The organism is Paracoccus halophilus (genome assembly GCF_000763905.1).
Lineage (GTDB): Bacteria > Pseudomonadota > Alphaproteobacteria > Rhodobacterales > Rhodobacteraceae > Paracoccus > Paracoccus halophilus.
Genome location: NZ_JRKN01000001.1, coordinates 1 through 111,655, shown reverse-complemented (window position 1 = coordinate 111,655; position 111,655 = coordinate 1). Strand labels below are relative to the sequence as shown.

Here is a 111,655-nt window from a genome sequence, read left to right as displayed (position 1 = left end):
GCCTTATCCCCGGCCATGAGGCGGGACAAGATGGCATTTCCGGGGCGCGGAACCGCCGGCCCTTTCCTCGCCGGCGGGCGCGTCCTATATCCTGAACCGGACGGCTGAAAGGAAACCCATGTCCCCACGAGCGACGAAGCGATTGTCCTTCTTTCTGTTGATGGGCCTCACGCTCTATGCCGCATTCCTGGGCGCGGGCTGAGGGGGGCGGCATGGCAAAGCGTTTCGGTGGCCGCCATTCGCCGCAGGGCCGGGCCGAGGGGTCCGGCGCAGGCCCCGCCCCGCGTGCGCGGCCCGGCGAGGCGCGGCACCCGCTGGAATCGCGGACCCGCTGGGTCACGATCATGGCGATCCCGTTCCTGATCAGTGCCTTCTGGCAGGATCCGATGGGGCTGGCCACGCATCTTGCGGCCTTTGGCACCATTGCCTCGGGCATGTGGATGACGCGCGAGGGGCTGCAGGCCGAGGCCGCCTATGACGCGCGCCGCGTCGCCCGCCGCCCGGCGATCCCGCGCAAGCTGTTCGGCGGCATCCTGACCGGCCTGGGCCTGGCGATCGGCGCCTATGTGCCGGGGGCGGAGATCGGCGCCGGCATCATCGGCGTCGCGGGCGCAGTGCTGCATTGGCTGGCCTTTGGCGCCGACCCGATGCGCGACAAGGGGATGGAGGGCATCGACACGTTCCAGCAGGATCGCGCCCAACGCATCGTCGCCGAGGGCGAGGAGCACCTGCAGGCCATGCAGGACGCCATCCTGCGCACCGGCGACCGCCGGCTCGAGGCCCATGTCGCCATGTTCGCCGCCACCGCGCGCGAGCTGTTCACCCGCGTCGAGCAGGATCCCGGCGATATCGCCGCGCTGCGCCGCTATCTGGGCGTCTACCTGCAGGGCGCGCGCGATGCGACGGTCAAGTTCGCCGATCTCTACACCCAGACCCGCGACGCGCGCGCGCGCGCCGATTACGAAAACCTGCTGCGCGATCTGGAAACCGAATTCGCCGCCCGCAGCCGCAAGCTTATCGAGGGCGGTCGCGCCGACCTGAATATCGAAATCGAGGTGCTGCGCGACCGGCTCGCGCGCGAAGGGGTGCGACCCGCGGCCACGGCGGAGCTGGGCAAATCCGGCGCCTCGATGACGCTGGACGACCTGCTGATCCCGCGCGAGGGCGAAAAGCAGCAGCGCTAGAGATGCCCCGTTTCGCCCTGTTGATCGAATATGACGGCACGCCCTTTGCCGGCTGGCAGGCGCAAGCCGATCAGCCCAGCGTGCAGGGCGCCATCGAGGCCGCGCTGGCGCGTCTGGACCCCGGCTTCAGGGAGGGCGCGCGCATTGCCGCCGCCGGGCGCACCGATGCCGGCGTCCATGCCACGGGACAGGTCGCCCATGCCGATCTGGCGCGCGACTGGGACCCTTTCCGCCTGGCCGAGGCGCTGAACTGGCATCTGAAACCCGACCCGGTCGCGATTCTGGCGGCGGCACGGGTGGACGAGGGTTTCCATGCCCGTTTCTCGGCCCTTGAGCGGCGCTATCTGTTCCGGCTGATCGCGCGCAGGGCGCCGGTCACCCATGCGCGGTACCGCGTCTGGCAGGTGCGCAATCCGCTGGCGATCGAGGCCATGCGGCGCGGTGCCGCGCATCTGATCGGGCGGCACGATTTCACCACGTTCCGCTCGGCCATGTGCCAGGCGGCCAGCCCGGTCAAGACGCTGGACGAGATCACCATCGCCGAACGGGCGATCCCGGGCGGGCACGAATACCGCTTTACCCTGCGGGCGCGGTCGTTCCTGCACAATCAGGTCCGCTCGATCGTCGGGACATTGGAGCGCGTGGGCGCCGGCGCATGGCCGCCCGAACGCGTGGCCCGGGCGCTGGCGGCGCATGACCGGGCCGCCTGCGGGCCGGTCTGCCCGCCTCAGGGCCTGTATCTGACGGGGGTGGGCTATCCGCGCGATCCCTTCGCGGGCTAGGCGCTATTCGGCGGCGATGCGGACCGGGACCGGCTCGCGCGCGGCATTCTGCGGCACGAAAGGCTCGGGCCTGACGGCGGGTTCCCGCGACACGGCCGGCTGAACAGGCATGCGCGGGCTTGGCAGGCGGCGGCGGCCGCGACCCTGCCAGTTCGGGATCAGCACCGTCATCACCGTATGGCAGATGATCCACAGATCGACACGCAGGCTGCGGCGGCGCTGATAGATGAGGTCGAGGCGCAGCTTGGTCGGCAGGCAGCGGCGGTAATAGGCCGCCTCGGTCGCGGCGGCCGTCTTGCAATTCGCCATGATCCGGTCCTCATGCGCGTGATAGATCATCGTCGCAAGGCCGGTGACGCCGGGCCGGTTCTTCAGCACCTGCGCATAGAGCATGGGAAAGCGTTCGACATATTCGCGCAGCGGCGGGCGGGGTCCGACAAAGCTCATATCGCCGCGCAGGATGTTGAACAGCTGCGGCAATTCGTCGATGCGGGTGCGGCGCAGGAACCGCCCCACCGGGGTGATGCGCCAGTGCTTATGGGCGCCCGTGGCGCCCGAGTCGCGCTCTTCGCGCAGCATGGTGCGGAACTTCAGCAGGCTGAACTGCTCGCCCGGGGCGCGCATGCGCGGCGCCACATAGAAAAGCGGTCTGCCCTGCGTCGCCAGCAGGATCACGGCCACCATGACGATCACCACCGAAAGCGGCAGCAGAAGCAGCAGGGCAAAGGTGATGTCAAAGGCCCGCTTGCCCATGGTCATGCCGATGCGTTCGGCCTGAGGCGCATCCGCGATCCACGACACGCTTTCGCTCGAAAGCCTTGATAGCTCACGGTTATCAGCGCTGTCCCAATCGTGGTGAATTGTCACAATTCTGTCCCGCGCTGTGGCATTTAATTCAATATTTACGCCGTAACACAGCACTCCCAAAAATCAAACACGCGCAACCCCCAATCCGTCACAGGCTTGCGCAACCGTGTCCTTTCGGCCAGTCTTTGCCCAAAAACAACCCTATTGGTGCCTCATAATGCGGAAATTTCTGGTTGTCCTGGACGATTCACGCGAATGCCTGAACGCCATTCGCTACGCGGCGCTTCGCGCCGCCAAGACCGGCGGCGCCGTCCAGGTTCTGGCCGTGATTCCAGCCAATTCGATCCAGCACGGCATTGGCGTGGCGGATGTCATGCGCGCCGAGGCCTATGAGCGGATCGAGGCCCATTTCGAGGTCTTTGCCAAATGGATGCGCGACCGCCCCGGGGTCGAGCCCGAACTGGTCGTGCGCGAGGGCGAGCCGGGGGCCGAACTTCTGGCGCAGATCAACCACGACCCCGAGATCGGCGTCGTGGTCCTTGCGGCCTCGACCGATAATGTGGGGCCGGGACCGCTGGTGACGCGATTGATGCGCGAAATGGCCAGCCTGCCCTGCCCGATCACCATCGTTCCCGGCGACATCTCGCGCGAACGGCTGGAAAAAGTCACCTGATGGACCGCCGCCTGGGCATGATCGCGGCAGCAGCGATTCCGGCGCTGGCGGTGCTGTTTTACCTCCTGTCCCGGATCGGCACGCGCCCGCTGATCGGGCTACTTGCCGCGATCGCGATCTACTGGCTGCTGCTGGCCGCGGCGTTGTGGCGCAATGGCGGCTGGTCGCTGCGCCTGCGGCCCCCCTCGCGCCCGGCGCTGCTGGCACTGGCCGCGCTGGTCATCGGCGCGGCCGTCGCGGGTTCGCGCGACCTGTCCTCGCTGTCGCTGTCGGTGCTGGCCGTCGTGGCGCTGGCCGCCGCGATCAACGGCACTCTGGAAGAGGCCTTCTGGCGGGGCGCCCTGGTGCCCCGGCCGGGTCCGGGCGGCTGGCGCGCGGCCCTGCCCGCGATGGCGCTTTTCGTGGCATGGCATATCGCCCCGGCCGCCGGGATGGCCGGGATCGAGGCGCCCGGCGGGGTGGCGGGCCTGTTTCTGGGCGCCGCCGTCATGGCCCCGGCGATGATGGCGGCGCGTCTCTCTTCGGGCACGGCCGGCGCGGCCGCCCTGGCCCATGTGGCGATCAATTTCTTTCTGTTCGCCAGCCTTGCCGCGCGCAATGGCGCACCCGTCTAGCTTGACTTGCACCCCCTGCAATCCCCATATCGCGGTCAAAGGAGCCCCGTCATGTTCATCCAGACCGAGACCACCCCGAATCCGGCCACGCTGAAATTCCTGCCCGGCCAGACCGTGCTGGGCACTGGCACCGCCGATTTCCCCGAAGCCGCGACCGCCGCCGGCAGCCCGCTTGCCCGCCGGATCTTTGCCGTGCAGGGCGTGACCGGCGTTTTCCTCGGCTCGGATTTCGTGACCGTCACCAAGGCCGAAGAGGCGGTCTGGGACCATCTGAAACCCTCGGTCCTGGGCGCGATCATGGAGCATTACCAATCCGGCGCGCCGGCGATCGAAACGGGCGACACGAATAGCGGCCATAACGACCAGGACGGGCCCGACGCGGAGATTGTCAGCCAGATCAAGGAATTGCTGGATACGCGCGTGCGCCCGGCGGTGGCGCAGGACGGCGGCGACATCACCTTTCACGGCTTTGATCGCGGCGTGGTCTATCTGCACATGCAGGGCGCCTGCGCCGGCTGCCCCTCGTCCACGCTGACCCTGAAGATGGGCATCGAGAACCTGCTGCGCCATTACATCCCCGAAGTGACCGAGGTCCGGCCCGTTGCCTGACGCGATCTCGCTGGGCTTAGACACATCGGCCGCGCATTGCGCGGCCGCTTTACTGCGCGGCGACCGGTTGCTGGCCCTGAAACACGAGGACATGGCGCGCGGACAGGCCGAGCGGCTGTTTCCGATGTTGCAGGAATTGCTGGCCGAGGCCGGGCTGGACTGGCCCGCGCTGGCGGTGATCGGCTGCGGCACGGGCCCGGGAAACTTTACCGGCGTGCGTATCGCGGTCGCGGCGGCGCGCGGCCTTGCCCTGTCGCTGGGCATCCCCGCCATTGGCGTCAGCGTGACCGAGGCGGCGGCCTGCGGCCTGCCAAGGCCCTGCCGGGTGGTCCTGCCGGCGCGCCATGAGCAGGTGATCTGGCAGGATTTCGGCCCCGGCGCCGACAGCCTGCCGCGTCAGGACAACTGCGACGCACTACCGCCCGGCCCGCCGCCGGCCCTGCCGCTGATGCCCTTGGCGCAGGGCATCGCCAGCATCGCCCTGAGCCGCCGCGACAGGCGCGATCTGCCCCGGCCGACGCCGATCTATCTGCGCCCCGCGGATGCCGCCCCCGCCCGCGACCGGGGGCCGGTCATGCTGCCATGACACCCGAGGCGCTGGCCGCGCTGCATGCGCGCTGCTTTCCCGCCCATCCCCGGCCCTGGTCGGCGGCCGAATTCACCGCATTGCTGTCCCAGCCGCTGAACTTCCTGATCCTGCGCCCGCGCGCCTTTCTCATCGGCCGCGTCATCGCCGATGAGGCCGAACTGCTGACCCTGGCCGTCGCCCCGGAAGCCCGCCGCCAGGGGCTGGCCCTGGCCCTGCTGGACGAATTTACCCTGACGTCACAAAGCCGCGGCGCGGATGAGGCATTTCTGGAAGTCGCCTCGGACAACGCCCCGGCCCTGGCCCTATACAGCGGAAATAACTGGGAAAAATCGGGCACAAGGCGCGATTACTACGCCCCGGGCGTGGATGCGGTGATCATGCGCAGGGCGCTTGGGCCACGGCAAACCTGTTGACGGGTCCGGCGCCATGCGCCCTAATTCAGCCACCATCGGGCCAAATCGGCCGTTCATCCATCCGAGGTGAGACATGTCCTTGATGAAACCCCTGCTGACCGGCACCTTGCTGAGCCTGCTGCCCGTTTCGGTGCTGGCGGACCCGGCGCTGATCTTCGACATCGGCGGCAAGTTCGACAAATCCTTCAACGAATCCGCCTATCGTGGCGCCGAACGCTGGAAGGCCGAAACCGGGGGCAGCTACAAGGAACTGGACATCCGCTCCGAGGCACAGCGCGAGGACGCCCTGCGGCAGCTGGCGCAGATCAGCGCCAACCCCATCGTGATGACCGGCTTCGCCTTTGGCGAGGTGCTGAACAAGATCGCGCCCGACTACCCGCAGACGAAATTCGTGATCATCGACACAACCGTCGACCAGCCCAATGTCCAGTCGGTGACCTTCGCCGAGCAGGAGGGCTCGTATCTGGCCGGTGTGCTGGCGGCCAGGGCGTCGAAATCCGGCACGGTCGGATTCATCGGCGGCATGGACGTGCCGCTGATCCACAAGTTCGAATGCGGCTATGCGCAGGGCGTCAAGGCCACCGATCCCGAGGCCGAGGTGCTGATCAACTATACCGGCACCACCGCGGCGGCCTGGAACGACCCCGTGAAGGGGGGCGAACTGGTCAGGGCGCAGATCTCGAAAGGCGCCGATGTGGTCTATGCGGCGGCGGGCGCCACCGGCATCGGCGTGCTGGACACGGCGGCCAAGGAGGGCATCCTGTCGATCGGCGTGGACAGCAACCAGAACCACCTGCATCCGGGCCAGGTCCTGACCTCGGTGGTCAAGGCGGTCGACGAATCCGTCTATCTGGCGTTCAAGGCCGGCGTCGAGGTCGAGCCGGGCATGAAGCTGATGGATCTTGCCTCGGGCGGCGTTTCGCTGGCCATGGACGAAAACAACAGGGATCTGATCACCGAGGAGATGACCGCCGCCGTCGAGGCCGCCACCCAGGCGATCGTCAGCGGCGCGATCCAGGTCCATGACTACAGCACCGACGACACCTGCCCGGTGGAATAATGTCGGGCGCCGCCCAGCAGGAAGATCCCGCCCCCGCGATCGAATTGCGCGGGATTTCCAAGGCCTTCGGCACGGTTCAGGCCAATCGCGGCATCGACCTGACGGTGCCGCGCGGCACGATCCACGGTATCATCGGCGAAAACGGCGCCGGAAAATCGACGCTGATGTCGATCCTTTACGGCTTCTATCGTCCCGATGCCGGCCAGATCCTGATCGGCGGCCAGCCGGTCACCATCCCGGACAGCCAGTCCGCGATCCGCGCCGGGATCGGCATGGTGTTTCAGCATTTCAAGCTGGTGCGGAACTTCACCGTGCTGGAAAACGTCATCCTCGGGGCCGAGGACGGCGCGCGGCTGCGCCCTTCGCTTGCGCGGGCGCGGCGCGAGCTGCAGCGGCTGGCGGCGGAATACGAACTGCTCGTCGATCCGGATACGCTGATCGAGGATCTCTCGGTCGGACATCAGCAGCGGGTCGAGATCCTCAAGGCGCTGTATCGTCAGGCCGACATCCTGATCCTGGACGAACCGACCGGCGTGCTGACCCCGGCCGAGGCGGATCACCTGTTCCGCATCCTGCGCGGCCTGCGCGACGAGGGAAAGACGATCATCCTGATCACCCACAAGCTGCGCGAGATCATGGAGATCACGGATAACGTCTCGGTCATGCGGCGGAGCCGGATGGTGGCCAGCCGCGCCACCGCCGAAACCAGCACGGCCGAGCTGGCCGAACTGATGGTCGGCCGCAAGGTGCTGCTGCGGGTGGACAAGGCCCCGGCACGCCCAGGCGCGCCGGTGCTGGGGGTCCGCGGGCTGCGCATGACCGATGCCACCGGCGTCGAGCGCCTGCGCGGCATCGACCTGGAGATCCGCGCGGGCGAGATCCTGGGCATCGCGGGCGTGGCCGGCAACGGCCAGACGCAGCTGCTGGAAATCCTGGGCGGCTATCCCGAACCGGGCGCGCGGCTGTCGGGCGAGCTGGTCCTGAACGGGCAGGCCCTGCCGCTGACCGGCTCGGATGGCCGGGCGCGGCGCCGCGCCGGGATCGGCCATGTCCCCGAGGACCGGCAGGCCGAGGGGCTGATCATGGATTTCACCGCCTGGGAGAATGCCGCCTTCGGCTATCACGACGCGCCGGAATTCCGCCGTGGCTGGTTTCTGGACAATGCCGCGATGCGCGCCGACGCCGCCGCCAAGATCGAACATTTCGACGTGCGTCCGCCCGATCCCGAACTGCCCGCGAAAAGCTTTTCCGGCGGCAACCAGCAAAAGATCGTCGTCGCCCGCGAGGTCGAGCGCAACCCCGATCTGCTGCTGATCGGCCAGCCGACGCGCGGCGTCGATATCGGCGCGATCGAATTCATCCACAAGCGCATCGTCGCGCTGCGTGACGCCGGCAAGGCGGTGCTGCTGGTCAGCGTCGAGCTGGACGAGATCATGGCGCTTTCGGACCGGATCGCGGTGATGTTCGACGGCCGCATCATGGGCGAGCGCCGGCCCGACCAGACCACGAGCGGCGATCTAGGCAGCCTGATGGCGGGCGTCGATCCCGCCTCAACCGATCCGCAAGGGGCGATGCCGCCGGCCGCAGCGCATCCGGGACATGCGCCGGGGGCCGGGGCTTGATCCGCGCGGCGCCCGCGACGGCAATATCCGGGCATCGGGGAAATGCCCGCAGGAAGGAGGGGCCATGGAGCGAATGCCGAAATGGGCGGATCTGATCCTGACGCCGCTGATCTCGCTGCTGCTGGCCTTTGGCCTCTCGGCGCTGGTCATCCTGGCGATCGGCGAAAGCCCGGCCGAGGCGCTGAAGGTGATGGTCACCGGCTCTCTGGGGTCCAGCTATGGCTGGGGCTACACGCTCTATTACACCACGAATTTCATCTTTACCGGGCTTGCCGTGGCAATCGCCTATCATGCCGGGCTGTTCAATATCGGCGGCGAGGGGCAGGCCGCGATGGGGGGCCTGGGCGTGACCCTGGTGATCCTGGCGCTGCCCTGGCCGCACTGGACGCTGGCGCTGCCGGCCGCGATGGCGGGCGCGGCGCTGTTCGGCGCGCTATGGGCGCTGATCCCGGCATGGCTGCAGGCGCGGCGCGGCAGCCATATCGTCATCACCACGATCATGTTCAATTTCATCGCCGCCGCGATCCTCAACTATCTGCTGGTCAATGTGATGCGCCCGGTGGGCAGCATGGACCCGGCCTCGGCCAGCTTTCCGGCGGCGACGCATCTGCCCAGGCTTTCGGATCTGGCGCTGGCCTTTGGCATCACCTGGGGCAAGAACACGCCCGCCAACATCACCTTCCTGATAGCGCTCGCGGCCTGTTTCGCGGTCTGGCTGCTGATCTGGCGCAGCCGCATCGGCTATGAGATCCGTGCCTTCGGCAGATCCGAACCGGCAGCACTTTATGCCGGGATCAGCCCCAGCCGGATCATCGTCGCCACCATGCTGATCTCGGGCGCGCTGGCGGGGCTGATGGCGATCAACAATGTCATGGGGGGCGGCGAGAGGCTGATCCTGAACGCGCCCGAGGGGGCCGGCTTCATCGGCATCGCCGTGGCGCTGATGGGGCGCAACCATCCCTTGGGCGTGATCCTTGCCGCGCTGCTGTTCGGGTTTCTGTATCAGGGCGGCGGGCAGCTTGCGCTGTGGACATCGATCCCGCGCGAATTGATCGTGGTCATCCAGGCGCTGGTGATCCTGCTGACCGGCGCGCTGGACAACATGGTGCGGATGCCGCTTGAGCGGGCCTTTGCCGCGCTGAGCCGAAACAGGGGATAGGCATGGATTTCACCACCCTGATCACCATCCTCGATTCCGCCGTCAGGCTGATGACGCCCCTGCTGCTGGCCTGTCTGGCCGGGCTTTATTCAGAACGCGCCGGGGTTTTCGACATCGGGCTCGAGGGCAAGATGCTGATGGCCGCCTTTGCCGCCGCCTCGGTGGCATTCCTGACCGGCAGCGCCTGGCTGGGGCTGGTCGCGGGGATCGCCGGCTCGCTGGCCCTGTCGCTGATCCACGGGCTGGCCGCGATCACGTTCCGCGGCAATCAGCTGATCTCGGGCGTCGCGATCAATTTCCTGGCAGCCGGGCTGACCATGCTGCTGGGACAGCGGATTTTCCAGCTGGGCGGCCGGACGCCGTCCCTGTCCGGCCCGGCCCGCTTTGGCGAGATCACCCTGCCGCTGGCCGACACCCTGCGCGAGGTGCCGGTGATCGGGCCGATCTATGCCGGGCTGATCTCGGGGCACAGCCTGCTGGTCTATCTGGCATTCGCGCTGGTGCCGCTGACCTGGTGGCTGCTGTTTCGCACACGCTTCGGGCTGCGGCTGCGGGCGGTGGGGGAAAACCCGGCCTCGGTCGACACGGCCGGGATCTCGGTCACGCGGATACGCTATGCGGCGGTCCTGATCTGTGGCGTGCTTTGCGGCCTTGCCGGGGCCTATCTCAGCACCAGCATCGCGGCCGGCTTTGTACAGGACATGACCGCCGGGCGCGGCTATATCGCCCTGGCGGCGCTGATCTTCGCGAAATGGCGGCCATGGCCGGCCCTGTTCGCCACCTTTCTGTTCGGCCTGCTCGAGGCGGTGGCGAACCGCTATCCCGACCTGGACCTGGGCGTGATTACCGTGTCCTCGATCTTCATGCAGGCGATGCCCTATATCCTGACCGTCATCATCCTGGCCGGCTTTGTCGGCCGCGCCATCCCGCCCCGCGCCGGAGGAGAGCCCTATGTCAAGGAGCGCTGAGCTTGCCCGCCTGATCCGCGAGCGCGCCGGGGATCGGGCCCCGGAATACGGGCTGATCCTGGGCTCGGGACTGGGTGGGCTTTCCGAGGCGGTCGAAGGGGTCGCGATCCCCTATTCCGATCTGCCGGGCTTTCCCCATGCCGGCGTCTCGGGCCATGTCCCGAAACTGGTCCTGGGCAGTCTCGAGGGCCGCCGCGTCGCGATTTTCGGCGGCCGGGCGCATTATTACGAATCGGGTCGCGCCGATGCCATGCGCCTGCCGCTGGAGGTGCTGCGCGAGCTGGGCTGCGAACGGCTGATCCTGACCAATGCCGCCGGCTCGCTGCGCCCCGAGATGCCGCCCGGCTCGCTGATGCTGCTGTCCGATCACATCGCCTTCGCCGGCACCAACCCGCTGATCGGCGAACCGGACGAGGCGCGTTTCGTGCCGATGACCGATGCCCATGACCGGGATCTGCGCGCCGCGCTGACAGCCGCCGCCGGCGCCGAGGGCATCGCCCTGCCCGAAGGCGTCTATTGCTGGTTCTCGGGTCCCAGTTTCGAAACCCCGGCCGAAATCCGCGCCGCCCGCGTGCTGGGCGCCGACGCAGTCGGCATGTCCACCGTGCCGGAAATCATCCTGGGCCGTTTCCTGGGCCTGCGCTGCGCCGCCATCTCGGTCATCACCAATATGGGGGCCGGCCTCTCGGACGAGGCGATCAGCCACGCCCATACCAAGGCCATGGCACCTTTGGGCGCCGCCCAGCTTGAGCGCGTGCTGCGGCGCTTTCTGCGCGGCTAGAGCGTTTCGGGTTAAGATTTATTTCCGCTCAGCCAGCCTGTCGCGCCAGCGGCAGACGCTCACCGCTGAGCACCAATGATGCAGGTTTAACCCGAAACGCTTCAAAGCCGGGCCAGCGCATCCTCGACCGCGCCGGCGGCCGTCTCGGGATCGCTCAGGTCGTCCAGCGCGACGACCGGGCCGCGCCCGTCATCGTGCCGGGCGCGATGCCGCTCGTAGCGCGGATCGTAATGGTCGCGCATGAGCCCCAGCGACAGGCCGGTCCAGTCGCGCGCATCCACCATGCGCAGCCAGGATTCGATCCGCTCGGCCGGATGGACCGGGCGCAGGCGGTTCACGATGCGCGCCACCGCCGCCGGATCGGCCGCCGCATCGGCATAGCTGCGCGCGGTATAGGCGGCGCGGGCCTCGACCGGGACCGCCAGACGCAGGCGCGGCGCGGCGATGATCGCCTGCCAGATGCCGCGCGGCAGGTTCAGGTCGCCGATGCGCGAGCTTTCCGCCTCGACCAGCAGCGGGCGGCCGGGGTCCAGCGATTCCAGCGCCATGGCCAGCCGCCGCTCGAAGCTTTTCTGACTGGGCTGGCCGCCCGGCATGGCGCCGAACAGGCTGCCGCGGTGATTGGCCAGCCCTTCAAGGTCGATAACCTGATGGCCGCGCGCCGCCAGACGGTTCAGGATCTCGGTCTTGGCGCTGCCGGTATTGCCGTCCAGCACGACGACCGGCGCGGCGACAGGGGCCTGCAGGCGCGCGACGACCAGCCCGCGCCAGGCCTTGTAGCCGCCCTGAACACGGCCCACGCGCCAGCCGATCTGTGCCAGGATGGTGGCGAATGCGCCCGAGCGCTGGCCGCCGCGCCAGCAATAGACCAGCGGCCGCCAGGCGCCGCCGAAATCCGCCAGCGGGCCGGCGATATGGCGCGCGGCATTGGCCGCGACCAGGGCGCCGCCCAGCTTGCGGGCATCGAAAGGCGAAACCTGCTTGTAGATCGTGCCCACCCGCGCGCGCTCCTCGTCCGACAGGACCGGCAGGCTGATCGCGCCGGGCAGATGGTCCTCGGCGAATTCCGCGGGCGAGCGCGTGTCGATGATCGTGTCGAACCCGGACAGCGCCGGGTCCGACAGCGAGGTCAGGCGGATCTCCAACCGACCGGGGCCCGGTTAATAGACGTAGACCGGCGTGCCGACGGGGACCTGTTCGAACAGTGACATCACCGCCTCGTTGCGCATGCGCAGGCAGCCGTTCGAGACCGCGCGGCCGATCGAATTCGGCTCGGTCGTACCATGGATGCGGATCGCGGTGTCATTCCCCCGCGCGTCGTAAAGATACAGCGCGCGCGCGCCCAGCGGGTTGGTCGGGCCGCCCGGCATGCCGTTCGCCCAGCGGGCGTATTGGCCGGGATTGCGCTTGATCATCGCGGGCGTCGGGGTCCAGCTGGGCCATTCGGTCTTGCGCCCGATGGTGGCGCGGCCGCGCCAGACCAGCTCATCCTTGCCGACCGCGACCCCGTAGCGGATCGCGCGGCCCGGCGCGACGACGTGATAGAGGAAGAAATCCTTGGACACGACGACGATGCTGCCCACCTCGAAATCGGAGCGGATCGGCACCTCGGTCGGGGCATAGGGGTCGCGGCGTTGCCCGGCCGGCTGGCTTTCCTGCGCCATGGCCAGCGCCGGCGCAACCACCAGCGGCAAAGCGGCCATCAGCATCTGTCTGCGGTTCATCTTGCGTCCTGATCCTTGCAATCCTTGCCCTTTTGCCTAGCCGCTTGCGCGGTCGGGATCAACTCAAAGCGCCGTGACGCGCTTGAAATGAGGCGGTGCCGTGTCTAGTTGGCAGCTTGAAAGGACCTGCCGCATGCGCCCTGCAACCAGATCATCGCTGCATGACGACGCACGCCGCGCGCCGGCGGCCATGCCATGACGATCCGCAGCCGCTGCACCGCTGCGCCGAGCAGGCGCTCAGACGCCCGCAAGCCCCGCCTTTTCCTGTCTGAGACGCGTTTTCTTCGCAATTCTGACAGGATAAAGCCATGAAGCATCAAAATATCACGGCGGCACAGACAGCAGATCTGGCCGTCACCGGAATGAGCTGCGCCTCTTGCGTGGGGCGCGTCTTCTTTCGCGCCGGGATCCCCGCCCTGCTGCGCCGCGCGCCCGAGATGAACAGCCTGGTCGCCCTGGGCGCCGGGGCGGCATGGCTTTATTCCACCGTGGCCACCTTCGCGCCCGGCCTGCTGCCCGCCGATTCCCTGCATGTCTATTACGAGGCTGCGGCGGTCATCGTCACGCTGATCCTGCTGGGCCGCTGGCTTGAGGCCCGCGCCAAGGGTCAGGCCGGCGACGCTGCGACCCCGGTTCATATGGCGCTGGACGGCCGCCATGTGGCCGCGCTGGCGCTGGCCGACCCGATCCGCCCCGAGGCGAGCCGGGCGATCGCGGAGCTGCATGGGCTCGATCTGCGGACCGCAATGATCTCGGGCGATGTGCAGGCCACGGCGGATGCGGTCGGGCGCCAGCTGGGCATCGACCGGGTGACCGCCGGCGTGCTGCCCGAGGGCAAGCTGGCCGCGATCCGCGAGATGGGCGGGGGCACGGTTTTCGTGGGTGACGGCATCAACGACGCCCCCGCGCTGGCCGCGGCGGAAACCGGCATCGCCATCGGCACCGGCACCGATGTCGCCATCGAATCGGCCGAGGTGGTGCTGGTCGGCGGAGATCCGCAGGGCGTGCCACGGGCGATTCGACTGTCGCGCGCAGTCATGCGAAATATCCGGCAGAACCTGTTCTGGGCGTTCGGCTATAACACCGCCCTGATACCGGTCGCCATGGGGGCGCTGGTGCCGTTCGGCGGGCCGCAATTGTCCCCGATGCTGGGGGCCGGGGCAATGGCGCTGTCCTCGGTCTTCGTGGTCACCAACGCGCTGCGACTGAAACGGGCCGGATGAAGCTGCTTGTCCTTGTTCTGAGCATCCTGCTGGCGGCGACCCCGGTTGCCGCCGACACCATCCGCATCCTCGCCTTTGGCGACAGCCTGACCGAAGGCTACGGGCTGCCGCGAAGGGACGGGCTGGTGCCGCAATTGCGCAACTGGCTGCAGGCGCGGGGCCATGACGTGACGGTGCTGAATGGCGGGCTGTCGGGCGATACCACGGCCGGCGGACGGGTCCGGATCGGCTATTCCATCGCCCGCCACCGGCCCGACGCCGTCATCGTGGAACTGGGCGGCAACGACCTGCTGCTGGGCTTCAGCCCGGCCCTGGTCGAGGACAATCTGGACTCGATCCTCGACCAGGCCGGGCGGGACGGCAAACCGCTGTTGCTGGTCGGCATCGCCTCGCCCGATCATGACGCGAGCCAGCGCCGGGAATGGCTTGAAATCTGGCCGCGCCTCGCCCGCCGTCACGACGCGCTGCTGATGGAAAACCTGTATCAGCCGCTGTTCGATCTGCCGGGCGAAGGTTACAAGACGATGCTGCAGGATGACGGGCTGCATGCCTCGGCCGAAGGGGTCGCGCTGATCGTCGAGAGCCTAGGTCCCAGGGTCGAGGAGCTGATCGCACGGACCGAAGCGGTGCGCTGAGCGGCTAGTCGCCCCGCGCCGGCAGGCGCGTATTCACCACCGGAACCGTGACATCCAGCCTGCCGCAGGCGCCCAGATCAAGGGTCAGCGCCAGTTCCGCCCCGTCCCTGAGCGGGGTTTTCAGCCCCATCAGCATGACATGGTCCCGGCCGGGCGCCAGTTCATGGCTGGCGCCCGGCGGGATCGGGACCGGTCCCGTCCTGACCATGCGCATCAGCCCGTTCTCCTCGCGGCTGGTGTGCAGCTCGGCCCTTGCCGCCGCATCCGTTTCCACGCCCGACAGCGTACAGGCCCGGTCGCCATCGTTGCGGATGACCATATAGGCCGCGCCGGATTTCGGGTTGGCGCCACGCGCATGACCGTCTGTGATCCGCACGCCCTCCTGCGCCATGGCGGTCAGGGGCAGCATGCAGACGATCAGCGCGGGCAGAAGCGTTGTCATCATGTCTCTGGCGGGGGCAGCCGATCCGGGCCATCGCGGCCCACGACAGGCAGTCGCCGCATGCTCACACGCAAAAGCCCCGCCATTTCCGGCAGGGCGCAATGCATCCTTTGACGGGCCCCGAATCGACCGGCCCGCCCGGATCGGATCAGGCTTTCGCCAGATCGCGCTTGATCTTCAGCGCGCGATCCGAAAGCTCGGCATCCTTCGCCTTGGCGAGGAAAGCGTCGAGGCCGCCCCGATGATCGACCGAGCGCAGCGCGGCGGCCGAGATGCGCAGCTGGTAGCTGCGGCCCAGCTTTTCGGAAATCAGCGAGACTTCGTTCAGGTTCGGCAGAAAACGGCGACGGGTCTTGTTGTTGGCATGAGAGACGTTGTTGCCGCTCATCGGGCCCTTGCCGGTCAGTTCGCAAATGCGCGACATGATCTTGTTCCTTCGATTCGATCCAGCACGGGCCACTGCCCGCAATATGAAAGGGCGCCGCGAGGCAGCGCCCGGAAATCCGTTTTCGCGGGAATAAGCACTGCCGGCAGAGTCGTCAAGCCTTTTCGGCCGGTTTTGCCGCCCGGGCGCACCTGCAACACATGTTTCGCCAAATCGGATGCGAGCGTGATAATCTCGGGCGTGGCCGTCCTTATTTGCGGATCATCGCAGACCCGGCCCGGCACATCGATTCCGTCAGGGGCGGTCACGTCGGCAATGGCCTTTGCGACCCTCGGGTTTCAGTACAGAAAGGTGCTTCATCATGTTCTCGATAGCCAGGAATACGACCGGGCGACACCGTTTCACCGCGCCGCTGGGGGTGCTGATCGCCGCCGGGTTTGCACTTGGCGCCTGTTCGCTGGACACGGCGCGCGGCCCGATGACAAGCGCGGACCCGACCGTGTTCTATGCCGAGCTTGCACAGGAAAACCTGACCGGCGTCTACAATCCCCTGGCCTACCGTTCGGAGGACGTGCAGAAAGGCCTGGCCCAGGTCTGCGGCAATCGCAGGATCACCGAATACCGCGAAAGGCCGGCGGGCGAGATGGTCGCGTTTTTCGGGCATTGCTGGGGCGGCACCGACGTCCTCATGGGAACTGTCAGCTTCCGGCGCATGGGGAACCGGCTGCGCATCAGGGTGCCCGGCTATATCGACCGCGACCGCAGGAATGAAAGCCGCGCCTGGTCGATCCGGCTCTGAGCCCGGCCCCATGTCCGGCGGAACGCAGACCGCCGGACGCGCGATGTCAGCTGGCAGCCGAGGCGGATACGGCACAGATCTGGCGCCCTTGGGCCGTGCGCAGCGGCAGCGGCACAGGGGCCGTCTCGATCGCACTGGGGCGAAGATACCAGTAGCACCGGTCCGCAGGGTCCATCCATGCCGTATGGACAGCCTGACCGGGCGCGGCAAGGGCCAGAACGGCCTCGGGCACGGGCTCGGGTCCGGTCGTGCCGGCCTTGTCGCCGGCAGCCGCGCAGGCCCCCAGAAGAAGAGGCAGCGCCCCGGTCAGGATAAGTCGGTTGTTCATTCCATGTTTCCCAATGACTGCGGCCGGGCATGCCCCCGGGCCAGGCGCCGCGCGCACCTGCGGGGGCAACCGCACGGCGATGAAAATTCCGCGATCAGCTTGTCGCGCCCAGCATGTTCTCGGCCGGATAGAGATGCGCGGTCACCTCCAGATCGACGCGCTCGTAAAGCTCGTTGATATGGGGCATGACCATCCTGACGCAGCCGGAACTTGCCCGCGAACCGATCGAGGTCGGAAACGGCGTGCCGTGGATGCGCAGATAGGTATCGCGGTCGCCGACATACAGATACAGCGCGCGCGACCCAAGCGCGTTGCTGGGCCCGGGTTCCATGCCATTCGCGAATTGCGCATAGATCTCGGGTTCGCGCTGGATCATGTTCTGGGTCGGCGTCCAGTGCGGCCATTTCACCTTGCGCCGGACCGTATAGGTGCCCGGCTCGTACAGATCGTCCCGGCCGATGGCCACGCCATAGCGCATCGCGGTCGAGCCTTCCTCGATATGATAGAGATAGCGCGCAACGGCATCGACATGGATATCGCCCGGCTTCAGATAGTCGTTGGCGATCACCCTCTGGGGCAGGAAACGCGGATGCAGCCCCCAGGGGTTCGAGGTCGCCGCGTCATAGTTGAACGGCGTCACCTGCGCATCCCATTCATTCTTCTGCGCCTCGGTCGGCCAGGAAGCCGCGAAGGCCGGCCCGGCGATCGGGCCCGAAAAAAGCGTGGCGGTGGTCGCGATGAAATGCCGTCTTGTCAGCATGGTCTTCCTCAATGGGTTCTGTGGGCGCCGCTTGCGGGCAGTTCCCGGCCGGCAGGCAATTTTCATTGCCCTGCAGCAGGAAAGCGGGTCCGGATGTCCCGCAAAGGTTACCGGAGACAAGGCGCGATCAGCAATGGACATTTCTGTGATCTGCCCGGGCCCGGGCGGCCCTCTCGCAAACCGGCCGGGCAAAAGCGGATTACGCCGCGCACCGATCCTGCACGGCACCCCAGCCGGGGCTTGCCGGCACGGCCACAACCGGCCATAGCAGGGGGAACGCGCCACGGCCCGGAGACCGCGATGCCAAAAAGCCACAAGCCAGAAATCAGGGCGACCATTCAGCCCGGATCGTTCGACCGGATGAAGCAGCTTCCCGCGCTCAGGCGGATAACCGAGGGGCGTGCCCGGTCGTCGCAGCTGACGACGGTCTATTTCGACACCCCGGAGCGCGACCTGCAACAGCAGGGCCTGTCGCTATGCGTGACAAGGCAGGGGCGCGGCTATCTGCAAAGCGTGACGCAGACCGGCATGCTGCCCGGCACGTTGCCGGACTGGATGGAATGGGAAGGGCCGGTCCCGGGTCAGGATATCGACCTTGCGGCCATCGACAGCAAGAAGCTGCACCGGCTGCTGCAGGACATCGGCGCCGAGCGTCTGCAACCCGTCTTTCAGACCGATATTCAGCGCAGTTCCCGGATGCTGACCTTCGATGGCGGCGGCACGGCGCGGCTGGAGCTTGACCGTGGCCAGCTTCTGGCCGGCGAGGCTTCGGCGCCGGTCGTGGAATTCAGGCTGACGCTTGAGAGCGGCGCGCCGGAGCCGCTTTTCGATCTGGCGCAAGAGATTTACCAGACGGTTCCCTTCCGGCTGGCCAGCATGTCCATGGCCGCGCGCGGCTACGCGCTGCTTGGCCCGGACGAAGCCCGGTTTCGCAAGAATGGCGGGCTCGATCTGGCGGCGGATGACACGGTCGAGCAGGCATTGGTCCAGATCATCGGGCATTGCCGGGATCATCTGCGCGCCAACGAGGTCTCGGTCCTGACCACCGACGAGGTCGAGGGCGTGCACCAGATGCGCGTCGCCCTTCGCCGGCTGCGGGCGGCGATGCGGATTTTCCGGCCGTCGATTGCCGCCGAGCACTATGCCTGGATCACCGACGAGGCGAAATGGCTGACCGGCGAACTGACCGAGGCGCGCGAATGGGATGTGTTTTCCGAAGAGTTCCTGACCCCCGTGGCGCAGCGCTACGACGCGGATCAGGGCTTCACGGAACTGGCCGAGGCCGTCGAACAGGCCCGGCGACGCGGCCGCCAGCGCGCGCGCGACGCGGTGGCGGACGGGCGCTATACCGGGTTCCTGCTGCGCCTCGACGCCTGGCTGAGCAGCCCGGCGCGACGCGCGGGCGCGACCGATGAGCCGCCGGCGCATCTTGACGAGCCGATCGGCCAGCATTGCGCGGCGCTGCTGAAGAAGCGCGACCGGCAGGTGCGCAAGCGGGGTCGGGATATCGCCAGCCTGTCCGATACCGAGCTGCACGAGCTGCGCCTGGCGGTAAAGAAACTGCGCTACGCGGTGGGCTTTTTCGAGGGTCTGTTCCCGCCGAAACAGGTCAAGCCCTATCAGACCCATCTGGCCGGGCTGCAGGACGCGCTTGGCCATCAGAACGACGTCGCCGTCGCCGACACGCTGCTGCGCGGACTGGCCGGCGAGACCGGGGGCGCGCCGCCGCCGGTCTGGGCCTATGCCGCCGGGCAGATCACCGGCTGGTATCGCCACGCGGCGATCGCCGCGCGGCAAAGCCTTGTCGGGGACATGGGGGCGTTTCTGCAGACAAAGCCATTCTGGAAGGGCGCGTAGGCGCAAGCGACCGGCCCCGCCCGGCAGCCCCGCCGCCGCAACCGGACGCCGCCAGCCGGGCGGCGACGGCCACGGCAGTGGGCAGCAGGCCGCGCAGCGCCCGCACCCCTTCGTCCGGCGTCAGCCAGCCGAAGACCGGACGGCCGGTCATATGCGCGCGCCGCGCAGCCGCAACGAGTTCATCACCACCGAGATGGACGAGGCGCTCATCGCAAAGGCGGCGAACATCGGACTGATCAGGATGCCGAAGAACGGGTACAGCACCCCCGCCGCGACCGGCACGCCCGCCGCGTTGTAGATCAGCGCGAAGAACAGGTTCTGGCGGATGTTGCGCATCGTCGCGCTGGCCAGCCGGCGGGCGCGGACGATGCCGTCCAGATTGCCCTTGACCAGCGTGATGCCGGCGCTTTCGATCGCGACATCGGCGCCGGTGCCCATGGCGATGCCGACATCGGCCTGCGCCAGCGCCGGCGCGTCGTTCACCCCGTCGCCCGCCATCGCCACCTTGGCGCCCTTTTCCTGCAGCTCGCGGATGATCCGGGCCTTGTCCTCGGGCAGGACGTCGGCGCGGATCTCGTCGATGCCGAGCCGGCTGGCGATGGCCTTTGCGGTGCGTTCGTTGTCGCCGGTGGCCATGATGATGCGGAAGCCCAGCTCGTGCAGTTCCTTCAGCGCCGCCGGCGTCGTCTCTTTCACCGGATCGGCGACCGAGACCAACCCGGCCACGGCGTTTTCCAGCACCACGAACATCACCGTCTCGCCCTGATCGCGCCGCGCATTGGCCTTGTCGGTCAGATCGCCCGCCTCAAGCCCTAGATCGCGGATCATCGCCAGATTGCCAAGCGCGACCGGCCGGCCGTCCACCATGCCCTTGACGCCCTTGCCGGTGACGGCCTCGAACTCGCCGGCCTCGCCCAGCCTGATGTCGCGCGCCTCGGCGCCGGCGACGATCGCCTCGGCCAGTGGGTGTTCCGAGCCCTTTTCCAGCACCGCCGCCAGGCGCAGCACCTCGGTCTCGTCATGGCCGGGCTGCGGGAATACGCCGACCAGCCGCGGCTTGCCCTCGGTGAGCGTGCCGGTCTTGTCGACGATCAGCGTGTCGATCTTTTCGAACCGCTCCAGCGCCTCGGCGTTCTTGATCAGCACGCCGGCCTGCGCGCCGCGCCCGGTCGCCGTCATGATCGACATCGGCGTGGCCAGACCAAGCGCACAGGGACAGGCGATGATCAGCACCGCCACCGCGGCGACCAGCGCATAGGAGAGCGCCGGCGCCGGACCCCAGACCGCCCAGGCGATGAAGGCCAGCACCGCGATCACGATCACCACCGGCACGAAATAGCCCGAGACCTTGTCGGCATATTTCTGGATCGGCGCGCGCGAGCGCTGCGCATTGGCCACCATCTCGACGATCTGGCTCAGCATCGTGTCGGCGCCGACGCGGCGCGCCTCGATCACCAGCGAGCCGGTGCCGTTGATGGTGGCGCCGGTGACCGGCTCGCCCGCGACCTTCTCGACCGGGACCGGCTCGCCGGTGATCATGCTTTCATCGACCGAGGAGCGGCCATCCAGCACCACGCCATCGACCGGCACCTTGTCGCCCGGCCGCACCCGCAGCCGGTCGCCGACCTGAACCTCGTCCAGCGGCACCTCTTCCTCGCGGCCATCGTCGCGGATCACCCGCGCCGTCTTGGCCGCCATGTCCAGAAGCGCCCGGATCGCCTTGCCGGTCCCCTCGCGGGCGCGCAGCTCCATCACCTGACCCAGCAGCACCAGCGTGACGATCACCGCCGCCGCCTCGAAATAGACGCCGACATGGCCCTCGGCGTTGCGGAAGCCGTCGGGGAATATGCCCGGCGCCAGCACCGCCACGATGCTGAAGATCCAGGCCGCGATGACGCCCATGCCGATCAGCGAGAACATGTTGAGGTTCATCGTGCGGAAGGAATTCCAGCCCCGCACCAGGAACGGCCAGCCGCACCACAGCACCACCGGCGTGCCCAGCACCAGCTCGATCCACAGCGTCGCGCGTTCGCCAAAGATCCCGCGCACCTGCGGAAAGCCCAGATACGGCCCCATGGTCAGGATCAGCAGCGGAATGGTCAGGACCGTGCCGACCCAGAAGCGGCGGGTGAAATCGACCAGTTCCGGGTTCGGGCCATCCTCGGCCATCGCCGCCGATTCCAGTTCCAGCCCCATGCCGCAGATCGGGCAGGAGCCCGGCTCGGTCTGGCGCACCTGCGCATGCATCGGACAGGTATAGACGGTGCCCGACCAGCCGGCGGGGACGGTATCGTACTTGCCGTCCTTTTTGCCGTCCCCGGCGTCGCCGCCGGCATGCCGGCCGTGCCCGTGCCCATGGCCATGCCCGGCATGGCCCCGGGCTGCGTCTTTGTCGCCCTCGGGCACCAGATGCATGCCGCATTTCGGGCAGGAGCCCGGCTCGGGCTGCCTGATTTCGGGATGCATCGGACAGGTCCAGATCGTGCCCTCGGGCAGGTTGTCCGGGAGGTTCTGCTTGTGTTGATCGTTCATGTCGTGACCTGTGTGTTTTGGGGGGCCAGCCACCGCGCGCACGCATCGGCGAGACCACCTTGGCGGGTTCGAGTAGCAGGCATGTGAACGCGGACGGGTTGGAGTATTTCCTGCGGCCATACCACCCAGGGTATAGCCGCCCTGCCCGCATGGCAATCTTGGCGGCGGGAGCCGAACTCCTCGCGGAACAGAGCGACGGCCCTGCGGCCGGATCTCCTTGTCAGGGTCATGTCAGATATCATTGGCTGCCGTTTTCGGGTTCATGCCGGTTAGACGCCGCCCGATCCAAGGCATTACAGCAAAGGCTGAAACGGCCTGCCCCGGGATCGGCCAACCATGTATTTGGATTGAAACAGTCAGGAATCTTGACCATCATGGCGAAGGTGACGACATCCTGTCCGTCGGCGGCTCGAACGCCTTCTTCTATGCCGGGAATGACGGCAATGACGTGATCGACGGCTTTGATCCCGAAAACGCCGCAATCATCCTGCTGAGCGGCCTCAACGACAGCGGCATCGCCGATCTCGCCGGACGGGTTTCCGCCAGCGATGCCGGCGCCTTGGTCGATCTGGGAAGCGGCAGCTTTATCCTGCTGGCCAATCTGGATGGCTATTTCGATTTCGCCTGATATGCTCCGGCCCGGCGAGGGACCAGCCTTCGCCGGGCCGCCCCGATCCCCGCCCTGCCAGAAAGCCAGCATTTCATGAGACACGACCCCGCCCCGCCGCTACAATCCGAGGCTGCGCTGCCCGGCCTGCCCTTTGAGCGCATCGACGCCCTGCTGCGCAGCGAGGCCGAGGAACACGGGCTGATGCTGCGCTCGGGGCATGGCCACTCGACCTGGTGCCAGGTCGATGGCGGCGAATTCGGCGCGCGCGTGGGGCCCGAGGGCAGCGTCCTTTACGTTCGCGCCCATGACCGCGACTGGCTGTTCACCCTGCAAGAGGCGATGACCTGCCACCTGATCGGGATCGACCCCGATCTGGCACCGCTGCTGCGCTGGTCGGGCCTGCCCCGGATGGGCGAGCTGCCGCCCAATTTCAGCTTTGCCCGGGTCGAAAGCCTGAGCCCTGCCGGGCGGTATTTCCTGCGGCTGCGCCTGCGCGGCGACAATCTGGACCGGCTTGCCCGCGACATGATCCATTTTCGGCTGATCCTGCCGCCGCCCGGCGATCCGCAGCCCGAATGGCCGATGACGGGCGCGAATGGCCAGACCGTCTGGCCGCGGGGCGACAAGGCGCTGCACCGCCCCGCCTATACCGTCCGGGCCATTGACGCGGCGGCCGGCTGGCTGGAGACCGATATCTTCATCCATGACGGCGGCCGGGTCTGCGACTGGGCGCGGAATGCCGCGCCCGGCATCCGGGTGGGACTGACTGGGCCGGGCGGCGGCGGCGTGCCGTTGGCGCCGCGGCTGCTGATCGGCGGGGATGAAACCGCCTATCCGGCGCTGGCGCGGATCATCGAGGCGCAGCCGCCCGAGACCTGCGGCGACTGCTGGCTGTTCGGCGATGCCGAGGACTATCCCCTGCCCCGCCATGACGGCATCCGGATGATCCGCGCGCCGCGCGGCGAGGCCGAGCTGGCGGCGCAGCTGACCCGGCAGGGCACGACCGCCGCGCGCATCTGGCTGGCCACCGAGAAAAGCCGCATCGCGCCGCTGCGCAAGGCGATATTCGAGCATCTGGCGATTCCGAAACAACGCGCGCATCTGGCCGCCTATTGGATCGCCGGCGACCCGGCGCGGCAGTAATCGCAACCGATGATATGGCCCGACGCCGTCCTGAAGTTTGCGGGCCGGCAATCGCGCAGCTGACAGATCAGAAGTAAGGGCAAGCCCGCACCGCCAGCCTGTTTGACCGACAAGGATCAGGCATGTGACGCGGCCGCCGGCTTCAACCTCCATCGCCCTTTCAGGCCTGTATCTGGCGCAATCCATACCGCATTTACCTTGTGGCGGCCGCCCTGCCGCCGATCCTGCGCGCGGCGTCGATCTGGCGGTCATCGGGGCGCTTGGCGCGCTGCTGGCGCCCTGGGTGCTGAAAGCGGCCTAGGCCCCGGTCATCGACCGGCTGGCGCGCCATCCCCGCATCGGGCGCAAGGGCGTCGTGCTGCTGTGCCAGGCGATCACCCTTGGCGCGATCCTGCTGCTGTCGCGCCTTGATCCGGTGGCCGAAGCGGTACGGTTCTTTCCGATCCTGATGACCATGTCGCTCAGTTCGGCGACGCAGGACATCGCCGCCGATGGCTGGGCGGCCGAGCACCTGCCCGCCGGGCAGCATGCCTTCGGCAATGCGGTGCAGGCGGGCGCGTTGGCCTTTGGCGTGCTGATCGTCGGCCGTACCCGCCGGGCGATGCCCGCCATTCCGTTCCTGCCCGGGCAGACCGTTTCCTTCGCCTCGCTGCGTCCCGACGCGCAGATCGTCGAGATCGGCCTGCACTATTCCGGCGCGGCGCTCAGCGCATCGGCATCGGCCTTTCTGTCCACCTCGGACGAGGGCACCGTCACCCAGCAGGAGGAACGCATCTGGGGCGGCGAGGCCGCGCTGGTCTATGCCGCCGGCCGGGACAAGACCGGCCAGCCGGAACTGGAGGAGATGGTGACGGTGAATGCCTATGGCTCTTACCCGCTGGACGGCGGCGCGCTGCAGTTCGGTGTCACCAACCTGCTCGGCCGCCAGCAGGAGAACAGCACCGCCACCTCGGTCCGCGAAAACCCGTTGAACGGGGACGCGATCCGTGTCGCCGATCAGGGCCGCCGGGTCTATCTGGGCTACGGCTGGTCGTTCTGGCAGGCGCGGCCGGCCGCGACGGGTCATAACGGTTTCTTCGGCAAGCCTGTCCATCTGTTGCAGATAATGCCGTGCCGACCCGGCTGTCGCGTTCGGGGGCCGACCGATGACGACAACAGGGGTTGTGGAAATGCCGGACGGCGCTACGCTGGAGGGAACGCGGATCGCCTGACGCTGCCGGGCCGTGAAGTGGTTGAACGATTGATTGCGGCGCGGCCGGAAGCGGTCAGAACGGGAAGAAGAGGCAGAATGACACCATTCGCGATCACCGGCGTGCAGATGTGGGTCAACGCGGTGCAGCCCAATATCGAGGGCATGTTGCAGCGGATCGACATCCTGATGGCGCGGTTTCCATGGACCCAGATGGTGCTGTTTTCCGAACTGGCGGCCTTTGGCCCGCTGACCCGCCATGCGCTGCCGCTGACCAACGAGCATATCGAGCGGTTTCAGGCGGCGGCGCGGCGCCACCATATCTGGCTGCTGCCAGGGTCGATGTTCGAACGCTGCCCGGACGGGCGCATCTACAACACCGCGACGGTGATCAACCCGCTGGGCGAGATCGTCACCACCTATCGCAAGATGTTTCCCTTTCGCCCCTATGAGGCGGGCGTCGAGGCGGGAACCGAGTTCTGCGTCTTCGACGTGCCCGGCATCGGCCGGTTCGGCCTGTCGATCTGCTATGATATCTGGTTCCCCGAAACCACCCGGCAATTGACCAGCCAGGGGGTCGAGGTGCTGCTGCACCCGGTTCTGACCGGCACCACGGACCGCGATGCCGAACTGGCGATCGCGCGCGCCACCGCCGCGCAGTTCCAGTGCTACATCTTCGACGTGAACGGGCTGGGCGCCGGCGGCAATGGGCGGTCCTGCGTCGTCGATCCTTCGGCGCAGGTGCTGCACCAGTCGACCGGGCAAGAGGACATGTTCCCGATCGAGGTCGATCTGGACCAGGTCCGCCGCCAGCGTCTGAACGGGCTGAAGGGCCTGGGCCAGGTGCTGAAGAGCTTTCGCGACCGGGCGGTCGATTTCCCGGTCTATGACCGCAGCAGCGGCACCGACGCCTATCTGCAGTCGCTTGGCCCGCTGGCCATGCCCCGGCAGGGCGCGGTCTTTACCGGCGACCATTCGTTTCGCGACACATATCTGGACGCGACACGCGATCACGGCGTCCAACCATCGTTCAAGGGCAGCGAGGGGAGCGCTGTCCCGCAGGGAGTGACATCACCGGGCGACTAGACACAGAGGCCCCGTTCAACGGGGCGGCTGGCCGAGGAGCCAGAGCCACGGCCCGCGGGAGAGGGCCGTGGCAGCGAAGGGAGGAGGCGATTTCCATGGAGTCGATGAGCGACTATTTCTCGGCCGTGCAACTGCGCGCGGATCGCTGGAGCGCGCTGCGCGAGGCGCTCGAGCGCTATGGCCGCAACAGGAACGGCCCCGGCTCGGCCAAACTCAAGGCCCGGATCGGCGAGCTTCTGGGATCGCTGGCGCTGATCGAAAGGTACTGGGCCTTTCCCGGCACCGCCGCCTTCGACTATATCCGGCGGCAGTTCGAGCATGACCATATCGACGATGTCGGCACCCTTGTGCGGCGGGTGACACGGGCGCTGACCACCGGCGCCTATCGCCGGCGCTCGATCCCGCTGGAGCGCGATGCCAGCGATGCCGACGACCATGATGACGAGGCGACCCTTTCGCCCGAGGCGCGCGCCCTGTCCAAGCATTATTTCGAAGTGCTGGTGGTGGACAATCTGAACGAGCATCAGGAGCGCTTCCTGAAGGATTCCATGCGCGCCATGCGCCGCCCCGAGGATCCCTTCATCTATGAACCCGTCGTGGTGCCGTCGCTGGAGGACGCGCTGATCGGCGTGATGTTCAACCACAATATCCAGGCGATCGTTGTCCGCCCCGGCCTGGAGCTGGAATCCAGCACCAAGCTGCCGATCCTCAAGCGCTATCTCGATCCCGCCGGCGGCGATACGATCGAGGAGATCCTGCCCGAAAACTACGGGCCCGAACTGTGCCGGCTGGTCGCCAAGGTGCGGCCGGAACTGGACGCCTATCTCGTCACCGATCGCTCGGTCGAAGAGATCGCCGGGCTGGACCTGGGGATCTGTCGCAGGGTGTTCTACAATCAGGAGGATTTCGTGGAACTGCACCTGAACATCCTGCGGGGCGTTCAGGCGCGCTACAAGACGCCCTTCTTCACCGCGCTCAGGGAATATTCCAAGCAGCCGACGGGCGTGTTTCACGCCATGCCGATCTCGCGCGGCAAGTCGATCAGCCGCTCGCACTGGATCCAGGACATGGGGGCGTTCTACGGGCCGAACATCTTTCTGGCGGAAACCTCGGCCACCTCGGGCGGGCTGGACAGCCTGCTCGAGCCGCATGGCCCGATCAAGGAGGCGCAGGAACTGGCGGCGCGGGCCTTTGGCTCGAAACAGACGTTTTTCGCCACCAACGGCACCTCGACCTGCAACAAGATCGTCGTGCAGGCGCTGGTGCGGCCGGGCGATATCGTGCTGGTCGACCGCGACTGCCACAAGTCGCATCATTACGGCATGGTGCTGGCCGGGGCGCAGGTCCGTTACCTGGACAGCTATCCGCTGAACGAATATTCGATGTATGGCGCCGTGCCGATCAGGGAAATCAAGCACCAGCTGCTGCGGCTGAAGGCGGCCGGCAAGCTGGACCGCGTGCGGATGCTGCTGCTGACCAACTGCACCTTTGACGGCGTGGTCTATAATGTCGAGCGCGTGATGGAGGAATGCCTGGCCATAAAGCCGGACCTGATCTTCCTGTGGGACGAGGCATGGTTCGCCTTTGCCCGGTTCAACGCCACCTATCGCAAGCGCACCGGCATGAATGCCGCCAACAGCCTGCGCGAGCGGCTGCGCTCGGCCGCGCATGCGAAAGCCTATGAAAAGCAGCAGGCCAAGCTCAAGGATGCCGACGAGGCGACGCTGCTCAAGACCCGGCTGATCCCGCCGCCGACGGCGCGGGTCCGGGTCTATACGACGCAATCGACGCACAAGACGCTGACCGCGCTGCGGCAGGGGTCGATGATCCACGTCAACGATCAGGACTTCAAGGGCGAGGTCGAGGCCAGCTTTCATGAAGCCTATATGACCCATACCTCGACCAGTCCGAACTATCAGATCATCGCATCGCTGGATGTCGGCCGCCGCCAGGTCGAACTGGAGGGTTTCGAATTCGTCCAGCGCCAGATCGACGCGGCAATGGCGATGCGGCGGGCGATCGCCACCCATCCGCTGGTGCAGAAATATTTCACCGTGCTGTCCACCGGCGATATGATCCCCGCCGAATACCGCGATTCCGGCGTCGAGAGCTATTACGACCCGGAACGGGGCTGGACCGATACCTGGGACAGCTGGGAAAACGACGAATTCGTGCTGGACCCGACGCGGGTCACGCTGGCGGTCGGCGGCACCGGCTGGGACGGGGATACGTTCAAGACCCGGATCCTGATGGACAAATACGGCATCCAGATCAACAAGACCTCGCGCAATACCGTGCTGTTCATGACCAATATCGGCACCACACGTTCCTCGGTCGCCTATCTGATCGAGGTGCTGGTGGAAATCGCCAAGGGGCTGGACGAGCTGCTGGACGACGCCTCGCGGATGGAAAAGCTGGCCTTTGAACGGCGGGTCCGAAACCTGATGCAGGAATTGCCGCCGCTGCCGGATTTCTCGCGCTTTCACGCCGCGTTCTGCGCCGACCCGGCAACCGGCGAGGGCGACATGCGTTCGGCCTTTTTCCTCTCTTACGACGAAAACAACTGCGACTATCTGGAACTGAACGACGGGATCGAGGCCGCGATGGATGCCGGGCGCGAGGTGGTCTCGGCCTCGTTCATCATCCCCTATCCGCCCGGCTTTCCGATCCTCGTGCCCGGTCAGGTGGTCAGCCGGGAAATCCTGGCCTTCATGCGCGCGCTCGACGTGAACGAGATCCACGGCTATCGCGCAGAACTGGGCCTGCGCGTCTTTACCGACGAGGCCCTGGCCGGACAGACCAGGAAACTCGCAACGGCTGCAGAATAAGGGAGGGCCAGACGATCCATGCCAAAGCTGAACAACATCTCGGAAATCCGCCGCTACTTCCACCGCAACGAAGAGCCGATCTATTTCGTTTCGGCAACCAATTTCAACCTGCTCGGCATCGACGAATGGGTCAAGAATTTCAAGTATATCTGCTATCTGGACTGTTACGACGGCAAGCATCCGAACGTCTTTTGCCCCTCGGAAAAGCCGCATGCCGAATTCCAGTCGATCGAGGATATCAACAACTATCTCTTGCAGCACAAGGAAGTCATCGACCTGGTGAAACGCCGGGGCGGCAAGCCGAAATTCGTGTTCCTGATGTTCGACGAGGAAACCGAAAGACTGGTCGGGGAACTGGGCGGCGAAATCTGGTTTCCCAAGGCCAGGCTGCGGACCAAATGCGACAACAAGATCGAAACCGTCCGCATCGGCAACAAGGCCGGCGTGCCCTCGGTGCCGAACGTGCTGGCCGAGGTGAAATCCTATGACGACCTGAAAAAGACCTGTGAAACCGCAGGGATCGGGCATGATCTGGTGCTGCAATCGGCCTTTGGCGACAGCGGCCACACCACCTTCTTCATCAGGTCCGAGGCCGATTTCCGCCGCCATGAACACGAGATCGTCGGCCAGGGCGAGATCAAGATCATGAAGCGGATCGACTGCCGCGGCTCGGCGATCGAGGCCTGCGCAACCAAACAGGGCACCATTGTCGGCCCGCTGATGACCGAACTGGTCGGGTTCAGGGAGCTGACCCCCTATCGCGGCGGCTGGTGCGGCAATGAGATCTTTGCCACCGCCTTTCCGCCCAAGGCCCGCCAGAAAGCCCGCGACCTGACCTTCAAATTCGGCGAACAGCTGCGCAAGGAGGGCTATCGCGGCTATTTCGAACTGGATTTCCTGATCGACAAGAAAACCGGCGAGCTGTGGCTGGGCGAGCTGAACCCGCGCATCACCGGCGCCAGTTCGATGACCAACCACGCCGCCTTTGCCCATGCCGATGCGCCGCTGTTCCTGTTCCACCTGCTGGAATTCTCGCGCGCGCAGTTCAAGCTGGACGTGGACGAGCTGAACGCCCGCTGGGCCGATCCAGACATGATCGACGGCTGGTCGCAGATGGTGATCAAATATACCGAGGACAATGTCGATATCATCACCGAGGCGCCGCCGACCGGGATCTACCGGATGCGCATGGACGGCAGTGTCGTCTTCGACCGTTTCGACTATCACCGCCGCGCCGTCGAAAGCGAGAATGAGGCGTTTTTCCTGCGCATCCAGAAACCCGGAGATTACCGTTACGAAGGCGCGGATCTGGGCATTCTGGTGACCCGGGGCCGCTCGATGACCAACGGTTTTCAGCTGAACGAACGGGCCAAGCGCTGGATTCACGGCATCAAGTCGCAATTCGCCGCGCGGCCCCTGCCCGAAGTGACGGCCGGCCCGGCGATTTCCGACCCGGCCTTCAAGATCCTGTAGCCGGCGATGCAGCTTGGCTGGCGCGCGATAAGCGAGGCGACGCCCGGCCCGGCATGGGCCGGGCTGTTCGCCGAATACTGGCCCGCCTATCGCCGCTGGTGGCTGCGCGAGGGCGCGGATGCCCGGCCGACCTATCGCGAATGCCGCAACGCGCTGGAACAGCACATGCCCGGGATCATCCCGCTCTACGAGGCGCTTTGCGATCTGGCGGGGGGCGGCGATCTGGCCTCGCGGTTTCTGTCCTTTTATCGGCCGCCGCCCTATCTGTCGGGCTGCAGCCAGGCGATCTGGCCGGGGAAAGAGCCGGTTCTGGTGCGCAATTACGACTATAACCCGCATGCCTTCGACAGCATCTTCCTGCACAGCGAATGGCAGGGCCGCAAGGTGATGGGCAGCTCGGACGGGCTTTGGGGGCTGGTCGACGGGGTGAACGACGCGGGCATCGCGCTGTCGCTGACCTTTGGCGGGCGGCGCGTGGTCGGCGACGGCTTCGGCGTGCCGCTGATCCTGCGCCATGTGCTGCAGACCTGCGAGACGGCGGCCGAGGCCGGACGAATGCTGGCGCGGATCCCCAGCCACATGAGCTATAATGTCACCGTGCTGGACCGCAAGCGCGACTTCGTCACCGTCTACATGTCGCCGGATCGCCCGGCCATCGTCTCCCATAGCGCGGTCGCGACCAACCATCAGGAGCGCGTCGAATGGGAGGCCCATGCCCGCATGACCGCCACCGTCGAGCGCGAGCGTTTCCTGCTGCAACGGCTGACCCTGCATGTCGAGCCCGAAGAGAAATTCATCGGCGCCTTCCTCAAGCCGCCGATCTATTCGACCGCATTCGACCGAGGGTTCGGTACGCTCTATACCGCCGTCTACCGGCCGCGCCGGGGCGAGGCGGAACTGCGCTGGCCCGGCGCGATCTGGCCGCTGCACCTGGACCGGTTCAAGGACGATCTGCGCATGATACGGGTGCCGGCGCCGAAGCCCATGCACGATCCGCTTGCCTCCGGCGTCGGCTGACAGCCCGCGCCGCAGCCCGGTCCTGTTCCCTGCCGCCCGTCAAACCGCCCACGTCCCAAGGCGATTCCGCTTGCCCAAGATACGTTGCGGCCGGGCGCGTTTGCCGGCGGTGATTCGCCCGTGCCACCAGCGAAAACACCCTTGTCCAGCATGCCCCGCAGGCCAGAGCCCGGAGTCCGGGCGATCCGCGCATCGGTTAAATTCACTGTAAAAGCGATATATTGTTGAACAATATTGCATCCATGAGCATATAATTATTGACATAAAATAGGATGATTTGTGACACTCGGGTCATCACAAGAAAAAACATATCCAACAGGAGCGCTCTTTGATGGCTGAACCCATCTCGACCTCACCCACCGCCAGCGCCGCCGCCCGCGGCGGATTTCTGGCGGCTATATTTCTCATGGCGACATCCGCCATCGGGCCGGGCTTTATCACCCAGACGGCGACATTCACTGCGACACTCGGATCGGCCTTTGCCTTCGCGATCCTTGTCTCGATCGTGATCGATTTCGTAGTCCAGCTGAACATCTGGCGGATCACCGCGCTGACCCGCAGCAACGCATCGGCCACGGCCAACGCCGCGATCCCCGGCTCGGGCTATCTGCTGGCAGTGCTGGTGATCGTCGGCGGGCTGGCCTTCAACATCGGCAATATCGCGGGCGCCGGGCTGGGCCTGAACGCGATGTTCGGGCTGGACCCCAAGATCGGCGGCGCGGCCTCGGCACTGCTGGCCATCGGCATCTTTCTGTCGCGCCGCGCCGGCCTGATTCTCGACCGCGCGATCATCGGGCTGGGCCTGCTGATGATCGCCATGGTGGTGATCGTGGCGCTGTCGTCGAACCCGCCGGTCGGCGAGGCCCTGCGTCAGTCGGCGCTGCCCGATGTGATCGATTTCGCCACCATCACGACGATCGTGGGCGGGACTGTCGGCGGCTATATCACCTATTCCGGCGCGCATCGCCTGTTGGACAAGGGGCTGGTCGGCGAAGAGAATCTGGCCAATGTCACCCGCGCTTCGCTCAGCGGAATCATCGTCACCGGGATCATGCGTTTCGTGCTGTTCCTGGCCATTCTGGGCGTTGTCGCCTCGGGGGTCACGCTGGACCTGTCCAGCCAGGTCGCCAATCCCGCCGCGCAGGCATTCGCCGCCGCATTGGGGGATTGGGGCATGCGCATCTTTGGCGTCGTGCTCTGGGCGGCGGCTCTGACTTCGGTGATCGGCGCGGCCTATACCTCGGTCAGCTTCTTCGACGTATTCGGCGCGATGACCGACGGCCAGCGCAGCATGGCCACGGTCGGCTTCATTCTGGTGTCGCTTCTGGTCTATGTCTCGCTGGGGACGGCGCCGGCGGCGCTGCTGATCTTTGTCGGCGGCTTCAACGGCCTGATCCTGCCGATCGGCCTGACGATCTTTACCTATGTCGGCTTCGCCCGTTCCGATCTGATGGGCGGCCATCGCTACAACCGGCCGCTGCTGATCGCCGCCGCGATCGTCTGCGCGCTGACCTGGTACATGGGCGCGAACTCGATCGGCGGGATATTCGCGTTCCTGTAGCGCCAGGCACAAGACCGGCGCGGGCGCCGCCGCCCGCCGCCCGACCCAAGGGAGGATTAGATGACTGCCAGAATAGATCTGAACAGCGATCTGGGCGAGGGCTACGGCGCCTGGAAGATGGGCGACGACAGCGCCATGCTGAACATCGTCAGCTCGGCCAATGTCGCCTGCGGCTTTCATGCCGGCGACCCGGCGACCATCCTTGAAACGCTGCGCGCCGCAGCCGAACGCGGCGTGGCCATTGGGGCGCATGTCTCCTATCCCGACCGGGTCGGCTTCGGCCGCAGGCGGATGGATGTCGCGCCGGCCGAACTGACCGCCGACGTGATCTACCAGATCGGCGCGCTGCAGGGCATGTGCCGGGCGGCGGGAACCCGGGTCAGCTATGTCAAGCCACATGGCGCGCTCTACAACACCATCGCGCACGACGCCGGACAGGGTGCCGCCGTGATCGCGGCGATCCGCGCCGTCGATCCGGCGCTGGTGCTGATGGGGCTGGCCGGCGCGCCGATCCTAGCCCAGGCGCGGGCGGCGGGGCTGGATACCGTGGCCGAGGCCTTTGCCGACCGGGCCTATACCGCCGGGGGCGAGTTGGTCTCGCGCCGCGAACCCGGCGCGGTTTTGCATGATCCCGGACTGATCGCGCAACGCATGCTGCGCCTCGCCACCGAGGGCGTGATCGAGGCGCAGGATGGCTCGGCCCTGCGTCTTCGCGCCGACAGTATCTGCGTGCATGGCGACAGCCCCGGCGCGGTCGCGATCGCCGCCGCCGTTCGCGACGCCCTGCGCGACAACGGCGTTCTGATCGCGCCCTTCACCGAGGGAGGGCGGGAAAATGCGTCCTGATCCCGACAGTGCCCGCGCGGCCCGTCTGGCCTGCCGCCGGGACGCGCCGCGACCGACCGCCGGCATGGCGCCCGGCTTCACCCAGTGCAACATGATCGCCTTGCCGCGCGACTGGGCATGGGATTTCCTGCTTTACGCGCAGCGAAACCCGAAACCCTGCCCGGTTCTGGACGTGACCGATCCGGGCAGCCATCGCAGCGCGCTTGCCCCTGACGCCGATCTGCGCACCGATATTCCGCTTTACCGGGTCTGGCGCGACGGCGAGCTGGCCGAGGAAACCGCCGATGCGACCGCCGCCTGGGCCGAGCATGGCGATCTGGTCACCTTTCTGATCGGCTGTTCCTTTACCTTCGAGACGCCGCTGCAACAGGCCGGGATCGAGATGCGCCATATCGCGCAGGGCCGCAATGTGCCGATGTTCCTGACCGATCGCGACTGTCGCCCCGCCGGGCGGCTGCACGGCAAGCTGGTCGTCTCGATGCGGCCGATCCCGGCCGGGCGCGTGGCCGAGGCGGTGACGATCTCGGCCCGGACCCCCGCCGTTCACGGCGCCCCCGTGCATATCGGCGACCCCGAAGGGCTGGGTATCGGCGATCTGTCGCGTCCCGATTTCGGCGATCCGGTCGATATTCGCCGCGACGAGGTACCGGTGTTCTGGGCCTGCGGCGTGACCCCGCAAGCGGCGCTGATGGCATCACGGCCCCCCTTTGCCATCACCCATGCGCCGGGCCATATGTTCATCACCGATGTGCCAGACACGCAGTGGCAGGTCTGACATGCGTTTCCTGCCGATTTCGCGCCGCAGCCTGCTGGTCGAGCTTGAAGACCTTGCGCAGACATTGGCGCTTTACGACGCAATGCGGGCCGATCCCCTGCCCGGCATCACCGATATCATTCCCGCCGCGCGGACGCTGATGATCCGCACCGAACCCGGCACCGCCGCCGATGCGGCGCTGGCCGGCGCGATCCTGGCCCGGCAGCCGGCCCCCGGCACCATGCCGGCGGCGCGGTCGGACGAAACCATCGAGCTGCCGGTCACCTATGACGGCGAGGATCTGCCCGAGATCGCCCGGCTGATGGAGCTGACCGAGGCCGAGGTGATCGCCGCCCATCAGGCCGCGACATGGCAGGTGGCCTTTTGCGGCTTTGCGCCCGGCTTTGCCTATCTGTCGGGCGACGATCCGCGCTTTGACCTGCCGCGCCGCAGCTCGCCGCGCACCCGTATTCCGGCCGGCTCGGTGGCGCTGGCCGGCCGGTTCTGCGGCATCTATCCGCGCGAAACGCCCGGCGGCTGGCAATTGCTGGGCCGGACCGCGGTTCCCATGTGGGACCTGGGCCGCGACCCGCCGGCGCTGCTGCAACCGGGCATGCGCTGCCGTTTCGTGGCGCAACAGGCCAGGCCGCATCCCTCGGCGGCGCTGCCGCCCGACAGGACACCGGCGACGGCCATCCGGGGGTTGCGCATCCTGGCCACGGGCTTTCCGATCACCTTTCAGGATGAGGGGCGGCCGGGCCAGACCGGGCAAGGCGTCTCGGGCTCGGGCGCGATGGATATCGGCGCGCTGCGCCGCGCCAATCGCGCCGTCGGCAACCCCTCGGGCGCCGCCGCGCTGGAAATCACCCTGGGCCCGGTGCGGCTGCGGGCCGAGTGCATGATGGTGCTGGCGCTGGCCGGCGCCGCGCGGGCCAGCATCGACGGCGCCCCGGTTCCGGCCGGCGCGGCCTTCGCGCTGGACCCCGGCGACGAGCTGCTGATCGCGCCGCCGGGTTCGGGCATGCGCAGCTATCTGGCGATGCGCGGCGGCTATCAGGTCACGCCCGTGCTGGGATCGGCCGCGACCGACACGCTGGCCTTTGTCGGGCCGGATGCGCTGAAGGCGGGCGATGCGATCGCCCCGGCAAACGGCGCCGCGATCGCGGTCGCCGCGCCCGAGATGCAACCCGAATTGCCCGGCCCCGGCGATCTGGTCGAACTGCCGGTCACGCTTGGCCCCCGTGCCGACTGGTTCACGCCCGACATGCTGCACCATTTCCTGACCCAGGAATGGCGGGTGACGCCCGACAGCTCGCGCGTCGGCATCCGGCTGCAGGGCGAGCGCCCTGTCACCCGCATTGATGCGCGCGAACTGCCCTCGGAAGGGACCGAGACCGGCGCCATCCAGGTGCCGCATTCCGGCCAGCCCGTGCTTTTCCTTGCCGATCATCCGCTGACCGGCGGCTATCCGGTCATCGCCACGCTGCGGCCCGAGGCGCTGGACCTTGCCGGCCAGATCCCGCCCGGCGCCCGTATCCGCTTTGTCGCCGACGCGCCCTTTGCCGCCATCGAACCCATGAGGTTTTCATGACCCTGTTTGTCGACTCTGCCGAGCTTCGCCCGATCCGCCGCCTGCTGATCGCAAATCGCGGCGAAATCGCCGTGCGCGTGATCCGCGCCTGCCGCGACGAGGGGATCGAGACGGTCGCCATCTATGCCGACAGCGACCGCGACGCGATCTTCGTGCGCATGGCCGATCAGGCATTCGCCCTGGGCGGCGACAGGCCGGCCGAGACCTATCTGGATGCCGAGAAGATCATCGGGATCGCGCTGAGGGCGCAGGCCGACGCAGTTCACCCGGGCTATGGATTCCTCTCTGAACGCGCCGATTTCGCCGCCGCCGTGCAGGCGGCCGGAATGATCTGGATCGGCCCCGATCCCGGCGTGATCGAGGCGCTTGGCGACAAGATCGAGGCCCGCCGCATCGCCGAGGCGGTCGGCGCGCCGCTGGTCGCGGGCACCCCCGGCCCGGTGGAAACCCCGGCCGACGCGCTGGCCTTCGCGCGCGAACACGCCCTGCCCATCGCCATCAAGGCCGCCTTTGGCGGCGGCGGGCGCGGCATGAAGGTCGCCTGGCGTCTGGAAGAGGTCGAGGAACTCTTCGAAAGCGCCACCCGCGAGGCACTGGCCGCCTTTGGCCGGGGCGAATGCTTCATCGAGCAGTTCCTCGACCGGCCCCGCCATGTCGAGGCGCAGGTGCTGGCCGACCGGCATGGCAACGTCAAGGTGATCGGCACCCGCGACTGCACCTTGCAGCGCCGCAACCAGAAACTGATCGAAGAGGCCCCCGCCCCCTTCCTGACCGACGAACAGCGCGACCGCATCCACGATTCCGCCCGCCGGATCTGCGCCCATGCCGGCTATAGCGGCGCGGGCACGGTCGAATACCTACTGTCGGCCAATGGCACGATCTCGTTTCTCGAGGTGAACACGCGCCTGCAGGTCGAGCACCCGGTGACCGAGGAAACGACCGGCATCGACCTGGTGCGGGGCATGATCCGCGTGGCGCAGGGCGCGCGGCTGGCGGACGAAACCGTGCCGGCGCCGCGCGGCCATGCGATCGAGTTCCGCATCAATGCCGAGGATCCGGCGCGGGGCTTTCTGCCCACACCCGGCCCGGTCGAGAGGTGGCAGGCGCCCTCGGGCCCCGGTATCCGTCTGGACAGCGGCGTGGCGCAGGGCTCGGTGGTGCCGGGCAGCTTCGATTCGCTGATGGCCAAGCTGATCGTCTGGGGCGCGACGCGGGCCGAGGCATTGCAGCGCGCCGAGCGGGCGCTGCGCGAATTCGAGATCGGCGGCGTGGCCTCGGTCCTGCCCTTTGACCGCGCCGTTCTGGCGCAGCCCGATTTCCGCGCCGAGGATGGCCGCTTCCGCGTCCATACGCGCTGGATCGAAACCGATTTCGCGGACGATCTGGCACGCACTCTGACACCCCATGCCCGCGTTGCCGCGCCCCCTGCCCCTGACCTGATGCGCGTCACGGTCGAGATCGACGGCAAGCGGCACCAGCTGGGCCTGCCCGCAAACCTGTTGGCGGCCCTGCCGGCGGGCGCCGCCGCCGCCCCGGCCGGTGCCGTCGATCAGCCCGCGGATGCGGCCGAGGTGACCGCGCCGGTTCCCGGCACGCTGTCGATCTGGCAGGTCGAGGACGGCGCCGAGGTCGAGGACGGTCAGGTCATCGCGGTGATCGAGGCCATGAAGATGGAAACCCGCGTCGAGGCGCATCGCGCCGGCAGGCTGTCGCATGGGTGTAAAGCCGGCAGCAGCGTCGGCATGGGCGAGGTGATCGGCAGGATCGGCTGATCCGGCGGATCGCCTGCGCGACGTGCGGCAACGCGGAACTGCGGCGCGGTCGTCTTGCCACGACCTTCGCGACGCTTGCGGCATCATGATGCGCTTGCGCGGAAATGCGGGACTGTTCGGATTCCCCGAACCACCTCTTGCGCGACTTCGGGCCGGTATCGATAGGTATTATCACGACAGCCTCGGTCCGAACCTGCCGGAACGCCCTGATTTCGTTTCATGATACATCTGGCGGCGGCCCGGATCGAGGCCGCCGGCGCCGTTCCGACTGGCGATCCGGCCGGGCGGAGGCCGAACACGCCCTGCGCCCGAGCCGCATCTTTTCGATCGCCTATCGCACAAGGCTGCCCCGGACACCGCGAGATTTCCGCGGACACGGCACTTCTGCCGCCAAGCCATTGAAAGGAAACATAACGGTCCCATATAAGATATGCGGGCCAAAAGGTCCGCGTTTCCCGTCAGAGATATGCCAATGCGCCGTCCCGGCATCAGTTTCAGAATCATGCGCAGCGAACAGGCGCATGTTCCTCCCCGGTCCCGATAGGTCGCGCTTCCAAGGCGCGCGGCGGGGCCGGGGGAGATCGTCTGTTCCATCCCTTCTTGCGCCCCGAGGTTCCCGCCATGTATCGCGCCCTTATTCCCTCCGTATGCCCCGGTTGCGGCGAGGCTGTGCCCCGCGCCGCCGCCTGGCGTTGTCCCCTTTGCCTGACATCCTTTGCTTCGGCCGCGCATTTGGCCCGGCCGCCGCAACGGCCCGGCCCCCGGATCAGGAGGCGACCCGATGACGAAAGCTGACGCGCCGATGCCGCGCCCCCGGCAGGGCGTCATGCTGTCCGCCCTGATCATGCTTGCGCTGTTCGGCGCCCCGCTTGTCGCACATCTGCCCGACGCCGCCGCCTGGTGGCCGCTGGTCCGGAACGCGACCGTCACGCTGGCGCTGCTGCTTGGCGCCCATCTGACCCATGCCCTGACCGCTGCGCGGCTGACCCGGCCGCACAAGGGTCGGCGGCCGGTGCCGCGGGTGGGGCTCGATCTGCTGCGGGTGGGGCTTTACGCTCTGGCGGTACTGATCAGCCTTTCGCTGTTCTTCCGGCAGGATCTTTCGGGGATCCTGACCGGATCGGGGCTGGTGCTGGCGGTGCTGGGCTTTGCCATCCGCAACGTGGTGGCCGATACGTTTTCGGGTCTGGCCCTGAGCCTTGAGGCGCCCTTTCGCATCGGCGACTGGGTCAATATCGACGCGCTGGCCTCGGGCCGGGTGCAGGAGATCGGTTGGCGCACGACCCGGCTGGTCACCCGCGACAGCACCTATGTCATCCTGCCCAACAGCCAGATCTCGCGCCAGCGGATCACCAATTACAGTGCGCCCCGGCAGAACTACCGCAACCATGTGGAGCTGACGCTGCCCGTGACCATGCCGGTGGCCGAGGCCCGCGCCCTGATCGGCAAGGCGCTGGAAGAGGCCAGGACCATCGTGCAGGGTAAGAACCCCGAGGTTCTGGTGGCCCGTTTCGGCCCGCAGGGGATCACCTTCCAGGTGAAATACTGGGTGCCGCAGCACGACCACGAGATCGCCTGCCGCAACGAGGTCTTCAGCCTCATTGACGCGGCGCTGCGCGCGCATGGCGTCGCGCTGGCCGCGCCGCCCTTTCCGGGACTTGTCGAAGCACCGCAGCCGCTGACCTGATCGCGCGGCTCGGTGGTCGCCCGGCCGGAGACGCGGCCATGCCCTTCCCATCTTTTGCAGGAAACCTGCCATGAACCAGGCCTTCGACGCCCTCCAGCCGGCCTATGCGCAGGGCCGCGCGATCCGTAGCGGGCGGCAGGCAATCAGGCCCTTGCAATGCAGGCCCCGACAGGGGCATTCAGATTGGCAGCTTAACTGAGCAGACTTCACTGGGTAATTACAGATCGGCAAGCGGCGGCTGCGCCCCACGCGCGTTCAGCTTGATGATCTGAAGTTCCAGGGCAGCAGGTCGTCGATCTTTGCCTGCGAGTGGGCGCGATGCGCATCCAGGCGCTGATATCGCTGAGGGGGCCATGGCTTTCACCCTTGCCCCGCCCCTGACCCGCAGCGATCTGGCAGTGCTGATCCGGGCCACTTCCCAGGCCGATGGCGAGACGCAGAATTTCGCCCTTCCCGCCAGAGCACCGTTGGATGATGAGGTCGAACACGGTTTTCTTTCGCTGCAGAATAGCGGGATTTTTGGCAAGGACATGGATGCGCCGGTTTGGGAATCCGAATTCTTCATCACCGAGGACGGCGCCCTGAGTGTGGACGGTTGGTCAGATTGCTGGATAACGGGTAAATGACACCGCTGTTTCTTACGGCTTCGGGGCCAGCACCGGCCTTGTGTTGCATCAAGGCATGCTGGCCGAGGGACGAACCGGTTTCGCAGGCAGCGGACCTAAATAGGCAGCGATTTCAAGCCGCAGTCGGCAGCCTTTGACGAGATTGGCGCCCAGCCCGCATCCGACAGGATACTTGCGCTTTGACAAGAGGCGATCAAAGGTCTTCACGCCAGCGGACCTCCGCAACCCGGGCCTGGTCATATAGCCATCATCTTGCCCCAACAGGCGCAGGAAGCTGGCATGAGCCCCATTGAATAGCCGCGACCGCCATGGCCTGATTCCGGGCGAAGCGGTGATTGCGGCCCGCGTGATGATGGCCTCCACCGTGCCGCCTCTTGCTGCCATCACGGGACCGGGTGTCGAAGTCGAACCGGTGCGCGAATTCGACGAAGGCGGCACGAATCATGCGGCCATGACTGCCGCATGCGCCGCCGCGCTGCCTGCCTCTGGCGGCGGGTCCTGCTGGATCACCGACTGGGATAATTCGCGCTACCGCGCGGCCGAGCTGTCCTATTCCGAACTACGCCTGCGCAGCCGCCTTGACCAGAACGTTGACATTTCTCATTCTCCACTGATCTTCGGCGATGTCGTAGCTAGCAAGACTTAGTGGAATTTCATACCAGTAACGCCTTTGTAAGGCCCTATTTCTTCAGCGAGGCCAGCACATGCGCGACGAAGGCCGCGACCGGCGGGCGTTTCATGGATTTCTGCCTGCAATTCAGAAAATTTCCCCGGCCCGCCGTGACTGACGCCGGGTGGGCATAGACCAGCTTTTCCTGCGCGATCGCCGGCGCCACCATGTGCTGCCAGCCCAGCATCATGCCCTCGCCGGCCAGCGCGGCCTCGATCAGAAGGCCGACCTTGTTCGTCGACAGGCTCGATGGCGATTTCGACCATTCCGCGCCCTGCGCCCGGAACCATTCGGGCCAGCCCAAGGGCTGCCAGCCGATCGCATCCGCGCTCCAATGCCGGTCATGCAGGTGCAGAAGGTTGACCCGGTTCAGCGCGGCGGGCGACTCGAAGGGGCCGTGCTCGGCCAGAAAGCCGGGCGAGCAGACGGGCTGCGCGGTCTCGGGGAACAGGAAATGCAGCTCCTCGCCGATCTCGCAGCGCTCGTTGCCGCACAGAAAGGCGATGTCCACCTCGGCATAGTTGCGGATCGCGTCGTCATTGTCCGAGGCAAAGACCACGAAGCCGGTCCCGGGATGTTCGGCGCGAAAGCTGTCGATCAGCGGCTTCAGCCAGAAGGCCGCCATGCCGTCGGTGGCCGAGACGGTCACCGTCTGCGGCCCCTCGTCCCCCGTCAGCGCCGCGACGGCCGCGCTGATCGTGTCCAGCCCCTCGGTGATCGCCGCCTGCAGGCGCCCGCCTTCGGGGGTCAGTTCCAGCGCATTATGCTTGCGGATGAACAGCTCGGTCTCCAGCGCGCGCTCCAGCAGGCGGATCTGCTGGCTGACGGCGCCCTGGGTCACGTTCAGCTCTTTCGCGGCCAGCGTGAAGCTGAGATGTTTCGCGGCCACTTCGAAGGTCGCGAAGGAACCGAGCGAGGGCAGGTAGCGGCGCTTGATGGGTGGCATGCGATCAGATCGTTCCGGAACCGGTTTCCGGTCATTCTAGTCGCGATTGCCATTCTTTCCAGCGCAGATAGGCATTCGCGCCGATCGTGTCGAAGGGATGCGGCGGCAGGCGCGAGGGCTCCGCCTCGGCGGTGAAGAAATCGGTGATCTCGCTGCCTTGCCCGCAGGCCAGTTCGGCCGCGCCGATCCCGGTCAGGGTGCCCCGCGCCGTGCCGAGGCCGTTCTGCACGCAGGCGGCGTAAAGGCCCGGCTCGAGCTGGCGCATGACCGAGACGGCATTCTTCGACAGGCACAGATGCCCGGACCAGCTATGCGCGAAGGGCAGGTCCTTCAGCATCGGAAAGCGGGCCTCGAACTTGCGCCGCATGGCGCGGCTGGCGCGGGCCAGATCGGCCGCGCTGGTCTGCATGTTCGGGCGGTAATAGCCACCCTGGCGGATGACGATGCGGTGGCCGCCCTGCGCGGGCCCGATGCGGCGGACCGTGCAGCCCATCGGATCCGAAGGCGTCAGGCCCCAGCATTCGTCGCCGCCAAGGGCGCGGATGGAATCGGGCGGCAGCTCCTCGGTCATGCAGGCGTTCAGCATGATATGCATCAGCCGGCCGCGCTTGAAGCCAAAGCTTTCCAGATGGCCGTTATTGGCCAGAATGACCCGCTGCGCCTGAATGGAGCCGTGATCCGTCGCCAGACGCCAGCCCTGCGCATTGCTTTCCAGCGTCCGCACGGGCGAATTCTCGTAGATGCGCACGCCGCCGCGTTCCAGTCCGGCCGCGAAGCCCTGCACATAGCCCGCCGGCTGCAGCATCGCCGTGCCGGGCGTGAACAGGCCGCCGTGATAATAGCCTGACCCGGTCACCTCGCGCATGTGCTGCGCATCCAGCATCTCATGCGCTTCGCCAAGCCGGGCCAGATGCGCGGCATAGCTTTGGTTCGCGGCCATGCCCGAGCGGGATGCCGCGCCGTTGATCTTGCCCGAGCGCTGGAAATAGCCCGCGGGAATCGCGTAATCCGCGACGGCCCCGGCCGCGAAGTCGATGGCCAGCCGGTTCAGCCGCGTCAGCCTGCGGTCCAGATCGTCGCCCGCGCCGGCATAATCCGAGGATGTCAGCTCATGCGGCAGGTCGATCATGAAGCCGGAATTGCGCCCGGTGCCGCCTTCGGAAATGCGCGCGGCATCGAGGATCGCGATATCCAGCGCCGGGTCGATCTGATGCAGGCGGCGCGCCGCGGACAGACCGGCGAAGCCGCCGCCCAGAATGGCGATGTCGCAGCCGGCATCGCCCTGCAGCCTTGCCCGGGGCGGTACGGGGGGCAGGATCACCCCCCAGCCCGCCGGACCGTTAAAGACCGGAATGCGGTTTGCCCGGTGAATGGTCATCTTGCGCCCGAACCTCCGTCAGCGATGCCAGGCATCCCGCCCATGTCACTTTTCCCCAAGGATCGCCGCGATATCGGCCCTGAGCGTGGTGATGACCTGTTCCAGATCGCGCTTTTCATCCGCGTCCAGACCCTGCAGCGGCGGCCGCATCGGGCCGGCGCGCAGCCCCGAGAATTCGACCCCGTGCTTGACGCATTGGATGAACTTGCCGCCCTGTTCCAGCACGGCCATCAGCGGCAGCATCGCCGACATGATGCGCCGGCCGCGGGCGAAATCGCCATCGACGGCGCAGGCGCGGTAAAGCGCGATATGTTCCTCGGGCAGGAAGTTCGAGCCGGCGCAGATCCAGCTGCGCGCGCCCCAGGCAAAGAATTCCAGCGCCTGATCGTCCATGCCGCAGGACATCTGGATATGCGGGTAGTCGCGCGCCAGCAGATGGACGCGGTTGATATCGCCCGAGCTTTCCTTGATGCCGATGACGTTTTCCGATTCGCTGACCCGATCCAGAAATTCGCGGCCCATGGCCACGCCCATCCGGCCGGGATAGTTGTAAAGGATGATCGGCAGATCCGCCGCGCGGTCGATGGTCAGCGCGTTCAGCGCGTTCTCGGCCTCGGTCGGGACGGAATAGGGGGGCGTGCCCAGAAGCAGCGCATCCGCGCCCATGTCGCGCGCGCCCTTGGCCAGGGCGATGGAATCGGGCGTGCGCATGGCGCCGGTGCCGACGATGACCGGAACGCGGCCCTTGGCGCGTTCGGTGACAAAGCGGGCCAGTTCCAGCCGCTCCTCGACGGTTTCGGCATAGTTCTCGCCGGTCGAGCCGCCCGAGATCAGCCCGTGCACACCGGCGCCGATCAGCCGCTCGATCAGTTCGGCCAGCGCGTCCAGATCGAATGCGCCATCCGCCTGGAACGGCGTGATCAGCGGCGTATAGATACCTTCAAGCGTCATTCTGCGGGTCATGTCGGGGCCTCCTCCCTCTGTGGGCGTCGCATGGAGCGGTGGTAATGCGACAGGGCCTGCGCAGGCAAAGTAGAATGTTCAGAAGCTTGGCATTAGCAGAACTATGGCACGCCCGCAGGGCAGCGCCTTTGCCTCTGGGAAGGTCGCGGGGTGGCATAAGTATCTGCTTATGCGCTGCCGGTGGATATTCTCGTTTGCCGGGCAAGGCCTCTGTTTGAAAGATTGCGCCATGTCGCCGCGACCCCGGTCACGGCAGGCAAGCAGGGGGGGAAGAATGTCCAGATGTCGCGTTTTCGGCGCGCTTGCGCTGTTGTCCGCCACGGCGATGCCGTTTGCGGCTCAGGCCAGCGACCGGCCCTACAAGCTGATCCTGACCAGCGAGGCGGGCGATCATGCCTCGCCGCTGGGCAAGGCCATGCGGCTGTGGGAATCGCTGATCGAGGAACGATCCGCCGGCCGCATCCAGGTCGAGGTCTTCTATCAGGGCGAGCTGGGCGGCCAGCAGGAGCTGTTCGACCAGCTGGTGCGCGGCAATATTCACATGATGATCACCTGGCCGCAGACATCCTATGACGAGCGGGTGGGCGTGAACTACATCCCCTATCTGGTGCTGGGCTGGGACGACGCCATCGCGGCCTTTTCGCCCGACGGCTGGGTGCAGGAGCTGATGGCCCCGATCTACGAGGATATCGGGCTGAAATATATCGGCCCCTTTCCCGAGGGCTTCGGCGGCATCGCCACGCAGAACCGCTATGCGACGAATTACGACGATGCGCAGGGGATCAAGGTCCGCTCGCAGCCGGTCTTTCCGCTGCCGCAGACGGTCAATGCCATGGGCTTCCAGGCCGTGCCCATCGACTGGGCCGAGGTCTATACCTCGCTGCAGACCGGGGTGGTGGACGGCGATTCCTCGAACGTCATCTATTGGGATTTCGAGTATTTCGGCGATGTGCTGGATTACTTCGTGCAGTCCTCACACAACTTCTCGTCCTATTCGCTGCTGATGAGCGACAGGACCTGGGACGACATGGACGAGGCCGACCGCGAGATCGTGCTTTCGGCCGCGCGTCAGGTCATCGACAAGCAATTCGCCGAGGCCCGCGCCGAGGATGAGCGCTGGATCAAGGCGGCGCAGGACGGCGGCATGGAATATGTCGTGCCCAGCGATGCCGAACAGCTGGCCTGGGTCGAACGCGTCCGGGCCGAGGTCTGGCCGCTGATCGAGGAAAGTCTGGGCCGCGAGATCATGGATGTGGTGCGCGCCAACGCGGCGGTGCCGGGCAAGGCCGGCGCCGCGGGCGGCTGAGCCGCCGGCCGGGACAAGGGAGGGAAAGACTGGACATGCTGAAGAAAATCGACGCGGCGATCGACCGCGTCATCCGCCCCGTTGTGGTCGTGATCGGCCTGGGCGTGGCATTCCTGCTGGTCGTCGGGATCGTCGCGCGCAGCGCGCTTGGCGCCCCGGTCTTCGGGCTGGAAGAGATCATGCTGCTGGCGATCATGTGGTTCTACATGCTGGGCGCGGTGCTGGCCTCGCGCGAGGGGTCGCATCTGCGGGCCGATTTCGTCGATGTGATGACCGAAAACCCGGCAATCCGGCGCGGCGCGGCGGTGATCGCCACGACCGTCTCGATCTTCGCGTCGCTGGCCTTTTGCTATTGGGCCACGGATTTCCTCAGTTTCAGCCTGTCGCGCGGGCAGAGGACGCCGGTCTTCGCCATTCCCTTCTGGGTCTCGCAGGCGAGCGTGCTGGTCGCCGCGATCCTGCTGACCGCCTATCTGATCCGCGATCTGGTCGTGCTGCTGCAGGGCGGGACGCCCGCGCGGGACGCCGATGAGGCAAAGGAATAAGCCCATGGAATCCCTTTTCGCAATTCTCGCCCTGATCGTCTTCATGCTGCTGGGCGTGCCGGTGGTCTTTTCCTTCGCCGCGATGGTGGTGATCCTGCTCATGGTCTATGATGTCAGCTGGTCGATGCCGATGATCACCGGCTACTGGACGGTGAATTCGGTCATCCTGCTGGCGCTGCCCCTGTTCGTGATGACCGGCTATCTGATGCAGACCGGCGGCATCGCCAAGCGGCTGGTCGATTTCGTCGAGGCACTGGTCGGGCGGTCCAAGACCGGCATGGGCACCTCGATGGTGGTGTCCTGCGGCATCTTCGGCGCGATCTCGGGGACGGCATCGGCCGCCGTGGCCTCGATCGGCTCGATCATGATCGGCCCGATGGAGCGGCACGGCTATGGCCGCGGCTATACCAGCGCGCTGCTGGGCGTCTCGTCCTTGCTGGGGCTGCTGATCCCGCCCTCGATCACCATGATCCTTTACGCGGTGGTGACGCGGCAGTCGGTGGCGGCCTGTTTCCTCGCGACCATCGGGCCGGGAATCGTGCTGATGATCCTGCTGTCGATCCTGAACCGCCTGCATGTGACCCGCCACCTGGGCGGCAATGACGAAAAGATGCCCTGGGGCGAACGGGTGTCGGAGATCGGCTCGACCGGCTGGCGGGCGATCCCGGCGCTGGTCCTGCCAGTAATCATCCTGGGCGGCATCTATGGCGGCTTCTTCACGCCCACCGAGGCGGCGGCGGTCTCGGTCGTCTATGCGATCCCGGTTGGCCTTTTCGTCTATCGCGAGCTGAACCCGCGGATGATCTTCGACGCCGTGGTGCAGGCGGCGGCGACGACCGGCGTGATCATGATCATCCTGGTCTTTTCCTTCGTCGCCAGCCGCATCTTCACCATCGAGCGCGTGCCGCAGCAGCTGACCGATTTCCTGCTGGGCAGTTTCGAAAGCCCGGTGGTGATCCTGCTGATGGTCAACGTCTTCCTGATCCTGCTGGGGATGATCATGGACGATGTCAGCGTCATCGCCATCGTCAGTCCGCTGATGGTCCCGGTCATGGCCGAGATCGGCGTCGATCCGATCCATTTCGCCGCCATCATCGGCACCAGCGTGGTGATCGGCGCGAACAGCCCGCCAATGGCGCCGATCCTGTTCATGGCCTGCCGCGTGGGCGAGACCAGCATGTCGCGCGTCATGAAGCCGGCCTTCTATTTCATGGGCTTCGCGGCGCTGCCGGTGATGCTGCTGACCACCTATTATTCGCCGCTGGCGCTGTATCTGCCGCGCTTGCTGGGCTACATGGACTAGCACCGACAGGAGGGACCATGGCACGTATCGGATTTCTGGGCACCGGAGAGATCGCATCGGTGATGGTCAGGACCATTGCCGCGGACGGGCACAAGATCACCGTGTCGCAGCGCAGCGAGGCGGTCTCGGCCGCGCTGGCACAGGCCCATCCGGGGCTGCAACGGGCGGACAATCAGGCGGTGCTGGACAACAGCGATATCGTCGTGCTGTGCCTGCTTGCGGATCGCGCGCGCGAGGTGCTGTCCGGCCTGAGCTTCCGCCCCGATCAGACGGTGATCTCGGTCATGGCGCGGATGTCGGTCGCGGAACTGGCCGGGCTTTGCGCGCCGGCCACGGATATCTGCGTCGCGATCCCGCTGCCGCCGATGCCGCTGGGCGGCACGCCGCTGGCGGCATTTCCCGACAACGCCCGGCTGCGCGAGATCTTCGGCCCCCATGCGCAGATCCATCCCTGCCGCTCGGAACAGGACATCGCGGCGCATTTCGCGGCGACGGGGGTGCTGCTGCCGCTGCTCGACCAGATCGATGTCGCCGCCGGCTGGCTGGCGGGGTTCACCGGCGACCATGCCGGCGCGGCAAGCTATCTGGCCGGGCTGATCGGCGGCTATTGCGAGCTGCTGACCGGCAAGGACGCGCCCGGCTTGTCCGAACTGCGCGCCGGGCTGGGCACCGAGGGCGGGCTGAACCAGACGCTCAGCAAGGCGCTGAAGGATGCGGGGACGCATGAGGCGCTGAAAGACGGGCTGGATGGTCTGCGACCGGGGCTTGGCCTACCCGCGTAGCACCAGACCATGCCGCACCGGCGGCGAGCGCGCCCCCCCTCGATCAATGAAGTGCCGGGAGCGTAAAGCACGCAACCACGCCCGATGGCAGCGGTAGAATGCGTGTGTGCTGCCAAGGTCCCGAATTACGATGTCTCCGTCCGGTGCCCGCGTCCGTCGGAGCCGGCAGCCGCAACGGCATTTATACGCATTCGCCGATGTCTTCTCGACCGTTGCTCTCGGCAGGTAGGGATAGATGGACAGGGCGATGGGGGATATCCGGGCGGGTGGGCTGACCTCATTCGGGAAGGCGATTGACCTGGCCATGCCCCGCCAGGAAAACGGCTCAGGTCCGGGCAAAGCCCGACAGGCCAAGCTCCAGCGTGCGTGTGATGAACGTGGCGACCACGGCCTTGCCGGCGGCTTCGCTCAGCGCATTGATGGCCTCGGGGCGCGCGCGCGCGGCGCGCATCGCGGCGGCGGGCGGGGCCTCGCAGGTCTCCGCCTTCGGGCAATGGCGGCAGATCTGCTCGTGGATCAGGTCGATTGCGCCCCTTTCGGTGCAGTAATGCACGACGATCGAGGCGGCGTGGCGGTTGATGACGACCGCGTTGACCCCTTCGAGCGCGCCGATCTCGCGCTCGATCGCCTCGATCAGGACTGGGTTGCTGCGGATTTGCGCGATCTTGAACCGGGCGCGGCCGGGAATGTGATGGACGCAACTGACCACGGGGGCGACTCCATAGGGGCTGGCCCATGATATCAGATGTCTAGAAAAACAGTCAAGAAATCGTCGCCTGCCGCCGGGCCTGATCGGGGGGCAAGCCGGCGCGGGCAATCGCCGAGACCAGCAGCGCGATGGTCGAGCCGTTATGCATCAGCGCGGCGGCCACCGGTGACAAGAGCCCCAGCGAAGCCGCGAGGAAAAGCGCCGAGTTGAAGCCGATGGCGATGGTGCTGTTGGACGAGATGATGCGCATGGCCTGACGGCTGACATCCCGCGCATCGGCCACCGCCCCGATCCGGTCGTCAAGCAGCAGCACATCGGCCGCGGCCTGCGCGATATCGGCGCCCAACGGCATGCTGAGGCCGACATCGGCACGGGCAAGCGCCGGGGCGTCGTTCACGCCGTCGCCGATAAAGGCGACCCTGTGCCCCGCTGCCTGAAGCCGGTCCAGGATGCGCAGCTTGTCCTCGGGGCGCAGTTCCGCATGCACCTGATCAAAGCCGAGATCGCGACCGAAGGCCTGCGCCCGTGCCGCGCGGTCGCCGGTCAGCATCACCAGCGTTTTCACCCCCGAGCCACGCAGGCGGCGGGCGGTATCGGCGGCATCATGGCGCAGTTCGTCGCGCAATCCGACAAGCCCGGCAGGCTTGCCGCCAAGCGCGATATACAGAAGCATCTTGCCCTCGCCGGCCAGGTGCTCGATTGCCGCATCATGGCGATCGAAATTCACGCCTTCCAGCCTTTGAAGGAAGTTGCGGCTGCCGATCAGCGCCTCGGTGCCGCCGACCGAAGCGCGCAGCCCGTGGCCGATCTCGAAGGTAACGTCGTCATGATCGAGATGCGCCGCGCCGCGCTGGCGGTTCTCGGTCACGATGGCCCGGGCGATGGGATGGTTGGAATGCTCCTCGACCGAGGCGGCAAGCGCCAGCAGCCGGTCCTGCGGCCATTCGTCGGGCAGGAGCGGCACCACGTCGGTCACCGTCAGCGTCCCGTGGGTCAGGGTGCCCGTCTTGTCGAAGACGAAAGTGTCGGCCTCGGCCAGCTTCTCGATGCTGCGGCCGCCCTTGATCAGGACGCCGCGCGCCACCGCGTCTGACATGGTCGCGCGCACCGCCACCGGCGCCGACAGCTTGATCGGGCAGGCGTAATCGACCAGAAAGACCGAGCTCAGCCGCCGCAGGTCGCGGGTCAAGGCCAGCGTCGCAGCGCCGAGGCCAAGCGTCATATACACCTGCCGGTCGGCATGTTTCTGGGCCAGTCGCTCGGTCTGCGACCGCTCGCCGAGCGAGTCGAGAAGCAGCCGCGCGATCTGTGCGGTGGTGGTGGCGTCGCCGACCTGCTGCGCCTCGACCCTGACATGTCCCGTCTCGATCAGGCTGCCGGCGATGATCGCGTCGCCGGGCTCCTTGCCCACGGGCACGCTTTCGCCGGTGACCGACGCCTCGTTGACCTGCGCCCGGCCGCTGCGCACCACCCCGTCGACCGGCACCCGCTCGCCGGTGCCGACCACCACCAGATCGCCGATCAGGACCTCGGCAAAGGGGACCTCCTGCGGGCCGCCGGCGCGTTCCACCCAGGCGGTTTCCGGGTTCGGCATCAGCATGTCCTGCAACAGCGCGGTAGAGTGCTGCATGGTCTTGTCTTCGAGATATTCGCCGGTGCCCATCATCAGGTCGGTGGTCATCGCGGTGCCGATCCCGCCGCGCAGCGCCCCTATCGAAACCGCCAGCGCATCCAGCAGTTCCACCGTCACGCCCTCGGTCACAAGCGACCGAACGCCCTTCAGCACACGCGGCGCGATCAGCGCCGCCCCCAGCATCTGACCCAGCCGGGCGGGCAGAACCGGCAGCGCCGCGAGCGTCGCCAGACGCAGCACCAGCGCGGCGGGCGAGGTTTCGCCCTCGTCGTCGTGATGGCGGATCTTCAGATCGGCGCGGCGCATTCTGCCGATCCGGTCAAGGATGCGCGCGCGCGTGTCCTCGGTGCCATCATGGCCGATCGTGATCGAGGCGGCATCGGTGTTGATCCGCACCGCTTGCACCCCCGCCACCGACCGCAGCTTGCCGGCAAGCTGCTCGGCATCCAGCATCGGCAGGGCCAGCGCCGGTACCCGCAAACGCAGCCGGCCGGGGATCTCATGCACGATGTGAAAGGCGACCGCCTGCCGCGCCAGCGTCACGTCATCCGCTGTGGAAGGGCTTTCCGTGGCGAGATCGAACCCCATGGCGGCGCGCTATCTGGCGCGCGCGGTGCGAATCTCGGCCTCGGCGTCGCGAAACCGCTCCTTGGCCTCCTCGACTCCGCTGCGCAGCGACAGCCAGGCATGTGCGGCACCGGTGATCGCGGCGCGCTGGACCGTCTCATTGGTCAGCAGGAAGGCGACAACGCCGCCGACCAGCGCACCGGTCAGGAATTGATCGGTCTGAATCGACCCGGAGCGAAGCGTCTGGAAAGAGGGGCTGGTCATGGTAAACTCCTGTACGGGATCTTTATCGCGGGTGCGCAAGCGATGCCGCACCCGGTTTGGCGGCCGGGCAGAGCCAGAACTGGCGCAGGTCAGCCGCCGCTGTCAGCCGCGGCCTCGGCCCATCGTCGGTTGGCCAGATACAGCACGCCGCCCGCCGCAACCGCCAGGGCCAGCAGCGGCACGGCGCGAGCGGCATGGCCGACGACCTGTGCCACCACCGCGGCGCCCGCCCCGATCATTGCGCTGTTCAGCGTGGCCTGCACCGCCTCGTCCGAGGCGATATCGCCATTGCGCAGCCGCCCGCTCTCGTGGATGCCGGCCCAGGTGCCGGCGATGGCGGCGCCGCTCAACCCGGCGCGCAGCAGCGCGTCCGCGCCGGGAAGCGGTTGCGCGGCCGGGCCGGTGCCGGAAACCGCCTGCATCACGCGCCTGTCTCCGTGCCGGGCTTGTCTTCGCCGGCAGGTGGCGCGGATTGCTGCGGTGCTGCGTTGCGCATCACGTCGCCCGCGCCGGCCATGGCATTGGCCATGACCGCCTTCAGCATCGGCAGGTTGGTCAGCGCCAGCACCACGCCGGCCCCGACCAGCGCGCCCTTCCAGAAATGCTTGTCGTCCAATGCCAAGAGCTTGCCCAGCGTGTCGGCATCGACATCGCCCCGCGACAGTTTGTCGAAGGCCTGCTTCAGGTCGGCGGCCTTAGTGCCCGCCGAAGCTGCCGCCTGCCAGGGCGGCTGGGCGCCATAGTAGTACCAGCCCTCGGGCATCGAACGGGTTTCCCCTTCTGCGCTGCGATTTTCATGGGTGCTCATTCGGACCTCGCTTTCTCAGTTCGAAACTCGATCAGGGGCTGCGAATCGATATTGTGGTCAAGCGTGACCAAAACGGGGGGACAAATCTTTGATCCCTGTCAATTCCGCGTATCGGCAACGCAAGGCGGCCGCCCGCTTGGCAAAACTGCATGATTTTGATGGCTTGGGCGATCCGGAGGCGGGAAACGACCGGGGTGCAAGCGCCGTTCCGGCGCGCAACCGGCGCTTTTCAGCCTGATGCCGGAGATACGCGCAGTATTTCACCTGCTCCGGGGCGGCCTGCCGCCGCGAGAAACATGCAAGCCATTGATATTGCTTTATTATCTTCTCGGCATGCAACAGTCGACGGGGCTTGATCCAAATCAAAGACATACTAAAACAGTCGGGGATATTATGGTTCCCGACCGAAATGATAAGGTGTCGGTAGCGCCGCCAGCGGGCCCGTTTGGCCGCTGCGCATAACGGAAGGCAGCAGCTTGCCGGCGCACCGCATCTTTCGCATGAAAAGTCGGGGCCACTGGAATGTTCCTGAGATTGCCCATCATCCGCCTGGTCGCCGCGATCCTGTTCGCAGCGCTGGTCGCGCCGTCCGGGGCGCAGGCGCAGCTCGATTATCGCGACCTGATGACCCGCGTCGAGTCGGTGCTGCGCGAGGCCGGCGCGGATTATGCGGCCGGCGATGCCGACAGCGCCAGGAACAAGGTGCAGAGCGGATATTTCGAACTGTTCGAGAATCTCGAAGGCCCGATCCGGGTGAATGTCTCGGCGGCGCGCGCCTTCGAGCTGGAGGCCGAGTTCGCCGAGATCCGCAAGATGATCATCGAGGGCGTCGCGGTATCGCAGGTCGCCGCGCGCATCGACACCCAGATTGCCGGCATCTGGGCGACCCTGCCGGCGCTGGAACAGGGCGTGGTCCTGCGCGCCGAGCCCGCCGCTGGCGAAAGCCCGGCCGCGGGCGCCCCCGCCGCGCCGGCGCCCGTCGAGCCGCATTGGCAGTCCGTGGTCGCGAAGATCGGCGAGATGATCGCCGAGGCCGCCACGGTCTATGAGGCGGGCGATTCCGAACGGGCGCGCGAGATGCTGCTGGCGGCGCAGTTCGAAGGCTACAAGAACTCGCTTCTGGAAAGCGCGGTCCGGCGCTTTCGCAGCCAAAAGGCCGACGCCGCCTTCAATGCGGAATTCAGCCGCATCATCGGGCTGGCCCGCGACGGCAAGCCGGCGCGCATGATCGCGGCCTCGGGCACGGTTCTGGTGGACGAGCTGAACGACGTGCTGCCCGGCCTGCCGCTGCTCGACGGCATGGAGGCCGCGAAAACGGCAGACCAGCAGCAGGCGCCGATCAGGGACTGGGGCGGGGTGAGCGATGACGTGATGGCCGAGATCGACGCCGCCATCGCGACTTATCAAGGCGGCGACCCCGGGGCAGCCATCAGCCATGTCCAGAACAGCTATTTCGACGTTTTCGAGTTCAGCGGCATGGAACAGGCGCTGGCGGTGCGCGACCCGGCGATGAAGACCACGCTCGAGGCGCATTTCAGCCGGATCGTCGGTCTGATGCGGGCCAGCGCCACGCCCGGTGATCTCGCCTCGGGGCGCGCCGCGATGCAGGCCGATTTCGACAGCGCCGTCACCTTTCTGGGCGGCGGGACGGAAACGCCCTGGGCGCTGTTCGTCTATGCGCTGATCATCATCCTGCGCGAAGGTTTCGAGGCGATCCTGATCGTCACCGCGATCATCACCTATCTGGTCAAGACCGGGAATCGCGACAAGCTGCCGGTGATCTACAATTCAGTGATGGTGGCGCTGGCGCTCAGCGCGCTGACCGCGGTGCTTCTGAAACTGGTGTTCCGTGCCTCGGCCGCCAGCCAGGAGGTGCTGGAAGGCGCGACCATGCTGCTGGCGGCGGTGGTGCTGTTCTCGATGAGCTACTGGCTGATCTCCAAGGCCGAGGCCGCCAAGTGGGTCGACTACATCAAGGGCACGGTCGACCGCTCGCTTGGCTCGGGCTCGCTCAAGGCGCTGTGGTTCGCCAGTTTTCTCGCCGTCTACCGCGAGGGCGCCGAGACGGTGCTGTTCTATCAGGCGCTGGTCGCGGATGCCGCGACGATGAGCGGCATCTGGGCGATCATCGCCGGCTTCGCGGCCGGCAGTGTCGGGCTGATCGCGGTCTATGCGATCATGCGCAGCGGTGCCTTGAAGCTGCCCATCCGGCCGTTCTTCATGGCCACCGGCCTGCTTCTTTACCTGATGGCCTTCGTCTTTGCCGGCAAGGGCATGATGGAGCTGATCGAGGGCAAGGTGATCACGCCCACGCTGATCGCCTGGCTGCCCGAGATCCCGGCGCTCGGCATCTACCCCTATCTGGCGACGCTGATCCCGCAACTTCTGCTGGTTCTGGCGGCTCTGTTCGCCCTGGTGGTGTTGCGGCGCCGGGCCGGCACCAAGGCCGAGCAAGAGGATACCGGAATGGGCAAGGCCTGATCCGGGCCGGCAAAGACAAGCAAGGCATCGGCAGATGCCCAGCCAGGCCGAACCAACCGCAAGCAGGACCGGGGCTGCCGTGCCCCGGCGGGAAAGGAGGGGACAGACAGGCCAGGCAATCGCAACCGGGAACCGCCCGGTCGCCGACAGAGGAACCGCCGTCCCGGGACGGCAGCAGCGAACGGAACAGAGGATGAAGATGAACAGAACGCTTTTGCGCAGCACATGCCTGATCGCCGCCATGGGCCTGCCGATGGCAGCCGGCGCGCAGGCGGAATTCAAGGAATATCCGATCGGCGAGCCGGTCGAGATGAACACGCTCGAAGTGGCTGCGGTCTATCTTGCCCCGATCGACATGGAACCGCGCGGCATCGACCTGCCCGCGGCCGAGGCCGACATCCATCTGGAGGCCGATATCCACGCGCTGCAGGGCAATCCCAACGGCTTTGGCGTGGGGGAATGGGTGCCCTCGCTGACCGTGTCCTACCGGCTGGAGAATCTGGATACCGGCCGCGTCCTGACCGGCAACCTGATGCCGATGGTTGCCGTCGACGGCCCTCATTACGGCTCAAACATCAAGATGCCGGGCGCCGGGAATTACCGGCTGGTCTATAATGTCGACCCGCCGTCGCGGCAGGGTTTCGGTCGCCATACCGACGAGGCGTCGGGCGTCGGCAAGTGGTTCCAGCCCTTCGAGGCGGAGTTCGCCTTTGAATATGTGCCGCTGAACTGATCGGCCGGCCCGCGGAAGGAAAGGATCTTTATCATGAGCGTCTATCTTGCACAGATCATCGCCTCCTTTCTTCCCGCGGTGCTGATCGCCGGATTGCTGTTCGCCCTGGCCCCCGGCGGCCCGGGCGCGCGCGGCTGGCGCATTGTCGGCCCGGCGCTGGTGCTGGGTCTGGCGGCGGGCTGGGCGGCGCATCGCTGGGCGCTGGCCGGCGGCGTCGGCGTCGCGACCCGCTCGGTGATCGAGATCGCGGCGCTGGCCGCCCTGGCGGCGGGGCTGGCACTGGCCGGTTTCGCGCGCCATCGACCGGGCCTCTACGTTGCGGGCAGCATCGCGGTGGCGGCGCTGCTTGCCATGCAGGGGATGTATGCCTTTCGCGCCGGAACCGAGGATCAGGTCTTTACCTCGACGGCGGTGCTCAACACCGACATCATCCTGAATACCGCCGCGGTGCTGGCGGGCGCCGTGGCCATGAGCGGGCTGGCGCTGGCGTTGGCCCATATCGGTCGGGCGGTGCCACGGCTGAGCGCCGCGGCGCTGCTGGTCGCCAGTGCCTTGCCGGCGCTGGCCTGGGGCGCCGATCTGATGCTGGCCGGGCTGCAAACCGGCATGCTCGCGGTCAGCAGCACGCGCATCAGCATTGTCGCCAAGGCCGGCGCCTATGATGATTACCTTACCTATGCGCTTCTGGTCTTGCCGGCGGTTCTGGCGGCCGCTTTCTGGCGGCGGACGCGCGCGACGGTGCCGCAAGCGGCGGGAAACCGGGCGGAACGGCGCAAGGTGCGCGCGCGCGCCCTGACCGAGGCGCGCTGGATGCGCGCCACGCTGGGCATTGCGGTGGCGCTGGTGGCGTCGCTGCTTTATTATGACCTCTACGCCTCGCAGCCGCCACGCCTGTCAGCCGCCGCGCCGGCAGTTCCCGACAGCAATGGCGAGGTCCGCATCGCGATCGACAGCGTCGCCGATGGCGGGCTTTACCGTTACGCCTATATCACCTCGGACGGGCACCGGGTGCGGTTCTTCCTGATCAACCTTTATGACGCGGATCATGTGCGGATCGGCGTGGTGTTCGATGCCTGCATGATCTGCGGCGATACCGGCTATATCCAGGACGGCAACGAAGTGATCTGCATTTCCTGCAACGTGCGCATCTTCGTGCCTTCGATCGGCAAGGCCGGCGGCTGCAATCCCATACCGATGGACCATGTGGTCGAGGGCAGCGAGATCGTCATCGCCCGCGCCGCGCTGGAGGACGGGGCGATGTATTTCTCGGAGATCGTCGAGATCGAGGTGACCGATCCGGTGACCGGCGGCACGCTGCTGAATACCGAGGCCAAATACCGCTACGAATTCGACGGGCGCACCTATTTCTTCGAGACCTCGGAAAGCTACGAGACCTTCAAGGCCAGCCCCGAAACCTATGCCGGCAGCGCCGAGGCGCGGCTGCGGCAGCGCGCCGGGGAGCGGGTCTGATGATCGGCCGGATGATCCGCCAGAGCTTTTCCGAGGGCCGCAGGCGCAAGATGCTCGCGGCGCTCACGGTGGCGCTCGCGGCGGCGCTGATCACCACGCTGTTTACCCTGTCGGTCGATGTCGGCGACAAGATGTCGGCCGAGATGAAGGCCTATGGCTCCAATATCCGCGTCCTGCCGAAAAGCGAAAGCATCGCGCTGCGGATCGGCGGGGTCGATTACAACCCATTGAAAGGCCGTGACTATCTGGACGAATCCGAACTGCCCTATATCAAGGATATCTTCTGGAGCAACAATATCGTCGGCTACGCGCCGCTGCTCGAGGCGCCGGTGCGGGCCGCTGGCCAGACACGCGACGCGGCGCTGATCGGCACCTATTTCGACAAGAACGTGCCACTGGACAGCGACGAGGATTATCGCACCGGCGTCACCGTCACGCATCCGTTCTGGGAACTGGTCGATGGAAGCTGGCCGGATGACGAGGCCGGGGACGAGCTGCTTGTCGGCCGCACGCTGGCCGGGACGGCGGGGCTGCAACCCGGCGATACCGTCACCCTCGCGCTCGCCGCCGAGAGCGAGGGCGGCACCGGCAGCGCCAGCTATCGGGTCACCGGCATCCTCAGCACCGGCGAGGCCGAGGACGACGCCTTTGTCGCGCCGCTGGCGGCGGTGCAGGCGCTGACCGGGCTGGAGGGCAAGGTGCAATCGGTCTCGGTCAGCGCGCTCACCATCCCCGAGAACGAATTGTCACGCAAGGCGATCCGCGACATGGATTCGCTCAGCACCGCGGAATATGACAGCTGGTATTGTTCCGCCTTTGTCAGCTCCATCGCCTTCCAGATCGAAGAGGCGGTGGTCAATTCCGCCGCCCGGCCGGTCTGGCAGGTGGCCGAAGGCGAGGGCGCGGTGATCTCCAAGCTGCAGGTTCTGATGCTGGTGGTGACGCTCGCCGCCTTCGTCTCGGCGGCGATGGGGGTGTCTTCGCTGATGAGCATTTCGGTGATGGAACGCGCCGGAGAGATCGGCCTGATGAAGGCGCTCGGCGCCGAACGCTGGGAGATCAACCTGCTGTTTCTTGGCGAGGCGGCGATCATCGGGCTGCTCGGCGGTCTGGCAGGTGTGGTCGCCGGAACCCTGCTCAGCCAGTTGGTCGGGCTGGCCGTGTTCGGCTCGACCCTCGCCTTTCACTGGATCGCGGTGCCGGTGGTGGTGGCCGTCTCGGTGCTCACCGCGCTGGCCGGCGCGATCCTGCCGGCCCGCACGATCTCGCAACTGATGCCGGTGGAGGTGCTCTATGGCCGTTAGGTCCGGTGTTGTCGCAGGCTTTCGCTGGCTGATGCTGCGCAAGGCGTTAAGCCGGCGCAAGGCCCGTGCCGCCGTCGCCATCGCCTCGATCATGGTCGGGGCGGCGGTGGTGTCGGCGCTGGCCGCGCTCTATTTCGACATCTCGATCAAGATGAGCCAGGAATTGCGGGCTTACGGCGCGAATTTCTTCGTCGGCGCCGACCCGGCGAGCCCCGACCGGCGTTTCCCGGCCGCGCGCTATGACGCGATCCTGGCCGAGATCCCCGCCGACCGCCTGACCGGCGCCAGCCCGTTCCTTTACGGTGTGGTCAGCCTGGGGATCGGCAATGCGGTGCTGGCCGGCGTCGATTTCGAAGGGATGCGCCGCATCTATCCCTATTGGCGGGTCGAAGGCGGCTGGATCTCGGTGGCCTTTGACGATCGCAACGCGATGATCGGCAAGCAACTGGCCGAAAAGCTGGAGCTGCAGCTGGGCGCTACGATCGAGGTCTACGCCCCCGAAACCGGCGAGAAGGCCGAGCTGCGCATCAAGGGCATCATCGAATCCGGCGGCCCCGAGGACGAGCAGATGTTCGTCTCGATGGATCTCGCCCGGCGGCTTTTCGCGGTGCCCGAGCGGATCGACCTTGCCATGCTGTCGGTCGTGGCCGAGGGCGACGAGGCAGCCCGGCTGGCCGAGACGATCAACAGCGCGCATCCCGAGGCGGACGCCAAGCCGATACGCAAGATCTCGCAATCGGACGGGCAGATTCTCGACAAGATCGAGGGTTTCATGGCGCTGGTCGCCTTTGTGATCCTGGTGATCACCACGCTATGCGTGAATGCGATCATGTCGGCGATCGTGGTCGAGCGCACCCCCGAGATCGGCTTGCAAAAGGCACTGGGGGCGGACGACCGCGAGATCATGACCCAGTTCCTGAGCGAGACCGCGCTGATCTGCGCCATCGGCCTGGCACTGGGGCTGGCGCTTGGCTTCGCCCTGGCGCAGGTCCTGGGGCAGACCGTGTTCGGCGCCTGGGTCAACCTGCGCCCGCTGGTGATTCCGCTGACCGCTTTCGCCTCGCTCGCCGCGGCGCTGATCGCGGCGATCATTCCGATCCGCAGCGCCGTGCGCATCGTCCCGGCGCGGGTCCTGAAGGGAGAGTGACTGATGTTTGAAGCGGCCGAAACCGAGCCACGGCCCGCGGATCCGGGTCCAGCCCGCGACCGGGCCAAAAGCGTGATACGGACCGAGGGGCTGTCGATGATCTTCGGCGCGGTGCGCGCCCTCGACCGGCTCGATATCGACATCGCCGAGGGCGAGTTCGTGTCCATCATGGGACCGTCGGGATCGGGCAAGACGACGCTGCTCAACATCCTGTCCTGCCTCGACACCCCGTCCGAGGGCGTCTATCGGCTGGACGGGGTGGATGTCTCGGGCATGAGCGAGCAGCAGCGCGCGATGATCCGGCGCGAAAAGATCGGCCTGGTGTTCCAGCAGTTCCACCTGATCCCCTATCTCACCGCGCTGGAGAACGTCATGCTGGCGCAGCACTATCATTCCGTCGCCGATGCCGGCGAGGCGCGCGAACATCTTGGCAATGTCGGGCTGGCGGACCGCGCCGATCACCTGCCCTCGCAGCTGTCCGGCGGCGAGAAGCAGCGGGTCTGCATCGCCCGCGCGCTGGTCAACGAACCGGCGATCATCCTGGCCGACGAGCCCACCGGCAATCTGGACGAGGAGAACGAGAAGGTGGTGGTCGAACTGCTGCAACGGCTGCACGGCGAGGGGCGGACCATTGCGCTGGTCACCCACAATCCAGAGATGGGCGCCCTGGCCGGGCGGACGATCTATCTGCGGCACGGCAGGCTGGACAGGCAGGTGATCCGATGACCCGCATCCTGCATCTGATCGCGCTGATCGGTCTTCTCGCGCTTGCCGCCTGCAAGGACGAGGCCGCCATCGAGGTCGGCCAGCCCGTGCCCGACCTGGCGGTTCTGGATCGCGACGGCAATCCGGTCGATCTGGCCGCCTATCGGGGCAAGGTGGTGTTCGTCAATTTCTGGCAATCGGGCTGCGGCCCCTGTCTGGTGGAGATGCCCGAGATCGAACAGGTCTACCAGGATCTGCGGAGCCGCGGCTTCGAGGTGCTGGCGATCAATATGGGGCAGGACGGCGACACGATCGAGAACACCCGTCGCCGTACCGGGGTGTCCTATCCGCTGCTGGCGGACCGGCTGAAGCTCGCCTCGGTGCAGTTCGGCGTGCTGGCAGTGCCGACATCGTTCCTGATCGACCGCGACGGCAGGCTTGTCGAACGCATCAACGGCCCGCTGACCCGCGCGCAGCTCGAGACCCGTCTGGCGCAGCTCTTGTGACCCGGCCCGGGCCGGGTATCGCGGCGGAAACGCTGCCAGGGGATTGATCCGGCGGTTTGGTGGTGTGATCCTTTCGCATGAGTGTAAGGATGCCGGCGATGACGGCTCGTCTCACGGGGCAACTCGTGCAGGGGCTTCGGACGCCCGCCGGTGATCGGGCCTGCGTAAACACGCCGCCGCCCGAACCGGCAGCGGCGTAACCGAGGCGGAAAACCAATCAAGAAGCGCCTGATACCCGTTCCGAATTCCCCGAGCCAGCGCTGAAATAACCCGTCATCCGGGCGCGTCACGACCGACAGATCGGCGGCCGGAGCGGGAGGGCGCTATTCCCCCCGCAACGCCGCGACATAGCCCGAGGCATCGCGCCCGGTGGCATTCACCTCGTCCAGGATGCGCTGGACCACCGGCGCCGCCGCCTTGTTGAAGCGATCCGCCTCTTCGGGCGAGAGTTCGATCACCTCCTTGCCCGCAGTCGCGGCGAATTCGGCCAGCCCGCGCTCGGCGCCCTCAAGCTGGATGCGGTTCGCCCGCAACGAGGCATTGCGCCCCGCCTCGATCACCGCCGCCTGTTCCGCCTCGTCCAGATCGCCGAAACTGTCGCGATTCATCAGCAGGAAAAAGCTGGAAAGCGAACTGTCCATGCCGGTGGTGATGTATTTGGTGACCTCGGACAGGCGAAAGGAAAAGGTGGTGGTCCCGTCGATGAAGGCCCCGTCCAGAACGCCGGTCTGCATGGCGTTGTAGATATCTGGCGCCGGCATCGAGACGGGCGACGCGCCCCAGGCCTCGATCACCAGCCCGGCATTGCGCGAGGGCACCCGGATCTTCATGCCCCTGAGGTCGTCCAGCGTCCTCACCGGACGGTCGGCCATGAACAGCAGGTTCGGCGCGTTCGACCAGAGCCCGATCAGCTTGACCCGCCGGTATTCCTGGGACAGCGCATCCAGATTGTCCAGCATGCGTTGGGTGCCCGTCTCGGGTTCGATGATGCCGGGCAGTTCGGTGACCAGCGTCAGCGGAAAGGTCGAGGCGGTATAACCCGGCAGGCCGAACACGATATCGGCGACGCCATCGACCGCGCGGTTGTATTGCTCGGCCGGGCCGGGGCCAAGTTCGCCGCCGCTATAGACCCGGACCGTCAGATCGCCGCCGGTGGCGGCCGCGATCTCGTCGTTGAAGGGTTTGTAGACGTTTTCCATATAGGGATGCGTCGAGGGCTGGAAATCGGCCAGCTTCAGCACTTCGGCCCCTGCCGCGGTCGTCATGACCGCGGCACCAAGACCAAATATCCCGGCGATATCTGTCAGTTTCATAGGGGGTCCTCCTCCGCCCGTTCGCGATGTCTCAGGTCTGCGCGCGATACTGCTTGCGCGACGCCTCGTGGATCGGCCAGGGATGCACCTCGGCCCCGACCTCCATCTGGCGGTGCTCCTCGACATGCGGCTTGTCGGTGCCGCCGTCCTTTTCGCCCCAGAGCACGGAAAGCCTGGTCCCCTGCTCCGCCAGATCGCCGCGGACCATGGCCAGCGAAATCCAGGCCCGTTCGTTCGCGGAATAGACCGGATAGGTCGAGATGCCGACCATCTCGCCGTTCAGCAGCACCTGGTCATAGGGATGCGCTGCATAATGGCCGGCCGGCAGCTCCATCAGCTTCGGAGCGGGGAATTCCTCCATCATGCCGGCAAAGATCTTCAGCACGTCCTCCCTGTCCCAGACCAGCGTCACCTTCACACGATGCGGCCGGTCCGCCATCTTTTCCAGCGCCTCGCGGCCGATGAAATCATGGTCGAAGCGGATCACCCGGCCATAGTCCAGATCCCAGGGGGTCAGGTAATAGTCCTCGACATTGTCGGGCTGAAAACTGCCGCCGACCGACGCGGTGGCCTCGAACCCGTTGGCGGGCAGCCATTCGCGGTAGCCTTTCATCCTGTCGCCCGAATAGATCGCGGGCAGCGGCGAGGGAATCCAGCCCGACTCCATCGCGGCGGTCGAATAGGCGCGCGCGCCGGCGCGCAGGATGCCGTATTTCTGCCCCGCTTCCAGCAGCCGCGCCATGACCTTTTCTCCCTCTTCATAGGGACCCCAAAGCTCCAGCCCCTGCGCGCCGCCCATGCCGTGGCTGAGGGTCCGCGCCTTGCAGCCGGCGACGGTGATCTCGCCCATGTTGAAGAACTTGGTGGTCAGCGGGCCGCCTTCGTTCACCTCTTCGAGGATCTTCAGCGCATCCGGGCCCTGCACCTCGAACCGATAAAGCTTGCGTGGCTTGTCGGGGGTTTCGAGGCTGCGGACATCCAGCTCGGTGGTGACATCCAGCCCCGAGATCTCGGCCTGATAGGCGACCCAGTGGCTGACCGGCGGACGCCCGATCAGCAGCACCTCGTCATCCTCCAGCCCCAGCAGGATCACGTCGCCGATGACATAGCCGTCATGGTTGCAGCAGATCAGCTGCTTGGCCTTGTTGCGGCCAAAGCCCTTGAAGCTGTTCACCCCGACCCGTTCGAGCAGCTTGACCGTATCGGGGCCGCGCACATAAAGGTCGGTCATGTGATAGGACTGGTTCAGCAGCACCGCGCCGTTGCGCCATGCCCGGACCTCCTCAATCCAGTTGGTATATTGCGGCGCGACCGGAAAGACATAGGGTCCGACCTGCGAATTCTGCAGCATATGGGCCGCGTTGCCATAGTCGCGGATGCGATCTTCAAGATTGTTCTGAGCCATCTGGTTCCTCCTGATTCAGATTTCGTCAACCATGCCAGCCCATCGACCCCGGCGCTTATCCGCAAGCTGCATGGGCTGTTTCAGTTTTGCTATTTGCGCGGCTGTCCGGGCGGGATGCGCCGCCGCATCACCCCATCCTTTCCGAGGCGTAGGAGCCCGGGCTGGCGGGAAAGACCACGGTCTTGTTGCCGTTGAGAAAGGCCCGGTCGTGAATATGGGCATGGACCGCGCGGGCCAGCACCTGCGCCTCGACATCGCGGCCAAGCGTCACATAGTCGCCGGGGCTCTGGGCATGGGTGATGCGCACGGTGTCCTGTTCGATGATCGGGCCTTCGTCCAGATCGGCGGTGACATAATGCGCCGTGGCGCCGATCAGCTTTACCCCGCGCTCGAACGCCTGCTTGTAGGGATTCGCGCCCTTGAAGCTGGGCAGAAAGGAATGGTGGATATTGATGATCCGGCCCGACATCTTCTTGCACATGGCATCCGAAAGCACCTGCATGTAGCGCGCCAGCACCACCAGTTCCGTGCCGGTATCCTCGATCACTTCCATCAGCCGGGCCTCGGCCTCGGCCTTGTTGTCCCTGGTGACCTTGATGTAGTGGAACGGCAGATCGTGGTTCACCACCACCCGCTGATAGGTCAGGTGGTTCGACACCACGCCCACGACATCAACCGGCAGCGCGCCGATCCGCCAGCGATAGAGCAGGTCGATCAGGCAATGCCCGAAGCCCGAGACCATCAGCAGCACCTTCATGCGCTGCGCCTCGTCGCGCATGGTCCAGGTCATGCCAAAGGGCTCGGCGACCTTGGCAAAGCCCTTTTTCAGCTCGGCCAGCGCCTTGCCGGTTTCGGGCTGGAAGGTGATGCGGGAAAAGAACCTGCCCGTCTCGGCATCGTCGAACTGCGCCGAATCGGTGATGTTGCAGCCATGTTCGGCCAGATAGCCCGACACCGCCGCGACAATGCCGCGCGTGGCCTTGCATTGGACTGTCAGAACGAGTTTCGTCACGATGGTTTCCTTTCGCTTGAGGGATGGCAGGGCGCGGCTCGGCGCCGGCTGATGCGGAATGCGTCCAGGGTGTTTTGCAGCAGGCAGGCAATGGTCATCGGGCCGACGCCCCCCGGCACCGGCGTGATCGCACCGGCGATGCCGCGGGCAGCGGCGAAATCGACATCGCCGGTCAGCCGCGATGTTCCGTCCCGCTCGATGCGGTTGATGCCCACGTCGATGACCGTGGCGCCGGGTTTGATCCAGTCGGCGCGGACCATCTCGGGCCGCCCCACGGCGGCGACCAGAATATCCGCCCGGCGACAGACCGCCGGCAGATCGCGGGTGCGGGAATGGGCCAGGGTCACCGTGCAGTTCTGCCCCAGCAGGAGCTGCGCCATCGGCTTGCCCACGATGTCCGAGCGGCCGATCACCACCGCCTCTTTGCCCGTCAGATCGCCCAGCACCTGGCGCAGCAGCATCAGGCAGCCGCGCGGGGTGCAGGGCACGAAGGCCTGTTGCCCAAGCGCGAGCCGGCCGACATTCAGCACATGGAACCCGTCGACATCCTTGTCCGGGCTGATCGCCTGAATGACCGCCTGCGTGTCGATCTGGGCCGGCAGCGGCAATTGCACGAGAATGCCATGGACGCGGTCATCCGCGTTCAGCCGGTCGATCAGCGCGAGCAGCGTCTCCTGCGCGGTATCGGCGGGCAGGCGATGCTCATGGCTCTCCATCCCGGCCTCTCTCATAGCCCGCCCCTTGGCGCGGACATAGACCTCGCTCGCGGGGTCGGCGCCCACCAGAACCACGGCCAGGCCGGGAACGGCGCCGTGATCCCGGCCAAGCTGCGCCACCTCGGCAGCGATCGCGGCGCGCAACCGGCTCGCGGCCTGCCTGCCGTCGATAAGCCGGGCCTCTCGCGCGGTCGATTCCTCTTTCACGGATTGCATGATCCTGTCTCCTCCCTGCTCACATGAATGGGACCACGGCGCCACCCCGGGATCCGGTCGCGCCGCGATGGCGAATCCCGCCTTGCCGGAAAAGAGTTAAGCGAATGCCTGCGCCCGGGCTTATGCAGTTTCCGAATGTGGCATACCGGCGTTGATATACCGCCCTGTCGGTCAGGAAGATCAGGGGGATACTCGCCAAGGGCGCCGCGCCTCGCTAGAGTTTCACAGGTCCTTGCAAGCCGGGAAGGAATCTCTTGCCCAAGCCAGTCCCCCGCCATGAACGGCTGGAAATCCGCGAGATCGTGGCCATCGACTCGGTCGCGCGCGCCCGCAGCTTCAAGATCGCCGCCGACATGACCCATTCGACGCAGCCGACCCTGTCGCGGCTGATCGCCTCGGCCGAGGGCAAGCTGGGGGTCACGCTGTTCCGTCGGGGCTGGTCGGGGGCCGATACGACCTCGCGCGGGGATATGGCGGTGCGCCTCTGCGCCGCGATCCTGCGGGAAATCGACGCCGCCGGGGACAAGCTGTTCGCCGACCGTCCGTCCCTGCCCGCCCTGCGGCTGAACCTGAGAAACGCGCATCTGCAGGCGGTCGAGGCGGTGACCCGCGAAGGCAGCGTCACGCTGGCCGCCAAGCGGCTGGGACGCAGCCAGCCCGAACTCAGCCGCACATTGTCGGATTTCTCCAAGCGCTTCGGGGTCGAACTGTTCCGGCGCAACCCGACCGGGATGGAGCCACTGCCGCCCGCCGCGATCCTGACCGAACTCTCGGGCAGCATCTCCTATCTGATGGAGAATTTGCGGCGCGAGTTTTCGCGCCTGGATGGCGAGGTCATCGGCCGCGTCGCCATCGGCATGCTGCCCTTTTCGGGGCAGGACCTGATCTCGCGCGCCTTTGCGCGGCTGACCAACCGGCACCCCAATATCCGGCTGGCCTGCATACCCGGCAGCTATAACGGCCTTGCCGAAGCCCTGCGCCGGCGCGAGATCGACCGGATCATCGGGATCATGCGCGGCGCAGACTGCCCTCACGGGATGGAGGAAACGCATCTTTACGACGAGCGTTTCACCGTGGTGGCGCGGCAGGGCCACCCCTTGCAGGGCAGCCGCGCCACGCCGTCGGAACTGGCCGAAACGCAATGGGTGATCGCCCCCCACGGCACCCCCGTCCGCGCCCATTTCGAAAGCGTTTTCGCCGGTCTGGGCGTGGTCCCGCCCACCCAATCCTGCGAAATGCTGTCCTTCAACGCAGCCGAGCAGATGATCATCGAAAGCAATTCGCTGGCCATGCTGACCTATAGCCCGCACAAGTTGCGGCATCTGCGGCCCGAGCTTTGCCGGATCGACACGCCCTTCCCCTCGGACGTGGCGCGGATCGGGCTGACCCGGCTGCGCGACGGCGCGACCGAGGCCGCGCTGGTCATGTTCGAGGAAAGCCTGGCCGACGTGGTGGCCGAGATCGCCTAGCGCCGGGGGACGGTGTGCCGGATTCGCATGGGCTTATCGGTCTTTCGCATTGGCCCTTGCGCGCGGCGCGAAATAGCTTGCGATACGCAGACGATCAGGGGAGGACAGCCGCGATGTATCGCATCAGAAGGTTTGCCGTGCGCCATTCACGGCAGTTCGAATGGATCTATAACCGGCTGGAATCGGCGCTGGTCGCGCTGGCGCCGGTCCTGTCGAGAATCGGCTACAACCGGATCGAGCGGCCGGTCGCGCTGATCGAAAAGGGGATCAAGGGGCTGCTCTTCGATTGCCAGATGTGCGGCCAATGCGTGCTGTCCTCGACCGGGATGTCCTGCCCGATGAACTGCCCCAAGCAATTGCGCAACGGCCCCTGCGGCGGCGTCCGGCCCGGCGGTTTCTGCGAGGTCAAGCCCGGGATGCGCTGCGTCTGGGTCGAGGGCTGGAACGGCGCCGCGCGCATGCGGGGCGGCGACCGCATCCGCGAAGTGCTGCCGCCCGTGGACCGGCGACTGGCGGGATCCTCGGCCTGGCTGCGGGCCAGCCGGGAAAAGGCGGCGGCCCTGCACGAGGCGCGGGAACGCGAACGCTCAACCCTCGCCAATGCCTTTCCCACCGCGCGCCGGATCGAGCCCAGCACGGCGCCGCTGGCCGATGAACCGGCGCGCGCGATTGGACGGGGGAAAACCGGATGAGCCAGTTCGACCAGGATCCCAACGCCATCCGCCGCTACGCGCCGCCGCCCGAAGGCCATGTCTCGGGCAGCAAGCTGGAGCTTGCCCTGCGCGCCGGCCATTTCGCCGTCACCGCCGAGATGAACCCGCCCGACAGCGCCGATCCGCAGGATGTGTTCAAGGCCGCGCAACCGCTGGCCGATGTCGCCGATGCGATCAACGCCACCGATGCCTCGGGCGCGAATTGCCACATGTCCTCGATCGGGATCTGCGCGCTGCTGACCCGCGCCGGGCATGGCACGGTCTATCAGATATCCTGCCGCGACCGGAACCGCATCGCCATTCAGGGCGATGTGCTGGGTGCGGCGGCGATGGGGGTGCGCAACGTGCTGTGCCTGACCGGCGACGATGTCGGCGCGGGCGACCAGCCGGGCGCCAAGCCGGTTTTCGATTTCGACTCGCTCACGCTGATCCGCACCATCCGCACGATGCGCGATCAGGGCGTGTTCCTGTCCGGGCGCAAGATCACCAGCCCGCCCAACCTGTTCATCGGCGCGGCCGAGAACCCCTGCGTCGATCCGCTGGAATGGCGGCCCGACCGGCTGGCGAAAAAGGTCGCGGCGGGGGCCGAGTTCATCCAGACCAACTATATCTTCGACATGCCGCGCTTTCAGGCCTTCATGTCCCGGGTCCGCGATCTGGGGCTGGAGCGCAAGGTCTTCATCCTCGCGGGTGTCGGGCCGCTGGCCTCGGCCAAGGCGGCGCGCTGGATGCGCGGCAATGTGCCGGGCATCCATATTCCCGATCAGGTCATCGCGCGGCTGGAAAAGGCGGAAAACCCTGGCGAAGAGGGCCGGCGCATCTGCGTGGAACTGATCCAGCAGCTGCGCGAGGTGGCCGGGGTGGCGGGCGTTCACATCATGGCCTATCGCCGCGAACATCTGGTCGCCGATATCGTCCGCGAGGCCGGAATCGCGCGCGAGCAGCGCCCGGCCTGATGCCGGGCGGCTGCGGCGGGGGGTCGCGGCCGCTCAGGCGCGGTTTGCCAGCGGCCCCGGAAACACCCGCCCGTCGAATAGCTTTCGCGCGCTGCGCAAGGTGCCGGCACGCAGGACGCTGCCATCTTCGGCAAGCTCCAGCTGAACCTCCATCGCGCCGCTGGGATGTTCGATGGCGAATGTTCCGCCCGAGGGCAGCCGCGCAACCGAGGCGGCGGGCGATCCCGGCAGGGTGCAGGCGGTGGCTGCGCTGATCGCGGCGAATACCCCGATCGAGGCATGGCAGCGATGCGGAATGAAGCTGCGCGTGCCGACCACGCCGCCCGACTGCGGCGGCGCGACCAGCGTCATCTTGGGCACGCTTTTGTCGCGCACATCGCCCAGATTCATCAGCCGGCCGGCCTGCAGGCGGATCGCCTCGATCCGTGCCTTCAGCGCGGCATCGCCGTCCAGTACCTCGCGGCTTTCCTGCCCGGTCAGGCCAAGGTCCGATGCCCGCAGGACCACGCAGGGCATGCCATTGTCGATCAGCGTGCAGGCGATGCCGTCGATCACATCCGCGACCCGCCCCGAGGGCAGCAGCGCGCCGGTCATCGACCCGGCGATATTGCTGAACATCAAGGGGATCGACGCGTGATGGCCGGACACGCCGTCGATCGCATGATCGCCGCGATAGCTGACCCGCCCGCCCGGGGTGGCCACGATCGCGGTCGCGATCTCGCCGGTGTTCAGCATGTGGATGCGGACGGGGGTTTCCTCGCCTGCGACCGCGACAAGCCCGCGCTCCAGCGCGGCGGGACCGACCCCGGCCAGGATATTGCCGCAGCCCTGCGCATCCGACACCAGCGGCTGATCGACGAAAACCTGAAGAAACAGGTAATCCACATCCGCGTCAGACCGGGTTGAGGGCGAAAGCAGCGCCACCTTGGAGGTCAGCGGGTCGGCGCCGCCGATCCCGTCGATCTGCCTGATATCGGGGCTGCCCATGATCGCAAGCAAAAGCCGGTCGCGCAGCGCGGCGTCCGAAGGCAGGTCCGAGGCCAGGAAATAAGCGCCCTTCGAGGTGCCGCCGCGCATCCACAGGCAGGGGATTCCCTGTTCCGCCAGAAGGTCCAGCTCGTCCCGGGTCATCTGCATGGGAACGCCCCGTGGTCAGAGCGGGCCGCGCGCCCGCGCATGATGTCAGACATATTTCAGCCCCCTGGCCTCAAGCCGGGCGCGCATGTCATAGATGTCCAGCCCCAGCTCGCCCGCTGCCAGACGCTTGCGCTTTGCCTCTTCGGCATCCATCCGCTTGCGGGCGGCGGCCAGCACCTCGGCGGCCTCGGCGCGGCGCACGACGCAGACGCCGTCGTCATCGGCGACGATCACGTCGCCTGCCTCGATGGCTTGCCCGGCGCAGACCACCGGGACGTTGACCGAGCCGGGCGTTTCCTTGACCGTGCCCTGCGCGCTGATCGCCTTGGACCAGACCGGGAAGCCCATATCGGTCAGGTCGCGCACATCGCGCACGCCCGCATCGATCACCAGCCCCCGGCAACCCCGCGCCATGGCGCTGGTCGCCAGCAGATCGCCGAAATAGCCGTTGTCGCAGGGCGAGGTCGGCGCGAGGACAAGGATATCCCCCTCGTGCAGCTGCTCGATGGCGACATGCAGCATCCAGTTGTCGCCCGGAGGCGCGCTGATCGTGACCGCGCTGCCGGCGATCCGCGCGCCGGCATAGATCGGCCGCATATAGGCGGCCAGACAGCCGGTCCGGCCCTGCGCCTCGTGCACGGTGGCCACGCCCGCCTCGGCAAGGCCCCAGATCGTGTCGGGCGCGGCACGTTCGATATTGCGAACAACCTTTGCCATGGATCAGCCCCGCTTCACCGGCGGCGTGCCGTGGGTGTGGAAGCTTTCGATGGTCTTGAGCCCCCATGCCTGCCCCTTCTTGCGGTCGGATTCGGTCCAGATGACCGGCTTCCAGTCGGGCGCGAGGATCAGCCGCGCGCCGGCATTGGCCAGTTCGACCCGGTTGCCGGCTGGCTCCCAGACATACAGGAAGAAGGTGCCCTGAATGGCGTGCTTGTGCGGCCCGGTCTCGATATGGACGCCGTTCTGCAGAAAGATATCGGCGGCGCGCAGGATATCCTCGCGCTGGTCGGTGGCATAGGTGACATGGTGCAGCCGGCCATCGCCGCCGCCATGTTCCTCGGTGCAGGCCAGATCATAGGTCTTGTTGTTGACCGTGAACCAGCAGCCGCCGATGCGGCCGTTATCCAGCTGGATCAGTTCCGTCACGCGGCTGCCCAGGCAGGTTTCCATGAAGCGGCGGAACTCGGTCACGTCCTCGGAGAGCAGGTTCAGGTGGTCCAGACGCCGCGGCGGCACGCCGGTGAACGCGCTGGCATTGTTCTTGAGCGCGGCGCGGTCGGCGGCGTCCTTGGGTTCGTACCAGACGGTATCGTAATAGATTTCGAACACATGCCCGAAAGGATCCTCGAAGCGGAAGGCGCGGCCGTGGCTCTGGTCGCCTTCGACCCAGCCGTGAACCTTGTAGCCCGAGGCCTCGATGGCCTTCACCCGACGCTCCAGCGCCTCGGGCGAGGCGGCGCGATAGGCGATATGGCCGACCCCGGTGCGCTCTGCCCGCGTCAGCTTGAGCGAGGCGTATTCGTAATCGTCCCATGCCCGCAGATAGGCGCTGTTTTCATCCTGCCCGGACAGCTTCAGCCCATAGATGCGGGTAAAGAAATCAAGGCTTTCCTCGAATTTGTCGGTCAGCATCTCGACATGGCCGAGATGGGCCAGATCCTGGCATTGTTGGGTCATGGTTCCTCCATTCTGGTTCAGGTGCCCGGACGGATCCGGGTCATGCGGCTCCGGCGCCCCACTCTGGTGACGGGGCAAGGGGGTCTCAGAGTTCGTCCACCGTGCGCGGGAAAATCGACTGGAAACCTTCGGCATATTTGCAGTCGCGTCCGCCGGACTGGCCGCCGGAATTGCGCTTGAAGTGATTGGCGCGCTGCTGGGCGACGCGGGTATAATAGTCCCACAGATGGATCTGGCCGTTCATGCATTCCATGGCGGCGCGCTTCTTCTCCCAGACGGGGGTGATGTCCAGGAAGGTATCGGGCTTCCAGCCCATCTGTTCGGTCTGATGCGGCTCGAACAGGTAAAGCTGCGGCGCGCCCAGCACCTTTTCGCCGGGATTGTGGCCCCAGGCCTGCGCGATCATGCGGCATTCCAGCGCCACCTGCGTCATGTACATGTGGTCGGTGTTATAGGGGTCATACTGGCTGTGGCTCAGCATGAAACGCGGCTGGACCTTGCGGATCAGATCGACCAGCCGGTATTTGTCCTCGCGCTCCAGATGCAGCGGGTAATCGCCCAGATCGAAACATTCCAGGTGATGCACGCCCAGGATTTCGGCGGCCGCCTCGGCCTCGGCGCGGCGGATGGCCTTGACCTCGTCCAGCGACTTGCCTTCCTTCCACAGGCGCGCGCTTTCGCCGCGTTCGCCAAAGGACAGACAGGCCACGGTGACCTGATAGCCCATCGCGGCATGCAGCGCGATGGCGCCGCCGCTGCGCCAGACGAAATCGGCGGCATGTGCGCTGATCACCAGCGCGGTTTTCGGATCGGACATGTGAAACTCCTCGTTCCGGGTTGGCCGAAAGATCGCACCCGGCTTGCCGTGCAGGCAATTCAGAAACTTGCCCGTCTGCATAAGAATTGGCTATAGTGAAACATGAACAGCGGGAGCGCCTCGGATTTTCGTCTGCCTTTCGCATGGGGTGACATGATGGTGAGACCTGCGTTTTCCCGCTGCCTGCAATGCGCCCCGGATCGTCATGCAGGGCGACGGCAGAGCAGGGTCGCGACCGGGAAAATGTCATGCTGGTAGGGAATCTGCGGCATCTGCGGGTCTTTCTGGCGGTCGCGGAATGCGGCTCGATCACCCAGGCGGCGGTGCGGTGTTTCGTGTCCCAGCCCGCCGTGACGCAGGCCATCGCGCGGCTCGAGGCCGAGGCGGATACCGCGCTCTTCCTGCGCACCCGGCACGGCCTGTTCGCGACCGAGGCCGGCACGCTGTTTCAGAACCGCGTGGCCCGCGCGCTGGATCGGCTGGACGGCGCCATGTCCGACATTGCACCAAGGCTTGCGGTCACCGCCACGCGGCCGCAGCTTGCGGCGCTGATCGCGACGGTCGAGGCGCAGAACTTTACCCTTGCCGCGCAGCGGCTGGGCATTGCCCAGCCCACCGTTCACCGCGCCATCACCACGATCGAGGCATCGGTGGGCCGCGCCCTGTTCCAGCGCAGCCCGGTCGGGGTGGCGCCGACGCGGCAGGCCCTGGCGCTGGCTCTGGCGGCGCAGCTTGCCTTTGCCGAACTGGATCAGGCGGTCGCGGAACTGGCCGACCTTCAGGGCCGCGAAGTGGGTGAAATCGTGATCGGCTCCCTGCCGCTGGCGCGTTCGCACATCCTGCCGCAGGCGCTTGCCCGGTTTCGGACCAGCCGCCCGCGACAGACCATCCGGATCGTCGACGGGCTTTACAGCGATCTTCTTGCCGGGCTGCGGCAAGGCGGGATCGATCTGGTTCTGGGCGCCTTGCGCGAAAGCCTGCCGGTCGATGACGTGGTGCAGGAACGGCTGTTCGACGACATGCTGGCCGTGCTGGCCGGGCCCGACGATCCGCTGGTCGCAACGGGAACGGTTGCCATAGAGGCCTTGCGGGCGCGTCCCTGGCTGGTTCCCCGGCAGGGAACGCCGACCCGAAATCAGTTCGAATCGCTTTTCACTCGGGCGGGGCTGGACCTGCCCGAGAGCATCATCGAAACCGGTTCGGTCATCCTGATGCGCGAGATGGTCAGCGATGGCCGTCACCTGGCCTGCGTCTCCAAGGCGCAGGCCGCGCGCGAGATCGAGCGCGGCATCGTTGCCGAACTGCCGTTTCCCGGCATCGCCGTGCCGCGGCCGATCGGGCTGACCTTGCGCGCCGGCTGGCAGCCCACGCCGGCGCAGCAGGCGATGCTCGATGCAATCCGCGCCGCGATCTGACAGTTTTCTATAGCAAGAACTTATTTTACCTGGATGGCTTTCAATTTGTGAAATTTCCCTGCGGAGGCGACTGTGCGGGCCAGTCAGCGGCACGCAGCGAATGGCCGGATGCCGCAGCAGAGGAGGAATACCGTGACCATCAGAACCCTGACCATCGCCGGCCCGGCGCTTGCCGCCGCGATCGCCACGACAGCCGGCGCCGCCGAGCTGAAATTCGCCAATTACATGGCCGCGACGCATCCCTATGTCGCCGGCTGCTTCCAGCCCTTTGCCGAGCGAGTCGCACAGGCGACCGAGGGCGGCGTGACCGTCAGGCTCTTCAGCGGCGGTGAGCTGGGCCCGGGCCCGACCGAGCAGTACAGCCGCGTCGTCGATGGTGTCGCGGAACTGGCGGTCAGCCTGCCCGGCTATACCGCGTCGAATTTTCCACTGACGCTGCTGGCGGAACTGCCGGGGGTGACCGACGCGGCAAGCGGAACCGAAACCATCTGGGCGAATATCGACCTTCTCGGATCGGAATATCGCCGGGCGCATCTGGTGTCGCTGTGGTCCAGCGCGCCGAACCTGCTGTTCACCCGCGACAAGCCGGTGCGCAGCCCGGCCGATGTGGTTGGCATGAAGATCCGCGTGCCCTCGCGCAATGCCGGGCTGCAGGTCGAGGCCTGGGGCGGCTCGCCGGTATCCATGCCGGTGTCGGACATCTACAACGCGCTGCAGACCGGGGTGATCGACGGCGCGATGATCGACGGCACCGCCGTCGGCGCCTTCAAGCTGAGCGAGGTCGCCAGCTATATCACCACCGGCATGGACAGCACCAATTCGCCTTTCTTCATCCTGATGAACCGCGATGCCTATGGCGATCTGGAAGAGGCGGCGAAAGCGGCCGTGGACGAGGCCGGGCGGGCGGCATCGCTGGATTGCAACAAGGTGCAGCTCGATGTCGCGGCCGAGGGGCTTGAGCAATTCGCCGCCGCGCCGGGCAAGCAGGTCATCGAACTGACCGAGGAAGAAGCCGCCGCCTTCGACCTGCTTTCCGCCGCGGTGACCGCGCAGGTCGTGGCCGAAAGCGGCGACGATGCGCAGGCCATCGTCGATGCGCTGAAGGCGCGGTAACGCCATGGCCGAACAATCTGGTATCGATCTTTCGGCATGGGCGAACCGTGCCGCCAGGGCGCTGGCGGCCGTCTCGGGAATCGGCCTGCTGCTGGTGCTGGTGCTGATCTTCGTGTCGGTCATCATGCGCTATGTCTTTGCCGCGCCGATCGTGGGCGTGAATGAAATCGTGGTGCTGGCCTCGATCGCGATCGTCATGCTGGCGCTGCCATGGTGCACGGCGGAAAACGCCCATGTCACCGTCGATGTGCTGGATCACAGGATCGGACGCTGGGGCCGGTTCCTGGGCGATATCCAGGCGCGCGGCATCGCGGCGCTGATCCTGTCGGTGCTGGTCTGGCGCGCCGTGCTCAAGGCGCTGGACGCGCGCGAGTTCGGCGATGCCAGCAACATGCTGCAGCTTCCGATCTGGCCCTTCTATGCGATCATCTCGCTCGGCATGGCGCTGACGGTCGTGGTGCTGCTGCTGCAGCTTGTCCAGATCCTGCGGGAGGGCGCGAAATGACCCCGGTTCTGGTTGGTGTGATCGGCATTGCCGTCCTTTTCGCCTTTCTGATCCTGCGCACGCCGGTGGCCTTTGCCATGCTGGCGGTGGGCTATGGCGGGTTCTATGTGCTCGAGGGCGGCCGCGCCGCCGGGGCCGTCCTGCTGACCGAAAGCTATGGCGCGGTCTCGAACTATTCGCTGATCGTCGTGCCGATGTTCATCCTGCTGGGCAATATTTCCTCCGAGGCCGGGTTTTCCCGCGGGCTCTACGAGGCGGCCTTTGCCTGGGTGGGGCGGTTGCGCGGCGGGCTTGCCTCGGCCTCGGTGATCGGCTGCGCGCTGTTCTCGGCGGTGTCGGGCTCGTCTGTCGCCACGGCGGTCACCATCGGCAAGGTCGCCCTGCCCGAGATGAAACGGCTGGGCTATGGCGACGCGCTGGCGACCGGATCGGTCGCGGCCGGCGGCACGCTGGGCTTTCTGATCCCGCCCTCGACCGGGTTCGTGCTCTATGCAATCCTGACCGAACAGTCGATCGGCCGGCTGTTCATGGCGGGCATCCTGCCGGGCATCCTGCTGATGGCGCTGTTCATCGCGACGATCATGATCGTCGCCACGCTGGACCCTTTGGCCGGCCCGCGCGGGCCGCATGTGCCCATGTCGGAAAAGCTGGGACGTCTGGGCGAGGCGCTGCCCCTGATCGGCGTCATCGTGATCTCGATCGGCGGGATCTATGCCGGTGTCTTCACCCCGGTCGAGGCATCCGCCGTCGGCGCCGGGCTGGTGATCCTGTTCGCCCTTGCCGGGCGCCGGATCGATGCGGGGCGTTTCCGGGCGGCGGTGATGGAGACGGTCAAGACCTCGGCCATGCTCTACATGATCGTGATCGGGGCCAATGTGCTGAACCCGTTCCTGGCCGTCACGGATATTCCCGCCGCACTTGGCAACGGGCTGGTCGGGCTGGGGCTGGGCCCCTATGGCACGCTGATGATGATCATTCTGGGCTATATCGCCCTGGGGATGTTCCTGGACGGGCTGGCCATGCTGGTCGTGACGGTGCCGATCGTCTATCCGGTGATCCTGCAGCTTGGCTTCGATCCGATCTGGTTCGGTGTCGTGGCGGTGATCGTGATCGAAATGGGGATGATCACGCCGCCGGTCGGGCTGAACGTGTTCGTCGTCAAGGGCGTCGCCGAGGGCGTACCGATCACCACGATCTTCCGCGGTGTCGGTCCCTTCCTTCTGGCCATGATCATCGGCCTGGCTCTGATCATCGCGATCCCGCAGATCGCGCTGCTGATCCCCAATTCCATGTTCGGGACCTGAGACCGGCGGGACGGTCAGGTTGCGGTGCGGGCGGATGCCCTCCATGCGCCTGACCAGCCGGGCAAAGGCGACGACGGCAGAGTTTCACCGGAAGATGCTCTTGCAGCGCTTGCCGCCGCGCCCGGAACCTATATCTTCCGGGCCTGACGACAGAAAGGCGGGGCGATGGCGGGGCGGATGAAGGCAAGGCTGGGCTGGGTTGTGGCGGCGGCCGTTCTGGCCGTCGCGGCATGGCTTGCATGGCAGAACAGCGCCAAGGATGCATTGCCCGAGGGCATCGCCTCGGGCAATGGCCGGATCGAGGCGACCGAAATCGACATCGCCGCGCTGTCGGGCGGCCGCATCGCCGAGATCCGGGCCGAGGAAGGCCAGTTCGTGCAAAAGGGCGATGTTCTGGTGCAGATGGACCTGCTGCAGCTGAGCGCGCAGAAACGCCAGGCCGAGGCGCAATGGCGCCGCGCCCGGATCGGCGTGCAGACGGCGCAGAGCCTGGTCACCCAGGCCCGCGCGCAGCACAAGGCCGCCGAGGCCACGGTCGAACAGGCGCGCGCGGCGGCCGATGCCGCCGCCTCGCGGCTGACCCGCTCGGAGGGGCTTGCGCGGACCAATGTCGTCTCGCAGCAGGTGTTGGACGATGCCCGCGCGGCGGGGCGCGAGACGCAGGCGGGACTGGCCTCGGCGCAGGCCAGCCTTGCCGCGACCGAGGCCGCGATCAGCTCGGCCGAGGCGCAGGTGATCGATGCCGAGGCGGCGGTGGATGCGGCGGCCGCCGCGATCGAGGCCGTCGATGTGCTGATCGACGACGCCACGCTGAGATCGCCGCGCGACGGCCGGGTCCAGTACCGGATCGCGCAGGAGGGCGAGATCGTCGCGGCCGGCGGGCGCATCCTGAACCTCGTCGATCTCGAGGATGTCTACATGACCTTCTTCCTGCCCACCTCGCAGGCCGGCCGGGTCGAGGTCGGGGCCGAGGCGCGGCTGGTCATGGACACGGCGCCCGATTTTGCCGTGCCGGCGCGCATTTCCTATGTCGCCGATGTGGCGCAGTTCACGCCCAAGACCGTCGAGACCGCCGAGGAACGCGAAAAGCTGATGTTCCGCGTGCGGGCGCAACTCGATCCCGAACTGCTGCGGAAATACAGCGATTACGTCAAGACCGGGCTGCCCGGCATGGCCTATCTGCGCGTGGATCCTGACGTCGAATGGCCCGAAAACCTGTCCAATCTGGTGCCATGACGGACGCGGCCGCCCCTGTCGCGGAACTTCGGGGCGTCAGCCTGCGATACCGGCGGGTGGCGGCGCTGGACGACATCTCGCTGCAGATACCGGCCGGATGCATGGTCGGGCTGATCGGGCCGGATGGCGTCGGCAAGTCCAGCCTGCTGTCGCTGCTGGCCGGCGCGCGGGTGATCCAGCAGGGGCGCATCAGCGTTCTGGGCGGCGACATGGCCGATGCGCGGCATCGCGCCCGCATCTGCCCGCGCATCGCCTATATGCCGCAGGGCCTGGGCAAGAACCTTTATCCGACGCTCTCGGTGGCCGAGAACCTCGATTTCTTCGGCCGCCTGTTCGGCCATGGCGCGGCCGAGCGCAGCCGCCGCATCGCGACGCTGCTGGCAGCGACCGGCATGTCGGGCTTTCGCGACCGCCCGGCGGCGAAGCTCTCGGGCGGGATGAAGCAGAAGCTGGGCCTGTGCTGCGCGCTGATCCACGACCCCGACCTGCTGATCCTCGACGAGCCGACCACCGGCGTCGATCCGCTGTCGCGCCGCCAGTTCTGGGACCTGATCGACCGTATCCGGCGCGACCGCCCGGGCATGAGCGTGATCGTCGCCACCGCGTATATGGAAGAGGCCGCCCGCTTCGACTGGCTGGTGGCGATGGATGCGGGCCGGGTGCTGGCCACCGGCAGCCCGTCGGAGCTGCTGGAACGCTCGGGCACGGAAAATCTCGACCGCGCCTTCATCGCGCTGCTGCCCGATGACGACATGCGCGACCATCAGCCGGTCGTCATCCCGCCGCGCGCGCCTGACCATGCCGCCATCGCCATCGAGGCGCGGCACCTGACCATGCGCTTTGGCGATTTCACCGCCGTCAGCGATGTCAGCTTCCGCATCGAAAAGGGCGAAATCTTCGGCTTTCTCGGCTCGAACGGCTGCGGCAAGACCACCACCATGAAGATGCTGACCGGCCTGCTGGAACCCTCCGAGGGCAGCGCGCGGCTGTTCGGCATGGAGATCGACCCGGGCGACATGGAGGTGCGCCGCCGCGTCGGCTTCATGTCGCAGGCCTTCTCGCTTTATTCGGAACTGACCGTGCGGCAGAATCTCGACCTGCATGCCCGGCTGTTCGACATGCCGCCCGAGGAGATCCCCGGCCGGATCGAAGGGATGATCGCACGCTTCGGTCTGGGCGCGGTCGCCGAGCAACTGCCCGAGGCGCTGCCGCTCGGCATCCGCCAGCGGCTGTCGCTGGCCGTGGCGATGATCCACGGCCCGGAAATGCTGATCCTCGACGAGCCCACCTCGGGCGTCGATCCGGTCGCCCGCGACGAATTCTGGCGCATCCTTGGGGAGCTTTCGCGCAAGGACGGGGTGACGATCTTCGTCTCGACCCATTTCATGAACGAGGCCGAACTGTGCGACCGCATCTCGCTGATGCATGCGGGCCGGGTGCTGGTCAGCGACACGACCGAGGCGATCCGGGCCGGCAAGGGCGCCGCGACGCTGGAAGACGCCTTCATCGCCTATCTGCAGGAGGCAATCGGCGAGGAACCGGCGGGCGATCCGGCCCCGGCCGAGGGGCGCCCGGCCGAGGCAACGGGCGACATCTTCAGCCTGCGCCGGATGCTCAGCTATTCACGGCTGGAATCGCTGCAACTGCGCCGCGATCCGATCCGGCTGACGCTGGCCCTGCTGGGCAGCCTGATCCTGATGTTCGTGATGGGATACGGCATCAACATGGATGTCGAGGATCTGTCCTTTGCCGTGCTGGACCGGGACCAGACGACCACCAGCCGTGACTATGTTCTGGACATCGCCGGGTCGCGCTATTTCATCGAGCAGCCGCCCCTGACCGGCTATGAGGACATGGATGCGCGCATGCATGGCGGCGGTCTGAGCCTGGCGCTTGAGATCCCGCCCGGCTTTGCCCGCGATCTGGCGCGCGGCGAGGATGTCGAGATCGGCGCCTGGATCGACGGCGCCAACCCGACGCGCGCGGAAACCGTGCAGGGCTATGTGCAGGGGATGCACGCCAACTGGCTGATGCGCCGCGCGCGCGAGGCCCATGGCGCGCAGGCGCTGCGGGGCGATTTCGAACTGGTCACGCGGTTTCGCTATAACCCCGACGTGAAAAGCATCGTCGCCATGGTGCCCGCCGTCATCCCGCTGATGCTGCTCTTGATCCCGGCGGTGCTGACCACGCTGAGCGTCGTGCGCGAAAAGGAACTGGGCTCGATCGTGAATTTCTACGTCACCCCGGTCACGAGGCTGGAATTCCTGATCGGGAAACAGCTGCCCTATGTGGCGCTGGCGATGCTGAATTTCGCGCTGCTGACGGGCTTTGCCATTTTCCTTTTCCGGGTGCCCTTTACCGGCAGCCTGACCGGCTTTGCGCTGGCCGCGCTGCTTTATGTCGTCGCGACCACGGCGATGGGCTTGCTGATCTCGTCCTTCATGCGCAGCCAGGTGGCGGCGCTGTTCGCCACGGTCATGCTGACCATGATCCCCGGCGCGCAATATTCGGGGCTGATCGACCCCGTCTCGTCGCTGCAGGGGGTGGGACGGGTGATCGGCGAGATCTATCCGACGACGCATTTCATCATCGCCTCGCGCGGCGCCTTTTCCAAGGCGCTCGGCCTTCAGGATCTGGGCCCGGTCTATCTGGCGCTGTTCGCGGCGATCCCGGTCATCCTGGGGCTCAGCGCCCTGATGCTGCGGAAACAGGCCCGATGAAGCCGCGCAATGTCTGGCATCTGGGGATCAAGGAGCTACGCGGGCTGTGGCGCGACCCGGCCATGCTGGTGCTGATCATCTATGCCTTCACGCTGTCGATCTATACCGAATCCAAGGCGATGCCGGAAAGCCTGTCGGATGCCGCCATCGCCATCGTGGACGAGGACCGATCCATGCTGTCGGGGCGCATCGCCAGCGCCTTTGCGCCGCCCTATTTCGTCGCCCCGCGGCTGATCACCACCTCCGAGATGGACAGCCGCATGGACGAGGGGCTTGAGACCTTTGCCCTGAACATCCCCCTGGATTTCGAGCGCGACGTGCTGGCCGGGCGCGCCCCCGCCATCCAGCTGAACGTGGATGCCACGCGGATGAGCCAGGCCTTCACCGGCAGCGGCTATGTCCAGCAGATCGTCACCGCCGAGGTGTCGGAATTCGTCGCCGGCAGCCGCGAAAGCGACGATCCGCCGGTCGAGCTGGTGCTGCGGGCGCGCTACAACCCGCCGCTGGATGCAGGCTGGTTCGGCGCGATCAACAGCGTCATCGACGCGATCACCATGCTGTCGATCATCCTCACCGGGGCGGCGCTGATCCGCGAAAAGGAGCATGGCACGGTCGAGCATCTGCTGGTCATGCCGGTCAGCGCGGCCGAGATCATGCTGTCCAAGATCTGGTCCATGGGGCTGGTGGTGCTGCTGGCCTCGGGCTTCGCGATCACCGTGGTGGTGCAGATGGCGCTGCAGGTGCCGGTGCAGGGCTCGGTGCTGCTGTTCGTGGCGGCCGCCGCGCTGATGCTGTTCGCGACCACCTCGACGGGCATTTTCCTGGCCACCGTCGCCGGCACGATGCCGCAATTCGGGCTCTTGCTGATGCTGGTCCTGTTGCCGCTGCAGGTGCTGTCGGGCGGCATGACCCCGCGCGAAAGCATGCCCGACATCATCCAGTGGATCATGTCGCTGGCGCCCACGACGCATTTCGTGATCCTGTCGCAGGGGATCCTGTTCCGGGGCGCCGGGCTGGATGTCGTCTGGCCGCAACTTCTGGCGCTGGCCGCCATCGGCGCGGCGCTCTTCTGGCTGGCGCTGCGCCAGTTCCGCCGGTTCCTGAGCTGACGGAATGTGCTGTGCGGCGATGGGTAAGAGTGGTTGCTGCTGGGCTGGAGAGGGGTTTGTTGCACAAATCGGCTGGGGAATTCACGGCATGATATCTGGATGGCATGAGCAGTTGGGCCGCTACGAATTACAAGACCAGGAACTGGTCGGCTTACAATGAAGCGTTGAAGCGGCGCCGCTAACTCTGGATCTGGTTTGACGCCGAAATGACATGGCGACCCCACCGGCGGGCAAGCATGGTCGACAGCCGCGCTTCAGCGACGCGGCGATCCCGACCTGCCTGGCGATGAAGGGGGAAGGGCGAGAGTGTCCGGTCCTTATGTGTATGATGGATCCGTTCCATGCTTTTTCGAAAGAAAGCATGCATGCCGATCTCGGAGGAACTCCTGGACGAATTTCAGAAGGCCGTGGAGCCCCTGGGGATCTGCTGGGCGACGCCGGGCTGAAGGGCTTTCCCAAGGCCATCACCGCCGCCTTCCCGACGGGCATGGGCTGAATTCATCCCGTTCTTTGGCTTCGATCCGGCGATCCGGAAAATCAGTTACACCACGAGTGCCATAGAAAGCCTGAACCGCGTGATCCGCAAATCCATCAAGACGCGTCGCTCCCTCCCGACGGACGAGGCGGCGGCCAAGCTGATCTCCGTCGCGACCCGCGCCTTGGAGAAGGATCTGTAAACGATAGGCCGGCCTTCACCTCCGAGATCGGGTCGAGGCCAGGACAAAATGCCTCAACGCCTTCGGAGGGCGGATCATTTTACGCGATCCCGACCGACAGACCGCGGAAATCCAGATCCGCATCGCCATAATGAACCGCTTCAAGGTATTCGGCACCGCCGATATCGAAGCAATTTCCTGAAGGCGGAAGGGTGAGGAAAAAACCTTCCCTAAACCAGATTATCGCAACAATGCCCCGTAGCGACGCCCCGCTTCGTCCCGCAGAACCGGCGCTGACACATCAGCAGTTCTTGACAGCCAGTCACCAATGGAGAAAAGGCCCCGCTCGACGGTCCAGCCGCCGGACGGGGCAAGGCAGTCCCGGCTGCGCCAGAGCTCGCAGCCCGCCGGGACCTGGCGAAACCCGGTCAGTTGGGACGACCCTCATCGGCCTGCATCTCGGCGCGGATCTGCTGACGCAGGATGTCGATGGGCACCATCCGCCCCTCGCGCCGGAAATGCCAATAGGTCCAGCCGTTGCAGCTGGGCGCACCCTCGAGCGCGGCACCGACCTGATGGATCGAGCCCTTGACATCATTGCCGATCAGGCTGCCATCGGCGCGAACCTTGGCCTTGTGACGGCTGTTCATCGAATAAAGCTCTTCGCCCGGGCGCAGCATGCCGCGCTCGATCACCTGCCCAAACGGCACACGCGGTTCCGCGCGCTTGGCCCGGGTGGTGGCAATGGCATCGCCGTCGAACCTGCGAATGCGCGCGATGCGCTTCTCGGCCACCTTGCGATAGGCCTCTTCACGCTCGATGCCGATGAAATCGCGCCCCAGCATCTTGGCGACCGCGCCGGTGGTGCCGGTGCCGAAGAACGGGTCCAGCACCAGATCCCCCGGATTGGTCGAGCCGACCAGCACGCGATGAAGCAGCGATTCGGGCTTCTGGGTCGGATGCGCTTTGGCGCCATCCTCATCCTTCAGCCGCTCGCCGCCGGTGCAGATCGGCAGCACCCAGTCGCTGCGCATCTGCACACCCTCATTCAGCGATTTCAGCGCCTCATAATTGAACGTGTATTTCGCGCCCTCGGATTTGCTGGCCCAGATCATCGTCTCATGCGCATTGGTCAGGCGCTTGCCGCGAAAATTCGGCATCGGATTGGCCTTGCGCCAGATCACATCGTTCAGGATCCAGTAACCCTGGTTCTGCAACTCGGCGCCGACACGGAAGATATTGTGATAGCTGCCGATCACCCAGATCGCGCCATTCGGCTTGAGGACACGGCGCGCGGCGGCCAGCCAGTCGCGGGTAAAGCCGTCATAGGCGGCAAAGCCGGAAAACTGGTCCCAGTGATCGTCGACCGCGTCGACCCTGGAATTGTCGGGCCGGTGCAGCTCGCCCTTCAGCTGCAGGTTATAGGGGGGATCGGCAAAGATCAGATCGACGCTGCTTTCGGGCAGCGTGTTCATGATCTCGATGCAGTCGCCCGCAAGGATCTGGTTCAGCGGTAGCTGCCGCGCAGACGCGCGGGCTTTGGTATCGGGTTTTGTCATTACTGCCTCGGGTTTCGGCTATTGAATTGCCGATTTGACTGCGCCGATGATGAGTCAGACCCGATTCGCCGTCAAATTCTTTTTTGAATCAATGGGTTAATATTTATTCTTTACACAATATCTTGTGGACCGGCGCGAAGCTGCGCCTATGATGTGGGGTCACGCCCAGATCTAGCAGCGCCCGGCGATGCGCCGGCGTCGGATATCCGGCATTTCTTTCCCAGCCATAGCCGGGGTGCTGTTGCGCCAAATCCACCATGATGCGATCGCGCCACAGTTTCGCCACGACCGAGGCCGCCGCGATCGACAGCGCGCGGGCGTCGCCGCCGACCACCGCCTGCCCTGGAACCTCCAGCCCGTCGGGCAGCATATTGCCATCGATCAGGGCCAGGCAGGGCCGCTGTCGCAGCCCCCCGATCGCCCGCCGCATGGCCAGATGCGACGCGCGCAGGATGTTCATTTCATCAATCTCGGCCACGCTCGCCAGACCCACCGCCCAGTCGCAGTTCGCCATGACCCAGGCGCCGAGAGTTTCTCGACGTTTTTTCGTCAATGCCTTGGAGTCGTTCATTCCTTCCGGCATCCCATCCGGATCCAGGATGACCGCTGCCGCGACCACTGGCCCGGCCAGAGGGCCGCGCCCGACCTCATCCACGCCCGCGACGAGGCGGGCTCCGGCGCCAAGCGCGGCCTGTTCCAGCGAATAGTCAGGCAGGCTCATGCCTCGACGGTCACCGGCGCGATATCGACCTCCTCAAGGTTCACGCCGTCTCCCTCGCGATCCACGACGACGAAATCCGCGGCCCGGTCGAGCGGAGTCAGCACACCATGCCAGACGCCCGCGCGCAGGTTCACCCCGACCCCCGAGGGCACCAGAAAGGCGACCGGAGCGCCGGGCCTGCCCCCTTCGTCCGGGGCCACGATCGACAGCCACGGATCGGGCCCCAGCGGCACGAAAGCCTGCGACCCCAGCGGGTGCCGCTCGAGCAGCGCGCATTGATAGGGCAGGCTCACCGGCTCGGACCGAAAGATCGAAATGATCGCCTCGCCGCCGCCCCGCTCGACCGTCGCCAGGGCATGGTGGCGTTCACACCGGCCGGCATTGATCATCTTTGTCGCCTGGGCGCGCGGCTCCAGAAGCTCACCATAGGGTGCGAATTCCTCGGCCGTGACCGGCCTGATCCTGATGCTCGTCATATTCTTTCACGTCCCGATATTCCGGGGTCCGGGGCCCGCCCCGGAACACCCGATTTACAAACGATGCATGCGCGGCAGAAAGATGGTCAACAGCCCCATCAGTGGCAGATAGGAACAGATCCTGTAGACGAATTCGATCCCGCGCGCATCCGCGATAACCCCCAGCACCGCCGCGGCGATCCCGCCCATGCCAAAGGCAAAACCAAAGAATATTCCCGCGATCAGCCCGGTCCGCCCCGGCACCAGCTCTTGCGCAAAGACCACGATCGCCGGGAAGGCCGAGGCGAGGATCAGCCCGATCACGATGGTCAGCAGCCCGGTCGCGGCCAGCCCGACATGCGGCAGGATCAGCGTGAAGGGCAGGATGCCAAGGATCGAGAACCAGATCACCTTGAGCGGCCCGAACCTGTCGCCGAAAAGCCCGCCCAGCATGACGCCACCAGCCATGCCGCCCAGAAACAGGAACAGCATCATCTGCGCCTGCTGGGTCGTCAGGGCGAATTTCTCGATCAGGTAAAAGGTGTAATAGCTGGTCAGGCTGGCGGTATAGATGTTCTTGGTGAATGTCAGCAGCGCCAGGACCACGATCGCCGCCGCGACGCGCCGGCGCGAAAACGGCAGGCTCATCACCGCCGCCGGCCCCGAGGCGCGGCGGCGGCCCTCGGCCCAGCTGCCCACCTTCCACAGCACTGCCGAGCCGATCATCGCGGCAATCGAAAAGATCGCCACCGAGGGCCGCCCCAGCGGCACGACAATGAAGGCAGCCAGCAATGGCCCCAGCGCGGTGCCGAAATTCCCGCCCAGCTGGAACAGCGATTGCGCCGTGCCGAACTTTCCGCCCGAGGCGATCCGCGCCACCCGCGAGCTTTCCGGATGGAACACCGCCGAGCCGATGCCGATCAGCATGGCGCCGGCCAGCAGCACCCAGTATTCCCGTGCCAATGCCAGCAGCAGAACGCCGATGAAGGTCGACCCCATCCCGACCGACAGCGAATGCGGCATCGGATTTTTATCCGTCACCGCGCCGACCACGGGCTGCAGCAACGAGGCGGTGACCTGAAAGGCAAAGGTCATCAGCCCGATCTGCCAATAGGACAGCGTGAATTCCTGCTGCAGCAGCGGATAGATCGCCGCCAGCATGGATTGCATGATGTCGTTGATCATGTGGCACAGGCTGATCGCGACCAGCACCATCCAGGCCGTGGCGGATGCCCCCTGCCCGCGCAACGTCGAAACTTCCGACACGGTCTCACCTCATCTGATTACCGGTGTTTTCCTGCCCGCCCGCCACTTTGTCAACGCCGGGTGACAGTGCGGCAGGCGATAGTGGCCGCCAGCACTTGACGCAGGCGGGAAAACCCGGTCAAAACTGAACTGTAAGGTTTATTTCATTCGTTCCCCGGACGTGACCCGCGCCAGCCCGTCCTGATCGTTTTCCAGTCGCTCCATCCGTTACAGGCGCCGGGTGAACACCAGCAGAATGATCAAGATACCCGCCCAAGTCGCCAACACCCTCTCGGCCGCGGATCATTCGCGCAAGCGCCGTCACATGACCTGGCAGGCCGTCCAGGAAGAGGCGCTGTCACGCATTCAAAGCAAGGAATGGCCGCCGGGTGAACTGATCCCGACCGAATCGGTCCTTGCCAGGGAATTCGGCTGCGCCCGCGCGACGGTGAACCGTGCCCTGCAATCCCTGGCCGATAGCGGCGTGCTCGAACGTCGGCGCAAGGTCGGCACCCGCGTCGTCGCGCATCCCAATACGCAAGCCCTGCGCTATCTGATGCGACGCGAGATCGAGGCCCAGGGAAAAGCCTATGGCTACCGCCTTCTGGGCTACGAGAAAGGGGCCGCCCCGACCGAAGTCGCCCAGGCCATGCTGCTACGCAGCGACGAACCCTTGTTGCGGCTTCGCGCCCGTTTCACCGCCGACGGGCGGCCCTATTGCTTTGAAGAGCGCTGGATCAATACAGTCTCAAAGTCTGGCCCCACGTCCGAGGCGCTGGAAAAGGTCAGCCCCTGCGAATGGCTGCTCCGCCATATCCCGGTCAATCGCGCCAGCATGTCCATGGGCGCGACCATCGCCGGCTGCGCGTTCCTGGCCGAAACGCTGGAGCTTGATCCCGCCGAGCCGGTTCTGGTGGTCGAGCGGCTCGACTGGCTGGACAATATGCCCGTCTCGCTGTCACGGCGCTATTTCCCGCATGACCACCGCTATTCGGCCGAGCTTTAGGCGGCAATCAACACGAGTTGACCGCCTCCGTCTTGCTTTGCGCCACGCGAGAGGCCAAAGCTGAAAGCAAAACCGACGACAAGAAAAGATCGGACCCGAGCATGTTTCCGACCCGCCTGATTCCCGGTGCCTGCCCGCGTGGTGTGCTGGCAGCCGCGGCCCTGACACTGGGCCTGACCCTGCAACCGGGCCTGCCCAAGGCCGAACCGGCCGCGGCCCCCTCCCTTGCCGCGACGCCGCCGGCGGCGATCCCGGTGGCCCGCATCACCCCTGCCGCGATCGAGGCGGCAAGCTATGACGGCGGCGACCTGCCCATGGGCCAGTCGGCGCTGACCGCCAAGGTCCAGGTCCTGCTGGATCGTTCGGGCATTTCGCCGGGTGTCGTGGACGGCTGGCGCGGCGGCATGAGCGAAAGCGCGATCCGGGCCTTTCAGCGCCGCGCGGGCCTGCCGACGACCGGGCGACTGGATCATGCCGTCTGGGATCTGTTGAACGGCTATGCGCGGATGCCGCTGATCTCGGAATACACGATCACCGAGGACGACGCCTACGGCCTCGTTGACAATATCCCCTCGGATTACGGCGAAAAGGCCAGGATGACCTCGCAGGGCTATACCAGCATTCTGGAAAAGCTGGGCGAACGCTTTCATATGGATGAGAAATTCCTGGCCGGGCTGAACCCGGACAAGAGCTTCGTCCCGGGCGAGACGATCCAGGTCACCCTGCCGGCCAGGCCGATCCGCGCGACGGTGACGCGCATCATCATCGACAAGACGACGCGGCGCGTTGCCGCATATGACGCCGGCGGGCGGCTGGTCGCGGATTATCCGGCGACGATCGGATCGGCCGAGACGCCCTCGCCAAGCGGCAGCCATGTCGTCGATGCCGTGGCGCTGAACCCGACCTATACCTATAACCCCAGAACCAATTTCAAGCAGGGCGACAATGATCGCGTGCTGATCGTTCCGCCCGGCCCGAACGGTCCGGTGGGCAATGTCTGGATCGACCTCAGCAAGCCGTCCTATGGCATCCACGGCACCGCCACGCCATCGCGCCTGTTCAAGAACCAGTCCAATGGCTGTGTGCGCCTGACCAATTGGGACGCCTATGAACTGGCGCATATGGTCCAATCCGGGCGCACGACGGTCGAGTTCCTGGACCCGGGCGTCAGCATCGACGACGTCATCGGGGTGGCCGGAGCATTTGCCCAGACGCAGGCCGCGCCGATCTCCGCCCTTGGCGCCAGGCGCCCGACGGCGCGCGGTTTCCGGCAGCCGCCGCAGGTCGCTTCCATCCCGGATGCCGGGCCGGCAACGCCGGTCGCGGCGCCGCCTGCTGCCGAAGCTGCGACGCCCCCTGCCCCTGCCGCCACGATCCCGGTCGTGATGCCGGCCGGGCCACAGGATGTTATCGCCGGCTCGATCCTGCCGCCCGCCGCCGAGAGGCAGATGCCCGAGGCAACTGCCCCGGACGAGCCGCTGGTTCCCGCCTACGCCCCGGTCGTTCCGGAAGATGAGCCGGAATACCCTTCGGACGCAGGCCTGCCCGACACCCTGCCCGGCGATCCCGCCGCCAGCGTCACGCTTTTCCCCGCGCCCTGAATGCGGGCGCTGGTGCTCCTGCTGGCAATGTCGCTGCCATCGATGGCGCAGGAGACACCGCCGGGATCGGATCCGGCCGCGCGGGATCAGATGCGACCCGCGCCCCGGCCCGAACAAGCTCTCCCATCTGCCGGCACGCCCACGCGAGCCGCAGCCGGGCAGGCCGCCGGCCCTGACCCCGCCGCGCCCCGGCGCGAAAGCGATCCGGATTACGCGATCTGCCTGCTGGACCTGACGCTGCTGGGCGCCGGCTACAGCCAGGAGCCCGCCATTACCGACAGCCGCGACCCCGCCTGTGGCATTGCCCGCCCGATCCTGCTGCGCCGCCCTCTGCCCGGGGTCGAGATTGCGGGCGGTGCGCTGATGCGCTGTGACACGGCGCGCCGGCTTGGGCTCTGGCTGCGCGATTTCGTCCTTCCGGCGGCAGCGCGACTGCCCGGCCAGCCGCGACTGACCGCGCTCGAACCCGGCTCGACCTATGAATGCCGCCCGACGATCGGCGATCAGGGCCGGAACCTGTCCGAACATGCCTATGGCAATGCGTTCGATATCATGGCCTTTCACTTCGACAACGGATCGCGCCTCGCCATCCGGCCGCGAAGCGACAATGGCGACTGGCAGGAAGCCTTTCAGCGCGCGGCGCGCGCCACGGCCTGTCTGCATTTCACCACCGTTCTGGGCCCGGGCGCCAATGCTGCCCATGACCAGCACCTGCATCTGGACAGCAAGTACCGGCGCGGTGGCTGGCGGCTGTGCCAGTAGCGCGACGACCCGCCCCCTGCCCGGCACCAGACGTGCCCCGACAAGCATTCACCGCGCCGGAGCGCCGCGCCCCAAAGCCTCGGACAGCAACGCAAAGCTCTGCTCGGCATTCGGGCTGCTGCGGGTAAAGAACGCGTCCAGCGCCGGATAAAGCCGCACCGCCTCGTCAAGTTGCGGGTCCGCGCCGGGAGCGTATAGCCCGGCCCGGATCATCAGCTCGGATTCGGCATAGGTGCCCAGCAGCGCCCGCGCGCGCGCGATCAGCCCGTTCTCGCGCTCGCTGGCCGCCTTCGGCAGCGAGCGCGAGACCGAGCGCAGCACATCCACCGCCGGAAAACGCCCGCGCTCGGCGATCGCGCGATCCAGCACGGCATGACCATCCAGGACGCCGCGCAGGATGTCGGCGATCGGCTCCTCCATATCCGAGCCAGCAACCAGAACGCTGAAGATGCCGGTGATATCGCCCGAGCCGACCGGACCGGGCCCGGCGCGCTCGGCCAGCGACATGATCAGATGCGAGGTCGAGGGGGGAAAGCCGCGATCGCTGGGGTTTTCGCCGGCAGACAGCGCGATTTCGCGATGCGCCTCGGCAAAACGTGTGATCGAATCGGCAAGGAACAGGACATGCCTGCCTTGATCGCGAAAATGCTCGGCAACCGTCATGCCGGCCCAGGCGCATCGCCGGCGCGTCAGCGGTGACTGGTCCGAGGTCGCCGCCACGACAACGGAACGTGCCATCCCCTCCTCGCCCAGCACCTCTTCGACGAATTCACGCAGCTCGCGGCCGCGCTCGCCGATCAGCGCGATGACGACCACATCGGCCGCCACACCCCGCGCCAGGGAAGACAGCAGCGTCGATTTCCCCACGCCCGAGCCCGCAAAGAGCCCCATGCGCTGACCCCGAACCAGCGGCAGCATCGTGTCGAAAACCGCAAGGCCGGTATCAAGCCGCGCGCCCAGACGATTGCGCCCCGCGGCGGGCGGTGGCGGCGGGCGAAAACCCCGCTCTTCTCCGCCCGGCAACAGCGGCCGGTCGTCAAGCGGCCGGCCGAACGGGTCGATGATTCGCCCGATCCATGCGTTTGCCGGCGCCAGCGAAGGCGCAAACGTCAGCTCGGCCTGCGTTCCGATCGACAGCCCGTCCACAGGCCCCTCGGGCAGAACAGCCGCCTCATCGGCATGCAGGGCCACGATCTCACCGGTCAGGAAACCCTTGGGACGCATGGAAAAAACGACCTGATCGCCCAGCGAGGCATGGCTGTTCAGCCCCTCGACCATGATCACGCCGCCATGGATGGCGCAGACCTGCCCGTAATACCGGGCGATGCGAACGCGGCGCATCCGGGCCGCGATAGACTGCATTTTATCCATTCCGACTTCCCTTTTTTCCGGCGGGTGCATGCCTCGAAAGGGTTTCTAAACCTATTGGGGTTAAAACCCGGTTTATCGGAACTGAGGAGAACCTCGATGCTTGAACGGATCGGGACCTTGAAAATGGCCGGTGCCCTGACAGAGCACGCGGTACAGCGGCAAAAGCTGATCGCGCAGAACGTGGCCAATGCCGACACGCCGGGTTTTCGCGCACGCGACCTGTCGGACTTTGCCGATACCTATCGCTCGCAGGTTTCGGCCGGAATGCGCGCCACGCGCCCGAACCATGTCACCGGCATCAGCTGGGGCGGCGGCCAGCGCATCCAGGACACCGGCGGCGAGTCCGCGCCCAACGGCAACACCGTCTCGGTCGAGGATGAGATGTTTCGCATCGCATCAGCGCGTCGCGAATTCGACCTTTCGCTGACCGTGACACGGTCGGCCATGTCGCTCATTCGCACCAGCATCGGCCGCCGCGGCTAAAGGGGAAAAATCATGACCGATATGCTTTCCGCCGTCGACCTGGCTGCCTCGGGGATGCGCGCCCAGTCGGTTCGGCTGCGCCATATCTCGGAAAACATCGCCAATGTCGATACGCCGGGCTATCGCCGCAAGATCGTGGCCTTTCGCGAAGAGATGGATTTTGGCCGCGCGACCGGCGCGGTCACGGCCGGGCCGACCCGGTATGACCGCCGTGAACTGCCCGAGGTCTTTGACCCCGCCCATCCGATGGCGGGTGATGACGGCTACTATCGCGGCTCGAACGTCGATCTGGTGGTCGAAATCGCCGACGCCAAGGAAGCCGGCCGCAGCTACGAGGCCAATCTGCGCGTCTTTGAACAATCCCGTCAGATGAGCAGTTCTCTGCTGGATCTGATCCGCCGCTAAAGGGGAATGCCATGATCACGTCAAGTATCGCCGCCACTGCCTATGATCGGGCCAGACAGGCTGTTGCTCCGGCCGAAGGTGCCCCCCAGGGCGTCACCTCCGCCGCCGCCGATTTTGCCCGGGTGATGGAGCAGGTCGATCTGGCAGCAACCGGCGCCATGACCGGGCAAAGCGACACGCATGAGCTCGTGCAGAGCATCGCACAGGCCGAGATCGCTCTGGAGACCGTCGTCGCCATCCGCGACAAGGTCGTCGAGGCCTATCAGGAAATCCTGCGGATGCCGGTCTGAGGAACGATCATGGACGAGAACCTGATCTTCGACCTGACCAGGCAGGCGCTGTGGATCGCCGTGAAGATGGCGGCCCCGATGCTCATCGTGGCGCTGGTGACCGGCGTGGTGATCGGCCTTTTCCAGGCGCTGACCTCGGTTCAGGAAATGACGCTGACCTTTGTACCCAAGATCGGTCTGATGCTGGCCGTGTTCTGGGTCAGCATGAGTTTCATGACCGCCACGCTGGCCGGCTTCTTTAGCGATCAGATCCTGACGCAAATCGCGGGATCCTGATCCATGGATAACGCGATCTATGCAACCCTGACCCGTCAATCCGGCCTGATGCGCGAAATGCGTACCATTGCCAACAATGTCGCCAACGCGAACACAACCGGCTTTCGCCGTGAAGGGGTGGTTTTTTCGGAATATATGGTGCCGCTGGATCGCAGGGGCGAAACCCTTTCCATGGCGAATGGTCGCGGTCGCATGGTCGATCTCGGACAGGGCGCGATGACCCAGACCAACGGTCAGTTCGACATTGCCATCGATGGCGAGGGCCTTTTTCTGGTCCAGACCCCGCAAGGCGCGCGGCTGACCCGTGCCGGCGCTTTCATGCCAAATGCCGAAGGTGAACTGGTAAACCCCGATGGTTTCCAATTGCTGGATGACGGGCAGGCGCCCATCGTCATTCCGGCCGGCTCGCGCAATATCGGCATCGGTACCGATGGCACGATCTCGGCCGACGGCGCCCCGATCGGCCGCGTCGGAATATTCGAAACGCCCGAGCTTTCCCGCCTTCGCCATGAATCGGGCACGCTGTTCGATCCAAACGGCGCGGTAGAGCCGATGGATGAAGGCATCGTCCGGCAGGGTTTTCTTGAAGAATCCAATGTCGATCCCGTGATCGAGATATCGCGCATGATCGAGGTCCAGCGCGCCTATGAGCTTGGCCAGAGCTTTCTGGATCAGGAGGACCAGCGCATCCGGATGACCATAACATCGTTGACCCGGTGAAAGGACAAAACGCCATGAAAGCACTTCAAATCGCAGCAACCGGGATGAGCGCACAGCAGACGCGTGTCGAGGTCATCTCGAACAACCTCGCGAACATGTCCACGACCGGTTATAATCCTCGCCGTGCCGAGTTCGCGGACCTGCAATATCAGCAGGCCACGCGTCCAGGCACCATCACCTCAACAACCGGCGCGATGGTACCTGCCGGCGTCCAGCTTGGTTTGGGAGTACGGCCTGCGGCCGTGACCGTCATGCTCGGCCAGGGCTCGCTCAGCCAGACGAACGGCGATCTGGACATCGCTATCGATGGCAATGGCTACCTGGAGGTGACACTGCCATCAGGCATCTCTGCCTATACCCGCGACGGCAGCCTGAAGCGCTCCGCCGAGGGGCAGGTCGTGACTTCCGATGGCTATCCGCTGGTTCCCGACATCACCATACCCGAGGACGCGCGAAGCATCGCGATCAATGCCAATGGCGAGGTCTATGCCTATTTCAATGATCGCGTCGAGCCCGAAAACCTGGGTCAGATCACACTGGCGAACTTTGTAAACGAGAAAGGGCTCGAAGCGATCGGATCAAACCTGTTCCTGGAAAGTACCGCCTCGGGCGCGGCCCAGGTCGCGAGCCCCGGCGAAGAGGGGCTGGGCACCATTCGGGCTGGCTTTCTGGAGGAAAGCTCTGTCGACCCCGTGCGCGAAATCGCCGAACTGATCAAGGCACAGCGCGGATACGAGTTGAACTCCAAGGTCATCAGCGCGGCGGATCAGATGTTGGGCACAACGGTGCAGGTGCGTTGATGAAAGCTCTGTTCTTGTTTTTCATGCTGTTGCCGGGCGTGGCCTCTGCCGGATCGGTCGTCGCGCAACGCACCCTGCCCGCCGGCACTATCATCATGCCGGCCGATGTCGCCGTCGCCGCAGATGACCGGACAACCGGCCCCGATCAGGTATCACAGGTCATCGGCATGCAGCTTCGCGTCATGGTCTATGAAGGGCGTCGTATCGAGCCCTCTTTCCTGGTCGCCCCGACAGCGGTCAGCCGCAACCAGATCGTCACGCTGGCCTATGAAAGGGCAGCCTTGCGAATTGAGGCCGAAGGTCGCGCCCTCGGCTCCGGCAGCGTCGGGCAAATCATTCGCGTGATGAACAATTCGTCACGCGTCACCGTCTCGGGGCGCATCGCCCCTGATGGGACGGTCGTCGTTGACCAGTTCTGAAGGAAAAGCAGATGTTCCTTGTTTCGCATGTCAGCCCATGCCGCGCCATCGGAGCAATATCGGTCATCCTCGCCATGGCAGCTTGCGGGCGCGTTTCCCAGATAGGGCAAGTGCCGGACATGACCGCGCCGGAGAACGGCATCGAATATCAGGCCATGGCCGCTTCCGGATATGGGGTTGACGCACTGCCCGACCGCGCGAGCAGCACCGCATCGCTGTGGTCAACTTCGCAAAGCTCGCTGGTCGTGGATCGGCGCGCCTCCGCGCGGGGCGATATTCTGACCGTGGTGATCGAAATCGACGACAAGGCCGAAATACAAAACAGTTCCGGCAGAACGCGCAGTTCCTCGGACAAGGTCAGCATCCCGCAGATGGTGGGGCTGCCGCAACGGATCGATGAGTCTTTGCCTGAGGGGGCCAGCATGGAAGAGCTTGCCGAGGCAAAGGCATCCTCGACCTTCAAGGGCGGCGGCAATATTTCTCGCCGCGACAAGGTCACTCTGCGCGTCGCCGCCACCGTCGTCGAAAGGCTGCCCAACGGCGTCCTGCGCATCGAAGGCACGCAAGAGGTCCGCGTCAATTACGAGGTCCGCGTCCTAACCGTCAGCGGCTTTGTCCGCCCGACGGATATCGGGCGGCGCAATGAAATCGCCTATGACAGGATCGCCGGCGCGCGCATTTCCTATGGTGGGCGCGGTCAGATCAGCGATGTCCAGCAGCCGCGCTACGGCCAGCAAATCGCAGATATTTTTCTTCCGTATTGAGGCATCTTCATGATCAAGAAAGCCCTGATGCTGTTCTTACCCCTGCTTGGGTTTGTCGGCGGCGCCATCGGCGGGGACCTGCTGCAAACCAACAGGACCGACGGCAAGACACTGGCAGCCGGCCCGCAAGATGCCGCGCCGGAACGGGGGACTGATCAAGCTGATGAAGACGTGGTATCGGCGGATGGCAGACCTGCCGAGGCCGAAAACAGCCCGCCTGACAGCACCGATCTGGACTGGTTCCGGTTTCCCAATCAGTTCTTTGTTCCGATCATTCGCAACGGCTCGCCGACAGCTGTCATGATCCTGACTCTCAGCATCGAAATTCCCGTCGCGGCCCGCCCGGAGATAGAGGCACAGGAATACCGGCTGCGCGACGCATTGCTTGGCGCCTTGATGGTCGCGGCCAATACCGGAGCGTTCGATGGCAACTTCACCTCGGAGGCCAGCCAGCGGAATTTGCGCGCATCGCTTCTTGCCGCCGGGCAGAAGGCGAGCGGCCCGGATGTCCTGCGCGTCCTGATCGAGGATATCGGGCGGCAGGAACAATAGTTCTCTCTGGCCGATAGCCGGCATAAGATGTAGTTGCGCGGGGCCGGAACGGAGACTGCCTTGCACCCGCCCATTACCATCGTCATGGCCAGCTATAACGGTGCGCGCTTCATTGGCGCGCAGCTTGACAGTATCGCTGCGCAAACCTTGACCAATTGGCGATTGATCGTGTCGGATGACGGATCGGTGGACGGAACCCAGAAGATCGTGCGGGAATTCGCCGCCCGATACCGTTCCGGGCAAGTCGAACTGATCGAGGGGCCCGGGCGCGGCTCGACGCAGAATTTCCTGCATCTGACTCAGCGCGCCGATCCGACGGGCTGGCTGGCCTATTCGGACCAGGACGATGTCTGGCGACCCGATCGGCTGGCGCGTGGTGCCGACTTTCTGTCACGTCAGGACCGTGCCGCGATATATGCAGGGCGCACCACCATCTGCAACGAGGATCTGGCGCCGTTGAAACCGGCACCGCATTTTCCCGGCCCTTTCACGTTTCGCAATGCGCTGATACAGGCCTGCCTACCCGGCAATACGATCCTGGCCAATGGCGAGGCGATAAAACTCCTTCAGGCCGCCGCGCCGGCGGCCATGGCGGCGAATATCGTTTCCCATGACTGGTGGGCCTATCAATTGCTCTCGGCGGCCGGGGCGGCCATCATGCGCGATCATGCGCAGGTCCTGCTTTATCGCCAGCATCCCGGGAATGTGATGGGGCGCAATGATACGGCAAGGGCCAAGGCCGCCCGGATCTCGATGCTGTTCGACGGACAATACGCCGATTGGCTGGCGCGAAATCAGGCCGCGCTGGAGCCTGTCACCCGGCTGATGCAGGCCGAGAATGCCGACCTTCTGCACCGTTTCGGCGGCGCGCTCACCGCATCCGGCCCGCGCGCGTTCCAGGAATTCCGGGCGATGCGCCTCTACCGCCAGACCCGCGCGGGAACTCTGGCGGTCCTGGCATCGGCACTGGCCGGGCGCCTGCGGACAGGCAAGCGCGGGGCCGAGCCGCCGGCCTCGGGCACGATCTATGCCAGCAGGCGCGACAGGTAGCGGCCGTAATCGTTCTTGGCGAATTTCTTCGCCCTTGCGCGCAGTGCGTCCGCGTCGATCCAGCCCTGATTATAGGCGATCTCGTCGGGGCAGCCGGTCTGCAGCCCCTGGCGCTGCTCCAGCGTGCGGACGAAATTCCCCGCATCCAGCAGGCTGGCATGTGTGCCGGTGTCCAGCCAGGCGAAACCGCGTCCCATGCGCTCGACCGTCAGCAGGTCATCCTGCAGATAGTGTTCCAGCAATGTCGTGATTTCCAGCTCGCCACGCGCCGAGGGCTTGACCTTTCGTGCGCGCTCCGGCGCCGTCCCGTCAAGGAAATACAGCCCGGTGACCGCGTAATCGGAGGGCGGCGTCTCGGGTTTCTCGATGATCGAACTGACCCGGCCCTGATCGTCGAAGGCCACGACGCCGTAGCGTTCGGGATCGGCCACGCGATAGCCAAAGACCGTGCCCCCCCGGGCGCGGCGGTCGGCCGCCTCGAGCAGCAGCGGCAGACCGTGGCCAAAGAAGATATTGTCCCCCAGCACCATGGCGGATGGCGCGCCGGCCAGAAAATCCTCGGCCAGCAGATAGGCCTGCGCCAGACCGTCCGGCGAGGGCTGGACGATATATTCGAAGCTGAGTCCCCATTGCCCGCCATCGTCCAGAAGGCGGCGAAACTGGTCCTGATCCTCGGGCGTGGTGATGATCGCGATCTCGCGGATGCCGGCCAGCATCAGGACCGAGATCGGGTAATAGATCATCGGCTTGTCATAGATCGGCAAAAGCTGCTTGGACACGCCCATGGTGATCGGATACAGCCGCGTGCCCGAGCCTCCGGCCAGGATGATCCCCTTGCGTCCGGTTGCGGTGCTTGTGAGGTCGGTCATGTCTTGAGCTCCTGCAGAACCTTGGCAAGGCCGGCGCGCCAGTCGGGACGGGCCAGGCCGAAATCGCGCTGAAGGGCCGCGCAATCCAGCCGGGAATTGGCCGGGCGCCGCGCCGGAGTCGGGTATTGCGAGGTCGCGATATCGGTGACGCGGCAGGAAAGCCCCGCCTGTGCCATGATTTCGCCCGCGAAGCCCGCCCAGCTGGTATCCGGCGCGCCGGAAAAATGATAGATCCCGCCGCGCCCGCGATCATCGCGCATCACCCGCGCCATGGTCAGACAGGCCGCCGCGATTTCGGCCGCGGGCGTCGGGCCGCCATGCTGATCGGCGACGACACGCAGTTCCTCGCGCTCGCTGCCAAGGCGCAGCATGGTTTTCACGAAATTCGCACCATGGGCCGAGAATACCCAGGACGTGCGCAGCACCGCCCATTGCCCGCCGGCGGCCGCGATCCCCTGCTCTCCGGCCAGCTTGGTGGCGCCATAGACGCCCAGAGGGCCGGTCGCGTCGGTCTCGCGCCAGGGCGCCGTGCCCGAGCCGTCGAAAACATAGTCGGTCGAGATATGCACCAGCGGAATCCCGGCCGCCGCCGCCGCGCGCGCCATGGCCGCGGGCGCGTCGCCATTCACCGCGCGGGCCAGATCCGGCTCGGATTCGGCGCGGTCCACGGCGGTATAGGCCGCCGCGTTGATCACCGCATCGCAACCGGAATCGCGGATGGCGCGGGCGCAGGTCTCGGGATCGGCCAGATCGGCCGACGCGCGGTCCAGAAAACGCGCATCGGGCGCCAGCCGGGCCAGTTCGGTCGCCACCTGTCCGGTGCGGCCAAAGACCAGCAGCCCTGTCATGCCTTGCCCAGTCTTTCGCCGACGCCCTGCCGGCCCAGCAACGGGCGCCACCAATCCTCATTCGCCAGATACCATTCGACGGTGCGGCGCAGCCCCTCTTCGACGGTGACCGAGGGGCGCCAGCCCAGCTCGGTCCGGATCCGGGTCGGGTCGATTGCATAACGGCGGTCATGGCCCGGACGGTCGGCGACGAAGGTGACCAGCCGGTCATGCGGGGCGTGATCGGGGCGCAGGAGGTCCATCTCGGCGCAGATGGTGCGCACGAGGTCGATGTTGCGGGCCTCGTTCTCGCCGCCGATATTGTAGCTGCGCCCCAACTCGCCCTTTTCCAGCACCAGCAAGAGCGCATCGGCATGATCCTCGACATAGAGCCAGTCGCGGACATTGCCGCCATCGCCATAGACCGGGATCGGCTCACCGTGCAGCGCCTTCAGGATCACCACCGGCACCAGCTTTTCGGGAAAGTGGAACGGCCCGTAATTGTTCGAGCAATTGGTCAGAACCGCCGGAAACCCATAGGTTTCGTGCCAGGCGCGCACCAGATGGTCGGATGCCGCTTTTGAGGCAGAATAGGGGCTGCGGGGGTCGTAGGGGGTATCCTCGGTGAACTGCCCGGTCTCGCCCAGCGAGCCGAACACCTCATCGGTCGAGATATGGTGAAAGCGAAACCCCTCGGGCCTGCCGCGCGAAACCCAATGCGCCCGCGCCGCCTCGAGCAGGTTATAGGTGCCGGTCACATTGGTTTCGATGAAATCGCCCGGCCCGTCGATCGAGCGATCGACATGGCTTTCCGCCGCCAGATGCATGATCGCATCGGGCTGATGCGCGGCCAGAACGCGGTCCAGCGCGGCCCGGTCGCGCAGATCGGCCTGTTCGAAACTGTAGAGCGGGCTGTTCGACACCGACGCGACGTTTTCCAGATTGGCGGCATAGGTCAGGGAATCGAGGTTGACCACCTCATGCCCGCGCCGCACCGCCAGCCGCACCACGGCCGAGCCGATAAAGCCCGCGCCACCGGTCACCAGAATCTTCATAGTCGCGCCTCGTAATCAAAGGGGCCCTGATAGGTGAAAGGGCTGTCGAAATCCGCCAGCGACGGCGCCCGGCCATCCTTGTCCGACAGCACCGTCGGCTGCTCAAGCCCCCAATCGATACCGACGCTGTCCCAGGCGACGGCGCCATCGCATTCCGGCGCATAATGATCCGTACATTTGTAGATGATTTCCGTGTCCGGCGCCCGCGTCACGAAACCGTGAAGGAAACCGGCCGGAATCCACAGCTGCAGGGCATTCTCAAAGGACAGCTCGGCCCCGAACCATTGACCATAGGTCGCGCTGCCCTTGCGAATATCGACCGCTACGTCGAACAGCCGCCCGCGCCCGCAGCGCACCAGCTTGCCCTGGGCATGGGGCGGCGCCTGGAAATGCAGCCCGCGCAGCGTGCCCTCGGCGGCCGATACCGAATGATTGTCCTGCACGAATTCAGGCAGTTCGATCCCGGCCTCGCGCAGGGTCCTGCGATTCCAGCTTTCCGAGAAGAACCCCCTCTCGTCACCAAACCGACGGGGGGCAAGAATCAGGACGCCCGGCAATGTGGTTTTTTCGATTTGCATCGGACCCAATCGGATTGCTTCACAATGCCTGCATATGCAGGAACTCGGCGCCATGCACAAGCATCGCCGCACATCATGAAAACGCTGCGAAGACGACTAAAATACCGCGCAAATGGCCGCTTGTTACTCCGGGAGCGGGAGGGGTTTGTTAAGCTGCGGCAGGTAACGCTGTCGGCCGGGCTTTGAGAAAAGACGAACGACTCGGATGCTGCGCTATCAACACGTTGCGACATATTCCGGAACCGCAACCGGATTCCTGTCCAATATCACCGACCTTCAGGTCCATGCCGGGCCCGGCGGCCACCGGCTTTACAGCGTCACCCATACGGGTGGCGGCTTTACCGCCTTCGACATCGCCGCCGCCGACCGGCCGCTGCGCGAAATCGACAGCCGGCCGCATGCCGGGGCGCTTGGCTATGGCGGCATCCCGACAATCTCGGTGATCGATATCGGGGGGCAGCCGGCATTGTTCGGCGCGGGTCTGCTCAATGCCATGGCGATGGGCGCCGCGCTCGACAGCGATGGCGGGTTCGGCGGTCGCGCGGCATTGCAGGGCGGCGGCCGGTTGCCCGGCGATGTCATCCTGCTGGGCCAGTTCGAAACGCCGCAGGGTCAGTTCATCTATTCCGTCCGCGACGGCCAGACCGCCGTCGAGACCTGGCGTCTGGATGCGCAGGGTGTACCCGGCTTTGTCGCACGTTCGGGTCTGCCCTGGGGGCCCGGCATGCAGGGAACCGAGATCAGCGACATGACGGTCGCGACACTGGGCAGCCGCAGCTTCATGATTTCAACCTCGGCCCTGGGGAATTATGTCGCGGTACAGGCCATCAATGCCGACGGAACCACGGGGCGGGCGCAGATGCTGTGGGCGGATCGCGGTCTGGGGCTGAACCAGCCCGGCCACCTGACCACCGTCACCGTCAATGGCGTGACCTATGTCATCGTCGCCTCGTCGCAAAGCTCATCCCTGACGACGCTGCGCCTGACCTATTCCGGCGAATTGCTGCCCACCGATCATGTCATCGACGAGCTGACGACACGCTTCAGCGGCGCGTCGGCGCTGGCTTCGCTGACCCTGGATGGCCGCGCCTTCGTCTTCGCGGGCGGCGGCGACGATGGCGTTACCGTGTTTACCGTGATGCCCGATGGTCGCCTGCTGCATCTGGCGACGCTGGCCGACGGCCTCGATCGCGCGCTGGCCGATGTCTCGTCGCTTTCGGCGGTGGAGATCGACGGCCAGATCGCGCTTTTCGTCGCCTCGCGGAGCGAAGCGGGCATCACCCAGTTCGCCTTCGATCCCGGCGAGCTGGGCCTGACCCAGGTGGCCGGCCGCGGCGGTCAGAGCGGCAGCGGCGGCAATGACATGCTGCAGGCAGGGGACGCGACCAGCAGCCTGAACGGCGGCGCCGGCGACGATATCCTGATCGCGGGCAGCGCCCCCTTGCGGATGCGGGGCGGGGACGGCGCCGATACTTTCGTCGCGCGCGAGGTCAATGGCCGCATCCATATCGACGATTTCGAGCCCGGCACCGACCGGCTTGACCTGTCGCTTCTGGGCATGATCCGCAGTACGGCGCAGTTGACCTTCCGGCCGCAAAGCGATGGTATCAAGATTTTTTTCGGCAACAGCGTGGTCTGGATCAGGACCCGCGACGGCACCACCATGCAGGCCGGATACTTCGACAACCTGCTGTTCCCGATCTCGCATTACGACCCGCCCGACATGATGACGAACATCCTGGGCACATCGGGGCACGACACGCTGACGGCCGGGCAATACGGCTCGTCCATCCTCGGGCTGGCCGGGCGTGACGTGTTGCTGGGTCGCGACGGCGACGATTATCTGAATGGCGGTGCGAACCCGGACACCATCAATGGCGGCTCGGGCGACGACACCCTGCATGGCGGCGACGGCAATGACGTCCTGCGCGCCGCGTTCGGCGATGACCAATCGTTCGGAGGCAACGGCAACGACCTTCTCTATGGCGGCGGCGGCAATGACATCCTGATGGGACAGCAGGGAAATGATCTGCTGATTGGCGAGGATGGCGATGACCGGCTGATGGATGACAGCGGGCATAACACGCTTTGGGGTGGGAACGGCAACGATCTGTTGAAGACCGGCACCGGGCATGACCGTCTGCATGGCGGCAATGGCGACGATACGATCCGCGCGCATCACGGCAACGATCTGGTCTATGGCGCGCATGGCCGCGACAATATCTCCGGCGGCGCGGGTCATGACACGCTGGATGGCGGCCAAGGCGGCGATCTGATGTCGGGCGGAGGCGGCAATGACAGGATGCTGGGCGGTCAGGGGCACGACACGATGTTCGGCGATCATGGCGATGACACGATCGCCGGTCTGCAGGGGCCGGACCAGATATCGGGCGGCGCGGGGAATGACAGCCTGCTGGGGCAGTCGGGCAATGACCTGATACGCGGCGCCTCGGGGGATGATTTCATCAGGGGCGGGCTGCATGACGACACCATCATGGGCGATGCCGGCAATGACCGCATCTTTGGCGATGAGGGAAGCGATTCGATTCGCGGCGGCGCCGGGAACGATGTCATAGATACCGGCGAGGGCGACGATTTCGTCAAATCGGATGGCGGCAACGATACGGTGATCGGTGGCGACGGCAATGACACGCTATGGAACCTTGCCGGCGACGACCGCCTGATCGGCGGCAATGGCGACGACATGATCCTGTCGCGCGACGGCAACAGCCGCCTTTACGGCCAGTCGGGGAATGACATGCTTCAGGGCGGCGGCGGCAATGAAAGCCTGCATGGCGGCAGCGGCGACGATACGCTGATCGGCAATGCCGGCGACGACAGGATGTTCGGACAGGCGGGGAACGATATTCTGCAGGGCGGCGCCGGCAATGACCATCTCGCGGGCGGCGCCTCGGACGACCGGCTGGAGGGGGGCGCCGGCGATGATATCCTGAACGGCGGCCATGGCAGGGATCACTTCGTCTTTGTCGCGTGGCGGGATTTCGATGGCGGCCATGACATTATCCAGGATTTTCGTTCAGGTCAGGACCTGATCGACATGAGCGGGCTGGGCCTGAGCTTTATCGGCGCGGCGGAATTCTCGGGCGCGGGGCAGGTACGCAGCTACTGGACCCGCGAAACCGCGCGGGTGCTGGAAATTGACCTGGACGGCAACGGGCGGGCCGATCTGACGATCGGCCTTGGCGCCATCGCGCGGATCGACGAAACCGACCTGCTGATCTAGCGCTCCAGAAGGATGCGGTAATTGCGCACCAGCATCAGCAGGCCAAAGAACAGCAGGATGACCGACACCGAGATCACGAAAAGCGCGCTGACGTAATTCGCCTCATAGGTGGGATAGACGCCGCGCCGCATGATGCCGACGCAGTGCAAAAGGGGGTTGAACCACATCAGCGCCTGCGCCTTTGCCGGCATGATTTCATACAGAAAGAAGACCCCCGAAACCAGAAACAGCGGCCGCGTGGCGATATGCCAGGCCCGTTCATAGACCGGGAAGGCGGTCATCATGTAGCAGTTGAACGCCCCCACGCCGACCGCCAGCAGCGTCGTCAGCAGCAGGCTTTCAAAGATCGCCAGCATATTGGTCATGACCGGAAGCTGATAGATGACATGAATGCCGGTAAGGACCAGCCCGATCACGGTCGCATGGGTCAGGGCGTTCAGCACCACCCGCGCCAGCATCGTATCGACAAAGGTCACGCAGGGATAAGCCAGAAACGGGCGGGAAAAGCGAATCGAGGTGGCAACCTTGTTCGCGATGTCGTTGAACATGGCAAAGGGCAGAAACCCGGTCGCGTAGAACAGCGGAAAATTCGTGCCCAGACCCGGGCTGCGCAAGGCCATGCTGAACAACACCGACAGCAGCGCCACACCCAGCACCGGCTCGAGTACCGCCCAGATATATCCTCCGGCCGAACGGCCATAGGTGGTGGCGATCTCGCGCAGCATCAGGGCGACCACGGTCCGCAACATGCGCAGGCGCGGGCCGTGCCGATATGGGCGCTGCGGGGCACGTTTCGGGGTGGTAATATCGGACATGTGAACGCAAAAGCTGGTCTTGGCGACCGGCAATATGTATCAACTGCGGCTAAAAGGTAAACCAGCGAAAGCAAAACTGCGGTGACGAGCTCTTCACATCCGAACGATGGCAAGGCCGTTCAGCCTGCCCGGCAGAAATCCGGCGGGCAGGATGGCGCCGCGCCGCAGCCCAGGACGAACCGGCCGTTTCCGGACAAGCCCGCGCTCGTGAATGACAGACCGCAGAATGCAAGCGGCGACGCCGAAGCCGCGCCCCGCCCCCGGCCGGAGGCCGGTCAGCAGGATTTGGCGCGGCAGCAACGGGCGGCGCGGGTCAAAGAGGAACAGGCCAAGGCGCAGCAGGCCAAGGCGAAGCGCGCGCAGGCACTTGCCCTGCGCCAGCAAAACCAGCCGATCCCGGTGCGCCCGATGAACAAGCCCGCCGCCCATCCTGCCGCCCAGGCCTTGCCGGCGGGCGCGGCGCCGCCGCAGCAGGCGATACCGGTGCGGCCGACCGTCAGTTCGGCCTATCCGCGCCGGCGCCACTGGCTGCTGCTGATCTCTTTCATCGTGATCGTGCTGCTGCCGGCGGCGATCTGGGGCTGGTATCTGTGGGTGCGGGCCAGCGATCAGTACGTCTCGACCGTGGGCTTTTCGGTCCGCAAGGAAGAGGCGACACCGGCGATCGACCTGCTGGGCGGCCTGGCACCGCTGGCGGGAAGCACCGGCGCCTCGGACACCGATATCCTTTATGAATATATCCGCAGCCAGGATATGGTCGAAAAGATCGATGAAAAGCTGGACCTGCGGGGGATGTTCTCGCGCGAATGGCCGCGCGATTTCGTCTTTGCCGCCGATCCCGAAGACCATATCGAGGATCTGACCGAATACTGGCAGCGTCAGGTCAAGGTGCTTCACGACAGTTCCAGCGACCTGATCACGCTCAAGGTCAGCGCCTTCACGCCCGAGGACGCGCAGCGGATCGCCGCCGCCGTGTTCGAGGAAAGCTCGTCCAAGATCAACGATCTGTCGGCCATCGCGCGCGAGGATACGACCCGCCTGACCCGGGCCGAGCTGGACAAGGCGCGCGAGGAACTGACCAGGACCCGCCAGGCGATGACGGCATTCCGCATGCAATCGCAGATCGTTGACCCCGAGGCGGATCTGGCCGGCCAGATGGGCGTGCTGAGCGGCCTTCAGGCGCAGCTGGCCGAGGCGCTGGTGGCCCATGACCTGCTGGTCGAGAACGCGCGACCCACCGATCAGCGGGTGATCCAGTCGCAACAAAAGATCGATGCCCTGCGCCGTCTGATCGAGGCCGAGCGCAGCAAGTTCGGCGCCGCGGGCCAGGGCCCCTCGGGGGAAAGCTATGCCCAGTTGATGGCGGAATACGAAAAGCTGGCCGTGGACCGCGAATTCGCCGAGGGCGCCTATCGCGCGGCCCGCGTCTCCTATGAGGCAGCGCTGGCCGAGGCGCAGCGCAAGTCACGCTATCTCGCCGCCCATATCGAACCCAAGGTCGCGCAAAGCGCGACCGAGCCGGACCGGCTGTGGCTGTTTCTGATGGTCACGGGCATGCTGCTGACCGGCTGGTCTATCCTGGCCCTGATCTATTACAGTATCCGCGACCGCCGCTGAGCCATGATCCTGCTTGAGAACCTGACCAAGGTTTACCGGCTCAAGGGCCGCAAGACGGTGGTCGCGGACAATCTGAACGCGGTCTTTCCGACCGGCTCGGCGGTCGCGCTGCTGGGCCGCAACGGGGCGGGGAAATCGACATTGCTGCGCATTATCGCCGGCACCGTCTCGCCGACCTCGGGCCGGGTGCTTTCGGACGGCACCATTTCATGGCCGGTCGGCTTTTCGGGCAGTTTCCACGCCGATCTGACCGGCGCCCAGAACGTGCGCTTCGTGGCCCGGATCTATGGCGTCGATACCGACGAGCTGGTCGCCTATGTCGAGGATTTCGCCGAACTGGGGCAGCATTTCCATCAGCCCTTCTCCAGCTATTCCTCGGGGATGCGGTCGCGGCTGGCGATGGGCACCAGCATGGGCATTCACTTCGACACCTATCTGGTCGATGAGGTGACCAGCGTCGGCGATGCGGATTTCCGCGCCAAATCGCAAAGCGTCTTTCGCGACCGCATGGCCCGTTCCAGCGCCATCGTGGTCAGTCACTCGATGCCGATGATCCGCCGGATGTGCAATATGGGCGCGGTTCTGGATCGCGGCCATCTGAGCGTGTTCAGCGATCTGGACGAAGCCATCGCCTATCACGAGGCGATCCTGCGCGTCCCTGCCGCGGCGCCCGACGACGACTGATCAGCCCTTCAGCAGCGCCTCGATCTCGGCCCGGCGGGTCGCGACCAGCCCGGGATCGCCGCGCGATTCGACATTCAGGCGCACCACCGGTTCGGTGTTCGAGCGCCGCAGGTTGAACCGCCAGTCCTGAAACTCCAGGCTGATGCCGTCGGTCTCGTCGCGCCGCGACGCTTGCGGGGCGAAATGCGCGACCACCCGCGAAATCGCGGCCTCCGGATCGTCCAGAAGAAAATTGATCTCGCCCGATGACGGGAAGGCCCGCATCCGCTCGGCCAGCAGATCGGTCAGGCTGGTCTGCCGGCGCGACAGCAGTTCGACCATCAGAAGCCAGGGCACCATGCCGCTATCGGCAAAGTGGAAATCGCGGAAATAGTGATGGGCGGACATTTCTCCGCCATAGATCGCGCCGGTCTCGCGCATCACGCGCTTGACAAAGGCATGCCCGGTCCGCGCCTGCACCGCCTGCCCGCCCGCCCTCGCGATCATGTCGCGCGTGTTCATGACCACCCGCGGGTCATGGACGATCTTTTCGCCCGGATGCTTTTCCAGAAAGGCGGTGGCCAGCAGTCCGACGATATATTCGCCCGGAATGAAGTTCCCCCGCGCGTCGAAAAAGAAGCAGCGATCGAAATCGCCGTCCCAGGCCACGCCCAGATCGGCGCCATGCGCGCGCACCGCATGCGCCGTCATCGGCTGGTTTTCCGGCAATAGCGGGTTCGGGATGCCGTTCGGAAAGGCGGCATCCGGCTGGTGGTTGATACGGATGAACCGCAAGGGCGCGCCGCGCCGTTCAAGTTCGGCGGCGATCGCGTCGAAGGTCGGCCCGGCCGTGCCATTGCCGGCATTGACCAGCACCGTCATCGGCCGCAGGGCGGCCACGTCGATGAAATCCACCATCGCCCCGGCATAGGTTTCGCGCGCCTGCGAAAACGCGCGCGCCGCACCCCGCCGCGCGGGCGCGGCGAACCGGCCCGAGCGCGCCAGCGCCGCGATGTCGGCGAAATCACCCTCGGGGTCCAGCGGCGCGGCATCGCGCCCGACCAGTTTCATGCCGTTATAGTCGATCGGATTATGCGAGGCGGTCACCTCGATACCGCCATCGGCGCCGAAACGGGCGGTGGCGAAATACATCTCTTCGGTGCCGGCCAGACCCAGATCGCGGACATCGGCGCCGGCATCGGTCAGCCCCCGGATCAGCGCCGCCGCCAGTCCGGGCGAGGTTTCGCGGCTGTCGCGCCCGACGATCACATCCCGCGCGCCCAGCACCTGCGCGAACGCCCGGCCGATTCGATAGGCCACATCTTCGTCCAGCGCGCTGCCCAGCCGGCCGCGCACGTCATAGGCCTTGAAACAGTCGATCTGTCGCGCGGGCATCTGGTCCTGAGCGGTCATGGGCATATCCTTTTCCTGCCTCTCATCGCTACACCAGCAGCCTCTCGATGGGAATAATGCGTCAGAATTGAAGAAGGGTTAATGCTCATCCCAAGGCCGCAGGTGACGCGCGCCCTGCCCCGCGCTAGACCAAGCCAAACCGCAAGGAGACGCCAATGGATACCAGGGCCCTGATCGCCGCCTATTACGACGCCTTCAACGCCGGGCGCACCGATGAGATGCTGTCCTATCTGCATGACGAGGTCGAGCATCACGTGAACGAGGGCGACATCCGCCGCGGCAAGGACAGCTTCGCCGAATTCAACGCCCATATGACGCGCAGCTATCGCGAAGAACTGACCGATATCGTCATCTTCGCCAATGAGGCGGGCGACCGCGCGGCAGCGGAATTCACCGTGAACGGCACCTATCTGGCCACCGATGAGGGCCTGCCCGAGGCGCGCGGCCAGACCTACAAGCTGCCCGCCGGCAGTTTCTTCACCATCCGCGACGGCAGGATCGCGCGGGTGACGACCTATTACAACCTTGCCGAATGGACCCGGCAGGTCGCGGGATGACGGAAACCCGCGTCCTGACCGGCGATGCCGTGGCCGAGGTGCTGGACGACCTCGCCCGGCTGCGCATCGCCGTGTTCCGGGACTGGCCCTATCTCTATGACGGCGATGCGGATTACGAACGCGAATATCTGCGCGCCTATCAGACGCCCGGCGCGGTGGTGGTCGCGGCCTATGACGGCGCGCGGATCATCGGCGCCGCGACCGGCGCCCCGATGGAGCATCACGCCGATGATTTCGCGGCCGCCTTTGCCGCCCGGCCCGAGCCGCTGGAGGACATCTTCTACTGCGCGGAATCGGTGCTGTTGCCCGCCTATCGCGGCCAGGGGCTGGGTCATGCCTTTTTCGAGGGGCGCGAGGCACAGGCCCGCGCGCTTGGCCGCCGCTACAGCGCGTTCTGCAGCGTGATCCGCCCCGCCGATCACCCGCTACGCCCCGTGGATTACCGCCCGCTTGACGGTTTCTGGCGCAAGCGCGGTTATGCGCCGCTGCCCGGGGTGGTGGCCGAGTTCGAATGGAAGGACCGCGACCGACCCGCCCCCTCGCGCAAATCCCTGCAATTCTGGATGAAAGACCTGTGACCCGCATCGTCAGGATCGCCTCTGCCGCATATCCCATCGACTGGTTCGAGGGATTCGACGCCTATCGCGCCAAGATCACCCGCTGGGTGCAGGAGGCCGCCGATTGCGACCTGCTGGTCTTTCCCGAATATGGCGCGATGGAGCTGGCTTCGCTGGGCGGCCTCGAAATCGCCGCCGATCTCGAGGCATCGCTGCACGAGGTCGCCCGCCACGCCCCCGCCCGCGACACGCTGCATGCGGAACTGGCAGCGGCGCATGGGCTCCATATCCTTGCCGCCTCGGGCCCCGCCTTCGAGGGGTCGCGCCCGGTCAATCGTGCGGTGCTGTTCGGACCGCAGGGCCGCATCGGCCATCAGGACAAGCAGATCATGACCCGCTTCGAGCGCGAGGAATGGCACGTGACCGGCGCCCCCGGCCTGCGCGTCCTTGACACGCCCCTGGGGCGCTTGGGCGTGTTGATCTGCTACGACGCCGAGTTTCCGCTGCTGGCCCGCGCCCTGGCCGAGGCTGGCGTGGAAATCATCCTGACGCCCAGTTGCACCGACACGGTTGCGGGCTTCAACCGGGTCCGCGTGGGGGCCATGGCGCGGGCGCTGGAAAGCCAATGCGTGGTGGTCCATTCGCCCACGGTCGGCAATGTGGCCTGGAACCCCGCCATCGACGAGAACCGGGGCCGCGCGGCGATCTATGCGCCTTCGGACGGGTTCTGGCCGGAAAGCGGCGTCGTGGCCGAGGGGGAAATGGACGTCCCCGGCTGGGTCAAGGCATCGGTGGATCTGGATCTGGTGGCGGAAAGCCGCAGGAACGGGCGGGTGCTGCCGTTTCGGGATTGGGCCGAGAGTGTGCAAAGCCGGTTGGTGGATTGACCATTTCCGGCAGGCAGCTGGGCCGTCGGGAATGTTGGGGCAAGATCAGCCGTGCGAAGGTTGCATGTATCGGAAAGGCAATCCTATTCTCTCGAAAGATTGGAAACACGGACAAACCCTGCCATGACATTCCTGCGCGCGATATGCCTCCCTGCTGGCAAAATCCTGGTGCTTCTGGGTCTATTGCTGCTGGGTGCATGCGCGGCAGCCCCGCCCGATACGCGCCCTGATGAGAAAAGCACAAGGCTTGGCACAAGCTGGGGCGAAGGTCTCGAGTCGAATGTCAGCACCGTCAGCCTGCGCAGGAAAAGCGACACCGCCCTGTCCGTACAGACATTGCATTACTCTGCGGCGCGCGGCGATGGCGAGGTCCTGCGCGAGGTGCAGGCCGCGGATGGGCGGGTCGGGCTTCGTGTGCTCAGAGAAAACGGCACGGCATGGCCGATCTATCGCAGGGATGGCGTCGAGCGCCTGCAGGGCCGGAGCGGAGAAAGATACACCCTTCAATATCGCAACTATTCGAGGACGAGGACCTATGAGATTGTCGCGACAGTGGACGGTCTGGATGTCCTGAGCGGCAGACCCGGCAGCCTTGGCAACCGGGGATATGTCCTGCGGCCCGGCGCGATATTCCAGATCAAGGGTTTCCGCAAGAGCAGCAGCGAAGTCGCGGCGTTCCGTTTCGCCAGCGTGGACGATTCCTATGCGGCAAACAGCGCGGCCGGATCGCGTTCGAATACAGGCGTGATCGGAACGGCCGTCTTTGAACTGACCGCACCGGCGCCCTCGGGGCAGCCGCGTTGCGGAGAGGCCCCCTGCGCGTTTCCCGAAAACGGGGACGGTCCCGGGTCCGGCTACGCACCCCCGCCCTCTTATCGTTAACCGCGCTTCGATCCGTGGCCGCAGCGACGGTTACTCTTACTGGGTCACAAGAGATGGTTTAATCTGGGTGCCGCATGGACATCGCATCTATCTGCGTGCCAGCGTGACAGTCAGTATTCTACGCAGCGTTGCGATCGAGTTTGAGCTGTGCCGTTTGGGCCGTATCGGCGGCTTTTTCGGGTTGAGAACCGCGGGAAACGGGATATCGTGGATTTCGGCGGTGAGGTCGGTCGTCTGGCAAAGCTGACGGATTCCGGCCAGGAAATCACCGGCCTCGTGCCAGGACATGCGGGCCTTACGGATGCAGTTTACCAGCGCTTCGTTCAGCACCTGAACGCTGACCATTCCCCCTTCGGCCAGGAGGCTCTCGGCAATTTCAGCTTTCGGGCCATCATCCAGCAGAGAGAGAATGATGTTCGTGTCGAAAAAGTCAGCGCGCATTCGCCTGGTCGCGGGTCAACCTGTCCGCCGCAGAAAGGCGCCCGCGGAATTTTCGCAGTTCCGCCAGCACTTCATTGGACGAGTGACGGCGGCTGATGGCCAGCCCGGATCGTGTCCGATGCAGCTCGATCTCGTCACCTGCCTTAAGGCCGAGTTAGCGCACAAGTTCGGCAGGTAGCCGAACCGCCAGCGAGTTCCCCCATTTTGCTACCTGCATTTCCATGCCCTTCCCGGATATGCATATCGAAAATGTATATCAGACCTTGTCCTGCTTCAAGATATGGGCTGGCGCTCGCGACCGGATCCTCACAGGAGATATTGGCCGGATTACGAACGAATTGCGGACATGCGGACGAAACCGCCATTTTGAGGCAGACTCAGCGTAGAATACTGCGCTGCCTCACCAGAAAGCCAACTGCTCGAAGGCCTGCACCGGCGCATTAGTTGTTTGATCCCACGGTTTGATGGTGCGATCCTTTCTTTAGACTGGAAGGATGCGCTATGGGACAAATTCGTCACTGCAGCGCCACGACGACGCACGCTGTCCGAGCAGCAATAATGAGGGCCTGCCCGCCATCGGTCCAAGGGCTGGCCCGAATGATCGCAAACTTCGCTCGCGCAGCTGAGCCGGGAGTTGGGCATCAACCCCAAGACCGTTGCGAAGTGGCGCAAACGCGCGATGGTCGAGGATATGAAGACCGGGCCATCGAAACCGCGCTCTACGATCCTGTCTGAGGATGAAGAGGCGGCGATCGTTGCCTTCCGGCGCCATACACTTCTGCCATTGGACGACTGCCTTTACGCCCTGCAGCCGTCCATCCCGCACCTGACGCGATCTGCGCTGCACCGCTGTCTGCAGCGACATGGCATCTCGCGTCTGCCTGATATGGAAGGCGACAAGCCGAAGCGGTCGAAGTTCAAACGCTACCCCAT

General features: G+C 66.0%; 106 protein-coding genes and 6 pseudogenes. 75 read left to right on the top strand and 37 right to left on the bottom strand.

Going from position 1 to position 111,655, the window contains the following annotated elements; translation table 11 throughout:
• The first annotated feature begins 212 nt into the window (after positions 1–212).
• Together IT41_RS00540 and truA are read left to right on the top strand one after the other, a co-directional pair.
• Entirely contained in the window at positions 213–1,184 is a 972-nt protein-coding gene (locus tag IT41_RS00540; protein ID WP_036737862.1) for a 5-bromo-4-chloroindolyl phosphate hydrolysis family protein, read from the top strand.
• A 2-nt stretch (positions 1,185–1,186) separates the two neighbouring features.
• Positions 1,187–1,966, top strand: a complete 780-nt coding sequence (gene truA / locus IT41_RS00535; protein ID WP_036737861.1) for a tRNA pseudouridine(38-40) synthase TruA — start codon at positions 1,187–1,189, stop codon at positions 1,964–1,966.
• Positions 1,967–1,969: 3 nt separating this feature from the next.
• Here the strand turns inward: truA and IT41_RS00530 are convergent, their stop codons facing one another.
• Positions 1,970–2,767: a sugar transferase gene (locus IT41_RS00530; protein WP_231564663.1), complete on the bottom strand. Its 798-nt coding sequence runs from the start codon at positions 2,765–2,767 to the stop codon at positions 1,970–1,972.
• Positions 2,768–2,990: 223 nt separating this feature from the next.
• Here IT41_RS00530 and IT41_RS00525 point away from each other — a divergent pair, with 223 nt between their 5' ends.
• The 10 genes from IT41_RS00525 to IT41_RS00480 all read left to right on the top strand — a co-directional run bounded on the left by IT41_RS00525 (position 2,991) and on the right by IT41_RS00480 (position 11,261).
• A complete protein-coding gene (locus tag IT41_RS00525; RefSeq protein WP_036737851.1) occupies positions 2,991–3,446 on the top strand; it encodes a universal stress protein in 456 nt (151 codons plus the stop codon).
• Positions 3,446–4,060, top strand: coding sequence for a CPBP family glutamic-type intramembrane protease (locus tag IT41_RS00520; protein ID WP_036737849.1), 615 nt, complete (start codon positions 3,446–3,448; stop codon positions 4,058–4,060). The genes IT41_RS00525 and IT41_RS00520 overlap by 1 nt, the downstream gene beginning before the upstream one ends.
• Before the next feature lie 51 nt (positions 4,061–4,111).
• Positions 4,112–4,669: a NifU family protein gene (locus IT41_RS00515; RefSeq protein WP_036737848.1), complete on the top strand. Its 558-nt coding sequence runs from the start codon at positions 4,112–4,114 to the stop codon at positions 4,667–4,669.
• A complete protein-coding gene (gene tsaB / locus IT41_RS00510) occupies positions 4,662–5,255 on the top strand; it encodes a tRNA (adenosine(37)-N6)-threonylcarbamoyltransferase complex dimerization subunit type 1 TsaB (protein ID WP_036737845.1) in 594 nt (197 codons plus the stop codon). The genes IT41_RS00515 and tsaB overlap by 8 nt, the downstream gene beginning before the upstream one ends.
• Positions 5,252–5,671, top strand: a complete 420-nt coding sequence (locus IT41_RS00505) for a GNAT family N-acetyltransferase (protein ID WP_036737837.1) — start codon at positions 5,252–5,254, stop codon at positions 5,669–5,671. The genes tsaB and IT41_RS00505 overlap by 4 nt, the downstream gene beginning before the upstream one ends.
• Positions 5,672–5,744: 73 nt before the next feature.
• Positions 5,745–6,731: a BMP family lipoprotein gene (locus IT41_RS00500; RefSeq protein WP_036737834.1), complete on the top strand. Its 987-nt coding sequence runs from the start codon at positions 5,745–5,747 to the stop codon at positions 6,729–6,731.
• Positions 6,731–8,353 carry an ABC transporter ATP-binding protein gene (locus IT41_RS00495; protein ID WP_036737831.1) on the top strand — a complete coding sequence of 541 codons (1,623 nt, stop codon included), beginning with the start codon at positions 6,731–6,733 and terminating at the stop codon, positions 8,351–8,353. Before IT41_RS00500 ends, IT41_RS00495 begins: the two co-directional genes overlap by 1 nt.
• 64 nt (positions 8,354–8,417) lie before the next feature.
• A complete protein-coding gene (locus IT41_RS00490; RefSeq protein WP_036738146.1) occupies positions 8,418–9,512 on the top strand; it encodes an ABC transporter permease in 1,095 nt (364 codons plus the stop codon).
• A 2-nt stretch (positions 9,513–9,514) separates the two neighbouring features.
• Positions 9,515–10,480, top strand: a complete 966-nt coding sequence (locus IT41_RS00485; protein WP_036737829.1) for an ABC transporter permease — start codon at positions 9,515–9,517, stop codon at positions 10,478–10,480.
• Entirely contained in the window at positions 10,464–11,261 is a 798-nt protein-coding gene (locus IT41_RS00480; protein WP_036737826.1) for a purine-nucleoside phosphorylase, read from the top strand. Before IT41_RS00485 ends, IT41_RS00480 begins: the two co-directional genes overlap by 17 nt.
• Positions 11,262–11,362: 101 nt before the next feature.
• Here IT41_RS00480 and mnmH read toward each other — a convergent pair whose 3' ends face one another.
• On the bottom strand, positions 11,363–12,406 hold the full coding sequence (gene mnmH / locus IT41_RS00475) for a tRNA 2-selenouridine(34) synthase MnmH (protein WP_052081210.1): 1,044 nt from the start codon (positions 12,404–12,406) through the stop codon (positions 11,363–11,365).
• Positions 12,407–12,421: 15 nt separating this feature from the next.
• A complete protein-coding gene (locus IT41_RS00470) occupies positions 12,422–12,985 on the bottom strand; it encodes a L,D-transpeptidase (RefSeq protein ID WP_036737824.1) in 564 nt (187 codons plus the stop codon).
• A gap of 587 nt (positions 12,986–13,572) precedes the next feature.
• Here IT41_RS00470 and IT41_RS00465 point away from each other — a divergent pair.
• Both IT41_RS00465 and IT41_RS00460 read left to right on the top strand, forming a co-directional pair.
• Positions 13,573–14,208 (top strand): annotated as a pseudogene (locus IT41_RS00465) (HAD-IC family P-type ATPase); the annotation flags it as partial.
• Complete coding sequence (locus IT41_RS00460; protein WP_036737820.1) at positions 14,205–14,843, top strand: arylesterase; 639 nt, start codon at positions 14,205–14,207, stop codon at positions 14,841–14,843. The pseudogene IT41_RS00465 and the gene IT41_RS00460, both read left to right, overlap by 4 nt.
• Before the next feature lie 4 nt (positions 14,844–14,847).
• Here IT41_RS00460 and IT41_RS00455 read toward each other — a convergent pair whose 3' ends face one another.
• Both IT41_RS00455 and rpmB read right to left on the bottom strand, forming a co-directional pair.
• Entirely contained in the window at positions 14,848–15,285 is a 438-nt protein-coding gene (locus tag IT41_RS00455; RefSeq protein ID WP_139221599.1) for a copper chaperone PCu(A)C, read from the bottom strand.
• A gap of 148 nt (positions 15,286–15,433) precedes the next feature.
• Positions 15,434–15,709, bottom strand: a complete 276-nt coding sequence (gene rpmB, locus IT41_RS00450; protein ID WP_036737817.1) for a 50S ribosomal protein L28 — start codon at positions 15,707–15,709, stop codon at positions 15,434–15,436.
• A gap of 322 nt (positions 15,710–16,031) precedes the next feature.
• Between rpmB and IT41_RS00445 the strand changes: the two genes are divergently transcribed.
• The gene (locus IT41_RS00445; protein WP_036737815.1) at positions 16,032–16,469 is read left to right on the top strand and encodes a hypothetical protein; all 438 of its coding nucleotides are present in this window, start codon (positions 16,032–16,034) and stop codon (positions 16,467–16,469) included.
• 46 nt (positions 16,470–16,515) lie between these two features.
• Here IT41_RS00445 and IT41_RS00440 read toward each other — a convergent pair whose 3' ends face one another.
• Both IT41_RS00440 and IT41_RS00435 read right to left on the bottom strand, forming a co-directional pair.
• A complete protein-coding gene (locus IT41_RS00440) occupies positions 16,516–16,797 on the bottom strand; it encodes a hypothetical protein (RefSeq protein WP_036737813.1) in 282 nt (93 codons plus the stop codon).
• Positions 16,798–16,891: 94 nt separating this feature from the next.
• The gene (locus tag IT41_RS00435) at positions 16,892–17,557 is read right to left on the bottom strand and encodes a L,D-transpeptidase (RefSeq protein ID WP_036737811.1); all 666 of its coding nucleotides are present in this window, start codon (positions 17,555–17,557) and stop codon (positions 16,892–16,894) included.
• Between the two features lie 300 nt (positions 17,558–17,857).
• On the opposite strand from IT41_RS00435, the gene IT41_RS00430 reads away from it, so the two are divergent.
• Positions 17,858–19,414, top strand: coding sequence for a CYTH and CHAD domain-containing protein (locus IT41_RS00430; protein WP_175496376.1), 1,557 nt, complete (start codon positions 17,858–17,860; stop codon positions 19,412–19,414).
• Between the two features lie 147 nt (positions 19,415–19,561).
• Here IT41_RS00430 and IT41_RS00425 read toward each other — a convergent pair whose 3' ends face one another.
• Both IT41_RS00425 and IT41_RS20515 read right to left on the bottom strand, forming a co-directional pair.
• Entirely contained in the window at positions 19,562–21,880 is a 2,319-nt protein-coding gene (locus tag IT41_RS00425) for a copper-transporting P-type ATPase (RefSeq protein ID WP_231564667.1), read from the bottom strand.
• 304 nt (positions 21,881–22,184) lie between these two features.
• A complete protein-coding gene (locus IT41_RS20515; protein WP_139221600.1) occupies positions 22,185–22,658 on the bottom strand; it encodes a hypothetical protein in 474 nt (157 codons plus the stop codon).
• Here IT41_RS20515 and IT41_RS00415 point away from each other — a divergent pair.
• From IT41_RS00415 to IT41_RS00355, 14 genes and pseudogenes are all read left to right on the top strand, one after another.
• Complete coding sequence (locus IT41_RS00415) at positions 22,650–23,699, top strand: siderophore-interacting protein (RefSeq protein WP_036737808.1); 1,050 nt, start codon at positions 22,650–22,652, stop codon at positions 23,697–23,699. The two genes, IT41_RS20515 and IT41_RS00415, sit on opposite strands and share 9 nt — an antisense overlap.
• Positions 23,700–23,823: 124 nt before the next feature.
• Positions 23,824–24,000: a hypothetical protein gene (locus IT41_RS20510; RefSeq protein ID WP_156116947.1), complete on the top strand. Its 177-nt coding sequence runs from the start codon at positions 23,824–23,826 to the stop codon at positions 23,998–24,000.
• A gap of 987 nt (positions 24,001–24,987) precedes the next feature.
• Positions 24,988–25,842, top strand: a pseudogene (locus tag IT41_RS00410) (carbon-nitrogen hydrolase family protein); the annotation flags it as partial.
• Positions 25,843–26,069: 227 nt separating this feature from the next.
• Positions 26,070–28,802 (top strand): aminotransferase class I/II-fold pyridoxal phosphate-dependent enzyme, encoded by a 2,733-nt coding sequence (locus IT41_RS00405; RefSeq protein WP_036737807.1) that lies wholly within the window; start codon positions 26,070–26,072, stop codon positions 28,800–28,802.
• Positions 28,803–28,820: 18 nt separating this feature from the next.
• Positions 28,821–30,275 carry a biotin carboxylase gene (locus IT41_RS00400; RefSeq protein ID WP_036737801.1) on the top strand — a complete coding sequence of 485 codons (1,455 nt, stop codon included), beginning with the start codon at positions 28,821–28,823 and terminating at the stop codon, positions 30,273–30,275.
• A gap of 6 nt (positions 30,276–30,281) precedes the next feature.
• On the top strand, positions 30,282–31,292 hold the full coding sequence (locus IT41_RS00395; RefSeq protein ID WP_052081207.1) for a C45 family autoproteolytic acyltransferase/hydolase: 1,011 nt from the start codon (positions 30,282–30,284) through the stop codon (positions 31,290–31,292).
• Between the two features lie 331 nt (positions 31,293–31,623).
• Complete coding sequence (locus IT41_RS00390; RefSeq protein WP_036737799.1) at positions 31,624–32,853, top strand: NRAMP family divalent metal transporter; 1,230 nt, start codon at positions 31,624–31,626, stop codon at positions 32,851–32,853.
• A 60-nt stretch (positions 32,854–32,913) separates the two neighbouring features.
• Positions 32,914–33,699, top strand: a complete 786-nt coding sequence (locus tag IT41_RS00385) for a LamB/YcsF family protein (RefSeq protein ID WP_036737797.1) — start codon at positions 32,914–32,916, stop codon at positions 33,697–33,699.
• The gene (locus IT41_RS00380) at positions 33,689–34,474 is read left to right on the top strand and encodes a putative hydro-lyase (RefSeq protein ID WP_036737795.1); all 786 of its coding nucleotides are present in this window, start codon (positions 33,689–33,691) and stop codon (positions 34,472–34,474) included. Before IT41_RS00385 ends, IT41_RS00380 begins: the two co-directional genes overlap by 11 nt.
• A 1-nt stretch (position 34,475) precedes the next feature.
• Positions 34,476–36,044 (top strand): 5-oxoprolinase subunit B/C family protein, encoded by a 1,569-nt coding sequence (locus IT41_RS00375; RefSeq protein ID WP_036737793.1) that lies wholly within the window; start codon positions 34,476–34,478, stop codon positions 36,042–36,044.
• Positions 36,041–37,816, top strand: a complete 1,776-nt coding sequence (locus IT41_RS00370) for an acetyl/propionyl/methylcrotonyl-CoA carboxylase subunit alpha (protein ID WP_197055959.1) — start codon at positions 36,041–36,043, stop codon at positions 37,814–37,816. The genes IT41_RS00375 and IT41_RS00370 overlap by 4 nt, the downstream gene beginning before the upstream one ends.
• Positions 37,817–38,597: 781 nt before the next feature.
• A complete protein-coding gene (locus IT41_RS00365; RefSeq protein WP_052081206.1) occupies positions 38,598–39,503 on the top strand; it encodes a mechanosensitive ion channel family protein in 906 nt (301 codons plus the stop codon).
• A 353-nt stretch (positions 39,504–39,856) separates the two neighbouring features.
• Positions 39,857–40,129: a hypothetical protein gene (locus tag IT41_RS00360; protein ID WP_036737790.1), complete on the top strand. Its 273-nt coding sequence runs from the start codon at positions 39,857–39,859 to the stop codon at positions 40,127–40,129.
• A gap of 289 nt (positions 40,130–40,418) precedes the next feature.
• The gene (locus IT41_RS00355; RefSeq protein WP_036737788.1) at positions 40,419–40,775 is read left to right on the top strand and encodes a hypothetical protein; all 357 of its coding nucleotides are present in this window, start codon (positions 40,419–40,421) and stop codon (positions 40,773–40,775) included.
• Between the two features lie 34 nt (positions 40,776–40,809).
• Here the strand turns inward: IT41_RS00355 and IT41_RS00350 are convergent, their stop codons facing one another.
• Genes IT41_RS00350 through IT41_RS00340 form a run of 3 tightly spaced genes read right to left on the bottom strand, consistent with a single transcriptional unit; the run spans position 40,810 to position 44,074 of the window.
• Positions 40,810–41,745, bottom strand: a complete 936-nt coding sequence (locus IT41_RS00350; RefSeq protein ID WP_036737786.1) for a LysR substrate-binding domain-containing protein — start codon at positions 41,743–41,745, stop codon at positions 40,810–40,812.
• Positions 41,746–41,776: 31 nt separating this feature from the next.
• Positions 41,777–43,123, bottom strand: a complete 1,347-nt coding sequence (locus tag IT41_RS00345) for an NAD(P)/FAD-dependent oxidoreductase (RefSeq protein ID WP_036737784.1) — start codon at positions 43,121–43,123, stop codon at positions 41,777–41,779.
• 45 nt (positions 43,124–43,168) lie between these two features.
• Positions 43,169–44,074 (bottom strand): dihydrodipicolinate synthase family protein, encoded by a 906-nt coding sequence (locus tag IT41_RS00340; protein ID WP_036737782.1) that lies wholly within the window; start codon positions 44,072–44,074, stop codon positions 43,169–43,171.
• Between the two features lie 286 nt (positions 44,075–44,360).
• On the opposite strand from IT41_RS00340, the gene dctP reads away from it, so the two are divergent.
• The 4 genes from dctP to IT41_RS00320 are packed head-to-tail and all read left to right on the top strand — an operon-like array spanning position 44,361 to position 48,022.
• On the top strand, positions 44,361–45,392 hold the full coding sequence (gene dctP, locus IT41_RS00335) for a TRAP transporter substrate-binding protein DctP (RefSeq protein WP_074948008.1): 1,032 nt from the start codon (positions 44,361–44,363) through the stop codon (positions 45,390–45,392).
• Between the two features lie 35 nt (positions 45,393–45,427).
• Positions 45,428–45,937: a TRAP transporter small permease gene (locus tag IT41_RS00330; protein WP_036737780.1), complete on the top strand. Its 510-nt coding sequence runs from the start codon at positions 45,428–45,430 to the stop codon at positions 45,935–45,937.
• Between the two features lie 4 nt (positions 45,938–45,941).
• Positions 45,942–47,240: a TRAP transporter large permease gene (locus IT41_RS00325; protein WP_036737778.1), complete on the top strand. Its 1,299-nt coding sequence runs from the start codon at positions 45,942–45,944 to the stop codon at positions 47,238–47,240.
• 17 nt (positions 47,241–47,257) lie between these two features.
• Positions 47,258–48,022: an NAD(P)-binding domain-containing protein gene (locus IT41_RS00320; protein WP_036737776.1), complete on the top strand. Its 765-nt coding sequence runs from the start codon at positions 47,258–47,260 to the stop codon at positions 48,020–48,022.
• 325 nt (positions 48,023–48,347) lie between these two features.
• Here IT41_RS00320 and IT41_RS00315 read toward each other — a convergent pair whose 3' ends face one another.
• From IT41_RS00315 to IT41_RS00295, 5 genes are all read right to left on the bottom strand, one after another.
• Positions 48,348–48,731 (bottom strand): HMA2 domain-containing protein, encoded by a 384-nt coding sequence (locus tag IT41_RS00315; protein WP_036737775.1) that lies wholly within the window; start codon positions 48,729–48,731, stop codon positions 48,348–48,350.
• Positions 48,732–48,783: 52 nt separating this feature from the next.
• Entirely contained in the window at positions 48,784–50,952 is a 2,169-nt protein-coding gene (locus IT41_RS00310) for a heavy metal translocating P-type ATPase (protein WP_052081205.1), read from the bottom strand.
• Positions 50,953–50,961: 9 nt separating this feature from the next.
• The gene (locus IT41_RS00305) at positions 50,962–51,195 is read right to left on the bottom strand and encodes a hypothetical protein (RefSeq protein ID WP_052081204.1); all 234 of its coding nucleotides are present in this window, start codon (positions 51,193–51,195) and stop codon (positions 50,962–50,964) included.
• A gap of 89 nt (positions 51,196–51,284) precedes the next feature.
• A complete protein-coding gene (locus IT41_RS00300; RefSeq protein WP_036737774.1) occupies positions 51,285–51,617 on the bottom strand; it encodes a hypothetical protein in 333 nt (110 codons plus the stop codon).
• Positions 51,617–52,003, bottom strand: coding sequence for a hypothetical protein (locus IT41_RS00295; RefSeq protein WP_036737771.1), 387 nt, complete (start codon positions 52,001–52,003; stop codon positions 51,617–51,619). The genes IT41_RS00300 and IT41_RS00295 overlap by 1 nt, the downstream gene beginning before the upstream one ends.
• 522 nt (positions 52,004–52,525) lie before the next feature.
• Here IT41_RS00295 and IT41_RS00290 point away from each other — a divergent pair.
• The 7 genes from IT41_RS00290 (at position 52,526) to IT41_RS00260 (ending at position 60,349) form a co-directional block, all read left to right on the top strand.
• Positions 52,526–54,484: an FTR1 family iron permease gene (locus IT41_RS00290; protein ID WP_052081203.1), complete on the top strand. Its 1,959-nt coding sequence runs from the start codon at positions 52,526–52,528 to the stop codon at positions 54,482–54,484.
• Positions 54,485–54,683: 199 nt separating this feature from the next.
• The gene (locus IT41_RS00285; RefSeq protein WP_331435158.1) at positions 54,684–55,217 is read left to right on the top strand and encodes an iron transporter; all 534 of its coding nucleotides are present in this window, start codon (positions 54,684–54,686) and stop codon (positions 55,215–55,217) included.
• A 33-nt stretch (positions 55,218–55,250) separates the two neighbouring features.
• Positions 55,251–56,687, top strand: a complete 1,437-nt coding sequence (locus tag IT41_RS00280) for a Fe-S-containing protein (RefSeq protein WP_036737769.1) — start codon at positions 55,251–55,253, stop codon at positions 56,685–56,687.
• Positions 56,687–57,991: an ABC transporter permease gene (locus IT41_RS00275; protein ID WP_036737765.1), complete on the top strand. Its 1,305-nt coding sequence runs from the start codon at positions 56,687–56,689 to the stop codon at positions 57,989–57,991. Before IT41_RS00280 ends, IT41_RS00275 begins: the two co-directional genes overlap by 1 nt.
• Positions 57,981–59,138, top strand: a complete 1,158-nt coding sequence (locus IT41_RS00270; RefSeq protein ID WP_052081202.1) for an ABC transporter permease — start codon at positions 57,981–57,983, stop codon at positions 59,136–59,138. Before IT41_RS00275 ends, IT41_RS00270 begins: the two co-directional genes overlap by 11 nt.
• A gap of 3 nt (positions 59,139–59,141) precedes the next feature.
• On the top strand, positions 59,142–59,864 hold the full coding sequence (locus tag IT41_RS00265; protein WP_036737763.1) for an ABC transporter ATP-binding protein: 723 nt from the start codon (positions 59,142–59,144) through the stop codon (positions 59,862–59,864).
• Positions 59,861–60,349, top strand: coding sequence for a TlpA family protein disulfide reductase (locus IT41_RS00260; protein ID WP_036737762.1), 489 nt, complete (start codon positions 59,861–59,863; stop codon positions 60,347–60,349). Before IT41_RS00265 ends, IT41_RS00260 begins: the two co-directional genes overlap by 4 nt.
• Positions 60,350–60,672: 323 nt before the next feature.
• Here IT41_RS00260 and IT41_RS00255 read toward each other — a convergent pair whose 3' ends face one another.
• The 4 genes from IT41_RS00255 to folD form a co-directional block, all read right to left on the bottom strand.
• Positions 60,673–61,662 carry a TRAP transporter substrate-binding protein gene (locus IT41_RS00255; RefSeq protein WP_052081201.1) on the bottom strand — a complete coding sequence of 330 codons (990 nt, stop codon included), beginning with the start codon at positions 61,660–61,662 and terminating at the stop codon, positions 60,673–60,675.
• A 31-nt stretch (positions 61,663–61,693) separates the two neighbouring features.
• Entirely contained in the window at positions 61,694–63,067 is a 1,374-nt protein-coding gene (locus IT41_RS00250) for an aminomethyltransferase family protein (RefSeq protein WP_036737761.1), read from the bottom strand.
• 127 nt (positions 63,068–63,194) lie between these two features.
• Positions 63,195–64,079: a formyltetrahydrofolate deformylase gene (purU, locus tag IT41_RS00245; RefSeq protein WP_036737759.1), complete on the bottom strand. Its 885-nt coding sequence runs from the start codon at positions 64,077–64,079 to the stop codon at positions 63,195–63,197.
• Positions 64,076–65,011: a bifunctional methylenetetrahydrofolate dehydrogenase/methenyltetrahydrofolate cyclohydrolase FolD gene (gene folD, locus IT41_RS00240; RefSeq protein WP_052081200.1), complete on the bottom strand. Its 936-nt coding sequence runs from the start codon at positions 65,009–65,011 to the stop codon at positions 64,076–64,078. The genes purU and folD overlap by 4 nt, the downstream gene beginning before the upstream one ends.
• 254 nt (positions 65,012–65,265) lie before the next feature.
• On the opposite strand from folD, the gene IT41_RS00235 reads away from it, so the two are divergent.
• The 3 genes from IT41_RS00235 (at position 65,266) to IT41_RS00225 (ending at position 68,149) form a co-directional block, all read left to right on the top strand.
• Entirely contained in the window at positions 65,266–66,480 is a 1,215-nt protein-coding gene (locus tag IT41_RS00235; RefSeq protein WP_036737757.1) for a LysR family transcriptional regulator, read from the top strand.
• A gap of 113 nt (positions 66,481–66,593) precedes the next feature.
• Positions 66,594–67,172, top strand: coding sequence for a methylenetetrahydrofolate reductase C-terminal domain-containing protein (locus IT41_RS00230; RefSeq protein WP_036737755.1), 579 nt, complete (start codon positions 66,594–66,596; stop codon positions 67,170–67,172).
• Complete coding sequence (locus IT41_RS00225; RefSeq protein WP_036737753.1) at positions 67,169–68,149, top strand: methylenetetrahydrofolate reductase; 981 nt, start codon at positions 67,169–67,171, stop codon at positions 68,147–68,149. The genes IT41_RS00230 and IT41_RS00225 overlap by 4 nt, the downstream gene beginning before the upstream one ends.
• A 33-nt stretch (positions 68,150–68,182) precedes the next feature.
• On the opposite strand, the gene IT41_RS00220 is transcribed toward IT41_RS00225, so the two are convergent.
• From IT41_RS00220 to IT41_RS00205, 4 genes are all read right to left on the bottom strand, one after another.
• Positions 68,183–69,286, bottom strand: a complete 1,104-nt coding sequence (locus tag IT41_RS00220; protein ID WP_231564662.1) for a 4-oxalomesaconate tautomerase — start codon at positions 69,284–69,286, stop codon at positions 68,183–68,185.
• Positions 69,287–69,331: 45 nt separating this feature from the next.
• Positions 69,332–70,003: a 4-carboxy-4-hydroxy-2-oxoadipate aldolase/oxaloacetate decarboxylase gene (locus IT41_RS00215; RefSeq protein ID WP_036737750.1), complete on the bottom strand. Its 672-nt coding sequence runs from the start codon at positions 70,001–70,003 to the stop codon at positions 69,332–69,334.
• A gap of 3 nt (positions 70,004–70,006) precedes the next feature.
• Positions 70,007–70,963, bottom strand: a complete 957-nt coding sequence (locus IT41_RS00210) for a VOC family protein (protein ID WP_036737748.1) — start codon at positions 70,961–70,963, stop codon at positions 70,007–70,009.
• A gap of 85 nt (positions 70,964–71,048) precedes the next feature.
• Positions 71,049–71,780: a PIG-L deacetylase family protein gene (locus IT41_RS00205; protein ID WP_036738110.1), complete on the bottom strand. Its 732-nt coding sequence runs from the start codon at positions 71,778–71,780 to the stop codon at positions 71,049–71,051.
• A 248-nt stretch (positions 71,781–72,028) separates the two neighbouring features.
• On the opposite strand from IT41_RS00205, the gene IT41_RS00200 reads away from it, so the two are divergent.
• The 10 genes and pseudogenes from IT41_RS00200 to IT41_RS21420 all read left to right on the top strand — a co-directional run.
• Entirely contained in the window at positions 72,029–73,195 is a 1,167-nt protein-coding gene (locus IT41_RS00200) for a LysR family transcriptional regulator (RefSeq protein ID WP_036737747.1), read from the top strand.
• Between the two features lie 132 nt (positions 73,196–73,327).
• On the top strand, positions 73,328–74,308 hold the full coding sequence (locus IT41_RS00195; protein ID WP_036737745.1) for a TRAP transporter substrate-binding protein: 981 nt from the start codon (positions 73,328–73,330) through the stop codon (positions 74,306–74,308).
• 4 nt (positions 74,309–74,312) lie between these two features.
• The gene (locus IT41_RS00190; RefSeq protein WP_036737742.1) at positions 74,313–74,813 is read left to right on the top strand and encodes a TRAP transporter small permease; all 501 of its coding nucleotides are present in this window, start codon (positions 74,313–74,315) and stop codon (positions 74,811–74,813) included.
• Positions 74,810–76,117, top strand: coding sequence for a TRAP transporter large permease (locus IT41_RS00185; RefSeq protein WP_036737740.1), 1,308 nt, complete (start codon positions 74,810–74,812; stop codon positions 76,115–76,117). The genes IT41_RS00190 and IT41_RS00185 overlap by 4 nt, the downstream gene beginning before the upstream one ends.
• Before the next feature lie 177 nt (positions 76,118–76,294).
• Complete coding sequence (locus IT41_RS00180) at positions 76,295–77,353, top strand: HlyD family secretion protein (protein ID WP_036738109.1); 1,059 nt, start codon at positions 76,295–76,297, stop codon at positions 77,351–77,353.
• Entirely contained in the window at positions 77,350–80,073 is a 2,724-nt protein-coding gene (rbbA, locus tag IT41_RS00175) for a ribosome-associated ATPase/putative transporter RbbA (RefSeq protein WP_036737738.1), read from the top strand. Before IT41_RS00180 ends, rbbA begins: the two co-directional genes overlap by 4 nt.
• A complete protein-coding gene (locus IT41_RS00170) occupies positions 80,070–81,182 on the top strand; it encodes an ABC transporter permease (protein WP_036737736.1) in 1,113 nt (370 codons plus the stop codon). Before rbbA ends, IT41_RS00170 begins: the two co-directional genes overlap by 4 nt.
• A gap of 104 nt (positions 81,183–81,286) precedes the next feature.
• Positions 81,287–81,474: pseudogene (locus IT41_RS21425) on the top strand (transposase); the annotation flags it as partial.
• Between the two features lie 178 nt (positions 81,475–81,652).
• Positions 81,653–81,853, top strand: a pseudogene (locus IT41_RS19655) (transposase); the annotation flags it as partial.
• A gap of 13 nt (positions 81,854–81,866) precedes the next feature.
• Positions 81,867–82,040: pseudogene (locus tag IT41_RS21420) on the top strand (IS5/IS1182 family transposase); the annotation flags it as partial.
• 226 nt (positions 82,041–82,266) lie between these two features.
• Here the strand turns inward: IT41_RS21420 and IT41_RS00165 are convergent.
• The 4 genes from IT41_RS00165 to IT41_RS00150 form a co-directional block, all read right to left on the bottom strand.
• Positions 82,267–83,397 carry a site-specific DNA-methyltransferase gene (locus tag IT41_RS00165; protein WP_036737734.1) on the bottom strand — a complete coding sequence of 377 codons (1,131 nt, stop codon included), beginning with the start codon at positions 83,395–83,397 and terminating at the stop codon, positions 82,267–82,269.
• Positions 83,398–83,500: 103 nt separating this feature from the next.
• Positions 83,501–84,118 (bottom strand): ribonuclease HII, encoded by a 618-nt coding sequence (locus tag IT41_RS00160; RefSeq protein WP_036737733.1) that lies wholly within the window; start codon positions 84,116–84,118, stop codon positions 83,501–83,503.
• Complete coding sequence (locus IT41_RS00155) at positions 84,115–84,594, bottom strand: ureidoglycolate lyase (protein ID WP_036737731.1); 480 nt, start codon at positions 84,592–84,594, stop codon at positions 84,115–84,117. The genes IT41_RS00160 and IT41_RS00155 overlap by 4 nt, the downstream gene beginning before the upstream one ends.
• A gap of 54 nt (positions 84,595–84,648) precedes the next feature.
• The gene (locus IT41_RS00150) at positions 84,649–85,788 is read right to left on the bottom strand and encodes an MFS transporter (protein ID WP_052081198.1); all 1,140 of its coding nucleotides are present in this window, start codon (positions 85,786–85,788) and stop codon (positions 84,649–84,651) included.
• Positions 85,789–86,074: 286 nt separating this feature from the next.
• Here IT41_RS00150 and IT41_RS00145 point away from each other — a divergent pair, with 286 nt between their 5' ends.
• From IT41_RS00145 to IT41_RS00135, 3 genes are all read left to right on the top strand, one after another.
• Complete coding sequence (locus IT41_RS00145; RefSeq protein ID WP_036737727.1) at positions 86,075–86,824, top strand: GntR family transcriptional regulator; 750 nt, start codon at positions 86,075–86,077, stop codon at positions 86,822–86,824.
• A 101-nt stretch (positions 86,825–86,925) separates the two neighbouring features.
• On the top strand, positions 86,926–88,425 hold the full coding sequence (locus IT41_RS00140) for a L,D-transpeptidase family protein (protein ID WP_036737725.1): 1,500 nt from the start codon (positions 86,926–86,928) through the stop codon (positions 88,423–88,425).
• A gap of 12 nt (positions 88,426–88,437) precedes the next feature.
• Positions 88,438–89,187: an extensin-like domain-containing protein gene (locus IT41_RS00135; RefSeq protein WP_231564661.1), complete on the top strand. Its 750-nt coding sequence runs from the start codon at positions 88,438–88,440 to the stop codon at positions 89,185–89,187.
• A gap of 48 nt (positions 89,188–89,235) precedes the next feature.
• Here the strand turns inward: IT41_RS00135 and IT41_RS00130 are convergent, their stop codons facing one another.
• Entirely contained in the window at positions 89,236–90,549 is a 1,314-nt protein-coding gene (locus tag IT41_RS00130) for a FliI/YscN family ATPase (RefSeq protein ID WP_036738108.1), read from the bottom strand.
• 105 nt (positions 90,550–90,654) lie between these two features.
• Here IT41_RS00130 and IT41_RS00125 point away from each other — a divergent pair, with 105 nt between their 5' ends.
• From IT41_RS00125 to IT41_RS00080, 10 genes are read left to right on the top strand one after another with little or no spacing between them, the layout of a single operon-like run.
• Positions 90,655–91,041 (top strand): FlgB family protein, encoded by a 387-nt coding sequence (locus tag IT41_RS00125; RefSeq protein WP_036737716.1) that lies wholly within the window; start codon positions 90,655–90,657, stop codon positions 91,039–91,041.
• A gap of 12 nt (positions 91,042–91,053) precedes the next feature.
• Positions 91,054–91,446, top strand: coding sequence for a flagellar basal body rod protein FlgC (gene flgC / locus IT41_RS00120; RefSeq protein ID WP_036737714.1), 393 nt, complete (start codon positions 91,054–91,056; stop codon positions 91,444–91,446).
• 11 nt (positions 91,447–91,457) lie between these two features.
• Positions 91,458–91,736, top strand: a complete 279-nt coding sequence (locus IT41_RS00115; RefSeq protein ID WP_036737713.1) for a flagellar hook-basal body complex protein FliE — start codon at positions 91,458–91,460, stop codon at positions 91,734–91,736.
• A gap of 9 nt (positions 91,737–91,745) precedes the next feature.
• A complete protein-coding gene (locus IT41_RS00110; protein WP_036737712.1) occupies positions 91,746–92,012 on the top strand; it encodes a flagellar biosynthetic protein FliQ in 267 nt (88 codons plus the stop codon).
• A 3-nt stretch (positions 92,013–92,015) separates the two neighbouring features.
• Positions 92,016–92,732, top strand: a complete 717-nt coding sequence (locus tag IT41_RS00105) for a flagellar hook-basal body complex protein (protein ID WP_036737711.1) — start codon at positions 92,016–92,018, stop codon at positions 92,730–92,732.
• 14 nt (positions 92,733–92,746) lie between these two features.
• Positions 92,747–93,532 carry a flagellar basal-body rod protein FlgG gene (gene flgG / locus IT41_RS00100; RefSeq protein WP_036737710.1) on the top strand — a complete coding sequence of 262 codons (786 nt, stop codon included), beginning with the start codon at positions 92,747–92,749 and terminating at the stop codon, positions 93,530–93,532.
• A 23-nt stretch (positions 93,533–93,555) separates the two neighbouring features.
• Positions 93,556–93,951: a flagellar basal body P-ring formation chaperone FlgA gene (flgA, locus tag IT41_RS00095; RefSeq protein ID WP_231564660.1), complete on the top strand. Its 396-nt coding sequence runs from the start codon at positions 93,556–93,558 to the stop codon at positions 93,949–93,951.
• A gap of 11 nt (positions 93,952–93,962) precedes the next feature.
• Positions 93,963–94,715, top strand: a complete 753-nt coding sequence (gene flgH / locus IT41_RS00090; protein WP_052081197.1) for a flagellar basal body L-ring protein FlgH — start codon at positions 93,963–93,965, stop codon at positions 94,713–94,715.
• Between the two features lie 9 nt (positions 94,716–94,724).
• The gene (locus tag IT41_RS00085) at positions 94,725–95,267 is read left to right on the top strand and encodes a hypothetical protein (RefSeq protein WP_231564659.1); all 543 of its coding nucleotides are present in this window, start codon (positions 94,725–94,727) and stop codon (positions 95,265–95,267) included.
• 60 nt (positions 95,268–95,327) lie between these two features.
• On the top strand, positions 95,328–96,317 hold the full coding sequence (locus IT41_RS00080; protein WP_139221601.1) for a glycosyltransferase: 990 nt from the start codon (positions 95,328–95,330) through the stop codon (positions 96,315–96,317).
• On the opposite strand, the gene rfbA is transcribed toward IT41_RS00080, so the two are convergent.
• From rfbA to rfbC, 4 genes are read right to left on the bottom strand one after another with little or no spacing between them, the layout of a single operon-like run.
• Complete coding sequence (gene rfbA, locus IT41_RS00075) at positions 96,293–97,186, bottom strand: glucose-1-phosphate thymidylyltransferase RfbA (RefSeq protein ID WP_036737703.1); 894 nt, start codon at positions 97,184–97,186, stop codon at positions 96,293–96,295. The genes IT41_RS00080 and rfbA overlap by 25 nt on opposite strands.
• Complete coding sequence (rfbD, locus tag IT41_RS00070; protein WP_036737699.1) at positions 97,183–98,034, bottom strand: dTDP-4-dehydrorhamnose reductase; 852 nt, start codon at positions 98,032–98,034, stop codon at positions 97,183–97,185. Before rfbD ends, rfbA begins: the two co-directional genes overlap by 4 nt.
• Positions 98,031–99,068 (bottom strand): dTDP-glucose 4,6-dehydratase, encoded by a 1,038-nt coding sequence (rfbB, locus tag IT41_RS00065; RefSeq protein WP_036737698.1) that lies wholly within the window; start codon positions 99,066–99,068, stop codon positions 98,031–98,033. Before rfbB ends, rfbD begins: the two co-directional genes overlap by 4 nt.
• Positions 99,065–99,646: a dTDP-4-dehydrorhamnose 3,5-epimerase gene (rfbC, locus tag IT41_RS00060; protein WP_036737697.1), complete on the bottom strand. Its 582-nt coding sequence runs from the start codon at positions 99,644–99,646 to the stop codon at positions 99,065–99,067. Before rfbC ends, rfbB begins: the two co-directional genes overlap by 4 nt.
• Before the next feature lie 205 nt (positions 99,647–99,851).
• Between rfbC and IT41_RS00055 the strand changes: the two genes are divergently transcribed.
• On the top strand, positions 99,852–102,890 hold the full coding sequence (locus IT41_RS00055) for a calcium-binding protein (protein ID WP_231564658.1): 3,039 nt from the start codon (positions 99,852–99,854) through the stop codon (positions 102,888–102,890).
• Here the strand turns inward: IT41_RS00055 and IT41_RS00050 are convergent.
• On the bottom strand, positions 102,887–103,639 hold the full coding sequence (locus tag IT41_RS00050; protein ID WP_036738100.1) for an ABC transporter permease: 753 nt from the start codon (positions 103,637–103,639) through the stop codon (positions 102,887–102,889). The genes IT41_RS00055 and IT41_RS00050 overlap by 4 nt on opposite strands.
• Before the next feature lie 147 nt (positions 103,640–103,786).
• Here IT41_RS00050 and IT41_RS00045 point away from each other — a divergent pair, with 147 nt between their 5' ends.
• Together IT41_RS00045 and IT41_RS00040 are read left to right on the top strand one after the other, a co-directional pair.
• Entirely contained in the window at positions 103,787–105,322 is a 1,536-nt protein-coding gene (locus IT41_RS00045) for a capsule biosynthesis protein (protein ID WP_036737696.1), read from the top strand.
• A gap of 3 nt (positions 105,323–105,325) precedes the next feature.
• Positions 105,326–106,006, top strand: coding sequence for an ABC transporter ATP-binding protein (locus IT41_RS00040; protein WP_036737694.1), 681 nt, complete (start codon positions 105,326–105,328; stop codon positions 106,004–106,006).
• Here the strand turns inward: IT41_RS00040 and IT41_RS00035 are convergent, their stop codons facing one another.
• On the bottom strand, positions 106,007–107,398 hold the full coding sequence (locus tag IT41_RS00035; protein WP_269429279.1) for a phosphohexomutase domain-containing protein: 1,392 nt from the start codon (positions 107,396–107,398) through the stop codon (positions 106,007–106,009). It lies immediately after the preceding gene.
• A 155-nt stretch (positions 107,399–107,553) separates the two neighbouring features.
• Here IT41_RS00035 and IT41_RS00030 point away from each other — a divergent pair, with 155 nt between their 5' ends.
• The 4 genes from IT41_RS00030 to IT41_RS00015 all read left to right on the top strand — a co-directional run bounded on the left by IT41_RS00030 (position 107,554) and on the right by IT41_RS00015 (position 110,281).
• The gene (locus IT41_RS00030; RefSeq protein WP_036737693.1) at positions 107,554–107,955 is read left to right on the top strand and encodes a ketosteroid isomerase-related protein; all 402 of its coding nucleotides are present in this window, start codon (positions 107,554–107,556) and stop codon (positions 107,953–107,955) included.
• Complete coding sequence (locus IT41_RS00025; RefSeq protein ID WP_036737692.1) at positions 107,952–108,533, top strand: GNAT family N-acetyltransferase; 582 nt, start codon at positions 107,952–107,954, stop codon at positions 108,531–108,533. Before IT41_RS00030 ends, IT41_RS00025 begins: the two co-directional genes overlap by 4 nt.
• Complete coding sequence (locus IT41_RS00020) at positions 108,530–109,399, top strand: carbon-nitrogen hydrolase family protein (protein WP_052081195.1); 870 nt, start codon at positions 108,530–108,532, stop codon at positions 109,397–109,399. The genes IT41_RS00025 and IT41_RS00020 overlap by 4 nt, the downstream gene beginning before the upstream one ends.
• Positions 109,400–109,522: 123 nt before the next feature.
• Positions 109,523–110,281 carry a hypothetical protein gene (locus IT41_RS00015; protein WP_052081194.1) on the top strand — a complete coding sequence of 253 codons (759 nt, stop codon included), beginning with the start codon at positions 109,523–109,525 and terminating at the stop codon, positions 110,279–110,281.
• A gap of 87 nt (positions 110,282–110,368) precedes the next feature.
• On the opposite strand, the gene IT41_RS00010 is transcribed toward IT41_RS00015, so the two are convergent.
• Positions 110,369–110,722: a PIN domain-containing protein gene (locus IT41_RS00010; RefSeq protein WP_052081193.1), complete on the bottom strand. Its 354-nt coding sequence runs from the start codon at positions 110,720–110,722 to the stop codon at positions 110,369–110,371.
• Positions 110,723–111,223: 501 nt separating this feature from the next.
• On the opposite strand from IT41_RS00010, the pseudogene IT41_RS00005 reads away from it, so the two are divergent.
• A pseudogene (locus tag IT41_RS00005) lies at positions 111,224–111,655 on the top strand (transposase family protein); the annotation flags it as partial.

Excerpts from the sequence above, each read along its gene's own strand:
- IT41_RS00540 (WP_036737862.1), top strand. The coding sequence starts at position 213 with ATGGCAAAGCGTTTCGGTGGCCGCCATTCGCCGCAGGGCCGGGCCGAG.
- truA (WP_036737861.1), top strand. The coding sequence starts at position 1,187 with ATGCCCCGTTTCGCCCTGTTGATCGAATATGACGGCACGCCCTTTGCC.
- IT41_RS00525 (WP_036737851.1), top strand. The coding sequence starts at position 2,991 with ATGCGGAAATTTCTGGTTGTCCTGGACGATTCACGCGAATGCCTGAAC.
- IT41_RS00520 (WP_036737849.1), top strand. The coding sequence starts at position 3,446 with ATGGACCGCCGCCTGGGCATGATCGCGGCAGCAGCGATTCCGGCGCTG.
- IT41_RS00515 (WP_036737848.1), top strand. The coding sequence starts at position 4,112 with ATGTTCATCCAGACCGAGACCACCCCGAATCCGGCCACGCTGAAATTC.
- IT41_RS00505 (WP_036737837.1), top strand. The coding sequence starts at position 5,252 with ATGACACCCGAGGCGCTGGCCGCGCTGCATGCGCGCTGCTTTCCCGCC.
- IT41_RS00500 (WP_036737834.1), top strand. The coding sequence starts at position 5,745 with ATGTCCTTGATGAAACCCCTGCTGACCGGCACCTTGCTGAGCCTGCTG.
- IT41_RS00495 (WP_036737831.1), top strand. The coding sequence starts at position 6,731 with ATGTCGGGCGCCGCCCAGCAGGAAGATCCCGCCCCCGCGATCGAATTG.
- IT41_RS00490 (WP_036738146.1), top strand. The coding sequence starts at position 8,418 with ATGGAGCGAATGCCGAAATGGGCGGATCTGATCCTGACGCCGCTGATC.
- IT41_RS00485 (WP_036737829.1), top strand. The coding sequence starts at position 9,515 with ATGGATTTCACCACCCTGATCACCATCCTCGATTCCGCCGTCAGGCTG.
- IT41_RS00480 (WP_036737826.1), top strand. The coding sequence starts at position 10,464 with ATGTCAAGGAGCGCTGAGCTTGCCCGCCTGATCCGCGAGCGCGCCGGG.
- IT41_RS00470 (WP_036737824.1), bottom strand. The coding sequence starts at position 12,985 with ATGAACCGCAGACAGATGCTGATGGCCGCTTTGCCGCTGGTGGTTGCG.
- IT41_RS00460 (WP_036737820.1), top strand. The coding sequence starts at position 14,205 with ATGAAGCTGCTTGTCCTTGTTCTGAGCATCCTGCTGGCGGCGACCCCG.
- IT41_RS00455 (WP_139221599.1), bottom strand. The coding sequence starts at position 15,285 with ATGACAACGCTTCTGCCCGCGCTGATCGTCTGCATGCTGCCCCTGACC.
- rpmB (WP_036737817.1), bottom strand. The coding sequence starts at position 15,709 with ATGTCGCGCATTTGCGAACTGACCGGCAAGGGCCCGATGAGCGGCAAC.
- IT41_RS00445 (WP_036737815.1), top strand. The coding sequence starts at position 16,032 with ATGTTCTCGATAGCCAGGAATACGACCGGGCGACACCGTTTCACCGCG.
- IT41_RS00440 (WP_036737813.1), bottom strand. The coding sequence starts at position 16,797 with ATGAACAACCGACTTATCCTGACCGGGGCGCTGCCTCTTCTTCTGGGG.
- IT41_RS00435 (WP_036737811.1), bottom strand. The coding sequence starts at position 17,557 with ATGCTGACAAGACGGCATTTCATCGCGACCACCGCCACGCTTTTTTCG.
- IT41_RS00430 (WP_175496376.1), top strand. The coding sequence starts at position 17,858 with ATGCCAAAAAGCCACAAGCCAGAAATCAGGGCGACCATTCAGCCCGGA.
- IT41_RS00425 (WP_231564667.1), bottom strand. The coding sequence starts at position 21,880 with ATGCATCCCGAAATCAGGCAGCCCGAGCCGGGCTCCTGCCCGAAATGC.
- IT41_RS00415 (WP_036737808.1), top strand. The coding sequence starts at position 22,650 with ATGAGACACGACCCCGCCCCGCCGCTACAATCCGAGGCTGCGCTGCCC.
- IT41_RS00405 (WP_036737807.1), top strand. The coding sequence starts at position 26,070 with ATGGAGTCGATGAGCGACTATTTCTCGGCCGTGCAACTGCGCGCGGAT.
- IT41_RS00400 (WP_036737801.1), top strand. The coding sequence starts at position 28,821 with ATGCCAAAGCTGAACAACATCTCGGAAATCCGCCGCTACTTCCACCGC.
- IT41_RS00395 (WP_052081207.1), top strand. The coding sequence starts at position 30,282 with ATGCAGCTTGGCTGGCGCGCGATAAGCGAGGCGACGCCCGGCCCGGCA.
- IT41_RS00390 (WP_036737799.1), top strand. The coding sequence starts at position 31,624 with ATGGCTGAACCCATCTCGACCTCACCCACCGCCAGCGCCGCCGCCCGC.
- IT41_RS00385 (WP_036737797.1), top strand. The coding sequence starts at position 32,914 with ATGACTGCCAGAATAGATCTGAACAGCGATCTGGGCGAGGGCTACGGC.
- IT41_RS00380 (WP_036737795.1), top strand. The coding sequence starts at position 33,689 with ATGCGTCCTGATCCCGACAGTGCCCGCGCGGCCCGTCTGGCCTGCCGC.
- IT41_RS00375 (WP_036737793.1), top strand. The coding sequence starts at position 34,476 with ATGCGTTTCCTGCCGATTTCGCGCCGCAGCCTGCTGGTCGAGCTTGAA.
- IT41_RS00370 (WP_197055959.1), top strand. The coding sequence starts at position 36,041 with ATGACCCTGTTTGTCGACTCTGCCGAGCTTCGCCCGATCCGCCGCCTG.
- IT41_RS00365 (WP_052081206.1), top strand. The coding sequence starts at position 38,598 with ATGACGAAAGCTGACGCGCCGATGCCGCGCCCCCGGCAGGGCGTCATG.
- IT41_RS00360 (WP_036737790.1), top strand. The coding sequence starts at position 39,857 with ATGGCTTTCACCCTTGCCCCGCCCCTGACCCGCAGCGATCTGGCAGTG.
- IT41_RS00350 (WP_036737786.1), bottom strand. The coding sequence starts at position 41,745 with ATGCCACCCATCAAGCGCCGCTACCTGCCCTCGCTCGGTTCCTTCGCG.
- IT41_RS00345 (WP_036737784.1), bottom strand. The coding sequence starts at position 43,123 with ATGACCATTCACCGGGCAAACCGCATTCCGGTCTTTAACGGTCCGGCG.
- IT41_RS00340 (WP_036737782.1), bottom strand. The coding sequence starts at position 44,074 with ATGACGCTTGAAGGTATCTATACGCCGCTGATCACGCCGTTCCAGGCG.
- dctP (WP_074948008.1), top strand. The coding sequence starts at position 44,361 with ATGTCCAGATGTCGCGTTTTCGGCGCGCTTGCGCTGTTGTCCGCCACG.
- IT41_RS00330 (WP_036737780.1), top strand. The coding sequence starts at position 45,428 with ATGCTGAAGAAAATCGACGCGGCGATCGACCGCGTCATCCGCCCCGTT.
- IT41_RS00325 (WP_036737778.1), top strand. The coding sequence starts at position 45,942 with ATGGAATCCCTTTTCGCAATTCTCGCCCTGATCGTCTTCATGCTGCTG.
- IT41_RS00320 (WP_036737776.1), top strand. The coding sequence starts at position 47,258 with ATGGCACGTATCGGATTTCTGGGCACCGGAGAGATCGCATCGGTGATG.
- IT41_RS00310 (WP_052081205.1), bottom strand. The coding sequence starts at position 50,952 with ATGGGGTTCGATCTCGCCACGGAAAGCCCTTCCACAGCGGATGACGTG.
- IT41_RS00305 (WP_052081204.1), bottom strand. The coding sequence starts at position 51,195 with ATGACCAGCCCCTCTTTCCAGACGCTTCGCTCCGGGTCGATTCAGACC.
- IT41_RS00300 (WP_036737774.1), bottom strand. The coding sequence starts at position 51,617 with ATGCAGGCGGTTTCCGGCACCGGCCCGGCCGCGCAACCGCTTCCCGGC.
- IT41_RS00295 (WP_036737771.1), bottom strand. The coding sequence starts at position 52,003 with ATGAGCACCCATGAAAATCGCAGCGCAGAAGGGGAAACCCGTTCGATG.
- IT41_RS00290 (WP_052081203.1), top strand. The coding sequence starts at position 52,526 with ATGTTCCTGAGATTGCCCATCATCCGCCTGGTCGCCGCGATCCTGTTC.
- IT41_RS00285 (WP_331435158.1), top strand. The coding sequence starts at position 54,684 with ATGAACAGAACGCTTTTGCGCAGCACATGCCTGATCGCCGCCATGGGC.
- IT41_RS00280 (WP_036737769.1), top strand. The coding sequence starts at position 55,251 with ATGAGCGTCTATCTTGCACAGATCATCGCCTCCTTTCTTCCCGCGGTG.
- IT41_RS00275 (WP_036737765.1), top strand. The coding sequence starts at position 56,687 with ATGATCGGCCGGATGATCCGCCAGAGCTTTTCCGAGGGCCGCAGGCGC.
- IT41_RS00270 (WP_052081202.1), top strand. The coding sequence starts at position 57,981 with ATGGCCGTTAGGTCCGGTGTTGTCGCAGGCTTTCGCTGGCTGATGCTG.
- IT41_RS00265 (WP_036737763.1), top strand. The coding sequence starts at position 59,142 with ATGTTTGAAGCGGCCGAAACCGAGCCACGGCCCGCGGATCCGGGTCCA.
- IT41_RS00260 (WP_036737762.1), top strand. The coding sequence starts at position 59,861 with ATGACCCGCATCCTGCATCTGATCGCGCTGATCGGTCTTCTCGCGCTT.
- IT41_RS00255 (WP_052081201.1), bottom strand. The coding sequence starts at position 61,662 with ATGAAACTGACAGATATCGCCGGGATATTTGGTCTTGGTGCCGCGGTC.
- IT41_RS00250 (WP_036737761.1), bottom strand. The coding sequence starts at position 63,067 with ATGGCTCAGAACAATCTTGAAGATCGCATCCGCGACTATGGCAACGCG.
- folD (WP_052081200.1), bottom strand. The coding sequence starts at position 65,011 with ATGCAATCCGTGAAAGAGGAATCGACCGCGCGAGAGGCCCGGCTTATC.
- IT41_RS00230 (WP_036737755.1), top strand. The coding sequence starts at position 66,594 with ATGTATCGCATCAGAAGGTTTGCCGTGCGCCATTCACGGCAGTTCGAA.
- IT41_RS00225 (WP_036737753.1), top strand. The coding sequence starts at position 67,169 with ATGAGCCAGTTCGACCAGGATCCCAACGCCATCCGCCGCTACGCGCCG.
- IT41_RS00220 (WP_231564662.1), bottom strand. The coding sequence starts at position 69,286 with ATGCAGATGACCCGGGACGAGCTGGACCTTCTGGCGGAACAGGGAATC.
- IT41_RS00215 (WP_036737750.1), bottom strand. The coding sequence starts at position 70,003 with ATGGCAAAGGTTGTTCGCAATATCGAACGTGCCGCGCCCGACACGATC.
- IT41_RS00210 (WP_036737748.1), bottom strand. The coding sequence starts at position 70,963 with ATGACCCAACAATGCCAGGATCTGGCCCATCTCGGCCATGTCGAGATG.
- IT41_RS00205 (WP_036738110.1), bottom strand. The coding sequence starts at position 71,780 with ATGTCCGATCCGAAAACCGCGCTGGTGATCAGCGCACATGCCGCCGAT.
- IT41_RS00200 (WP_036737747.1), top strand. The coding sequence starts at position 72,029 with ATGCTGGTAGGGAATCTGCGGCATCTGCGGGTCTTTCTGGCGGTCGCG.
- IT41_RS00190 (WP_036737742.1), top strand. The coding sequence starts at position 74,313 with ATGGCCGAACAATCTGGTATCGATCTTTCGGCATGGGCGAACCGTGCC.
- IT41_RS00185 (WP_036737740.1), top strand. The coding sequence starts at position 74,810 with ATGACCCCGGTTCTGGTTGGTGTGATCGGCATTGCCGTCCTTTTCGCC.
- IT41_RS00180 (WP_036738109.1), top strand. The coding sequence starts at position 76,295 with ATGAAGGCAAGGCTGGGCTGGGTTGTGGCGGCGGCCGTTCTGGCCGTC.
- rbbA (WP_036737738.1), top strand. The coding sequence starts at position 77,350 with ATGACGGACGCGGCCGCCCCTGTCGCGGAACTTCGGGGCGTCAGCCTG.
- IT41_RS00170 (WP_036737736.1), top strand. The coding sequence starts at position 80,070 with ATGAAGCCGCGCAATGTCTGGCATCTGGGGATCAAGGAGCTACGCGGG.
- IT41_RS00165 (WP_036737734.1), bottom strand. The coding sequence starts at position 83,397 with ATGACAAAACCCGATACCAAAGCCCGCGCGTCTGCGCGGCAGCTACCG.
- IT41_RS00160 (WP_036737733.1), bottom strand. The coding sequence starts at position 84,118 with ATGAGCCTGCCTGACTATTCGCTGGAACAGGCCGCGCTTGGCGCCGGA.
- IT41_RS00155 (WP_036737731.1), bottom strand. The coding sequence starts at position 84,594 with ATGACGAGCATCAGGATCAGGCCGGTCACGGCCGAGGAATTCGCACCC.
- IT41_RS00150 (WP_052081198.1), bottom strand. The coding sequence starts at position 85,788 with ATGGTGCTGGTCGCGATCAGCCTGTGCCACATGATCAACGACATCATG.
- IT41_RS00145 (WP_036737727.1), top strand. The coding sequence starts at position 86,075 with ATGATCAAGATACCCGCCCAAGTCGCCAACACCCTCTCGGCCGCGGAT.
- IT41_RS00140 (WP_036737725.1), top strand. The coding sequence starts at position 86,926 with ATGTTTCCGACCCGCCTGATTCCCGGTGCCTGCCCGCGTGGTGTGCTG.
- IT41_RS00130 (WP_036738108.1), bottom strand. The coding sequence starts at position 90,549 with ATGCAGTCTATCGCGGCCCGGATGCGCCGCGTTCGCATCGCCCGGTAT.
- IT41_RS00125 (WP_036737716.1), top strand. The coding sequence starts at position 90,655 with ATGCTTGAACGGATCGGGACCTTGAAAATGGCCGGTGCCCTGACAGAG.
- flgC (WP_036737714.1), top strand. The coding sequence starts at position 91,054 with ATGACCGATATGCTTTCCGCCGTCGACCTGGCTGCCTCGGGGATGCGC.
- IT41_RS00115 (WP_036737713.1), top strand. The coding sequence starts at position 91,458 with ATGATCACGTCAAGTATCGCCGCCACTGCCTATGATCGGGCCAGACAG.
- IT41_RS00110 (WP_036737712.1), top strand. The coding sequence starts at position 91,746 with ATGGACGAGAACCTGATCTTCGACCTGACCAGGCAGGCGCTGTGGATC.
- IT41_RS00105 (WP_036737711.1), top strand. The coding sequence starts at position 92,016 with ATGGATAACGCGATCTATGCAACCCTGACCCGTCAATCCGGCCTGATG.
- flgG (WP_036737710.1), top strand. The coding sequence starts at position 92,747 with ATGAAAGCACTTCAAATCGCAGCAACCGGGATGAGCGCACAGCAGACG.
- flgA (WP_231564660.1), top strand. The coding sequence starts at position 93,556 with ATGCTGTTGCCGGGCGTGGCCTCTGCCGGATCGGTCGTCGCGCAACGC.
- flgH (WP_052081197.1), top strand. The coding sequence starts at position 93,963 with ATGTTCCTTGTTTCGCATGTCAGCCCATGCCGCGCCATCGGAGCAATA.
- IT41_RS00085 (WP_231564659.1), top strand. The coding sequence starts at position 94,725 with ATGATCAAGAAAGCCCTGATGCTGTTCTTACCCCTGCTTGGGTTTGTC.
- rfbA (WP_036737703.1), bottom strand. The coding sequence starts at position 97,186 with ATGACCGACCTCACAAGCACCGCAACCGGACGCAAGGGGATCATCCTG.
- rfbD (WP_036737699.1), bottom strand. The coding sequence starts at position 98,034 with ATGACAGGGCTGCTGGTCTTTGGCCGCACCGGACAGGTGGCGACCGAA.
- rfbB (WP_036737698.1), bottom strand. The coding sequence starts at position 99,068 with ATGAAGATTCTGGTGACCGGTGGCGCGGGCTTTATCGGCTCGGCCGTG.
- rfbC (WP_036737697.1), bottom strand. The coding sequence starts at position 99,646 with ATGCAAATCGAAAAAACCACATTGCCGGGCGTCCTGATTCTTGCCCCC.
- IT41_RS00055 (WP_231564658.1), top strand. The coding sequence starts at position 99,852 with ATGCTGCGCTATCAACACGTTGCGACATATTCCGGAACCGCAACCGGA.
- IT41_RS00050 (WP_036738100.1), bottom strand. The coding sequence starts at position 103,639 with ATGTTGCGGACCGTGGTCGCCCTGATGCTGCGCGAGATCGCCACCACC.
- IT41_RS00040 (WP_036737694.1), top strand. The coding sequence starts at position 105,326 with ATGATCCTGCTTGAGAACCTGACCAAGGTTTACCGGCTCAAGGGCCGC.
- IT41_RS00035 (WP_269429279.1), bottom strand. The coding sequence starts at position 107,398 with ATGACCGCTCAGGACCAGATGCCCGCGCGACAGATCGACTGTTTCAAG.
- IT41_RS00030 (WP_036737693.1), top strand. The coding sequence starts at position 107,554 with ATGGATACCAGGGCCCTGATCGCCGCCTATTACGACGCCTTCAACGCC.
- IT41_RS00025 (WP_036737692.1), top strand. The coding sequence starts at position 107,952 with ATGACGGAAACCCGCGTCCTGACCGGCGATGCCGTGGCCGAGGTGCTG.
- IT41_RS00015 (WP_052081194.1), top strand. The coding sequence starts at position 109,523 with ATGACATTCCTGCGCGCGATATGCCTCCCTGCTGGCAAAATCCTGGTG.
- IT41_RS00010 (WP_052081193.1), bottom strand. The coding sequence starts at position 110,722 with ATGCGCGCTGACTTTTTCGACACGAACATCATTCTCTCTCTGCTGGAT.